We start from the raw sequence: 112442 nt of genomic DNA, 5'->3' as shown, positions 1-112442 counted from the left end.
CGTGCTCGTCGAGGGAGATCAGGATCGCGTCGACTTCCATGTTCTTCAACTTGTAGAGCAAGTCGAAATTTGAGCCGAGGATCAGGTCGATGTTGAGTTCGCTGCGGCGGATCTTCAGGCCCATGATCAACTGCGGCACGGTCTTCACCGTCAGCGAATACAGCGAGCCCAGCTTGAAACGCTCGGCGGAAAAGCCGGCGGCCTCGCGTGTCACCCGCACGCTGTCCACCACGTCCTGCACCAGCTTCTGCGCACGCTCTTCCAGCACATAGGCGCTTTCCAGCGGCGTGAGGTTGCGCCCTTCGTGCTTGAACAGCGGGCAGCGCAGGGCGTTTTCCAGGGAGTGGATCGCCCGGTGCACGCTGACGTTGCTGGTCTGCAATTCAGCCGCCGCCCGCGCCAGGTTGCCGGTGCGCATGAACGCCAGGAAAATTTCCAGCTTCTTGAGGGTGAACTCTTCGTCGATCAGCATGGGCGTGACTCTTGTTCGAATGCCGTCGATTGTGCCCCTAAAACCAGTTCACTCCCAGCCATGCACTGCACAGGCCCAACACCACGCCGAGAATGATCAGCCAGATCGCGTTGAGCCTTGTGTAATACACCACGGCGGCGCTGGCCAAGGTCAGCACCAGGCTGGTGGCATTGTTTTCCAGGCTGTTCATCAGGATGTAGCTGGCGGCCAGGATCAGCCCGATGGAGATCGGCAGCAGGCTGCCTTTGACCCGCTGCACCCACGGTGTTTTGGTGTGTTTTTCCAGCCAGCCGGCGCCGAAGTAGGTCAGCACCGAGCACGGCAGCAGCTTGGCGGTCAGCGCCACCAGCGCGCCCGGCAACCCGGCGGCTTGCTGGCCGATAAACACCAGGAACATGCCATTGGGCCCCGGCAATGCCTGGGACAGGGCGAAGAAGGCGACGAACTGGGCGTCGGTGATCCAGTTCATGTCGGTGACGGTGTAGCGGTGGATATCGCTCAGGGCCACGGTGTTGCCGCCAATCGCCATCAACGACCACAGCGCGCATTGGATCATCAGGTGGAACAGCACGCTCTGCATCAGCCGGCCACCTGCTGCTTGCCCATGAAACTCAAGGCCAGGGAGCTGGGAATGCAGATCAGCAAGACCATCCACAACGGCAGCACCAGCACCGCCATCAACACGAAGGTCAGGACGAACGCGCTGTAATTCGCCAGGGTCCGCGGCATGGCCTTGAGCAGGCGCAGAGTGGTACCTAGCATCAGCCCGGTGGCGATCGGCATGACCGCGCCGAAGATCTGCTGCACCACATCATGGCTCCACCATTTGGCATAGGCGAAGCCGGCCAGCACGGTGATCAGCGAGGGGAACAGATACAAGCCGACCACGGTCACAACCGCACCCGGCAAGCCGTGCAGGCGCCGACCGTAGATGATGCCGACGTTGGCGATATTCGGCCCGGGGAAGAATTGGCCGGTGGTCAGCAACTCGTTGAAACCTTGCTCGCTGACCCACTGCCGGCGGTCGACCATCATCTGCCGCGCCCAGGGCATCACACCGCCGAAGCCAAACAGGCCGACCATGGCGAAGTTGTAAAACAACTGCCACAGACTGGGATGAGGCGGGGCAGGTTCGAGGTCGGGCATGGGCGTTACCGATGAGGGGTTTCTATGTGGGAGCTGGCTTGCCTGCGATAGCGGTGTATCAGCAGCAGATGCATGCCTGACCCACCGCTATCGCAGGCAAGCCAGCTCCCACAGGATGAAGCGAATCATCCATCGGCTCGTGTATTTGGGCAAATGAAGAAAGGTTGTTACCTGATATTGGGTGGGTGACGTCAGAATGGTCTGGGTGATAACGGTTATTCGAGGTGAGTGACACATGTATCACGGGGAACGATTCAATGCCTGGAGCCACTTGCTCGGGGCGGTTGCGGCTTTTGTGGGTGCGGTATGGATGTTGGTGGTGGCCAGTATGGACGGCAACCCCTGGAAGATTGTCAGCGTAGCGATCTACGGTTTCACATTGCTGGTGTTGTACAGCGCGTCGACCGTTTACCACAGCGTGCGCGGGCGCAAGAAAGCGATCATGCAGAAGGTGGATCACTTTTCGATCTACCTGCTGATCGCCGGCAGCTACACGCCGTTTTGCCTGGTGACGCTGCGCGGGCCGTGGGGCTGGACCCTGTTCGGCATTGTGTGGGGGCTGGCGGTGATCGGCATCTTGCAGGAGATCAAGCCACGCTCCGAGGCGCGGATCCTGTCGATCGTGATCTACGCCGTGATGGGCTGGATCGTGCTGGTGGCGGTCAAGCCGCTGATTGCTGCGCTGGGCCCCACGGGTTTTGCCTGGCTGGCGTCGGGCGGGGTGCTGTACACCGTGGGCATTATTTTCTTTGCCCTGGAGGACCGCCTGCGGCACTCCCACGGGATCTGGCATTTGTTCGTGATCGGCGGCAGCCTGCTGCATTTCGTGGCGATCATGGGGTACGTGTTATAGCCGGTCCAATTGCTCCTGGGCCCGGCTGCCGAAGATCTCCAGCAGGCTCGCCAGCATATGCGGCGGCGGTTCGTCGGCGCGGGTCAGGGCGTACAAGGTGATTGGCAGCGGCGGCGCCAGTGGGCGAATGCAGGTGCTGGTCGGTGATGCGCCGAGGGCGGTGAACGGATCGATCACCGCCAGCCCGGCACCGGATTCGACCATGGCCCTGGCCAGGGAATAGGTCTGCACTGCGATGCTGACCCGTGGCGGTGGATCGACCGCTTCCAGGTAGCTGTCCAGCTTCGCCGACAACGGGTCGGCGCTGGACAGGCCAATCAACGGCGCGCCCGCCAGGGCCATCAGCGGCAACGGCTTGCCCAGCTCGCTTTCCTTCCAGTAACCCTGCGGTGCCAGCGCCACAAGCACGCCGTGGGCCAACGGCTGGGCGCTCAGCCCTGGGTGATCGGGCGGTTGCAGCGTCAGTGCCACATCGACTTCACGCATCAACAGGTTTTGCACCAGCTCGCGGCTGTGGGCGCTGGACAGCTCGCAGGCGATGTCCGGGTAGCGTTGGGTCCATTCGCGGATGGCCGGCGGCAGCAACGACAGGGCCAGCGCCGGTGTGGCGCCGATACGCAGGCGCTGGCCCGGCTCGCGGCGCAGGTTCTGCGCCAGGCGCCGTACGCCTTGCAGGCTTTCGGTCACCTTGTCGACCTCCCGCTCCAGCGCCAACGCTTCCGGCGTCGGCTGCAACTTGCCACGTATGCGCAGGAACAGCGGGAACCCCAGTTGCAACTCGGCGTGCTGCAACACCTTGCTCACCGCCGGCTGCGAGACATGCAGCAGCTGGGCGGCGGCGCTGATGGAGCCGGTCTGGCGGATGGCCTGGAAGATTTCGATATGACGCAAGCGCATGGGCAGTCCATAACCTTTGTTTATGGGTGACCCATCTTTATTCATTGTCCCGCCGCTGTCACCTGCCTCTAACCTTCAAGCCTGACATCGCACGGTTAAGGGACACACATGGCTCAGCAGGTTTGCATCATCGGTGGTGGGGTTATCGGCCTGGCGAGTGCCTACGCCCTGGTGCGTGCCGGTATGCAGGTGACGGTGGTCGAGGCTCGGGAAACCCTGGGCAGCGAGACCAGTTTCGCCAACGGCGGGCAGCTGTCCTACCGCTATGTCGCGCCGCTGGCCGACAAGGGCGTGCCGCTGCAAGCCATTGGCTGGATGCTGCGCGGTGACTCGCCGCTGAAGCTGCGCCCGCGCATGGACCCGGCACAGTGGCGCTGGATGGCCTCGTTCCTGGGCGCCTGCCGTGGCTCGGTGAACCAGCGCAATGCGGCTCATCTGCTGCGCCTGGCGTCCCTGAGCCAGGGCACCCTGCAACGCTGGCGTGAAGAGGACCAACTGGGCGGCTTCCACTGGCGGCGCAACGGCAAGCTGGTGACCTTTCGCAGCCTCGACAGCTATGAACGCGCGCTGAATAAAGTGACGGACCCGTTGCAGCAACAAGTGCTCTCGGCGGCGGATTGTGCAAGGCTGGAGCCGACCCTGGACAGCGCCAGTTTTGCTGGCGGCATCTATACGCCCAATGAAGAAGTTGGCGACTGTCACGCGTTCTGCCAACAACTGACGGCGCGCCTTGAGGCGTCGGGGCGTTGCACGTTCCTGCTGGGGCGCAAGGTGACCCGGATCCATCATCATGGGGGCCGGGTACACTTGATCGAGATGGGTGAGCAGGCCCTGCCGGTGGAACACCTGGTGCTGGCCGCCGGGCACCGCGGCCCCGAGCTGGCCTTGCCCGGCATGTCGCTGCCGGTCTACCCCCTCAAGGGCTACAGCCTGAGCGTGCCGATTGGTGCGCAGCATCAGGCGCCGAACATCAGCATCACCGACTACGACCGCAAGATCGTCTACGCGCGCATCGGTGAGCAACTGCGGGTGGCGGCGATGGTGGACATCGTTGGCTTCGACACCCGCCTTGAACCCAAGCGCCTGGCACTGATTAAGCGTCAGGCACTTGAGACGTTCCCGCTGGCCGGAGATTACTCGCAGGCGGTCGAATGGGCCGGCATGCGCCCGGCCACGCCCACCGGCGTGCCGCTGATTGGTGCCAGCGCCTATAGCAATCTGTGGCTTAACCTCGGCCACGGCGCCCTCGGGTTTACCCTGGCTTGCGGCAGCGGCCAGGTGCTGGCCGAGTTGATTGGCCGGCACACCACTTCCATTGATATGCAGGGCTTCGCGCCCCGTGCCGCTTGAGGATATTTCGATGAGCATCACCCGAATCAACAGCAACAGTCGCCTGTCTGGCGCCGTGGTGTTTCAGGACCTGGTGTTTTTGTCCGGCCAGGTGCCGGGGGACGGCCGCGATGTGAAGACCCAGACCGAAGAGGTGTTGGCCAAGATTGATGCGCTGCTGGCGGAGGCCGGCAGCGACAAGGATCATCTGCTGAATGCGACCCTCTACCTGAACAATATCCAGGAGGGTTTTGCCCCGATGAATGAAGCCTGGTCCGCCTGGCTATCGCCGGGGCAGGCACCGACGCGTACCACGTTGCAGGCGCAGTTGGCGCGACCGGATGTGCTGGTCGAGATCAGTGTCATTGCGGTGCGCCGTACCTGAACCTTTAAACACCAACGGAGAATAACAATGCAAAAAATCACGTTGATCGGCTGCACCCTGGGGCTTTTATTGGGGGCTCAGGCCCACGCCAACGAGGCCCCCCTGGAAGGCACACTGAGCAAGATCGCCAACGCCAAGAGCATCACCCTCGGCTACCGCGATGCCTCGGTGCCGTTTTCCTATGTGGGTGACCACAGCGGCAAGCCGATGGGCTATTCGGTGGAGCTGGCGAACAAGATCGTCGAGCGCATCCAGCAGAAAATCGGGGTGCCGAAGCTCAACGTGAAGTACAACCTGGTGACTTCCCAGACCCGCATTGCCCTGGTGCAAAACGGCACCGTGGACCTGGAATGCGGTTCCACCGGCGTGACCGCCGAGCGGCAGAAACAGGTGGCGTTTTCCTACGGGTTTATCTATGTGAAAGGCCAGTTGCTGACCGCCAACGACAGCGGCATCAAAAGCTTCGCCGACCTGCAGGGCAAGAACGTAGTGACCACCGCCGGCACCACCAACGAACGGTTCCTCAAGAGCTACAACGTCGACCACAAACTGAACATGTCGGTGATCAGCGCCAAGGACCATGGCGAAGCCTTCCAGATGCTGCAATCGGGTCGGGCGGCGGCGTTCTACATGGACGACGCATTGCTCTACGGAGAACGCGCCAAGGCCAAGGACCCGCACAAGTGGGTGGTGGTGGGGGAAGAGCAGTCGCGGGAAATCTACAGCTGCATGGTGCGCAAGGACGATCCGCAGTTTCTCGCGGTGGTCAACGAAACCCTGGCCGGGCTGTACAGCTCGGGGGAGATCAACGGGATTTACCAGCGCTGGTTTGAACAGCCGATTCCGCCCAAGGGCCTGAACCTGGAATTCCCGATGACCAGTGAGTTGAAGGCGATTATTGCGACGCCTGTGAGTGACCCGGTGGAGTAGTGGAGTGGAAACCCGATCAAAATGTGGGAGCTGGCTTGCCTGCGATAGCGGTGTATCAGCAACATAGGTGTAGCTGACCCACCGCTATCGCAGGCAAGCCAGCTCCCACATTTGATTGGGTTTGCACGGCGGGTTTAGAAGTCGCCCCAGAGTTGTTGAGCCACCGCCAGCGCCACGACCGGCGCGGTTTCGGTACGCAGTACGCGTGGGCCCAGGCGTGCAGAATGAAAACCCGCGCCTTGTGCCGTCTCGACTTCGCCATCGGTCAAGCCGCCTTCCGGCCCGATCAGGAAGGCCAGGCTTCCCGGCTTGGCGTGGCTCACCAGCGGCTCGGCTACCGGGTGCAGCACCAACTTCAAATCCGCTTCGGCCTGCTTCAACCAATCTGCCAGCAACAGCGGTGGGTGAATCACCGGCACCCGCGAGCGACCGCACTGCTCGCACGCGCTGATCGCCACCTGGCGCCAGTGCTGCAGGCGTTTGTCGGCGCGTTCGTCCTTGAGGCGCACTTCGCAGCGGTCGCTGAAGATCGGGGTGATTTCATTCACCCCAAGCTCGGTGGCTTTCTGGATCGCCCAGTCCATCCGCTCGCCACGGGACAGGCCCTGGCCGAGGTGAATCTGCAAGGGCGATTCGACCTGCCCGGCAAAGGCCTCGGTGACTTGCACCACTACGCGTTTTTTACCGACTTCCAGCAAGCTGGCGCGAAACTCCTGGCCGGAACCGTCGAACAGTTGCACGGCGTCGCCTTCGCTCATGCGCAACACGCGGCTGATGTAATGCGCCTGGGCCTCCGGCAACTCGTGGTCGCCAAGGCTCAGGGGGGCGTCGACAAAAAAGCGGGACAGTCTCATTTCTGTTCTCGGAAGAAATACAAAACCTGTGGGAGCCGAGCTTGCTCGCGATCGCGGCAGCCCGTGCACCCGATTAATCAAGTGAACTCCATCAGCCCGGATCACGAAACCCCGGGTGGAAATCCTTGAGCACCGCCACGCTGACCTTGCTGTGGGTGGCGATATCAATCCCTTCGCTGGCCACTTCAGCCAGGAAGTCGATCTGCTCCGGGGTGATCACGTAGGGCGGCAGGAAATACACCACGCTGCCCAATGGCCGCAGCAACGCGCCACGCTCCAGGGCATGCTCGAACACCTTCAGGCCACGGCGTTCCTGCCACGGGTAGGCGGTCTTGGTGGCCTTGTCCTGCACCATCTCGATGGCCAGCACCATGCCGGTCTGGCGCACTTCCGAAACGTGGGGATGATCCACCAAGTGCGCGGTGGCGGTCGCCATGCGCTGGGCCAGGGCCTTGTTGTTTTCGATGACGTTGTCTTCTTCGAAGATATCCAGGGTCGCCAGGGCCGCCGCACAGGCCAGCGGGTTGCCGGTGTAGCTGTGGGAATGCAGGAAGGCGCGCAGGGTCGGGTAGTCGTCGTAGAAGGCGTCGTACACATCGTCGGTGGTGACCACCGCCGCCAATGGCAGGTAGCCGCCGGTCAGGGCCTTGGACAGGCACAGGAAGTCCGGGCGGATGCCGGCCTGTTCACAGGCGAACATCGTGCCGGTGCGGCCAAAGCCCACGGCGATTTCGTCGTGGATCAGGTGCACGCCATAGCGGTCGCAGGCCTCGCGCAGCAGCTTGAGGTACACCGGGTGGTACATGCGCATGCCGCCGGCGCCCTGGATCAGCGGTTCGACGATCACGGCGGCCACGGTGTCGTGGTTGTCGGCGAGGGTCTGCTCCATGGCCAGGAACATGTTCCGGGAATGTTCTTCCCAGCTCATGCCTTCGGGGCGCAGGTAGCAGTCCGGGCTCGGCACCTTGATGGTGTCCAGCAGCAAGGCCTTGTAGGTTTCGGTGAACAGCGGCACATCGCCTACCGACATCGCGGCGATGGTTTCGCCGTGATAGCTGTTGGTCAGGGTGACAAAGCGCTTTTTGTTCGGCAGGCCACGGTTGAGCCAATAGTGAAAGCTCATCTTCAGCGCGACTTCGATGCACGACGAACCGTTGTCGGCATAGAAGCAGCGGGTCAGGCCTTCGGGGGTCATCTTCACCAGGCGTTCGGACAGTTCGATCACCGGCTGGTGGCTGAAACCGGCGAGGATCACGTGTTCCAGCTGGTCCACCTGGTCCTTGATACGCTGGTTGATGCGCGGGTTGGCGTGGCCAAACACGTTGACCCACCAGGAGCTGACGGCGTCGAGGTAGCGTTTGCCTTCGAAGTCTTCCAGCCAGATGCCTTCACCGCGCTTGATCGGGATCAACGGCAGTTGCTGGTGGTCTTTCATCTGGGTGCAGGGATGCCACAGCACTGCAAGGTCGCGTTGCATCCACTGATTATTCAAACCCATGTTCATTCTCCTCGAAGCGGCTCGCGACGTGCGCGGGCGAAACAATCGCGCAAGCCTATGCAATGCAGACCTGTGTCACAACCCATTGCGAGTCTGAAGGGTAAATTGGTGGTAAACGCAGGACAGTCCGTCACGTTTCTTCTGGATAGTCCTTAATCTCTTGTTAACTTACTCTGCATACGCTCTTGATCGTATTTCTCGATATTTCAAAGCGAAATTTTCCGCTTTAATTCGATAGGTAAATCGATAGTCTTGCCACAGCTCTTACGGGATTTGGGACATGCAACTACGTAATTCACCGGCGCGCTATGGCTGGGTCAGCATCGTTTTGCACTGGGGCGTGGCCCTGGTGGTGTTCGGTCTGTTCGCATTGGGCCTGTGGATGGTCGGCCTCGACTACTACAGTGCCTGGCGCAAAGACGCCCCGGACCTGCACAAAAGCATCGGCATCACGCTGTTCGCCATCATGCTCGTGCGGATCGTCTGGCGCCTGGTCAGCCCGCCGCCGCCACCGCTTGCCAGCTATAGCCGCATGACGCGTCTGGGGGCTGCGTTTGGCCACGCATTCCTGTATCTCGGGCTGTTTGCCGTGATGATTGCCGGTTACCTGATTTCCACCGCAGACGGTGTCGGGATCCCGGTGTTTGGCCTGTTTGAGATTCCTGCACTGGTTTCCGGGCTACCGGACCAGGCAGACACCGCAGGCGTGGTGCATTTGTACCTGGCCTGGGTATTGGTGGTGTTCGCCGGCCTGCATGGCGTGGCCGCGTTGAAACACCATTTCATTGATCGTGATGTGACCCTGGTTCGTATGCTGGGGCGCAAAGCCTGATGTTCAACCTCGACTCACAAGGAATAGAAAGCATGTTGAAAAAGACTCTCGCCGCTCTGGCCATCGGTTCTGCCCTGCTGACTGCCGGTCAGGCGATGGCGGCTGACTACGTTGTCGACAAGGAAGGCCAGCACGCCTTCGTTGACTTCAAGATCAGCCACTTGGGCTACAGCTTCATCACCGGTACCTTCAAGGACCTGGACGGCAAGTTCAGCTTCGATGCTGCCAAGCCTGAAGACAGCAAGATTGAGTTCAACGTCCGTACCGCCAGCGTGTTCACCAACCACGCCGAACGTGACAAGCACATCGCCAGCAAAGACTTCCTGGACGTTGGCAAGTTTGCCGACGCCAAGTTCGTCTCCACCAGCGTCAAGACCACCGGCAAGAATGCCGCTGGCCAAGTCACTGCAGACGTGACCGGCGACCTGACCTTCCACGGCGTGACCAAGCCGATCGTCGTCAAGGCGACCTTCCTGGGTGAAGGCAAGGATCCATGGGGCGGCTACCGTGCCGGCTTTGAAGGCACTACCTCCTTCAACCGCCAGGACTTCGGCAAGCAGATGGACCTGGGCCCAGCGTCCAACAACGTTGAGCTGTACGTGACGTTTGAAGGTGTGAAAGCGAAGTAATTTTCGCCAGCCACACAAAAATGCCCCGGATCTCGCGATCCGGGGCATTTTTTATGGCGCTTTGAAAACTCAGCGGTTGCGGGTCAGCAACGCCGGTTTTTCACCACGTGGACGGCCCGGCAGTTGATCCAACTGCTCAGGTGTCAGCGTGCGATCGCTTTTCGACTCTTTGTGGATGATCTTCGGTGCCGGGCCGCCGCGCGGGTTTTGCACCGCTGGCTCAGACAGGCGAGGTTGATCATCACGGGCCGGACGACGGTTGCGCGACTCTTCACGACGGGCCTGGCCGTCACGGGGTGCACCGTTGCGCGGGCCGCTGCGCTTGGCCGGCGGGGTGCCGGTGGTGGCGCCGTTGCTGCTGCGCGGACCGTTCTGGCGACCTTGTGGCTGGCCGCCGGTGCGGGGTGCGGAACCTGCGCCTGCGCCCTGGGCTGGAGCGCCCGGACGACGACCACGACCCTGGGCCGGCTTGGCCTGGGGCACGTAGTCAACGCGGTTACCGAAGTTGTCTACGTCGTCGTCCAGGAACTCGTCCGGAGCACGGTCGGCAGCAGCACGTGGCGGCTGGCTCGGCTGGCGCTGTTCGCGGGCCGGGGTGCCTTCACGGGGCTTTTGCTCACGGGCCGGGCGTTCGCCACGGCCATTGGTCGCAGCCTTGTCCTTGCCGCCCTTGTCCTTGCCCTTGTCTTTACGACCGCCACCACCGCCGCCGCCGTTCGGGCCACGTGGGTTGTTGCGCGGGTTGCGCACGTCCGGACGCTCGCGCACTTCAGGCTTCTCAGCCTCAACGGTGCTGGAGTCGAAGCCCATCAGGTCGCCATCGGCGATTTTCTGCTTGGTCATGCGCTCGATGCTTTTCAGCAGCTTTTCTTCGTCCGGTGCGACCAGGGAAATGGCCTCGCCCGAACGACCGGCCCGGCCGGTACGGCCGATACGGTGCACGTAGTCTTCGTCGACGTTTGGCAGCTCGAAGTTGACCACGTGGGGCAGTTGGTCGATATCCAGGCCGCGAGCGGCGATGTCGGTGGCGACCAGGATGCGCACTTCACCGGCCTTGAAGTCGGCCAGGGCTTTGGTGCGGGCGTTCTGGCTCTTGTTGCCGTGGATGGCGACGGCGGTGAGGCCGTGCTTGTCCAGGTACTCGGCCAGGCGGTTGGCGCCGTGCTTGGTGCGGGTGAACACCAGCACCTGTTCCCACGCGCCGGCGGTGATCAGGTGGGCCAGCAGCGAACGCTTGTGAGCGGCCGGCAGGCGGAATACGCGCTGCTCGATACGTTCGACCGTGGTGTTCGGCGGCGTGACTTCAATACGCTCCGGGTTGTGCAACAACTTGCCCGCCAAAGCGGTGATGTCGTTGGAGAACGTGGCCGAGAACAGCAGGTTCTGGCGTTTGGCCGGCAGGCGCGCGAGGACCTTTTTCACGTCATGGACAAAGCCCATGTCGAGCATGCGGTCGGCTTCGTCCAGCACGAGGATTTCCACGTGGGACAAGTCGACGCTGCCTTGGCCGCACAGGTCGAGCAAACGACCCGGGCAGGCAACCAGTACGTCGACACCACGGGACATGGCCTGAACCTGTGGGTTCATGCCGACGCCGCCGAAGATGCAGGCGCTGACGAACTTCAAGTCGCGGGCATACAGCTTGAAGCTGTCATGCACCTGGGCGGCGAGTTCGCGGGTAGGGGTCAGGACCAGTACGCGCGGTTGGCGCGGGCCGTGACGCTGGGATTTGTCCGGGTGACCGTTGGGGAACAACCGCTCCAGGATCGGAAGGGCGAAGCCGCCGGTTTTACCAGTACCTGTCTGAGCCGCAACCATCAGGTCGCGGCCTTGCAACACGGCGGGAATGGCCCGCTGTTGCACCGGAGTAGGCTCGGTATAGCCCGCTGCCTCGATGGCGCGGACTAAAGCCTCGGAGAGACCGAGGGAAGCAAAGGACATGAGTAATCCTGTTTTAGTTAGGGCTTGGCCCAGAGGGATAGTCTTGCCTGGCGTGAATGGCGTTTAGATGAACGCAATCCCGTCCGGTCCTGCTGGGGCTGGCAGGCACTCAGACGGCTCGCGCGGGCTTGAAAGCTGCGCTGTAGCGGGGTCGGGTGCCTTTTGCAAGACCGAAGCGTCCGGGCGTAAGCCTGGCGGAAAGGCCGGAGTATAACAGAGCAATCACTTCGCGCTGCTTTCCTGCTGCTCAACGGTGCTGGCAGGCAGGGCTGATGCGCTGGTTTGGAGGCTCGCACCGGCATATTTGGCGCTCAAGGCCGCGTAGGCCGGCTCTTGTTTGAAGCGTCTGAGCTCGGCGGCAAAGCGTTGCACCAGCAAGTCCATGCCGGCACCCCGGCGCACGGCCAGGAATTGTGGCTGGCTGCTGACCACCTGGGGCGCCTGGGTGATCTGGTCCTCAAGTCCGAGGGCCTTGAGCACATGCTGGCCGACCCGGCGGTCTGTGATGACCAGGTCGATCCGCCCGAGGGCGAGCTTGCCGAAGTTGGCCTCGTGGCTGGCGGCCGGCTCCTGCTTGAACAGGGTGGACTCGCTGAACTCGGCGCCATAGAGGTAACCCGGCGACGTGCCGATGGTCAGGCCGCGCAGGTCGTCGAAGGATTGGAAAGGATGCGGGCGCTCGTTGGCATAGAACAGCACGAACTCCACGTCGGACAGCGGCTCGCTGGGGTACAGCAGCACCGCATCGCGTTCGTGGCTGTGGAAAATATCCAGCGCGCCGTCGGCCTGGCCCTGGTCGAGCATCGCCAGGCAGCGCTTCCAGGGCAGAAATTGCCACTCCACATCGATGCCCAGGCGCTGGAATACGATCACCGTGGTCTCGTAGTCGAGCCCGCGCATGGTGCCGTTGTCGTCATACACGTAAGGCGCCCAGGGCTCGGTGACAATACGCAGTTTCTCGCCGTGGGCACTGAGGCTCAGGCAAGCGAAAAGAACAGCAGTCAACAACCGGAAAGTGACAGGCATGCCCTGAGATTACGACTGTATCGGGCTAAAGAGAAGCTCTGGCACAGCGATCTGCGGGCGCCCGCACGGTTTACTTGCCCGGAGATTTGATCAGGTGTTCGTAGATTGCCTCGCGCCGTTCGCCGAGGATCAGCCGCACCACGGGATCGGCAAACCAGTGCTCCAGCAGGTGGGCATCCACCGGGCGACCCTGGCGCTCTTCCTGATTTTGTCGGGCCTTGTCCCACCAAACCGGGCCACACGCCTGGTCGAACTCGTTCTCATGTTCATAGCAACCGTAGAGAATTTCCCGGATGAACTGCTGCTGGTGCTTGGGCAATGCCAGGGTAATCAGCTTGTACATCAGCCGTTGCAGGCGCGGCGGGCGGGGCAGGTGGGCGGAGACCTGGCGGGTATCGTCCAGGGCCGTGGCGCTGGTGGGGTTCGCCCCGTGCTTGGTGATCCACGCCTTGACCTTGGCGCGGAACAGCTGCTTGCGGCTCCAGTAGTGGTGGATCAGGTCCGGGCATTCGCGCACATTGAGGGTGCGATAGGCGGCAATGGACAGGCAGAACTCTTCCAGGGTGTAGGCGCCCTGGGCGTGGGGGAACAGTTCGTCCATCAACTCGATCGAGCGGTCGAGGATGTGCGCGTCCTGCTGCGTCAGGCCCATGACCCCGGAGTTGAGGGTCATCATGTCGTCGTCGGCCACGCCCATGTCCAGCAGGCGCTGGTACAAGGCGCTGTACAGAATGCTTTCGTGGTTGTCACCGTACTTGGTGTAGAAGGCGTTGCACAGCAGGGTGCCGGGCTGCACGCGCTCAAACAGCGCCAGGGGCGAATGGTGGAAAAACGTGTCGGTGTCGATCAGCAGCGCCACTTCCGACTCTTGCAACACTTGCCGCAGCACCACGTGCTTGGTGCGGAAGTGGTAGCCATGGGGCTCGCTCCAGCGTTTGCGCGTGGCTTCATCCAGCGGGCGCACCCGTACCGGCAGCAAGCGATAGGGCTCGGGGTTGTCGCTGAAGACCTGGATGTCGATGCCAGCATCCGGCGTATCCCGCAGGAAAGCCAGGGCGCTGGCGATGCTGAATACCGCTTCCTGATGGTAAGTCTCGGCGCCGAATACCAGGTAGACCAGTTGCGGGCGGGACGTCGGGGCGGTTGTATTCATGGACTGCAGGATTCCGTGGGCGTTTAGAACGGCAAAGGCCCTCATTATGAGGGCCTTTGTATTTCGGAACAGACCTTAGCGTGGCAGCTTCAGGTTGTTCCAGACAGCGAGGCTAGGCTCAGCCTGGTTCAGGGTATAGAAGTGCAACCCTGGCGCGCCACCTTGCAACAATTGTTCGCACATCTCGCTGATGACCTGCTCGCCGAACGCCTGGATGCTCTTGACGTCGTCGCCGTAGGCTTCCAGTTGTTTGCGAATCCAGCGCGGGATTTCAGCACCGCAGGCGTCAGAGAAGCGCGCCAGTTTGCTGTAGTTGGTGATCGGCATGATACCCGGCACGATCGGGATAGTTACACCCATCGCTTGTACACGCTCAACGAAGTAGAAGTAGCTCTCTGCGTTGAAGAAGTACTGGGTGATCGCGCTGTTGGCGCCGGCGTTGGCCTTGCGCACGAAGTTCCGCAGATCGTCTTCGAAATTGCGCGCCTGGGGGTGCATCTCCGGGTAAGCGGCCACTTCGACATGGAAGTGATCGCCGGTTTCTTCACGGATGAAGCTCACCAGGTCATTGGCGTAGCGCAGCTCGCCGCTGGCCATGCCCATGCCGGACGGCAGGTCACCGCGCAGGGCGACGATGCGCTTGATGCCGGCTTGCTTGTATTGGGTCAGCAGGCTGCGCAGGTCGGCCTTGCTGTCGCCCACGCAGGACAAATGCGGAGCAGCAGGGACTTTGATTTGGCTTTCCAGCTGCAGCACGGTGTTGATCGTACGATCGCGGGTGGAGCCACCGGCACCGTAGGTGCAGGAGAAGAAATCGGGGTTGAAGCTGGCCAACTGCTTGGCAGTCGCCATCAGTTTTTCATGCCCAGCATCGGTCTTGGTCGGGAAGAACTCGAAGCTGTAGCGACGGTCTTGGGACATGGTCATACCTATGGAAACTCATAAAGCCAGAAGGTGTACACCGTCAATGTGGGAGCGGGCTTGTGTGGGAGCCGGGCTTGCCCGCGATGCAGGCACCTCGGTGCGTCAGTCACACCGAGGTGATGCTATCGCAGGCAAGCCAGCTCCCACTTAAAGCCGGTGCCTACAGTAGGACTTAGTAGCGGTAAGCGTGCGGCTTGAACGGGCCTTCGACCGTCACGCCGATGTAGTCGGCCTGGGTCTTGGTCAGTTGAGTCACGACGCCGCCGAAGCCGCGGACCATTTCCAGGGCCACTTCTTCGTCGAGTTTCTTCGGCAGTACTTCCACGGTCAGGCGCTCGGCTTTCTGGGCGGGCGACAGGTCGGCGTATTTCTGGCCGAACAGGAAGATCTGGGCCAGTACCTGGTTGGCGAACGAGCCATCCATGATGCGGCTTGGATGGCCAGTGGCGTTGCCCAGGTTGACCAGACGGCCTTCGGCCAGCAGGATCAGGTAGTCATCGTTCTGTGGGTCGAAATCACCCGCGCCGGTACGGTGAACCTTGTGCACCTGTGGCTTCACTTCTTCCCATGCCCAGTTCTTGCGCATGAAAGCGGTGTCGATTTCGTTGTCGAAGTGACCGATGTTGCACACCACGGCGCGCTTTTTCAGGGCCTTGAGCATGTTTGCATCGCACACGTTCACGTTGCCGGTGGTGGTCACGATCAGGTCGATCTTGCCCAGCAGGGCTTTGTCGATGCTGGCTTCGGTGCCGTCATTGACGCCATCGATGAACGGCGAAACCACTTCGAAACCGTCCATGCAGGCTTGCATGGCGCAGATCGGGTCAACTTCGGAAACCTTGACGATCATGCCTTCCTGACGCAGGGACTGGGACGAACCCTTGCCCACGTCACCGTAGCCGATCACCAGCGCTTGCTTGCCGGACAACAGGTGGTCGGTACCGCGCTTGATCGCATCGTTCAGGCTATGACGGCAGCCGTACTTGTTGTCGTTCTTGCTCTTGGTCACCGAGTCGTTGACGTTGATGGCCGGGATTTTCAGCTCGCCCTTGGCCAGCATGTCCAGCAGACGGTGAACGCCGGTGGTGGTTTCTTCGGTCACGCCGTGGACGCGGTCGAGGATCTGCGGGTACTTCTTGTGCAGCAGCTCGGTCAGGTCGCCGCCGTCGTCGAGGATCATATTGGCGTCCCATGGCTTGCCATCCTTGAGGATGGTTTGCTCCAGGCACCACTCGTACTCTTCCTCGGTCTCGCCTTTCCAGGCGTAAACAGCGATCCCGGCAGCAGCGATAGCGGCAGCGGCCTGGTCTTGAGTCGAGAAAATGTTGCAGGACGACCAGCGTACTTCGGCACCCAGGGCCACCAGGGTTTCGATCAGCACGGCAGTCTGAATGGTCATGTGGATGCAGCCGAGGATCTTCGCACCCTTGAGCGGCTGCTCAGCGGCGTACTTGCGACGCAGGCCCATCAGGGCTGGCATTTCGGATTCGGCGATAAAAGTTTCGCGACGGCCCCAGGCAGCGAGGGACATGTCGGCGACTTTGTAGTCGGTAAAACCTGCAGGCGTGATTACAGCGCTCATGAAGAGCCTCCATTCGTAGTGTGCGAATGGGCGCCGTTGTGCGTTTAGTATCCAGCTGGCTAACCAGGCCGGACAACGCCCCATCCGAGCCTGACAGGTCGAGCCTGCTGCAGCGCCCCTCGGACAGGTGGCGGGAGAACGGTATCAATCGAAGATGACCGTTTTGAAGCGGAGGCGATTATAGCCGCCTGCGCCTGACTTCTAAAGCCTTTCTGTCGGCGGCATGAAGATCGCTCATGGGGTTGATAGGCAATGGCTCATAGAGCTTGGGCCCGGCCTCTGCCATGATGTTGCCCATCATTTCGCAACACGCTTTGGAGTGAACATGAACTTCCACACCCGCAAATGGGTAAAACCCGAAGACCTCAACCCCAACGGCACCCTGTTCGGTGGCAGCCTGCTGCGCTGGATCGACGAAGAAGCGGCGATCTACGCGATTGTCCAGTTGGGCAACCAGCGGGTGGTGACCAAGTACATCTCTGAAATCAACTTCGTCAGCGCCTCGCGCCAGGGCGACATCATCGAACTGGGCATCACCGCCACCGAGTTCGGCCGCACCTCCATCACCTTGACCTGTGAAGTGCGTAACAAGATCACCCGCAAGAGCATCCTGACCGTGGAAAAAATGGTCTTCGTGAACCTGGGTGAAGACGGTTTGCCGGCGCCCCATGGCCGTACCGAGATCAAGTACGTCAAGGATCAGTTCCAGGAAGACGGCATCAGCGAATAACCCGGAGCCGGGGTGATTCTTTACTGAATCGTTCCGGTCGGATCGTTTCCGGGCTCTCTCGTCACTCAGGACTACCTCCTGAAGAGAGAACCCGCGTATGCAATTACCTAAAACCTCGCAAAGCCAACCTGCCGTGGCGCCGGCCATCAAGCGTCCCGAAACCTCTGCGGCGCCCGCTAAAACTGCAAACACTACCCTGGTAGAGAACGCAGGCGAGCGCAAACTGACCCTCGCTCGCACCAGCAGTGGGCAGACCGAGGTGCTGTTATCACCGGGGCCGATCAAGCATCTTGTACTCAGCGGCGGCGGGGCCAAGGGCATTGCCTTTCCGGGTGTCGTGCAGGCGCTTGAAGAAAACAAAGCCTTGGCAGGCATCAAGGTTATTTCCGGTTCGTCTGCGGGTGCGATCTCCGCCGCCTTACTGGCCAGTGGCATGGACGCGAAGGCGTTCGAAACGCTTTCCAACAACCTTGATCTCCCTGAACTGCTGAACAGCAAAAACCCTCTGGTGGCGTGGCTGCAAAATACCAGTTCCAAACTCGGCAAGCTCGCTGGGCGCTTGCCCGGCGCCGCTGGCAATATTTCCCAACTGCTATTCACGATGCTGCCGCGCCTGCAAACCGAAGCGCAGCCGCTTGAGGAGTTGGTGCGTAACGAGTCACGCAAGTCGATTCTGGCGCACATCGCCAAGACGCCCAGGCAGACCCGTCCCGCCGAGGTCATGAAGATTGCCGACAAACTCAGCGCCGGTGGAGCACCCACCTTTGGCGATCTGGCGGTGTTGAGCCGGCACATTCCTGCGATCAAGCAGCTGAACATCACTGGCACCGGCATGTTTGACGGGCGACCGCAGTTGGTGGTGTTCAACGCCAGCCTCACGCCGGACATGGACATCGCCCGGGCGGCGCATATTTCGGGTTCGCTGCCGGTGCTGTTCAAGAGCCCGACCGAAAAAGGCCACGGCTTCCAGGCGTCAGCCGAAGAGACCGCGTTCAAGGATGGCGGCCTGCTGCTCAATACGCCCGCCTCGGGTGTGGTTGACCCTGCGTTTCCAGAAAGCCCTTTGAGCAAGGCCGAGTCGCTGGTGATCGACTTCGAGTCCGAGGCTCCCGCCAGGCCCAAAGACCGCGGCGGCATTGGCGATAGCCTGGTCGACGGCATCACCGACACGCCCCACTCGGCTGCCCAGGCCTATCAAAACGTCCGACTCAAGGACGTGGCAGATCAGAGCGTGACGCTGCCCCTGAATACCGACAAGGGTGATTTTCGCAGCCTGCTCAACGGCACGGTGAATTTCACCATGACTGCCGAGCAGAAGAAAAATCTACAGATGCTGGCCCGCAAGGCGGTCGAGACCCACATGGAGAGCCGTGCCACAGTGCGTGAGCAGCATCAATTCGGCTCATTGGACGAAGCCGTACTGGCCATGGACGACGAGATGTTTGCCAGTGCGCAGGCAGCCCTGGAAAAGGACAGGGCCGCAGGCGATGTGCTGCAGTTTCGAAAGAGCGCCACCCAGGTTTTGCAGGCCCTGGATAACGCTATCGCCGAAGCCAATCAGGCAAAGGACACATTGACGATCACGCCGAAGATCGCATCTGCCTTGCGTAACCTGGATGCGCTCGCCCGCCGGCCTGAGCATGTGGAATGGCTGGGGCGGCGACTGAACGCCGTGGGCAGTCCCAATTTCCAACAGCTTCTGCAAGTCATGGCCAAGCCATCGGGTGATAAGGTCACGATGTCCAAGGTCATGATCCACGCGGTTGCCGAGATGAAACGGCGCGATATCTCGCTGATTGCCGGCAACTTCACGCGGGAGGTGATCTACCCGTCGCTGTTCCGCCCAGGCCAGCCGGACTCCAATGTCGCCTTGTTGCGCCAGGCCGAATATGACCTGTCAAAGGTCACGACGCCGGCCGAGTTCAACCGGGTGCTCGACAACATCATCAACCACTATGTGGCGCGCAATAAACCCTGGAAGACGCCACTCAGTTCCACCACCGTCGAAATGGCCAGGGCATGGCGCCTGCCAGTTAAGTGATAGGGCCACTGAACAGCCCTGAACGCCGCGTGTCGTAGCTAAAAGCACGCAACGGACTCAGGAACGCCATGGCCACTGATAAAGACGGTAAGACTCCCAACCTGTCGCAGGAAGAGCAACACGACGTCGACAAGAACCAGCCGCCTCGCGCGGCGGTTCTGCATGAAATCATCCGCACTCAAGGCGACCAGGAACTGGAGCGCAGCGTGGCTGCGCTGTGGTGGTCGGCGCTGGCCGCCGGCCTGACCATGGGCCTGTCCTTGATGGGCATGGGCCTGCTGAACTCGCGCCTGCCGGATGGCGAAGAGTTCAAGGTGATCGCCAGTTTTGGTTACTGCGCCGGCTTTCTTGCCGTGATCCTCGCGCGCCAGCAGTTGTTCACCGAAAACACCCTGACGGCGGTGCTGCCGGTGATGAGCAAGCCAACCCTGGGCAATGCCGGGCGCTTGTTGCGCCTGTGGACGGTGGTGCTGGTGGGCAACCTGTGCGGCACCTTGCTGGTGGCGTACGTGATGCTGCACCTGCCGATCTTCGACACCAAGACCGACCTGGCCTTCCTTGAAATAGGGCGCAAGGTCATGGAAAACGACCCCGGCCAGATGTTCGCCAAGGGCATTGTGTCCGGCTGGATGATCGCCACCATGGTGTGGATGATCCCGTCCATGGAGAGTGCCAAGATCTGGATCATCATCCTGATCACCTACCTGATGGCGCTGGGGGATTTCACCCACATCGTGGTGGGCTCGGCGGAAGTGTCGTATCTGGTATTTGCCGGCGAGCTGCCGTGGAAAGACTTCTGGCTGGTGTTCGCCGGGCCGACGCTGGCGGGCAATATCATCGGCGGCAGCTTTATCTTTGCACTGATCAGCCATGCCCAGATTCGCAGTGAAAGCAGCTTGCCGGGCAAGGCTGCTGCGGACCCGAGGCATCCGCAGCAGATCAAAAAGGATCAGTGAGTCTCCGGCACCGCAGCAGGCGCTGGCTCATCCTTGGTCACATGCTTGACCAGCTTGCCGATGCTCAAGCCCTGCAACAGGATGGACGACAGCACCACGATGTAGGTGATGCTCAGCAGCAAGTCGCGCTCCGGGCCCAGCGGCAGGGCCAGGGCCAGTGCCACGGAAACCCCGCCGCGCAAGCCGCCCCAGGTGAGGATGCGGATGGTGCCGCGGGGCACTGTGCGCCAGCGCCGCAGCAGCAGGATCGCCGGGGCCACCGTCAACAGGCGTGACAACAGGATCGCCACCGCCAGCAAACTGGCCGCCAACACGTGCAGCCAGTTGAACGGCAACAGCAAAAGCTCCATGCCGATCAGCGCGAACAGCAGGGCGTTGAGCATGTCATCGAGCAGCTCCCAGAAACCGTCCAGGTAGCGGCGGGTCATGTCGTTCATTGCCAGCTTGCGGCCCAGGTTGCCGATGATCAGCCCGGCGACCACCATCGCAATCGGTGCCGAGACGTGCAGCTCGGTGGCCATCGCCGAACCGCCGATCACCAGGGCGAGGGTCAGCATCACTTCAATCTGATACTGCTCGATGCTCTTGATCATCAGGTACACGATGTAGCCGATCAGCCCGCCGAACACCACGCCACCAATCGCCTCATGGGCAAACAGCATGGCCGTGGCGCCGACGGTAGGCGTCTCACCCAGTTGCGCGATGCCCAGCAACACGGTGAACACCACCACCGCCGTGCCGTCGTTGAACAGGCTTTCGCCGACGATGGTGGTTTTCAGCGGTTTCGACGCGTTGGCGGTCCGCAGCACACCGAGTACGGCAATCGGGTCGGTGGGAGAAATCAGCGCACCGAACAGCAGGCAGTACAGGAAGCTCACATGCCAGCCGAACAGGGCAAAGATGTAGAAGGCCAGGCTGCCGATCACCACCGTGGCGATCAATACGCCGAAGGTGGCGAGCAGGCCGATGGGCCAGCGGTAGCTGCGCAGGTCGCTCAGGTTCACGTGCAAGGCGCCGGCGAACAGCAGGAACGAGAGCATCCAGTTCATCAGCAAGTCGCCGAAGTCGATCTGGCCGATCAACTGCTGGATGCGCTCTTCAAGGCCGGGGTAGCCGATAAAGCTCAAGCCTTGCAGCAGCAGGGAAAACATCAGCGCCGTCACCATCACACCGATGGTGGGCGGCAGGCCGATGAAGCGGTAGTTCACGTAGGTGAGCAGGGTGGTCAGGCAAATAAACGCAGCGACAAGTTCAAGCATCCGGGGTCCTTGGATGGAGGAGTGAGTGGAGATCAACTGTGGGAGCTGTCGAGCCCCAGCGAGGCTGCGATGGCATCACCTGGGTGAGCCTGCAAGACCGCAGCGTCTGCATCGCAGCCTCGCTAAAGCTCGACAGCTCCCACACAGAACACATTTATCAGTTGGGTACGTTGACCGCAGTTGTACTGCGACGTTGCAGGTAAATGAAGAAAAGTGCCGCCAGCACCGTCAGGCAGCCCAGCAGTGCGCCGGTCCACGGCAGGTCTGACAGGTCCACACCGCTGGCCACCACCCTCCCGCCGATCCAGGCGCCGGCAGCGTTGCTCAGGTTGAAGGCGCTTTGGTTCAACGCCCCATGACACAGCGCGGTGACCACCCGGGCGGCCATCAGCGTCGCGTAGTTCGGCGCCAAGGCGCACAGCACATTGCCAAGGATGAACATCACGGTCATGCCCAGCAGCGTGGCCTTGCGCGGCATGTTGGCAGTGCCGATCGCCAGGATCGGTGCGCCGAACACCACGCCGAGGGCGTAGCCGGTGATCAGCAGGCCGGCGTTTGGAATGCTTACGGACAGGTCGCGGGCGACATCGGGCAACAAGCCCATGATGACAAACTCGGTGGTACCGATGCCAAAGGCGGCAACGGCCAGTGCAAGCAGGGCGAGCGGCATGCGAGGATCTCCTGTCGGTAATCGTGACGCTCTGATCAGGCATACGCATGCCGAGGCCCGGATCGGGGGAGATCGGGCAGCAGCAGAAATTTATAGGTATAGGTCTTTGCGCAACTGAGTGCGGCGTGGTCGGCTTTAGTATAAACAGGTGCTGAAATATGGCGAATCAATTCTGCTTTTTATGACTGGGGAGTCACCGGTGATTGCAACAGCTCTGGTACTGGTAGCGGCGTTGTTGCATGCGACGTGGAACACCTTGATCAAATTCAGCGGCGAGCGCCTGTTGGTCATCGCATGCATGGACACGGTGGCGTTGTTGTTTGTGGTGCTGGCGGTGGGGTTTGTATCGTTTCCGCCGCTGGAAATCTGGCCGTGGATCATCGCCTCGGCACTGTTTGAATTGCTCTACCGCTACCTGCTGATCCAGGCCTATCGCGTCGGTGACCTGGGCTTGGTGTACCCGCTGATGCGTGGCTTGTCGCCTTTGGTGGTGCTGGCGTTGACGTTGGTGTTTGCCGGTGAGGTGCTCAGTACCCAGCAGATTCTTGGCATTCTGCTGATTCCGTTCGGCATGCTGTGCCTGTTGTGGCAGGGCGGCGGTGGCGATCGGTTGCCTTGGTCGATGCTGCCGGTGGTGGCGTTGATCGGCCTGTGCATCGGTTGCTACACCTTCCTCGATGGCCAGGCGTTGCGCCGTTGGTCGCACCCGCTGGACTACCTGGTGTGGCTGACCCTGATCAGTGCGTGGCCGTTTCCGTTGCTGGCGGTTGTGCGCAAACGGGCGGCGTTCGGGCTGTTCTGGCGCACGCAATGGCGACTGGGGCTGAGTGTCGGGTTGTGCGTGTTGTTGAGCTACGCTCTGGTGCTTTGGGCCATGCAGTTGGGCTCGATTGCCGAGGCTGCCGCGCTGCGGGAAGTCAGCGTGATCCTGGTGGTGCTGTTCGGCATGCGTTACCTGAAAGAACCTTTCGGCCGCCCACGGCTCATAGCCTGCGGGTTGGTGCTGATCGGCATGTTCGTGATGAAACTCTAACCGTCGGACAAAACTAAAAAAGGAATGGGTTATGACAGTCGCTTTCTGGTGTGTGTTGATCGCTATTTTTCTGCCGTACCTGTGCACGGGCGTGGCCAAGTTCAGCGGCGGCAAGTTCGGGCCCCGGCAGAACCATGACCCGCGAGCTTTCCTGGAAACCCTCGAGGGGTTCGCCAAGCGTGCCCACAGTGCGCAACTCAACAGCTTTGAAGTGACCCCGGCCTTTGCGGCGGCGGTGATCATTGCCCATTTGGCCGGCGCTGCGTCGCTGGTGACGATCAACGTGCTGGCGGTGCTGTTTATTACCAGCCGGCTGCTTTACATCATCTGCTACCTGGCGGACTGGGCAATCCTGCGGTCGCTGGTGTGGGCGGTGGGGATGGCGTTGATTGCGAGTTTCTTCTTTGTCTCGATCTGAAGCCTGACACTGTTCAAATGTGGGAGCGGGCTTGCTCGCGAATGCGGGGGATCAGTCGATACATCCGGTGACTGACACACCGCATTCGCGAGCAAGCCCGCTCCCACACAAGCCCGCTTCCACATAGGTCAGTGGTGTTATTCAGGTTCCTGTCGGCGCGTCCGGCACTTTCGGCAGCGCTGCGCCTTTCGGCCACAGCATCCAGATCTGGCCCTGCTGTTTCATGTTGCCCGCCAACTCGCCGGCAGCCTCGCCGGTTCCCCAGAACAGGTCGGCCCGCACTTCGCCGGTAATTGCACCACCGGTATCCTGTGCGGCCACGGGGCGGGCAATCGGCGCGCCATCCGGTCGCGTAGTCGATAGCCACAACAAGCTGCCCAGCGGAATTACCTTGCGGTCCACCGCGACGCTATAACCCGCCGTCAGTGGCACGTTCAGCGAGCCACGGGGGCCTTCGTTGCTGTCGGGGCGGGCGCTGAAGAACACGTAGCTGGGGTTGCTTGCCAGCAATTCAGGAATGCGCTGCGGATGCGCCTTGGCCCAGGCCGCGATGGCGCCCATGGTCACGTCTTCTTTTTTCAGCTCGCCTTGCTCCACCAGCCAGCGGCCGATGGGGCGGTACGGGTAGCCATTCTGGTCGCCGTAACCGACACGCAATTGGCGGCCATCGGCCAGTTGGATGCGGCCCGAACCCTGAATCTGCAGGAATTGCAGGTCCATCGGATTGGTAAGCCAGGCGATGGGCTTGGCGGTGGAGCCTTGCTGGTTGATGGCGGCAGCGTCGTCATAGGGTTTGAGTACCCGACCTTCCAGGCGGCCGCGCAGGCGTTTGCCCTTGAGCTCCGGGTAGATGCTTTCCAGGTTGACGATGATCAGGTCATCCGGCACGCCGAACACCGGCACATGGGCGGTGGCGGTTTCGGTCAGGCTGCCGGGGTAAACCGGTTCGTAGTAGCCGGTGATCAGGCCGTTGGGGCTGTTGTCGGCCGAGCGCAGGCCGTAGACATCGAGGTTGGCCTTGAGGAAATCGCGAATTGCCATTGCCGTCGACGGCACAGTGGCCGATGCCGCGCACGTCGTGCCCCACACCGGGTCAGCCTTGAGTCGTTGACAGGCACTGCGCCAGGATTCAAAACCGGCTTGCAGGTCGCTGTCAGACACGGCTGGCAGGTTTTCCCAGGTAGCGCCGACGTAGGTGGCGATGGCGTGGGGCTTGGCTTTTTCGTCCTTGCCGGTGTCGCAACCGGCCAGCAACGCGATCATTGGCAGAGCCCACGCCAGGCGGCGGCTCCAGGGTTTAAAGCGGCTACTCATACAATCAATTCCTGAAGCGATTGCCCGCGCTGGTTGGTGCTCGAGCAACCCTTATTATTAATGGGGGTATTGGTGTTTGCGGGCGGGGCGAGGATACTGGCCGCCGTTTCCCGTGACCTTGAGCCATCATGACTTTTAAAAGACTGACCCTTGTATTGCTGGCCTGCCTGACACTGTCCGCCTGCGGCGGGGTTGATCCGAATTCGCCCCTTGGCCAGCGCAAGGCCATTTTCAAGCAGATGCTCAAGACCGGCGAAGACCTGGGCGGCATGCTGCGCGGGCGCATTCCGTTCGACGGCGCCAAATTTGCCGAAGGCGCGGTCAAGCTTGATGCGTTGTCCCATGAGCCGTGGAAACACTTCCCGAGCGTGCGTGAAGAAGACCACACCAGCGCCAAGGACGACGTATGGCAGAAACAGGCACGCTTCCAGGAGATGGCCCGCAACCTTGAAGCGGCCACTGGTGAATTGGTGATCGCCAGCCAGGTCCAGCCCTACAAGGCCAGCAATCTTGGGCCGGCCGTGCAGAAAGTCGAAGATGCCTGCACCGCGTGCCACAAACAGTTTCGCGATCATTGAGGCGTCTTACTTGTCCAGTTCGTCCAGGGCTTCCTGCAAGTCCTTGCGAGACTGGGCCAGCTTGTCCTTGCGCTTGTTGATCTTGTCGGAATCACCTTTTTTCATCGCCTTGTCGAGGTCAGCCTGACGGCGGCTGACTTCGTGCTTGGCGTCGAGCACCTTGTTTTCGCGCTCCTTTTTCAAGGAGGCGTCGGTGCAGTTGGCAGTGACTTCACTCAAGGCTTTTTCCAGGCCGGCTTGCTGCTCGCTGTTGCCGTGGGCCTTGGCTTGTTCGATTTGGGTGCTGATGGCCTGGCGCTTGGCGGCGCAGCCGGTGAGTGGCGGGGTTTCCTCTGCCGCCAAAAGTGGTGTGGCCATGAACGTGGCGACGGTCAGCAGGGCAAAAGGTGCAAGGAATTTCATAGAGGCTCCAAGGGAAACAAGGTCGCGATCAGGTGGGCAGGATGAATTCTGCCGGCACCGGTTAAGGCTGTCGGGCAGCGGTCAAAAACCATCTATCCCGGCAGCCCGTAATGTTTCACCCAAGGCCAGCACCTGCGGGTCGCGAAAAAAAGCGCTCAGTTGCGCCGCGCGGCCCGGGCCTATGCCGTCTTCGGCCAGCCAGGCTTGAGTGTCTTTGGCGGCCAGGGTTTGCCAGCCGCCTTGTAGATTGTTACGGGCCGTGGGCGGTACTCCCAGGGCCATCAGCCATTGCGCGAACGGTCGCTGCCGGGCGCTGCGCAAGCTGTCGAGTAAACGCGTACTGCGGCGTTCGCCGAAGCCGTCAATGTTAGCAAGCTCTGCCTCATCCAGGGTTAACCAATCGAGCAGGCCACCGATCAGACCGGCCTGGATCAAGGTGTTCCAGGTTTCGCGACCGACATGTGGCAAGGCCAGTCCCTGGGCGCCGCTCAGCCAGGTCAGGCGCGCAAGCAGTTGTTCCTCGCAGCCTGGGGTCAGTTCCCAGCAACTCAAAGGGTGGAAATGACTGGCCTGGGGGATCTGCAACTCGACCCGTGGATGGCTGCGCAGGATGACGTTGTCAAGACGCGGAATGACCTGGCCAGCCAGGCTGATGGACACATGATCGCCCGGGCGGGCATCCAGTTCCCGCCAGCGTTTCAGGGAGCCAACGCTGACCCGGGTGATTTTCCGGTCATCCAGCAGTACTGGCTCCAACTCCAGGATGGAGGTAATGCGCCCGGTGCGACCAATCTTGAAATGCACCTTGCGCACATGGGCCAGTGCCTTGACGACCGGGTATTTCCAGGCAACCGCCCAATAGGGCGAACTGACCCGCCAGCGCTCGGCCGGCGCCCGCTGGCTTTGATGCAACACCACGCCGTCGCTGGCAAAGGGCAGTGGGTGGCTGTGCCAGTAGCTGCGCCAGTGCGCCGCTTCGGTAATGTCCTTGATCGGGTGGCTGTAGCGCCTGCTGTCGGTGAAGCCCCATTGCGCAAGCTGGCTCAGTCGTTTGGGAAAATCCTCGGGACCGTGGGGCCAGGCCCATACAAACAGGCCGATTCCGGCGGCTTCGGCTTCGCTCAACTGACGGCGGTTCATCAGCCCAGCCACTTTGCTGCGGGCGCCGAGGCCACCTTTGGCGGCCTGAACGTGATCATTCAGTCGCCAATAGAGTTCGCCTTGCAACAACAAGTCTACGGGCTCGGGCAGTTGCTGGACGATCCCGGGAATCCTGCGGGCGGAGGCTGACCAATCCTGGCCCAGTCGGCCATCGCCGCGACTGATGACCCGGCTCAGTCGGCCTTCGCGGTAAACCAGGGTGACGGCGACGCCATCGACCTTGGGCTGAATCCACACGTCCTGGCGAGTGCTCAGCCAGGTTTGAACGGCATTGTCGTCCAGCAGTTTTTCCAGGCCGGTGTGTGGCGTCGGGTGAGCGATGGTGCCTCGCGCGCTGGCCAGCGGATTGTCCTTGGCCGGCACGGAGGGGGCGAAACAACTGCGCCATTGGGCAAGGCGCTGGCGGGCCTGGTCATAGAGTTCATCGCTGATCAATGACTGGCCGAGTCGGTGATAGCTGTCATCCCACAGGTGGACTTGCTGCGCCAGGGTGGCGATCTGGGTTCGGGCGTGGTCGGCCTCCCAGTCGGGACACTCCTGCGCCCACGCAATAAGCGACGAGACGCTGAGTAAAAAGAAGAACAGTAAGCGCATAGGCAACGTCATCATGAGCATCCTTGCTCTGAAAGGGCGCCCAGCCTAAGTCATCCCTGCGGGCATAAAAAAGCCCCGCAACCGCGAGGCTTTTTACCCGATGTTTCGGTTTACTTGAACAGACCACCCAGGGTTTTCACGGTGTCGTTGCTGTCCGCCTTGGCCTGCTGCTTTTGTTGGCTGGCATCGAGCTTGGCCTGGGACTCGCCGACTTTTTTGCAACCTTTGTTTACTTGATCCAGGGCGGCCTGCATGGCCTTCACTTTCAATTCTTCGCCATTGGCGTTGGCTGCGTCGACCTTGGCTTGCAGGTCTTTGCCCTGTTTTTCGCAATCACCGGAAGACACGCCCAGCTGGGAAGTCAGGCCGCTGAGTGCGCTCAAGTCGGCGTGCGCCGGCAGGGCAAACAGGCTGAGCAGCAGGGCGGCAGGGGCGAGTGTGGAAATGCGCATGGAAAACCTCAATGTACGATTGCCTGCGCGCTTATCGACCCCGGGCAGGCGCAGTGCAATATCCAATAAAAGGTGAAGGCCCGGGAGGGCGCGGATTTTAGTGGGCCATCATTTAGCCTGCAAGTATTGGATCCAAAAAAATGAGCATTGCCCGCAAATCATCCGGCAATAAAAAGCCCCGCCGGGATAACCCGGCAGGGCTTTGTGTACACCGTAAGGCGATTACAGGCCGGCGGCGGTCCGCAGGTCGTTGGCGCGGTCGGTCTTTTCCCAGGTGAACGTGGTGAAGGTGTCGTTGCCAACAGTCTTCTGCTCTGGGGTGCGACCGAAGTGGCCGTAGGCCGCGGTGTCCTGGTACATCGGGTGCAGCAGGTCGAGCATGGTGGTGATTGCGTAAGGGCGCAGGTCGAAGATTTCACGCACCAGCTTGACGATCTTGTCGTCGCTGATCTTGCCGGTACCGAAGGTGTTCAGCGAGATCGACGTAGGCTGGGCCACACCGATGGCGTAGGACACCTGGATCTCGCAACGCTCGGCCAGGCCGGCAGCCACGATGTTCTTGGCTACATAACGACCGGCGTAGGCGGCGGAACGGTCAACCTTGGATGGATCCTTGCCGGAGAACGCACCGCCGCCGTGACGGGCCATGCCGCCGTAGCTGTCGACGATGATCTTGCGACCTGTCAGGCCGCAGTCGCCCACCGGGCCACCGATGATGAACTGGCCGGTCGGGTTGATGTGGAACTGGGTGTCCTTGGTCAGCAGTTCGGCAGGCAGTACGTGCTTGACGATCAGCTCCATGACGCCTTCGCGCAGGTCGCTGTAGGACACGTCCGGGTTGTGCTGGGTCGACAGTACGACAGCGTCGATGGCGACGACTTTGCCGCCTTCATAACGGCAGGTCACCTGGGACTTGGCGTCCGGGCGCAGCCATGGCAACACACCCGATTTACGGGCTTCGGCCTGGCGCTTCACCAACTGGTGGGAGAAGGTGATCGGTGCTGGCATCAGCACGTCGGTTTCGTTGCTGGCGTAGCCGAACATCAGGCCCTGGTCGCCGGCGCCCTGATCTTCAGGCTTGGCACGGTCGACACCCTGGTTGATGTCCGGGGACTGCTTGCCAATGATGTTCATCACGCCGCAGGTCGCGCCGTCGAAGCCGACGTCGGAGCTGTTGTAGCCAATGTCGATGATCACGTCACGAACGATCTGCTCCAGGTCTACCCAGGCAGAGGTGGTGACTTCGCCGGCGATGATCGCCACGCCCGTTTTCACCAGAGTCTCGCACGCCACTCGGGCGAACTTGTCTTCAGCAATGATGGCGTCCAGCACCGCGTCAGAGATCTGGTCGGCGATTTTGTCCGGATGCCCTTCAGACACGGACTCGGAGGTGAAAAGGGAGTATTCGCTCATCTCGATGTTTTCCTGATATTTACCGATGGTGAGTGTCGCCAGCCGGCCGCTGAAAATGGCGGACCTGAATCTGGAAACCATTACGTAAACCTACATAGAGGCTTTCCCCGGGAACGAGTCCCGCAGCGGTGGCCCAACGGGCCAGATCGTCCTGTTCAAAACCCAGCCAGAGATCACCGCAGGCCTCCCTGGCCCAGCTCTGGTTGTGGCTGCATAAATCCGTGACCAACAGGCTGCCGCCTGGTTGCAGCAAATTCGCCATCTGCTTGAGGGCTTCTGCCGGGGCGGCGAAATGGTGCAGGACCATGTTCAGCACCACGCAATCGGCCCGCAGGCTGGTGTCATTCAGGGCGTCCGCCAACTGCAGGTGGACATTGCCCAGGGCCTCGCGCTCACACAGTTGGCGGGCCAGCTCCAGCATCGCCGGGCTGTTGTCCAGCGCCGTGACCTGATGAAAGCGCCGCGCCAGCTCCGGCAGAAAACCGCCGTCACCGGGGCCCACTTCAACCGCCGTGGCTTCATTACTGAAGCTCAGCTTGTCCAAAAGTGCCAGCACGCTTTCGCGGTATTGCGCCAGGCCGGCGATCAGATCCTGCTGGGCGCGAAATTTCTCGGCTACCCGTGAGAAAAAGTCCTGGCTGGCCGCAGCGCGTTGCCCGTGCACCTGGCTGATGCGCGACTGCACGTCGGCCGGCAGGGCCAGGCTGTCTATTTCTTCCAGCAGCGCCGCGTGCAGCTTGCCGCCCAACTGTTCGGTGTGGGGCAGGGCACGACGGTAAAAAATCGCATTGCCTTCACGGCGGGTTGCCACCAGACCGGCCTGGGCCAGTACCTTCAAGTGATGGCTCATGCCGGACTGGCCGATGGCGAAGATCTGCGCCAGCTCCAACACCCCGAACGAATCGTTGGTCAGCGCGCGCAATACATTCAGGCGCAACGGATCACCGCCGGCCTTGCACAGGGCTGCCAGCTCGTCGCTGTCGTCGGGGCGAATGGAAGATGCGCTTAGGTTCATAAGGCCAGCAGTCTAGTGACGGTGGGAAAACCCCGCAAGGGCAATATCAAAAAGTTTTGATATTGGTCGATAATCGGTGGTTATAAGCAGCCGCTATAACCCCTGGACGAAGCGGTAAACCGTTTCTCCAGCCAATCCGCAGGAAAAACACCCTCAAGTGACTATCTGTCATTGCCCCGAGGGCCGTGGCTGAGGGAAAATGCCGATCCTTTTTTCCGTTTCTTTTATTCACTCTCCAGGAGATCAGCGATGCCCAGCCGTCGTGAGCGTGCCAACGCCATTCGTGCCCTCAGCATGGATGCCGTGCAAAAAGCCAACAGCGGCCATCCCGGTGCCCCGATGGGCATGGCGGATATCGCCGAGGTACTTTGGCGTGACTACCTGAAACACAACCCGAGCAACCCGTCGTTCGCCGACCGTGACCGGTTCATCCTGTCCAACGGCCACGGCTCGATGCTGATCTACTCGTTGCTGCACCTGACCGGCTACGACGTCACCATCGACGACCTGAAAAACTTCCGCCAGATCCACAGCCGCACCCCGGGCCACCCGGAATACGGCTACACCCCGGGTGTCGAGACCACCACCGGTCCACTGGGCCAGGGCCTGGCCAACGCCGTGGGTTTTGCCCTGGCTGAAAAAGTGCTGGGTGCGCAGTTCAACCGCCCGAACCACAATATTGTCGACCACCACACCTACGTGTTCCTGGGTGATGGCTGCATGATGGAAGGCATTTCCCACGAAGTCGCTTCCCTGGCCGGTACCCTGGGCCTGGGCAAGCTGATTGCCTTCTACGATGACAACGGCATCTCCATCGACGGCGAAGTCGAAGGCTGGTTCACCGACGATACCCCTAAGCGTTTCGAAGCCTACAACTGGCAGGTGATCCGCAATGTCGACGGTCATGATCCGGAAGAAATCAAGATTGCGATCGAGACGGCCCGCAAAAGCGAGCAGCCGACCCTGATCTGCTGCAAGACCACCATTGGCTTCGGTTCGCCGAACAAGCAAGGTAAAGAAGACTGCCACGGCGCCCCACTGGGTGACGCGGAAATCGCCCTGACCCGCGCTGCGCTGAAGTGGAACCACGGCCCGTTCGAAATCCCGGCTGACATCTACGCCGAGTGGAACGCCAAGGAAGCCGGCCTGGCTGTCGAAGCCGAGTGGGACCAGCGTTTCGCGGCCTACTCCGCCGAATTCCCTGAGTTGGCCAACGAGCTGGTTCGCCGCCTCGCTGGTGACCTGCCTGCCGACTTCTCGGAAAAAGCCTCGGCCTACATCGCCGAAGTGGCCGCCAAGGGCGAAACCATCGCCAGCCGTAAAGCCAGCCAGAACACCCTGAACGCATTCGGCCCGTTGCTGCCTGAGTTCCTCGGCGGTTCGGCTGACCTGGCCGGTTCCAACCTGACCCTGTGGAAAGGTTGCAAAGGAGTGTCGGCAGAAGACGCCAGCGGCAACTACATGTACTACGGCGTGCGTGAGTTCGGCATGAGCGCCATCATGAACGGCGTCGCCTTGCACGGCGGCCTGGTGCCTTACGGCGCGACCTTCCTGATGTTCATGGAATACGCCCGCAACGCCGTACGCATGGCGTCGTTGATGAAGAAGCGTGTGATCTTCGTCTACACCCACGACTCCATCGGCCTGGGCGAAGACGGCCCGACGCACCAGCCGGTCGAGCAACTGACCAGCCTGCGCACCACGCCTAACCTCGACACCTGGCGCCCATCGGACGCCGTCGAATCGGCTGTGGCCTGGAAGCACGCGATCGAGCGTAAAGACGGCCCTTCGGCGCTGATCTTCTCCCGTCAGAACCTGCAGCACCAAACCCGCGACGCGGCGCAGATCGAAGGCATCAGCCGTGGTGGCTACGTGCTGAAAGACTGCATCGGCGAGCCGGAGCTGATCCTGATCTCCACCGGTTCCGAAGTGGGCCTGGCAGTTCAGGCGTACGACAAGCTGACCGCTGCCGGTCGCAACGTGCGTGTGGTTTCCATGCCGTGCACCAGCGTCTTCGAAGCCCAGGATGCTGGCTACAAGCAAGCCGTCCTGCCGTTGCAGGTCAGCGCTCGTATCGCCATCGAAGCGGCTCACGCCGACTACTGGTACAAGTACGTGGGCCTGGAAGGCCGCGTGATCGGCATGACCACCTACGGTGAGTCGGCGCCGGCGCCAGCGTTGTTCGAAGAGTTCGGCTTTACCCTGGAAAACATTCTGGGTCAGGCTGAAGAGCTGCTGGAAGACTAAGCCTGTAGATTGGGTGGCTGTACTGGCCTCTTCGCGAGCAAGCCCGCTCCCACATTAGATCGCGGTCTAAATGTGGGAGCGGGCTTGCTCGCGAAGGCGGCGGCACATTCGCCCCATTACCCAAGGTAATCGAGAACCCCATGCCTCAACCGCGTCCCTACAAAGTTGCACTCAACGGCTACGGCCGGATTGGTCGTTGCGTCTTGCGTGCTCTGTTCGAGCGAGGGGCGGCGGCCGGGTTTGAAATTGTCGCGATCAACGACCTGGCTGACATGGCCAGCATCGAATACCTGACACGCTTTGACTCCACCCACGGCAGGTTCCCCGGCGAAGTGCGCGTCGAAGACGACTGTCTGCATATTAATGGCTACTGCGTAAAGGTTTTGCGCAGCGCCACCCCCGAGGGCATCGACTGGGCGGCGCTGGGCGTCGACCTGGTGCTGGAATGCTCCGGTGCCTACCACACCCGTGCCGATGGCCAGCGGTTTCTCGACGCCGGCGCGCCGCGGGTCCTGTTCTCCCAGCCGATGGCCAGCGAGGCGGATGTCGACGCCACCATCGTCTACGGCGTGAATCAGGATTGCCTGACCGGCGCTGAATTGCTGGTGTCCAACGCCTCCTGCACCACCAACTGCGGCGTGCCGCTGTTGCGCCTGCTGGACCAGGCGATCGGCCTGGAATACGTGTCGATCACCACCATTCACTCGGCGATGAACGATCAGCCGGTGATCGATGCCTACCACCATGAAGACCTGCGCCGCACGCGTTCGGCGTTTCAGTCAGTGATTCCGGTGTCCACCGGGCTGGCGCGTGGTATCGAGCGACTGTTGCCGGAACTTGCCGGGCGAATCCAGGCCAAAGCCGTACGGGTGCCGACGGTGAACGTGTCCTGCCTGGACATCACCCTGCAAACCGTCAGCGACACCGACGCCGGCGAGGTCAACCGGATCCTGCGCGACGCCGCCACCAGCGGCCCGCTCAAAGGCCTGTTGGCCTACACCGAGTTGCCCCACGCCAGCTGTGATTTCAACCATGACCCGCATTCGGCCATCGTCGATGCCAGCCAGACCCGCGTTTCCGGCCCACGGCTGGTGAACATCCTGGCGTGGTTCGACAACGAATGGGGTTTTGCCAACCGTATGCTGGACGTTGCAGAACACTATCTGCAAACAGCCTCTCCACAACTTTAGCTCTCAGGAATTGCCCCCCATGACCGTGTTGAAGATGACCGACCTCGATCTGCAAGGTAAGCGCGTACTGATCCGCGAAGACCTCAACGTCCCAGTCAAGGACGGTGTTGTCACCAGCGATGCGCGAATCCTGGCTTCGCTGCCGACCATCAAGCTGGCCCTGGAAAAAGGCGCGGCCGTGATGGTCTGCTCCCACCTGGGTCGCCCGACCGAAGGTGAGTTCTCGGCAGAAAACAGCCTCAAGCCGGTAGCCGAGTACCTGAGCAAGGCCCTGGGCCGCGAGGTGCCGCTGGTTGCCGACTACCTGAACGGCGTGGACGTGAAGGCCGGCGACATCGTGCTGTTCGAAAACGTGCGCTTCAACAAGGGCGAGAAAAAGAACAGCGATGAACTGGCCCAGCAATACGCTGCCCTGTGCGACGTGTTCGTGATGGACGCCTTCGGTACCGCTCACCGCGCCGAGGGCTCGACCCACGGCGTGGCCAAGTTCGCCAAGGTCGCCGCTGCTGGCCCGTTGCTGGCCGCTGAGCTGGACGCATTGGGCAAGGCGCTGGGTGCTCCGGCCCAACCGATGGCCGCCATCGTTGCTGGCTCCAAGGTCTCCACCAAGCTCGACGTACTGAACAGCCTGAGCCAGATCTGCAACCAGCTGATCGTCGGCGGCGGCATTGCCAACACCTTCCTGGCCGCTGCCGGTCACCCGGTGGGCAAATCGCTGTACGAGCCGGACCTGCTGGACACCGCCCGCGCCATCGCGGCCAAGGTCAGCGTGCCGCTGCCGGTGGACGTAGTCGTGGCCAAGGAATTCGCTGAAAGCGCCGAAGCCACCGTCAAGCTGATCGCTGATGTGGCCGCCGACGACATGATCCTGGACATCGGCCCGCAAACTGCAGCCAACTTCGCTGAACTGCTGAAGTCGTCCAAGACCATCCTGTGGAACGGCCCGGTCGGCGTGTTCGAGTTCGACCAGTTCGGCAACGGCACCAAAGTGCTGGCCCACGCCATCGCTGAAAGCTCGGCATTTTCCATCGCCGGCGGTGGCGACACCCTGGCGGCCATCGATAAATATGGCGTTGCTGACCAGATCTCCTACATTTCTACGGGTGGTGGTGCATTCCTCGAATTCGTCGAAGGCAAGGTACTGCCGGCTGTCGAAGTGCTGGAAAGCCGAGCGAAGGGCTGAAGCACTTGCTGAGGAAAAGGAGCATTCCGATGATCAGGTCGTTGGCACTGGTGATAGCTGCGGGCGTGTTGGCTGGTTGCGGCAGCACGCCTAAAGTGGCGCCCGAGTCTGAAAAGGCCGGGGCGGCGCGGCAAAAGAGTTGCTACCAGGCTGACTGGCAAGCCGAAACCATGCCGGTGATCAATAAGCGCATCGGGCCGGACGGGTTGGAGAAATACGACTCTGCGCCCAACGGTCAGGAACAGGGTTGCCCTTGACGGGTCTGATTCACTAACCGACAGCAGCGGTGGCCGCAGGTCGCCGCTTGAGGATTGGCAATGAAAGGCGTTTTCGCCCTGGCAGCACTGGCGTTATTGGCCGGATGCACCAACCTGAACATGTTCGACAAGAAGGCAGAGCCGGCAGACAAGTGGACCACCTGGACGTGTGACAGCCAGGCGCAAGTCAACTGGCGCTTTGCCGACCAGGCCCGCACCCAGGTGGATGTACGCCTCGGCGGCTCAGACCAGGTGTATCGCCTCAAGCAGGACGTGGCGGCTTCGGGCGTGCTGTACAGCGACGGCCAGTTGGCGTTTCACACAAAAGGTGAGGAAGGCCTGGTTTACTGGGTTGCCACCGACGATTTGATCGGGCGCGGCTGTAAAGCACAGTAACCCCGACAGCAATAACGATTCAGCAGGGCAGGCTTTGAAAGCCTGACCTTCAATAACTTGAATAGCAGCCGCCGCTACGGCAGGCTTGCACGATTAACGACCCTCGACCGGGAGAGAGACTCACAATGGCACTTATCAGCATGCGCCAGATGTTGGACCACGCAGCCGAATTCGGCTATGGCGTTCCAGCCTTCAACGTCAACAACCTTGAGCAGATGCGCGCCATCATGGAAGCCGCTGACAAGACTGACTCTCCAGTGATCGTCCAGGCTTCGGCCGGCGCGCGCAAATACGCCGGTGCCCCGTTCCTGCGTCACCTGATCCTCGCCGCGATCGAAGAATTCCCGCACATCCCGGTGTGCATGCACCAGGACCACGGCACCAGCCCTGACGTGTGCCAGCGCTCCATCCAGCTGGGCTTCAGCTCGGTGATGATGGACGGTTCCCTGGGCGAAGACGGCAAGACCCCGACCGACTACGAATACAACGTACGCGTCACCCAACAAACCGTGGCCATGGCTCACGCCTGTGGCGTTTCGGTTGAAGGCGAGCTGGGCTGCCTGGGTTCCCTCGAAACCGGCATGGCCGGTGAAGAAGACGGTATCGGCGCCGAAGGCGTACTGGATCACAGCCAAATGCTGACCGATCCGGAAGAAGCCGCCGACTTCGTGAAAAAGACCCAAGTTGACGCCCTGGCCATCGCCATCGGCACCAGTCACGGCGCCTACAAATTCACCAAGCCACCTACCGGCGACGTGTTGGCCATCGACCGCATCAAGGAAATCCACAAGCGCATCCCGAACACCCACCTGGTGATGCACGGTTCTTCCTCGGTACCGCAAGAGTGGCTGGCGATCATCAACCAGTACGGCGGCGACATCAAAGAAACCTACGGCGTGCCGGTTGAAGAAATCGTCGAAGGCATCAAGTACGGCGTGCGCAAGGTCAACATCGACACTGACCTGCGCCTGGCCTCCACCGGTGCGATGCGTCGCCTGATGGCCACCAACCCGAGCGAATTTGACCCACGTAAATTCTTCGGCGCTACCGTGACTGCCATGCGTGATGTATGTATCGCACGTTACGAAGCCTTCGGTACTGCGGGCAACGCTTCGAAGATCAAGCCTATCTCGTTGGAAGCGATGTACCAGCGTTACCTGAAAGGTGAGTTGAACGCCAAGGTCAACTAAGCCTTACGCGTTAATGAAAAGCCCGCAGCGATGCGGGCTTTTTTATTCATATTCCTTATCTTTATTGTCGAACTGAACCTTGAAAGGTTAACTGTATTCAATAGATATGCCGATAACTAATAAGTTTGGAGTAGGAAGTCAGGAAATCGTCACTGGTGTGGTTAGGCTCCAGTCCGAATAGTTGACGTTATCTACAGTCTCTCTCACTTGTACGTTAATGGTTTGTCCGCGGAAGTTCTGCACAATCGCTTCTTGGGTGGTAAAGGAGTATATGCCGTTTGAGCCAACAACCCCGCTCCCTAGAGTGGCTCCCGTACCAGCTTGATTCAAGTAAACCCGATAACCGGGCGTGCCCCTTCCTGAAACTGTAATTTGAGCGGCTCCGCCTTGCGCGCTATCAATATAGGCAGCCATGATCAATATCCTTCTGTAAAGGGTCGTCATGAATTGACGACGTGATAACACTCTAGTGATGCATCACTTATGTGGCTACCTGTTAGAAATCACAGTTCCGACGAATGGATAACGGATAAAGGGGACCGGATAAAGGAGCGATAAAGGGGACGAGCGATAAAGGGGACAGATTTATTTAAATCACCATGGCCTACCCCGCCCTCGATTGGTGATACGCAACCCTGTAATTTTCTCAATCTCATCTACAAAAACTGAATTGCCCGTCAACTGGCCTCTTTGCAATGCGTTCCTGATCAATTGAATTTCAGATGTCGGAATGCCCTGCTCAATAAGAACGGCGTAGCGTGCTCGCTTTTCATCAGGTGCTAGACCCGCGGCTTCAAAACAAGGGACCTCATCCAGCCAGTCCGCCTCGGGCGTTGTGTTGAAACGTGTATTGAAGCTGGACCACGGATAGTCGCGTGGGTGAGCCACCATCCTGGCTCGGATTGGATTGAGTTCGATGTATCGGGTGCACGCAAGTAGATAGGTATCGTTCTGAACAATGCTTGAACGGTATCGACTTTCCCAAAGCGTGCCCGTGCGGCCTTCCAGTCGGTTGCGGTAACGCGTGGTACGTGCGCCTAAGACCTTCATTAGCTTGGCTAACGCTGTAGGGTCATCGCCCGGATCCAGCAAGAGGTGTACATGATTAGTCATCAGGCAAAAGGCGTACACCTTCACAGCTAATGCTTGTTTCAGCTCCCGCAAGTTTGCGAGGTAGTTTTCGAAATCTGCTACATCAGCAAAGACGACCTGCTTGTTATGACCACGCTGAACCACATGGTGTGGGTAATTAGGCAGTACCAGCCGTGCCATTCTGGGCATTTGACCTCCTACGTCCGTGTAGAGAGATAAAAGTGTAGCACTCGGAAAAGCAGGGTTCGGGGCGTCACGTGTGGTGTGATGTGACTGGGGAATGAAGCTGATAGGGCATGGGCAGAGTGGTAGGAGAGTGTCGGATAGTTCGACAAATAAATCTGTCCCCTTAAGAAAAAAGCGCCCGCAGCGATGCGGGCTTTTTTGTGGCTGAAATTTGATCAGGCGGCTGTGGGTGTGTCGAAGCCGCGGTATTCAATGACGCGGAATACGTCGCTTACGTCCTGCACCAGGATGCGCGCGGTGTTGGCTACGTGGTTCAGGTCACGCTCCGCAAAATCGGGCAGGCTGGAGCACGCCATCAGGTTGAGGTGTTCGAGGGCGGCGTTGAGGCGTTCACGCAGGCAGGCGTGCAGGTCCGTGAGGGGGGCATCGCTGTCGATCAATAGCACGGGGTATTCGGTGGCTGTTTCGGTGCAAGGGGTGAAGCGGCGGGGCGGGAGTTGTGGCTTCATGGCAAATATTCCTCGTATCTAAAAAGGACTACCGCCGTTCGCTGCGAAACGAATGGGTGGTAGCTGTGTGCGGGTTCGCAGACCGAGGATACGAGGAACCCGGCAGACCCGAAGGTCTCCCACACACAGCCACCATAAAATAAACGACGGACGTAGAAGCGCTAGTCGTTGCATTCATGATGCTTGGTTACACACGTATCGTTAGGGCTGCGAAACCCTATCGCCGATCAATGTCGGCGACGGGGCGAACTATAAGCGGCGCTCCGATTCACCGCAACGGCCCTGTAGGACGCAGAGCCCCTGTGGGAGCTGGCGGTGCGACGATTCGACTTGCCCGCGATGGCGGTGTGCCAGTCGAAGAATAAGTTGGCTGATACACCACCATCGCGGGCAAGTCGAATCGTCGCACCGCCAGCTCCCACAGGGATCAGTGGTGTTTAATGGATTGTTGTTGAGCACCGAATGATCCTTGGGTCTTTAGGACTGTGCCTACGAGCCGACAGCCTCACTCGTGATCAATATCCAGCTTGGCAAACGTCACCCGGGCGCCTTCCTTGCTGTTGCCGCTGTTGTCCTGCACGTAGGCGCCGGCCTTGAAGTACAGCGGTTGTTTGCCCCACGCAGCGCCGATGCGTTCGTTCCATTGCCCATTGGCGGCGTCGATGCTCAACAATCCGGCCTTGTTCAGGTGGATGACGTAGGTGAAGTCGCGGTCCAGCGGTACGTTTTCGGCGACGATGATCACCCGGCCTTCTGACTCGTCGGGGCGCATGCGCACCTTGGCGACGATGTTGCCGGTCTGGGTTTTTTCCTTGTATTGGTACTCGACCTTGATCAGTGGCTTCTGGCTTTCGTAGGCGTGGATTTGACCGATCACCACCTTGCCGGACGACGGCACCTGGTTGACTGCCAATGTGGCGCGCAGGTAGTTGTCGGCGTCGCTGTACAGCCAGTTGCGCAGGCGGCCGTCGGCGTAGGTTTCCCGCAGTTCGCTGCGAGGATAAACGGCGTTCTCGGTCCGCGTGCCGGTGACCGGCGTCCAGAATTGCACGCTGCTGCCTTCGGCCTGGAAGTATTGGTCCTTGAACCCGCTGAGCAGTTTCGGGGTGTCGATGGTCGAGGGCGGGGAGCCGACGGGGATGCTCAGGTTCCAGGTGGACAGATCAATCATTGAATACGCCTTTAACGGGGAGAGAAGGCCTTGGCTCGGGGGCCGGCACTTTCTTTATAGGTGGCTCGAAATGGATTGTTAATGATTTTGTGGCGGTTTGTTGGCGTCAGCTAAATGTCAAAAAGCCATGTTTCCCGTAAACCGCGGGCTGTAGACACTGACCGTTAGTCGGTTGTCTGGACTTTGGCGCGATGATGGCACCGTCGTGGCTTCTGCTTTATGGGATCCAGGGATAGAGTGAGTCCTTATTGTTCATCCGGTTTTGTCGCAAAAATGACCGGAGTGACGCCGACGAAAGAGAAGCAGCAATGGAATGCGCTCCAATCAAGCCTCGCGATGGTTGTTCAGTGCTTTTGGTGGTCGATGACTATCCCGAGAACCTGATCAGCATGCGTGCACTATTGCAGCGTGAAGACTGGCATGTGGTGACGGCGGCGTCCGGGATTGAAGCCCTGGGATTACTGCTGGAGCATGACGTCGACCTCGTGTTGCTGGATGTGATGATGCCCGGCATGGACGGCTTTGAAGTCGCCCGGCTGATGCGCGGCAGCCAGCGCACGCAAATGACCCCGATCATCTTTCTCAGCGCCCACGCCCAATCGCCGGCTGCGGTGCTGGAAGGCTATGCCAGCGGCGCGATCGATTACCTGCTCAAACCCTTTGACCCCAATATCCTCAAGCCCAAGGTCCAGGCCCTGCTGGAGCACCAGCGTAACCGCCGGGCCTTGCAGCGCCTGACTCATGACCTGGAGTCAGCCCGGGCCTTCAATGCCTCGGTGCTCGACAACGCCGCCGAAGGCATCCTGGTGGTGGGCGAGGACGGCGTGATCAGCTACGCCAACCCGGCGATTTCGCGGCTGCTGAATGCGCCGGTCGCCGAGTTGCAGGGCGCCGAGTTCCTCGCTTTTTTGCAAAAGCCTCACGTGCCTGGCTGGCCCGACTCGGCCTTGTACGAAGGCTACAAGCGCGGCGAAACCTGGCGCCTGCACGACGCGATCTTGCGCACCGCGCCCGGCCAGCAACTGCCGGTGGCGATGTCCTGCGCGCCGTTGCCGGCCGAGCAGAAAGCCATGGTGGTGACGGTGCTGGACATGTCCGAGGTGCGCCATCTGCATCAGCAGCTGGAGTTCCAGGCGGTTACCGACCCGCTGACCGGCTTGCTCAACCGGCGCGGGTTTCACCAGGCGGTGGACAATGTGTTGTTGCGCAGCGAGCGTAGCGAACAGTCGCTGGTGCTGCTGTACCTGGACCTCGACGGGTTCAAGCGGGTCAATGATTCCTTGGGGCACGACGCCGGTGACCGGGTGCTGCGCTGGGTTTCGGAGCAGTTGAAGGCGTGCCTGCGCTCCTACGACATTCTTGGCCGCATGGGCGGGGATGAATTCACCGCGCTGCTGGAGCTGGAATTCCCGGAGCAGGCGGCCAAGATTGCGGAAAAATTGATCGAGCGGGTGTCGATCTGTCAGCAGGTCGACGGTCTGGATGTGATGCTGGGCGTCAGTATCGGCATCGCCACCTTCCCGGACTGCGGCTCGGACCTCAACGGCCTGCTGCGGGCAGCGGACGTCGCCATGTACGAGGCCAAGCGCGCCGGGCGTCAGCAATATCGCTATTACGACCAGGAAATGAACGGCCGGGCCCGCTCGCGGCTGATGCTCGAAGACAGCGTGCGCAACGCCATCGACAGCAAGGATTTCACCCTGGTGTACCAGCCGCAGGTCTCGCTGCACGACGGTCACTTGCGGGGTGTCGAAGCGCTATTGCGCTGGCAGCATCCGAGTGTCGGCGATGTGCCGCCGGGCCTGTTTTTGCCGTTGCTGGAAGAGGCGCGGCTGATCAGCCAACTGAGCTCCTGGATCTATCAGCAGGTGGCCGCCCAGCGGCAGGAATGGAAGGCGGTGTTCAGCGACGGGCTGGTACTGAGCGTGAGCTTGAGCAGCAGCCAGTTCAACATGCCGAACCTGGCCAGCCAGCTGCAGCAGGTGCTGGAGCGACATGGGCTGCAGGGCCGGCAGCTTGAGGTGGAGATCAGCGAAGAAAGCCTGATGCACAACCTGGACGAGTCCACCAAGCAGCTCAAGCTGTTGCGCCGGGCAGGGGTGCGGATCGCCCTCGATGACTTCGGCGCGGGCAACTGCTCCCTCGCGCACCTGCGGGACCTGGAGTTCGACACCCTCAAGCTCGACCCGAAGCTGGTGGCCCGCCTGCCAGGCTCATCCCGGGATGCGGCGATGGCGCGGAGCATTATCGAACTGTGCCGGCACTTCGACCTGCTGGTGATTGCCGAGGGCGTCGAGACCCAGGAGCAAGCGGAGTGGCTAAAGGCCAATGGTTGCCAGTTCATCCAGGGGCCGCAGATAGCGCCACCGTTGATGGCCGATGAAATTGCCGACTGGCACCTGCGCGCAGCGTTGCGCTGAATTCGCTACACTGGCGCCCATTCAAATACCCGTTGTTGACCCCATGACCGCGCTGAAATACCTCCAGGCCTACCCCTCAGCATTGCAGGAGCAAGTGCGCCAGTTGATTGCCAAGGATCAACTGGGCGACTACCTGACCCAGCGCTACCCCGAACGTCATGGTGTGCAGAGTGACAAAGCCTTGTACAGCTACGCCCAGGCCCTGAAGCAGGAGCACCTGCGCAATGCCCCGGCCATCGACAAAGTGCTGTTCGATAACCGCCTGGACCTGACCCACCGCGCCCTCGGCCTGCACACCACCATCTCCCGGGTGCAGGGTGGCAACCTCAAGTCGAAGAAAGAAATCCGCATCGCCTCGCTGTTCAAGGAAGCCGCGCCGGAGTTTTTGCGTATGATCGTGGTACACGAACTGGCGCACTTCAAGGAGTCGGACCACAACAAGGCGTTCTACAAACTCTGTGAATACATGCTGCCGGGCTACCATCAGGTGGAATTCGACCTGCGGGTTTACCTGACCTGGCGCGACCTGCAGGGCAAGCCCTAACCTTCAAAGGCGATCGAGCATGGATGTGAGCAAGACCAAAAGCAGCTTCTACCGGCGCCTGTATGTGGCTCATCTGATCGACAGCCAGTTGGCCAGCAGCGTCCCGGCACTGACCGAGGTGACGGGCATGCCCCGACGCACCGCCCAGGACACCATTGCGGCGTTGGCGGACCTGGACATTGTGTGTGAGTTTGAGCAGGAAGACGGCGCTCGCAACCATGCCGGGCGCTATCGGATTCGTGATTGGGGCGCGATTGATCGGCGATGGATCGAGGCAAATCTGCCGCAGATCAAGCAGGTATTGGGTTACCCCTGAGATAACGGTTGCCTGTTCCGACGCCATCGCGGGCAAGCCCGGCTCCCACAGTTGACCGAGTACTCCTGTGGGAGCCGGGCTTGCCCGCGATGACGTACTAAGCCCGGCGCATACCTATATGTGGAATGTCATCCTCAAGGTATTCCTCACCCGCCACCACAAACCCGTACCGCCCGTAATACCCCTGCAAATGCGCCTGGGCCGACAGATAGATCGGCACGTCGGGCCACTGTTTCTCTGCCTGCCTGAGGGCTTCATCTATCATCTGGTGGCCCAGCCCGGTGCCTCGTGCACTCGGTGCCACGATCACCCGGCCGATCACCACGTCGCCGCCCTGGGATTCAGGATCCAGCAGGCGCAGGTAGGCCTGCAATTGACCGTCGCTCCAGGCCATCAGGTGATGGGTGTCACCGTCCAGGTCCTGGCCATCGATGTCCTGGTACACGCATTTCTGTTCGACAACGAAGACTTCCGAGCGCAGGCGCAAAATGGCGTACAGCTGTTCCTTGCCCAGATCACTGTGGTGTTTGCAGACCCATTCGACTGTCATGGTGTTCTCTCGGCTAATTGTCTGCTCAGGATAGTAAGCGCGTAGGAGGCGGGTGTCTAAATTGCGGCGTTTTTGTGAGTGAGATCAAATTGCCACTATTCTGTGCATGCGCCGCTGCCGTCTTTGTGTAATCTGGGGTACAGGCTCATTGATGAGCTACTGTTAAACCCTCGGGTTCAACCCTGAGGTCTGGCCATCGAACGCCCGCCAAGGACTTAAGCATGCCGCGATTTTCTCGTGCCGTTGCTTTGATCGGTTTGTTGTTGCTGGCCCAGACGGCGGCGGCAGAACGTTTGCGCCTGGTGGCGGATGCCTGGCCGCCGTTTACCGATGCCACCCTGATCAATGGCGGGTTGGCCACCGACATCGTCACCACCGCCCTGGCCCGCGCCGGCTACGCCAGTGACTTTGAACAGGTGCCCTGGGCCCGCGCGCTGATGGGGGTAGGCGATGGGCGTTACGACGTACTCATCAACGCCTGGTACGACGACGCGCGAACTCAACTGGGGCAGTTTTCCGGCGAATACCTGCTCAATCGGGTGCTGTTTCTAAAGCGTCGGGATGACCCCATCGAGTACCAGAAGCTGGAGCAATTGCACGATTATCCCGTCGCGGTGGTGCGTGGGTACGCTTATTCGGCGGCGTTCGACGCCGATGTGCAATTGCAGAAAGTCCCGGTGCATAACTTCGCCATGGCCGTGCGCATGTTGGCGGCACGGCGGGTGCGGCTGACGGTGGAAGATGAGTTCGTCGCCCGCTATTACCTGGCGCGGGAGTCTGCCACGGTGCGCAATGCGGTGGAGTTTTTGCCGGTGCCGTTGAGCGAAAACAGCCTGCACATTCTGGTCAGCCTGAAAAATCCGCAGCATGAGCAGATTGTTGCCGGGTTTGATCGGGAGATTGCCAGGATGAAAGTGGATGGCAGTTATGCGCGGTTGATGAAGCAGCATGGGATGTAGTGAGGCTAATGGCCCCTTCGCGAGCAAGCCCGCTCCCACATTCGATCGCATTCCAAAGGTGGAACTCGGTCAAATGTGGGAGCGGGGCTTGCTCGCGAAAGGGGTTCAGGCTTCGCTGGTGTCTTTGATCAGGTGAGCCGCCAACGTGCGCAACGGCCCCAGTTGCCGGCAGATCAACGCCAATTGCGTCTGCACCAGCCGCTGCCCTTCGTCAATTTCATCCGGCATCTGCTCCAGATCCACCACCAAGGCTTCTTCCGCATCACTCTGAATCGCGATCGGCTGCTTATTGGCCAGTCCCGTGGCGATCTCGTCGATGCTCGCCGCCAGCGTCTTCCCGGCGCCTTCGATCAAGTGCTCGCGCACCTCCGCCGGCAATTGGGTTTCCCGGTGGGCACCCAGGCCCGACAGGTAGCTGAGCAGCGTGTGTGACAGCACCAGGAACCTGAACCCCACATCTGCCTCCTTACGGAAATGCCCCGGTTCCATCAGCATGTTCGCCAGGGTGGTGGACAGTGCGGCGTCGGCGTTGTGGGCGTTGCGCCGGGCCAGACGGTAAGCCAGGTCGTCGCTCTTGCCGGCGGCGTACTGCTGCATGATCTGGCGCAGGTAGATGCTGTTGCAGGTCAGGGTGTTGGCCAGCACCTTGTTCAGGCGTCGGCCCTGCCAGTCCGGCAGGAACAGGAACACCGCCAGCCCGGCGATCAGGCTGCCGAGCAAGGTATCGAACAGCCGTGGCAGGAACAGCCCGTAGCCGTCGCCCACCTGGTTGAAGCAGAACAGCACCATCAGCGTGATCGCGGCGGTCGCCAGGGTGTAGCGGGTGGTGCGGTTGATAAAGAACACCAGGCCGGCGGCGATGGCGAACATCGACTGGATCAGCGGGTTGGGGAACAGGTCGAACAGCGCCCAGGCGATGGTCAGGCCGATGGCGGTGCCGATGATCCGCTGTCCCAGTTTGCGCCGGGTGGCGCCGTAGTTCGGCTGGCACACGAACAGGGTGGTGAGGATGATCCAGTAGCCCTGGGACGGGTGAATCAGGTGCACCATCCAATAGCCGATACTCAGTGCCAGGGGCAGGCGCAGGGCGTGGCGGAACAGCAAGGAGGTTGGTGTCAGCTGCGTGCGCAGGCGGGTCCACATCTCCTTGAGGTTGCGCGGTGCACGGTCCAGCAGGCTGCTGTCGGTGGCATCGGCCAGGCTGTCGGGGTTGGCGGCGTCGCCCAGCAGGCGGTCCAGGGTCGACAGGTTGGCGGCCAGGGCGCGCAGGGAGCGCAGCAGGCCGCGCCAGGCCGGGTTGCTCTGGATGCGCAGGTGTTCCAGGGAGGCATTCAGGTCGCCCAGGGCTTCGGCGAAGCTGTCGTCATAGACGAAGGGCTGGCGCATCTGGATCGATTCGGCCAGGGTCTGGCAGGCCTTGCCTTGCTGGCGCAACAGGCGCTGGCAGCGGAACAGCACGTCGCTGTGGAAGAAGGCTTCGGCGAGGGCGTTGTAAGGGTAGTGGGAGGAGCTGGCGCGTTCGTGGATGTCCTGAGCCAGGAAGTACAGCTTGAGGTAGCGGCTGACCTTGGAGCCCGGGCGGCCATTGCCGACCCGGTGCAGGATGATCTCTTTGGCGGCATTCAGCGCTGCCACCACCCGGCCGTTTTGCTGCGCCAGTTCCAGGCGCCGGGCTTCCACATCCAGCTGGCGGATCGGTTCGAACAATGAGGACTTGAGCTTGAGGTAGCGCCCCAGCTCACGAAACAACCGCGCCAGGCTCTGCTGCACCGGCTGGTTGGAAAACAGCACCTGCCACAGCACCGACAGCGCGCCATACCACGCGGCACCGGCCACCAGCAGCAAAGGTTCATGCCAGAAGTCGGTGACCGCACCACCGCGCTGGTCCACGCCGATCATGGTGTAGACCGAGAGAATCAGGGTGGCCGAGGCGATCGCCCCATAACGCTCCCCCAGCGCACCGAGCATGGTCAGGCCGAAGCTGGAGAGCGCCAGGAAGATCGCGAAGATCCAGGGGTAGGGGAAGAGCAGTTCGACGGACAGTGCCGCGGTGCTGAAGCACACCAGTGTCACGGCCAGGGCGTTGAGCCGGCCTTGCCAGTTGTCATCGGTCTCGGCCAGGGCGCTGGCGATAATCCCCAGGAACAGCGGGATCAGCAGCGCCATCTCATTCTGGTACCAGCACAGCGCCATGCTGCCGGTCAGGGCGATGAATACCCTTACGCTGTAACTGAACTTATCCAGTGCCCAAAGGCGCCGCATGGACTGCTTGAAGGAGGTCGATGACATGAAGTCTGGGGTCTTCCGGGACGATGCCGCTAAATTGAGCCAGTAATGACGCCACGGCAAGCGTGGCGATCACATCTGAGAGCAAAATATGTTCCGGGCCCGACATTATCAATGTGGGAGCGGGCTTGCTCGCGAAGGCGGTGTGTCAGTCACTGATGTATTAGCTGACACTCCGCCTTCGCGAGCAAGCCCGCTCCCACATTTTTTTACCGCGTTGCGTCAGGCAAATTGGGCAGCGGCATACCCGGAGGCCCACGCCCACTGGAAATTGAACCCGCCCAGGTGACCGGTCACATCCAACACTTCGCCGATGAAGTACAAACCGGGGCTTTTCAGGGATTCCATGGTCTTGGACGAAACCTCCCGGGTGTCCACGCCACCCAGGGTGACCTCGGCGGTGCGATAGCCTTCAGTGCCCGCCGGCACCAACTGCCAGCTCCCCAGTTTGCCGGCGATGTCGGCAATCTCGGCGTGGGTGTACTGCTTCATCGGCTTGGAAACGAACCAGGTTTCGGCCAGCAGGTTGGCCATCTTCTTGGTGAAGATCTCACCCAGCAGGGTTTTCAGCTCGCTGTTCGGGCGCTCCACCTGTTGCGCTTGCAGCCAGGTGTGGGCGTCGTGGTCGGGCAGCAGGTTGATTTCCACGGTGTCGCCGGGTTCCCAGTAGGAGGAAATCTGCAGGATCGCCGGCCCGCTCAGGCCACGGTGGGTAAACAGGATGTTCTCGCGAAAGCTCTGGTCGTTGCAGCTCACCAGGCAATCGACGGACGTACCGGATAACTCACCGCACAACTCCTTGAGCTGATCGGTGATGGTGAACGGCACCAGCCCGGCCCGGGTCGGCAGCAGTTCATGGCCGAACTGCTTGGCTACCTGGTAACCAAAGCCGGTGGCCCCCAGGGTCGGGATCGACAGGCCGCCGGTGGCGATCACCAGCGATTCGCAGCGCAACTCACCCAGGGTGGTTTGCAACTGATAGCCGCCATCGACCTTGGCAATCTCCTGCACCGAGGTGTCCAGGTGCATGCTCACCCCGACCTGGATGCACTCATCCAGCAGCATCCCGAGGATGTCGCTGGACTTGTTGTCGCAGAACAGCTGGCCGAGTTTCTTCTCGTGGTACGGCACGCCGTGCTTGGCCACCAGCGCGATGAAATCCCACTGGGTGTAGCGGGCCAGGGCGGACTTGCAGAAGTGCGCGTTGTGGGAGAGGAAGTTGGCAGGCTCCGTGTACATATTGGTGAAGTTGCAGCGACCACCGCCGGACATCAGGATCTTTTTACCGGCCTTGTTCGCGTGGTCGATCAACATCACCTTGCGCCCACGGCCGGCGGCGGTCAGTGCACACATCAAGCCTGCGGCGCCGGCGCCAATGATCACAACTTCGGTCGAGCGCACAGCCATGTCCTCACAAAAATATTGATCTGAAATGCAATCAAATGTGGGAGCTGGCTTGCCTGCGATGGCATCAACTCGGTCAATTTGTCAGACCGAGTCGCCTGCATCGCGGGCAAGCCCGGCTCCCACATTGATTCGGTTCCTTCAACAGGAACGCGGTGTTTTTACAGGATACGCACGCGCAACGAACGGCCTTTGATCTTGCCGTCATTCAAGCGCTGCAGCGCCTGCTTGGCGATCCCGCGTTCCACGGCCACGAAGGCCTGGAAATCAAAGATCGCGATCTTGCCAACCTGGGCCCCCGGAATCCCGGCTTCACCGGTCAGTGCGCCAAGGATGTCGCCCGGGCGAACCTTGTCCTTACGGCCGGCGGCAATGCACAGGGTGCTCATCACCGGCAGCAACGGGCCGCCGCTCTGAGGCTTGAGGTTGTCCAGTTGGTCCCAGTTCAGCGGCGACTTTTGCAGCTGTTCGATGGCTTGGGCGCGATGGGCTTCGGACGGAGCAACCAGGCTGATAGCGATCCCGGTCTCACCGGCACGGCCGGTACGGCCCACGCGGTGAATGTGGATTTCCGAGTCGCGGGCCAGTTCGACGTTGATCACCATGTCCAGTGCATCAATGTCCAAACCACGGGCGGCTACGTCGGTGGCCACCAGTACCGACGTACTGCGGTTGGCAAACATCGCCAGCACCTGGTCACGGTCGCGCTGTTCCAGATCGCCATGCAGGCCGACGGCGGAGATGCCCTTGGCGGTCAGGTGGTCCACGGTTTCCTGCACTTGCTGCTTGGTGAAGCAGAAGGCCACGCAAGAAGCCGGACGGAAATGCGCCAGGACCTTGGTCACCGCGTCCATGCGCTCTTCCGGGGAAATCTCGTAGAAGCGCTGCTCGATCTGATCGTCCGAGTGGAACGCTTCGGCCTTGACCTGCTGCGGCGCGCGCATGAATTTCGAGGCCAACTGCTTGATGCTCACCGGGTAGGTGGCCGAGAACAGCAGGGTCTGGCGGCGGGCCGGGGTCTTGCTGATGATGTCTTCGATGGCGTCGTAGAAGCCCATGTCGAGCATGCGGTCGGCTTCGTCGAGGATCAGCGTATTCAAGCCGTCCAGCACCAGCGAACCCTTGCGCAGGTGCTGCTGGATGCGGCCCGGGGTGCCGACGATGACGTGGGCGCCGTGCTCAAGGGAGGCGATCTGTGGGCCGAGGGACACGCCGCCGCACAGGGTCAGCACCTTGATGTTGTCTTCGGCGCGGGCCAGGCGACGGATTTCCTTGGCCACCTGGTCAGCCAGCTCGCGGGTCGGGCACATGACCAGTGCCTGACAGCCGAAGTAGCGCGGGTTGATCGGGTTCAGCAGGCCGATGCCGAAGGCGGCGGTCTTGCCGCTGCCGGTCTTGGCCTGGGCAATCAGGTCCAGCCCTTTGAGGATCACCGGCAAGCTTTGCGCCTGGATCTGCGTCATCTCGACATAACCCAGCGAGTCGAGGTTAGCCAGCATGGCGGCGGACAGGGGCAAAGTATTAAAAGCGGTGGCGATGGTAGTCACGGGACTGGCTCTGCAAAACAAAATGTCGCGCAGTGTACCAGCCTCGTGGGATTTTCCCTGCAAGTTCTAGACGAGAAGCCTGTTAATGCTCAATGTCGTGCTCACGGCTGACCATGCGTTTGCCGTCTTTTGGCGACAATTGCAGGAAGATCGCCGCCGCCAGCATCGCCATGATGCCCACGGTGACGAAGGTCAACTGGAACGCGCCGAGCACGGTGTCGACCCCGTCGTTGCCCACTTCGGCGGTAAAACCACCCAGCAGCGCACCGGCGCAGGCCACCCCCAGGCTCAGGGACAACTGCGCCACCACCGACAGCAAACTGTTGCCGCTGCTGGCCTGGGCGTCGTCGAGGTCGATCAGGGTCACGGTGTTCATCGCGGTAAATTGCAGCGAGTTGATCGCCCCGAGGATCGCCAGCATGCCCAGCAGCAGCGGGTAGGGCGTGTGTTCGCTGACCAGGCCCATGCTCGCCAGCATGATGCCCAGCGCCAGGGTGTTGCCGGTCAGCACCACGCGGTAGCCCAGGCGCTCGATCAGCGGCCGGGCGATGGACTTGGCAAACATCGCCGCCGCCGCCAGGGGCAGCATGCTCATCCCCGCCTCGGACGGTGAATAACCCAACGCCACCTGCAACAGCAGCGGCACCAGGAACGGCAACGCGCCGCTGCCCAGGCGAGCGAACAGGTTGCCGAGGATGCCCACGGCAAAGGTTCGGGTCTTGAACAGCACCGGCGAGAACAGTGGATTGTCGATATGCCCGGCCCGCAGCCAATACGCCGCCAGGCACGCGAGGCCGCCGAACAGCAGCAGCATCACCCGCAGGTGCGGCAGGTGCAATTCGCCGAGGCCTTCCATGGCGATGGTGATCAGCACCATCGCCGCGCCGAACAGCAGGAAGCCCACCCCGTCGAAACGGGTGCGCTCGCTGCCGCGCAGGTCGGGGATGAATTTCCAGACGGCGTAGCAGCCGATGATGCCCACCGGCAGGTTGATCAGGAAGATCCAGTGCCAGGTCAGGTATTGCACCATCCAGCCGCCCATGGTCGGGCCGAGCAGCGGGCCCAGCAGCCCGGGAATGGTGATGAAGCCCATGATCCGCACCAGCTCCGAACGCGGGTAGGCGCGCAGCACCACCAGCCGGCCCACCGGCAACATCAAGGCCCCGCCCAGGCCCTGGATCACCCGGGCGCCCACCAGCATGGTCAGCGTGCTGGAGAGTGCGCAGAGCAACGAGCCAATGCTGAACAGCATGATCGCGCCGAAGAAAATCTTCTTGGTGCCGAAGCGGTCGGCCACCCAACCGGAGGCCGGGATCAGCAACGCCACGGTCAGCATGTAGGCGATCACCACGCCTTGCATGCGCAGCGGGTTCTCCGCCAGGTCTCGGGCCATGGCCGGCAAAGCGGTGTTGAGAATCGTCCCATCCAGCGATTGCATGAAGAAGGCAATCGCTACCACCCAGGGTAGCCAGCGGGCGGTCTTGGCATCGAGAGGGGCGCGATTCGGCATGAGTTACCTTTTTGTTAGCAGCCTATGTGTCGGCGATTATGCGCCATCGGCAACTCCTTTTCCCACTGGCGCTTCGTCTATATCTGACAACGCCACGTCTTTGCCCACCAGGAAATCAATCAACGCCCGGTGCACGGCCAGGGCCGCTTCGCGGGATTCCAGGTCGAGCAAATGGCCGGTGTGTTCGGCGGTGGCGAAGCTGCTGCGGCCCACGTATTTTTTGAACAGTTGGGCTTCGTCTGCGGGGGTGTACTCGTCCAGTGCACCGTTGAGGAAGTGCACCGGGGTTTCGATCCGGGTCAGTTGCGGCAGGTAGTTGCCGTCACCCAGTGCCAGCACCTGGTGGATATGGAAGCGTGCCTGGCGATACTCGGTGGTGGCCATGGTCGACAGGTGCCGGTGGTTGTTGCGCTTGAGCCGGGGCGACAGGTATTTGCCCACGGTTTCATTCAGCAGATGGCCGACGGCGGATTTGTCATCGGCCTCGATCAGTACGCGCACCCGTTCCACATATTCGAGCATCGCCTGATTGAGGTGGGGCGCCAGTGCCATCACCACCGAGCTTTCAATGGAAGGCGGGTTATGGGCCAGGGTCAGCAGCGTGGAAATCCCGCCCCAGGAGGCGGACACCAGGTGGTTGACCTCAAAGCGTTCCACCAGTGCCCGCAGGATTTGCACTTCATCGTCCTTGGTCACAAGGTCGAGGTCGGTGTTGTGGGGGCGCGAATAGCCGGAGAACGGCAAGTCGAACATCAGCACATTGAAGTGCTCGGACAGGCACTTGCTGGTACGGGCAAACGAGCGGGTGGTGGACAGCGCGCCATTGACCAACAGCACGGTTTTCTTCTCTGGGTTGTTACCAAGCTGCTCTACGTGAACGTTGTAGTGCTTGAACAGCTTTTCAATGACAAAACTTCCATGGTTCATGTCAACGCTCCAGCTTGCCCTATCCCGGGCAAGGTCATGCATCACTTGCGTGCAAGTGGGTTGAGGACGGCGGGGTGTTGTTTGAGTTTTTTTACCGCGCGGACGTGGCTAGATGCCACTAGCCTTTATAACGAGGTTTTCCGCGAGCGACAACTGGCCGGACGGCCAGGTGTCTGGAGTGGGGTTTTGAGGATGAAGCGAATCAAAATGTGGAATGCGATCAACTGTGGGAGCTGGCTTGCCTGCGATAGCGGTGTATCAGTACCAGATGTGCTAAATGACACTGTGCTATCGCAGGCAAGCCCGCTCCCACATGGGTTTTGCGTTGCTTATAAGGTCAGGGTCAGGCGCTTGACCAATGCGCCCGGTAATAGGTTGGACGAGGTATTGCGCTGGCTATACGTACTCGCCGACAGCAGCAATTCCCGATCAGCGGTCAGCGCTTCCAGTTGCGAGCCCAGCAGGCTGTACACGCTGTCATCAAAGCGCATGGTGCTGACCGGCGCCTTGATCTCGCCATCCTCGACCCAGAACGTGGCGAAGCGGGTCATGCCGGTCAGGCGCGCGGCGGGCTGGTCGGAATAGTTCAGGTACCACAGGTTGCTGATGTACAGGCCGGTACCCAATTGCTTGAGGATGTCGGCCTGGGCCAGGTTGCCGGCGGCCATCTGCAACGCGCTGGGGGATTCATCGCCGCTGGCGCCGTTGGTGCTCAGGCCGTATTCGGCCGCGCTGCGGGAGTTCACCAGTTGGCCTTCAGCCTTGCCGGCATTGATCAGTTTCACGTCGCCGCGCGGATAGCCGTCGCGGGAAAACGCCGAACTCAGGGAGCCGCTGACCTGTTCGTCCAGGGTCACCAGCGGGCTCAAGGCCTGATCACCGTTGTACAACCGTTGCAGCGGGCTGCCCTTGCTGGCGATGGCCTGGGCGGAAAACCCGCCCCAGGTCAGCATGCTGATGATCTCTTCCATGGCCGCCGGGGCCAGGTAGGCGCGGTATTGCCCCGGTGCCAGTGGGTGCAGCGGGCGGCCGAGGAATTCCAGTTGCTCGCGGGCCTGCTGGAAACGCTGGGCGAAGGCCGCGCTGTCCCAATCGTTGCCGGCGTAACTGGCTTTCACCGCTTCGCCGTTGGCGTGGAACAGGCTGAAGTCGAAGTTGAAACTGTTGGCCTGGTGCCAGCCAAAGGCGCCTGATGAACTGGCGAAACCTCGGCTGATCGGGCCAGCGGCGTAGAAGCCGACCATGTCCACGCCCTCGGCGGCCACGCTGATTGCTTCCAGCACCTGGGCCAGGTCTGGCAGTGGTCGGTCCTGCTGGTCCTTGTTTTGCCAGGCGTTGTGGTTGAGCAGCAGGTACGGATCCTGCGGCAACAACGGCAGGGTCTCGCGCAGTTGTTGCAGGCCGTCGGCCAGGCGCTGGCGGTCCAGTTCAGGCTCGCCCGCCAGGGTGATGCCGAGGTCGGCGTGGCGCCCGTCGTTGATCAGCTTCAGGTTCAGGCTGGCCTGTTGCACCTGGCCGGCCTGGCGCACTTTGCCGTGGTTGAAACGCACAAACTCGGACGATTCGTCGGCGTAGCCGAGGTGGAATTGTTCGTGGTCGGTGATGGCCTGCTTGAGCCAGTCCACCAAGGCTTTGAAATTATTCATCAGGCGTCTCCCCCGAACACGTCCACGTTGCTGAACACACAGGCCGGCGACGCATGGCCGACGCGGATCACCTGGTTGGGTTCGCCCTTGCCGCAGTTCGGCGTGCCCAGCACCTTGAAGGTGCTGGCGTCGCCCACGGCGCTGAGGTTGCGCCAGAACTGCGCGGAAATCGCCCGGTAGTTGGGGTTCTTCACCACGCCTTTGAGCTCGCCGTTTTCAATCAACTGGCCCCATTCGCAACCGAACTGGAATTTGTTGCGTGCATCGTCAATCGACCAGGAACGGTTGGTGGACATCAGGATGCCGTGCTCGATACCGCCAATCAGTTGCGCCATGTTCTGGTCGCCGGCCTCGATATTCAGGTTGGCCATGCGGTCGATCGGCGCGCGGTTCCAGCTGCAGGCACGGCTGTTGGCCACGCCTTGCATGCCGGAGCGGTATTGCGACAGCGCACCGCCCAATGGCTTGAGCAGCAGGCCTTCGCGGATCAGGAATTGTTTGCTGGCCTTCGTGCCGTCGTCGTCATGCCCGTAGCTGGCGAGCTGCTCGGGAATGTCCGGGTCGAAGGTTACGTTCAGCAGGTTGGAGCCGTATTGCAGGTGACCGAAGTCGCTGGCCTTGACGAAGCTGGTGCCGGCGTAATTGCGCTCGTCGCCCAGGATACGGTCGAGTTCCAGCGGGTGGCCAATGGATTCGTGGATCTGCAGGATCATCTGGTCGGGCATCAGCAGCAGGTCGCGCGGGCCCTGGGGCGTGTTTGGTGCCAACAGCAGTTGCAGTACCTGGTCGGCAATCTGCGGCGCGGCGCCCACCAGGCCGAAGCGGCTGATCACGTCAAAGCCGCCTTGCTGGCCGAAGTTAGTGCCGCCCAGGGTGCGGGTCTGGCTGTCGTTGCCGTCGTAGGCCGTGACGTTGACGCCGGGGAACACAAACCGCTGGGCCTGGCGCAGTTCGGCGCCGGCGCTGTTGAGGTAGATCTGTTCGACGTGGGTGGTGCCCAGGCTGACTTCACAGTTCACCAGGCGCTCGTCCTTGGGCACGGCGGCGGATTCGGCGCCGAGCAGCTGGTAGCAGTCGCTCAGGGACGGGAAGGGCTGGTCGAGGCTCGGCGACAGGTAGTCGGCGATGTCGCTGGACACCGGCTGGTCGCGCAGGTCGAGCAGGGCGTGGGGCTTGATCAACCGGGCTTGCTGTTCGGCGCGCTCAAGGGCGGCTTGCAGGCCGGGCAGGGAAATGTCGTGGGTGGCGGCGTAGGCTTCGACGCCATTGAGGCGCACGGTGAGCATCGCGCCTTCGTCCTGGCTCAGGTGTGGCGGCTCGGCGACGTTCTTGCGTACCGACAGGTACTGGCCGGACTCGCGGACATAGCGCAGGGAGAAGAATTCGGCGGTGGTGCGCAGGGCACTGAACTGCTTTTTGAGTGTGGCGTGGTGTTCGAACATGGGGCCTTCCTTGTGGGCGGCTCGGCGCGGGCAGGCAAATAGAGTAGGCCTGAGGCGGGGAGCTGATCAAGGAAAGCTGATTACCTGTGGCGAGGGAGCTTGCTCCCGCTGGAGTGCGAAGCGCTCCCAAGACTTTGGGGCTGCTACGCAGCCCAGCGGGAGCAAGCTCCCTCGCCACAGTGTTATCAGTTACTGCGCAGTAGGACCTACTTCACGCATCGGTTTGCCACGCACCGGCGCATCGCCTGCTACGTAGTAATCCGCAGTGCTGCGCGGCAGTGGCTGGCGGCCACGGATCTTGTCGGCGATTTTCTCGGCGATCATGATCGTCGGCGCGTTCAGGTTGCCGGTGGTGATGATCGGCATGATCGACGCGTCAACCACGCGCAGACCCTGCATCCCGTGCACACGGCCTTCGGCATCAACCACGGCCATCTCGTCGGTGCCCATCTTGCACGAGCAAGACGGGTGGAACGCGGTCTCGGCGTGCTCACGGATAAATTTATCCAGTTGCTCGTCGGTCTGTACGTCGATGCCCGGGCTGATTTCGCGGCCACGGTATTGATCGAGTGCCGGCTGTTGCATGATTTCACGGGTCAGGCGGATGCCGTCGCGGAATTCCTGCCAGTCCTGCTCGGTAGACATGTAGTTGAAAAGGATGCTCGGGTATTCCCGCGGGTTCTTCGACTTCAACTGCACGCGACCACGGCTCGGCGAACGCATGGAGCCCATGTGCGCCTGGAAACCATGCTCTTTCACACCGTTGCTGCCGTTGTAGTTAATCGCTACCGGCAGGAAGTGGTACTGGATGTTCGGCCAATCGAAGTCTTCACGGGTACGGATGAAACCGCCCGCTTCGAACTGGTTGCTGGCGCCGATGCCGGTGCCGTTGAACAGCCACTCGGCACCAATGGCCGGCTGGTTGTACCAGAGCAGCGACGGGTACAGCGAGACCGGTTGGGTGCAGGCGTATTGCAGGTACAGCTCAAGGTGATCCTGCAGGTTTTCGCCGACGCCTGGCAGGTCGTGGACCACCGGGATGTCGAGGCTTTCCAGCAGTTTGGCCGGGCCAACGCCGGAGCGTTGCAGCAGTTGCGGCGAAGCGATTGCGCCGCTGCACACCAGGACTTCCTTGCGGGCACGGGCTTCAACACGTTCTTCCGCAGCGCCGATCAGGTAGCGCACGCCGACGGCCCGCTTGCCTTCGAACAGGACTTTGTCGGTCAGGGCGTGGGTGACGATGGTCAGCGTCGAGCGCTTCTTGGCCGTGTCCAGGTAACCGCGAGCGGTGCTGGCGCGACGACCGTTCGGCGTCACGGTACGGTCCATCGGGCCGAAGCCTTCCTGCTGGTAGCCGTTCAAGTCTTCAGTGCGCGGATAGCCGGCCTGTACACCGGCTTCAACCATCGCGTGGAACAGCGGGTTGTTGCCGGCTTTTGGCGTGGTCACGCTGACCGGGCCGTCGCCACCGTGGTAGTCGTTCGGGCCGATGTCGCGGGTTTCGGCTTTACGGAAATACGGCAGGCAGTCCAGGTAGGTCCAGTCTTCCAGGCCCGGCAGTTTCGACCAGTTGTCGTAGTCCATCGCGTTGCCGCGGATGTAGCACATGCCGTTGATCAGCGAGGAACCGCCGAGGCCTTTGCCGCGACCGCATTCCATCCGGCGACCGTCCATGTGTGGTTCTGGATCGGTTTCGTAGGCCCAGTTGTAGCGGCGGCCTTGCAGCGGGAACGCCAGGGCGGCGGGCATCTGGGTACGGAAATCGAGACGGTAGTCCGGGCCGCCGGCTTCCAGCAGCAGGACGGTGACGCCTTCGTCTTCGGTCAGACGGGTCGCCAGGGTGTTACCGGCGGAGCCGGCACCCACAATGATGTAGTCGTATTCTTGGGACATTAAATGCACCCTCGTGAAAGTGGGTTCAGGCTGCTTTTGTGGCGAGGGAGCTTGCTCCCGTTCGACGGCGCAGCAGTCGCAAAGTCAGCGCTCGAGTTCTGTCTGAAAGAACTGCGGTACCTGGCATGGGGCTGCTTCGCAGCCCGACGGGAGCAAGCTCCCTCGCCACATGGGCCATGCCAGGCTCAATCAGGGGTTAGAACACCGAGGCGTAGTCGCCCAGTTCAACCTGTACCGATTTGATGCGAGTGAAGTTGTTCAGCGAGCTGATGCCGTTTTCACGGCCCACGCCCGATTGCTTGTAGCCGCCCACCGGCATCTTCGCGTCGGACTCGCCCCAGGCGTTGATCCAGCAGATACCGGCTTCCAGCTGATGAATCACGCGGTGAGCGCGGTTCAGGTCCTTGGTCACCAGGCCAGCGGCCAGGCCGAAGTCGGTGTCGTTGGCGCGGCGGATCACTTCTTCTTCGGTGTCGTAGGTGAGGATGCTCATCACCGGGCCGAAGATTTCTTCACGGACGATGGTCATCTCGTCGGTGCAGTCAGTGAACACGGTCGGGGCCACGTAGGCACCCTTGGCGAATTCGCCGTCGGTCAGGCGGTCGCCGCCGCACAGCAGGCGCGCGCCTTGCTCTTTACCTTTGGCGATGTAGCCAAGCACGCTTTCCATGTGGGCAAAGCTGACCAGCGGGCCGAAGTTGGTGTTTGCATCTTCCGGGTTGCCGATGCGGATGCGGGCAACGCGCTCGGCGATCTTGGCTTCAAACGCGCCTTTGAGGGCGGTCGGAACAAACACGCGGGTGCCGTTGGTGCAGACCTGGCCCGAGCTGTAGAAGTTGGCCATCATCGCGATGTCGGCGGCGCGGTCGAGGTCGGCGTCGTCGAAAATGATCAGCGGGGATTTGCCGCCCAGTTCCATGGTGACTTCTTTGAGCGAGGAGCTCGAAGCGCTGGCCATGACTTTCTTGCCGGTGTCGGTGCCGCCAGTGAAGGAGACTTTCTCGATGCGCGGGTGCTCGGTCAGCCAGGTGCCGACTTCACGGCCGCTGCCGGTCAGGACGTTGAACACACCGTCCGGAACGCCGGCTGCGGTGTAGATTTCAGCCAGTTTCAGGGTGGTCAGCGAGGTGACTTCGCTTGGCTTGAAGATCATCGCGTTACCGGCCGCCAGGGCAGGTGCGGATTTCCACAGGGCGATCTGGATCGGGTAGTTCCACGCGCCGATACCGGCCACGACGCCCAGCGGCTCGCGACGGGTGTAGACGAACGAGGTGTCACGCAGCGGGATCTGCTCGCCTTCGATGGCGGGCACCAGGCCTGCGTAGTATTCCAGCACGTCGGCGCCGGTGACGATGTCGACGTATTGGGTTTCGGAGTATGGCTTGCCGGTGTCCAGGGTTTCCAGGGCGGCCAGCTCATCGTTGCGCTCGCGCAGGATGTCGACGGCGCGACGCAGGATGCGCGAACGCTCCATGGCGGTCATGGCGGCCCAGATTTTCTGGCCCTTTTCGGCACTGACCACCGCGCGCTCAACGTCTTCTTTGGTGGCGCGTTGCACGTTGGCGAGAACTTCACCGTTAGCCGGGTTGATGGCTTCGAAAGTGGCATCGCTGCCAGCGTCGGAGTAGCCGCCGTCAATGTAGAGTTTTTGCAGTTCGAAACGGGCCATAAAGTCCTCGCAAGTGCATAAGTGGTTGGCGCGGTTCGGGAGTTGAGCGGTTATGTGCGCTCTAACTCGCCTGCTTGGCCAATTGGAAATCCATGTATTCGTAAGCGATCCGTTGCGCCTGCTCCGTGTCGAAAGCGTCTCCCGACAGGGCGCCGCGCAACCACAAACCGTCGATCAGGGCCGCCAGGCCTCGGGCTGCGCTGCGTGCCTCGGACAACGGCAACGCTCGGCGGAACTGGCAACACAGGTTGGAATACAGACGGTGATCGTTGATCCGCTGCAACCTGTGCAATGACGGGTGGTGCATGCTGGTGGCCCAGAAGGCCAGCCAGGTTTTCATCGCCGGGCCGTTGACTTGGCTGGCGTCGAAGTTGCCTTCGATGATCACCTGAAGATGAGCCCGCGGGCTGTCATCTTTCAGCGCCAACCGGCGCTCGGTGACGTTCTCGATCAGCACGTTCATCAGGTACCGCATCGTGGCGGCGATCAGGCCATTCTTGTCCTGAAAGTAGTGACTGATGATGCCGTTCGAGACACCGGCCAGACGGGCGATCAGCGCAATGCTGGCGTCTCCCATCCCAACCTGATCGACCGCAGTCAATGTGGCTTCGATCAACTGCTGGCGGCGTATGGGTTGCATACCGACCTTGGGCATCGTGCACCTCTCCTTAGGCCTGCCAACGGGCGATAAACGTCCGTCGACTTATGGGCCAGTCTATTTTGTTTTGATTGAACGTTCAATCAACAAAGAATAAGATCTGCGACAAATGGTCGCTGCCTACAGGTATTTCCTACGTGCATGTGGTGCCACCTGACATCGGGAAACCCCATGAAACAGCCCGGCACAGCGGTTCGCCGGGGTTCGTGGTTTTTCGGGGTGTCTTTATACACCCGTCCGTCGACTGCCGAAAAATCGATGGCTCGGGTCATGCGTTGCCTTGTGTTTCTCTGCACTGCCCGGAGCATCTGTGCCATGAGTTCTGCCTCTCTTATAAAGACCCCGCCGGAAAAGGTGCGGGTCAACGGTTGGGTGTTCTACACCTCCACCGCGCTGATTCTGTTGTTGACCGCGATTCTGATCATCGCCCCGCAGGAAGCCGGCAGGATGCTCGGTGTGGCCCAAGCCTGGTTGTCGAAAAGCTTTGGCTGGTACTACATGGTCGTGATCGCCGCCTACCTGGTGTTTGTGGTGGGCCTGGCGTTTTCGTCCTACGGCAAATTGAAACTGGGCAGCAAGGACGACACCCCGGACTTCAGCTACGGCGCCTGGGCCGGCATGCTCTTCTCGTCGGGCATCGGCATCTCGCTGCTGTACTTCGGCGCCTCCGAGCCGCTGGACCACTACTTCAACCCGCCTGAAGGCGCATCGGCCACCGGCGAAGCTGCACGCCAGGCCTTGCAGTTGACGTTCCTGCACTGGGGCCTGCACGGCTGGGCGATCTACGCACTGGTCGGCCTGGCCGTGGCGTACTTTGCCTACCGTCATAACCAGCCGCTGGCCTTGCGCTCGGCGCTGTACCCGCTGGTGGGCGAGCGTTGGGTCAAAGGCGCGGCCGGTCACGCGGTGGACGGCTTCGGCATGTTCGTCACGCTGCTGGGCCTGGTGACGAACCTGGGGATTGGTTCGATGCAGGTGTCGTCCGGGCTGGAAAACCTGTTCGGCATGGAGCACAGCAACACCAACCTGCTGATCGTGATCATCGTGATGAGCACCGTGGCGACCATCGCTGCCGTGTCGGGTGTGGAGAACGGCATTCGCCGCCTGTCCAACCTGAACATCGTGCTGTTCAGCGGCCTGCTGATTTTCGTATTGCTGTTCGGCCCGACCTTGCACTTGCTCAACGGCTTCGTGCAGAACATCGGCGACTACATGAACGGCATTGTGCTGAAGACCTTCGACCTGTACGTGTACGAAGGCGACGCCGACAAGACCGAACGCTGGATGGGCCTGTGGACTCTGTTCTACTGGGCCTGGTGGATTTCCTGGGCGCCATTCGTGGGCATGTTCATCGCGCGTATTTCCCGTGGCCGCACCGTGCGTGAACTGGTGGCCGGCGTGCTGCTGATCCCGCTGGGCTTCACCCTGGCATGGCTGTCGATCTTCGGTAACTCGGCCCTGGATCTGGTGGTCAACCATGGCGCGGTGGAGTTGGGCAAGACGGCGCTGGAACAGCCGTCCATGGCGATCTACCAACTGCTTGAGCATTACCCGGCGTCGAAAATCGTCATCGGTGTGTCGATCTTCGTGGGCTTCGTACTCTTCCTGACCCCGGCGGATTCCGGCGCGGTGATGATGGCGAACCTGTCCTGCAAAGGCGGCAACGTTGACGAAGATGCGCCCCACTGGTTGCGGATTTTCTGGTCGGCGGTGATCACCCTGGTGACCATCGGCCTGCTGTTCGCCGGTAACTTCGAAGCCATGCAAACCATGGTGGTGCTGGCGGGCTTGCCGTTCTCGGTGGTGCTGGTGTTCTTCATGTTCGGCCTGCACAAGGCGATGCGCCAGGACGTGGCGACCGAGCTGGAGCAGGCGCAATTGGCCGAACGTGGTCGTCGTGGTTTCAGCGAGCGTTTGACTGCCCTGGACCTGCAACCGAGTCAGGGTACTGTGCAACGCTTTATGGACAAGCACGTCACGCCGGCGCTGGAAGAGGCGGCGACTGCGTTGCGTGATCAGGGGTTGGAAGTGCAGACCCTGCTGGGCAAATCCAAGCGCTGCATTGGTGTGCGCATCGAGATGGAAGAGGGCAATCCGTTTGTCTACGAGGTGAGCCTGGATGCTTATTCGTCGGCACCGGACGACTTGCCCGAGGAAGAGCGCACGCGCTACTACCGCGCCGAGGTTTACCTGCACAACGGGCCTCAAGAGTACGACCTGATGGGCTTCACCCAGGAGCAGATCACCCGGGACGTGCTCGATCAGTTTGAAAGCCATCGGCAGCTCCTTGGCCGTGTCTATAGCTAAAGGTTATTGGTGATGATCGTTCCCACGCTCCGCGTGGGAACGCATCCTGTGACGCTCCGCGTCACGATTTCAAGAGCGGACGCAGAGCGTCCATGGCGGCATTCCCACGCAGCGCGTGGGAACGATCAAAGCGGCGCCTTCACTGGCGCCGCTGTTCCAAGGTTGGAATGGGGTCAAATGTGGGAGCTGGCTTGCCTGCGATAGCAGTGGTGAATTCACTGCAGCTATCGCAGGCAAGCCAGCTCCCACATTGACCCAGTTCCCTCGGAGGATTTACCCCAGGTTCTTGCCTAGCAACGCATGGTAGAGCTCGCTGTCACCCAGGATCCCCACCACCTTGTTGTTGTCCTGCAGCACCAGCTTGTTGCCTGTCTGATAGCGAATCTGCAACGCCTCACGCATCCCGATATTGGAGTCCACCAGCGTCGGCATCCGGCCCAGGCCTTCCACCGATTGCCCGGGTGCCCAGTTCTGCAGGTTCAGCACCGAGCCGTTCTGCCGCGCGCCCTTGATGGTGTTGCCTTCGGCCAGGTCCAGCCACGAGTCGCCACCCGGGTCCAGGCTGATGGAGCCGTTGACGTGGGTGCAGTTGTCCACCGTGCGCATCAGGCTGCGGCCACACAGCACATTCAACGGGTTGGTGTGGGCCACGAAGGTCCGCACATAGTCATCCGCCGGGTTCAGCACGATCTCTTCCGGCACGCTGTACTGGATGATCCGGCCGTCTTTCATGATCGCGATGCGGCTGCCGAGTTTCAGCGCCTCATCCAGGTCGTGGCTTACAAATACGATGGTCTTGCTCAGCTTGCGTTGCAGCTCCAGCAACTCATCCTGCAAGCCTTGGCGGATCAGCGGGTCGAGTGCCGAGAAGGGTTCGTCCATCAGCAGGATATCGGCGTCCATCGCCAATGCGCGGGCCAGGCCGACACGCTGTTGCATGCCACCGGAAAGCTCGTCGGGCTTCTTGTTGCGCCACTGCGACAGGCCCACCAGTTCCAGCTTGTCATCCACCAGCTTGCGCCGCTCTTTCTCCGGGCGGCCCTGCATCTCCAGGCCGAAGCTGATGTTTTCACGCACCGTCAGCCAAGGCATCAGGGCGAATTTCTGGAAGACCATGGCGATGCGTTGGGTGCGCATCATTTTCAGCTCGGCGGGGGTGCAGGAAGCGATGTCGATCTGCCGACCTTCATGCTCCACAAACAGCTTGCCGCGGCTGACGGTGTTCAAGCCATTGATGCAGCGCAGCAAGCTCGACTTGCCCGAGCCGGACAGGCCCATCAGCACGCAGATTTCGCCTTTCTCCACATCCAGGCTGGCGTTTTCAACGCCGACAATCTGCCCGGTCTTTTTCAGGATCTCGTTGCGCGTCATGCCCTGGTCCAGCAGCTTGAGCGCCTCGCGTGGGTCTTTGGAGAAGATCACGTCGACATTTTCGAATCGGATAATGCTCATGCATCACCCCCTACTTTGGCGTCGGGTTGTTTGCAGATGCGGTCGAGCATGATGGCCAGCAATACGATCGCCAGGCCTGCTTCAAAGCCCAGGGCGATGTCGGCGGTGTTCAGTGCGTTGACCACCGGCTTGCCGAGGCCGTCGGCGCCCACCAGGGCGGCGATCACCACCATCGACAACGACAGCATGATGCATTGGGTAATGCCGGCGGCGATGCTCGGCATGGCGTGGGGCAGTTCAATCCGCGAGAGCAACTGACGGCGCGAGCAGCCAAAGGCCTTGCCGGCGTCCATCAACTCTTGCGGCACATCACGGATACCCAGGTAAGTCAGACGGATAGGCGCGGCAATCGCAAACACCACCGTGGAAATCAGCCCGGGCACCACACCCAGCCCGAAGAGGGTCAGGGTAGGGATGAGGTAGACGAAGGTCGGTACGGTCTGCATCAGATCGAGCACCGGCCGCATCAGGGTGTAGAACATCGGTTTGTGCGCGGCAACAATGCCCAGCGGCACGCCGATCACCACGCAGACCAGGGTGGCGAACAGCACTTGCGCCAGGGTCTCCATGGTTTCCTGCCAGTACCCCAGGTTCAGGATCAGCAGGAAGGAGGCGATGACAAATACTGTCAGGCCCCATTTGCGTTGAATGAAATGAGCGAGCAGCGCAATCAGACCGATCAATGCCAGTGGATTGAACCAGGTCAGCGCGAACGTCACGCCGTGGATCATCGTTTCCAGGGTCGATGCGATTGCGTCGAAGTAGGCCGCCCCGTGTTGGGTCAACCATTCAACGAAGGCAGCGATGTACTGGCCTAGCGGGATTTTATGTTCAGTCAGCATGGTAGTGAATGTCCACATGCGAAGAGGAAAAACATCCCGGGCCAGCGTGCCGGCCCGGGGTCAGCACTTACTTGGCGAGATACGCTTTGACGGCCTCCAGACCGGGTTTGCCATCGACGGTGGTGACACCAGCCAACCAGGTGTCGAGCACTTGCGGGTTCTTCTTCAGCCACGCCTTGGCGGCGGCGTCAGGCTTCATTTTGTCGTCCAGGACGTTACCCATCAGGGTGCTTTCCATGTTCAGGGTGAACGACAGGTTTTTCAGCAACTGGCCCACGTTGCTGCATTCCTGGGTGTAGCCCTTGCGGACGTTGGTGTAGATGGTGGCCTGGCCGTAGTTGGGGCCGAATGAATCATCACCCCCGGTCAGGTACTTCATCTTGAAGCGGGTGTTCATCGGGTGCGGTTCCCAGCCGAGGAACACGATTGCCTGGTCGCGCTTGGTGGCGCGTTCCACCTGCGAGAGCATCCCGGCTTCGCTGGATTCGACCACTTTGAAGCCAGCGGTTTTCAGGCCGAAAGCGTCTTTGTCGATAAGGGTCTGGATGGTGCGGTTGCCATCGTTACCCGGCTCGATCCCGTAGATCTTGCCGCCCAGCTCATCCTTGAATTTGACGATGTCGGCGAAGTCTTTCAGGCCCTTGTTGTACAGCGCTTCCGGTACGGCCAGGGTGTACTTGGCGTTTTCCAGGTTGGCGCGCACGGTTTCCACGGTGCCGGCATCACGGTACTGCTTGATGTCGTTTTCCATGGTCGGCATCCAGTTGCCGAGGAAGATGTCCATGTTCTTGCCGTCGGCCAGGGACTTGTAGGTCACCGGTACGGAAATCATCGTGGTGCGGGGTTTGTAACCGAGGCCCTTGAGGACTTCGCTGGTGGTGGCGGTGGTGACGGTGATGTCGGTCCAGCCGACATCGGAGAAGTTGACGGTCTGGCATTGCGCCGGTTCTGCAGCGTGAGCCAGGACCGGCAGACTCAGCATGGCGGCCAACAACAACGACGGGGAACCTTTCATGGGGGTGGACTCCTGGTGTTTTTCTGGCGGCAATAACACCGCGCTTATAGGTGTTGCGGTTGGGCGTGCGGCACAGCTCTGCCACGCAACTGTGCAAACGAGTCGAGACTGATCATGTACCAGTGAAAATCTGACGCCTACAGGGGGCGTCGTATCCAGTACAGGGATGGTCGTATCCAGTGTCGGTGACGTCGCTTACAGATTTTTTCAACGGCAAAACTGCACTTTTTACCGATCTGCACTGCAAAAAACGGCCAAAACGTCGCCTTCCACAACAGCGGCGCTGATGAGCATGGGTACGTCGGTGTGAGACGCCGCGAGCGCCAACAAAAGCTTGATGATGGCCGCCTCTCGGCGGATTGCGACATGAGCGTAGCAGCTCCGTCACCAGGCGTTATGTGCGCCTGGCCTGTGCTCATCGAGGAGTTTCACGTCAATGGCTATCAGCGTTTTCGACCTGTTCAAGATCGGCATTGGGCCTTCGAGTTCTCACACCGTCGGCCCCATGCGCGCCGCGGCGTTGTTCGTTCAAGGATTGCGTGAACGTGATGGGTTGGAACAAGTCCGCCGCGTCGAAGTTCAGCTGTATGGCTCCTTATCGGCCACCGGCATCGGGCACGGCAGCGACAACGCCGTGATCATGGGCCTGATGGGCGAGTGGCCGGACGCAATCGATCCATCGCAGATCGGCATCCGCATCGAAACCCTGCGCGAGACCCACACACTGCTGCTGGACGGACATTTGCCGGTGCCTTTCTTATGGGCACGGGACATGCGCCTGATCGACGAAAACCTGCCGTTCCATCCCAATGCCATGACCCTGGTGGTGTTCGGTGATAACGGCGAGCTGCACCGCGACACCTACTACTCGGTGGGCGGCGGGTTTGTGGTGGATGAAGCCCAGGCCGCCAGCGGCGTGGCGGACATGGACCGTACCGAGCTGCCCTATGATTTTTCCAGTGCGGTGGAGTTGCTGCAGCTGTGCAAGACCCACAACCTGCGGGTCGCTGAACTGATGTTGGCGAATGAAAAAACCTGGCGCTCGGAAGAAGAAATCCGCAGCGGCCTGATGAAGCTGTGGCGCGCCATGCAGGATTGCGTGGAGCAAGGCCTCAAGCACGAAGGCATTCTTCCCGGCGGCCTCAATGTAAGGCGGCGTGCAGCCAAGTTGCACCGCAGCTTGCAGGAGCTGGGCAAGCCGAATGTGATCGGCTCGACCTTGAGCGCGATGGAATGGGTCAACCTGTTCGCCCTGGCGGTGAATGAAGAAAACGCCGCCGGCGGACGCATGGTCACGGCACCGACCAACGGCGCGGCGGGGATCATACCGGCGGTGCTGCACTACTTTATGAAGTTCAGCGAAGAGGTGACCGAGGCCAACGTGGTCGACTATTTCCTCGGCGCGGCGGCGGTGGGCATCCTGTGTAAAAAGAACGCGTCGATTTCGGGCGCCGAAGTCGGTTGCCAGGGTGAAGTCGGTTCGGCGTGCGCCATGGCGGCGGCGGGGTTGGCGGAGATCCTCGGTGCTACGCCGGAGCAATTGTGCAACGCGGCGGAGATCGGCCTGGAACACAACCTCGGCCTGACCTGCGACCCGGTAGGCGGGTTGGTGCAGGTGCCGTGCATCGAGCGTAATGCGATTGCTGCGGTGAAGGCGATCAACGCGGCGCAGATGGCGCTGCGGGGTGATGGCCAGCACTTTATCTCCCTGGACCGGGTGATCCGCACCATGCGGGATACCGGGGCGGATATGCATGACAAGTACAAGGAAACATCGCGGGGCGGGTTGGCGGTGAGTGCGGTGGAGTGTTGATCCAGCTTTTATGTGGTGAGGGAGCTTGCTGTGGCGAGGGAGCTTGCTCCCGCTGGGCTGCGCAGCGGCCCCAAAATCTTGGGAGCGCTTCGCACTCCAGCGGGAGCAAGCTCCCTCGCCACAGAAGAGCAACACTGCTCATAAAGTGAACACCAGAACCAAAAGCGCCACCTTTTAGCGCGTCGTAATTAGATAAGTAGCTCCCGAACGATTTCCCGCCATGACCCTCTGTCACCCGTGCGTGTGGTGACAGACTTTTCCTACGTCGTTTCTCTCCCTTCCCACAAGTGCTACCGAACTGCTCACACACATTGAGCCTACGTCCTTTGACGCGTTTTTCGGGTCATATTTCCCCTCCACGCTCGGGCTCATATAGACGCGTCAGGAGGTCGTTTTCAGGAGTTATTGAATACGTATTCAATTTTAGGCATGGCATTTGCTCTATCAATACAAAGCCTCTTGCCCTGGGAGTTTCCTTAAGGTGATGAGCGCAATAACAAGAGCCTCGCCTGAGGCCATCACCCGCTTTGTGTGAGGAGATACCGCGATGACGTCGTTCAACTCAGGGGCTCAACCCCAGAACCGTGCGCCTCAATCCATCGGCTTTTTGCTGCTGGACAATTTCACGCTGATTTCCCTGGCCTCCGCAGTCGAACCCCTGCGCATGGCCAACCAACTCTCCGGCCGCGAGCTGTATCGCTGGACGACGTTGAGTGTGGACGGAAACCAGGTGTGGGCCAGCGACGGTCTGCAAATCACTCCCGATGCCTCCATGCACAAAGCCCCGGCCCTGGACACTGTGATTGTCTGCGGCGGCGTGGGTATCCAGCGCACTGTGACCCGTGAACATGTGTCGTGGCTGCAAAGCCAGGCGCGCCAGTCCCGTCGCCTTGGCGCCGTGTGCACCGGCAGCTGGGCCCTGGCCTGCGCCGGCCTGCTGGACGGTTTTGATTGCAGCGTGCACTGGGAATGCCTGGCGTCGATGCAGGAAGCCTTCCCCCGCGTGGTCATGAGCACACGCCTGTTTACCCTCGACCGCAACCGCTTCACCAGCTCCGGCGGCACCGCGCCGCTGGACATGATGCTGCACCTGATCAGCCGCGACCACGGCCGTGAATTGTCGGCGGCGATCTCCGAGATGTTTGTGTACGAGCGCATCCGCAACGAACAGGATCACCAGCGTGTGCCGCTCAAGCACATGCTCGGCACCAACCAGCCGAAATTGCAGGAAATCGTCGCGCTGATGGAGGCCAACCTGGAAGAGCCGATCGACCTCGACGAACTGGCGGTGTACGTCGCGGTTTCCCGGCGTCAGCTGGAGCGACTGTTCCAGAAATACCTGCACTGTTCGCCCTCGCGCTACTACCTCAAGTTGCGCCTGATCCGTGCACGGCAATTGCTCAAGCAAACGCCGATGTCGATCATCGAAGTGGCGTCGGTGTGCGGGTTTGTCTCCACGCCGCACTTCTCCAAGTGCTACCGCGAATACTTCGGCATTCCGCCGCGGGATGAGCGCGTGGGTTCCAACACCACGCAGCAGGTGGCGATGATGCCGATTCCGCAGGCGCTGGTGTTGTCACCGTTGTCCGGGCCGTTGTCGGCGTTGAGCCAGGCCAGGAATGAGTCGACTTTCGCCAGCGTAAGGCTCTAAAACCACCAGAGCTTTTGTGGCGAGGGAGCTTGCTCCCGCTGGGCTGCGCAGCGGCCCCAAAATCTTTGGGAGCGCTTCGCACTCCAGCGGGAGCAAGCTCCCTCGCCACAAGGTAGGTGTTCAGGCGCCAGAGTTCTGCCGAAACTGCACCAACGCCGGCAACAACTGCTTGTCGATCGCCTGCCTCACCGCCGGCAAGATCGTCGCGCTGCCGGTGTACATCTGCTCAACCATGTTCTTCAGGGCCTTGGCCCGCGCTTCACTCAAACCGCGCACCGCACATTCACAAGCCTGCTCGGCGGTAGCGCCGCTGGACACTTCGAAACCCAACGACCGCAGCTGGCCCAGCAGGTCATCCTGGTCAATCAAATCCGCGTGCATCATGACGTTTATCCTTGTTAGGGGAGCGGGGGACTGAGGTCGATTCTGGTAGGCCATCACCGAGTCGGCAAGGCCTGAATTCGCGAATGTCCGGCACACCTATGAACAGGTCGTTTTCGGTTAACTCGCATTGGACGGGAGTGTGCACACTGGAATCCAGCAAGCAGCTTGAAGGTTTGGTCACCCTCGGGATGCGCAGCTCACACAAAGCACTCTGCCCCGATCCTGTCACGGCTTGATCGGGGCTTTTTTTGGCTGGGATTTGTGGGGGCGCAACTGGCCTCATCGCAGGCAAGCCAGCTCCCACCTTTGAAGGTATTCACAAATCAAAATGTGGGAGCTGGCTTGCCTGCGATAGCGGTCTACCGCTGCAACACCAATATCCGGGACAACAACTCATCCCGATCGATATAGCAGCCCTGGAAATGCCGCGCTCCGGACGCCGGATCAAACGCATTGCGCGCGTGCAGGGTGCGGCGATTATCAAAGCACCACAGCTCGCCCGGATTCAGGCGTTTGACCAGCCGAAAACGCTCCTCCCGGGTCATCGCAATAAACCGGCGGTAGGCTCGATACAGCAACGGCATCTGCTCTGCCGGTGCCTCAAACGGCCCGCGCAGAAAGTTGGCCATGCGAATCTCGGCGACTTCCCCCAAGGCATCCAGCGCAATGATCGGCGCCAGCCGGCGATAGTCGCTGTGACGGTCCTTGTTGCGAAACTCCACGGGAATTTCGCACAACGCGCGAAAGGCTTCGGGGTCTTCATCGCGCAACGCACGGGCGATGGCGAAACCATCGACAAAAATACTTTCGCCACCGTCGGCGTCGTTCACCAGGCAATGCAAAAACTGCAGCCCCGGTTGCAGCTCGCGCGTGGGTAGATCGCTGTGCAGCGGCAGGTTGAAAGCGGTGTAGGCATTACTGTCGGCATCGGCTTTTGATTGCACGTTGAACAGCACACCGAAGTTGCTTTCGCGGATGAACGAAATGCGCTTGGCGATCAATGCCAGGGAGCCGGGTTCGGTGGGCACGCCGCGCACTTGCGTAAGGCCGCTGTCACGCAGGGCCAGCAGCCAGTGCAGCAGGGCTTTCGGGTCTTCCATCAGTGCTGCGTAGTCAAATACGGGCAGCTGGAAAGTACGGTCCCACAGGTGGGATTTCGGTTTGGCCGCCCGACGTTCAGCGCGGGATTCATCGTCGTAGGCATGTGCTCGCAACCACCCGGGATCGTATTGGCTGCGATGCCCGCCACTCCATTCAACCGTCAGCAAACCCTGGTCGATACGCGCGCTGACAGCTGTGAGGTTTTCGTCCACATCGACGATTTCCAGCACCTGCTCACGGGTCACGCTGTAGACACAGGACGGGCACGGGCAGTTGTCCCGCAGCCACTGGTGATGGAACGGGCTGACCCGCCCATCGGCCCATTGCACGCTGAGGTGGTCGTTGTGCACTTGTACGTCGGCAAGGTCACTGATCAGCGGGTAAGTACGGAAGTCGGCAACAGCGGCGGCGGTTGGCATGGCGATTCCTTATTTTTGGGGTGGCAGTCCAATCACGCGGCCGAGCAGGGCGGGTTTCGGCAGGTCGGTCTGTTCGGCGCTGATACTTGCAAGCTTGCCCAGCACCGCCTCGCTGAACGGCGCTGAGTGCGGGCCGGCGAGGTCGACGTGGAGCAGCATTTGTTCGTTGCCCGCCAGCTCCTTTTCGTCGCCCACCAAGTGCAGGCTGTGATACAGGTGCAGGCGCTTGCGGTCGTGAGCGATGAGTTGGGTGTGCACTTCGACCTCGGCGCCCAGCTTCACTTCGTGCAGGTAGTTGAGGTGCAGCTCCAGGGTGAACAGCGAGTTGCCGCTGGCTTCGCGGTTTTCGCTGTCCAGGCCCAGGGTGTCCATCAGCGCGTCGGTGGCGTAGCTGAAGATCAGCAGGTAGAACGCATCGCGCAGGTGGCCGTTGTAGTCGACCCACTCGGGGAGGATTTTGGTGGTGTAGGTGATCAATGCGGCCATGATTCGGTTTCCGGTAGGTACTCGGTCAAAATGTGGGAGCTGGCTTGCCTGCGATGGCGGCGGTGAATCCAACATCGCCATCGCAGGCAAGCCAGCTCCCACAGGAAATCAACAGCCGTTATTCGGCGAAGGTCATGCCGTGTTTTTCCTTGGTCGTCTTCACCGCCTCCAGCACCGCCAGCAGGCAATCATCACGATAGCGCTCCAGGGCCGAAATGCTGTGTTTGCCCAACTGATCGCTGGTGCCGTCCACCACATCGTCAATCAACTTGTCGGTCAGTTCCGGGGCCGGCAAATAGGTCCACGGCAACTGCAAGGCCGGGCCGAACTGCGCCATGAAGTGGCGCATCCCGGCATCACCGCCGGCCAGGGTGTAGGTCAGGAACGTGCCCATGAATGACCAGCGCAACCCGGCGCCAAAGCGAATCGCATCATCGATCTCGCCGGTGGTTGCCACCCCGTCGTTGACCAGGTGCAGCGCCTCACGCCACAAGGCTTCCAGCAGGCGGTCGGCGATAAAACCAGGCACTTCCTTACGCACGTGCAACGGACGCATGCCGAGGGATTCATACACCTTGATCGCTGCCTGAATCGCTTCCGGCGCGGTGTTCTTTCCGCCGACCACTTCAACCAGTGGCAGCAGGTAAACCGGGTTGAATGGATGGCCTACCACGCAGCGTTCCGGGTGCGTGGAGCCTTCATAAAACTCGCTCGGCAACAGCCCCGACGTACTCGAACCGATCAAGGCGTTTGGCTTGGCCGCGGCGCTGATCTGGCTGTGCAATTCCAGCTTCAATTCCAGGCGTTCCGGGGCGCTTTCCTGGATGAAGTCGGCGTCTTTCACGCACTCTTCAATCGTGGCCACAAAGCGCAGACGGTCTTGGGAGGCGCCTGGGGCGAGGCCTTGTTTTTCCAGGGCGCCCCAAGCGTTGGCAACACGCTTGCGCAGGGCGGCTTCGGCGCCAGGCGCCGGGTCCCAGGCCACCACATCCAGGCCGTGGGCCAGGGCGCGGGACACCCAGCCGCTGCCGATAACACCGCTGCCCAGCGCGGCGAAGGTTTTGATTTCAGTGATAAAGCTCATGGCAAATTCCTAAAGAGTTCGGTGATCAATGTGGGAGCTGGCTTGCCTGCGATAGCGGTGTGTCAGCAGCTGTATTCGGTACAGGTGTACCGCAATCGCGGGCAAGCCCGGCTCCCACAAGGTTCGGTGGTGCTCGGAACAGTCAGCCGCGCTTGGTCAGGCCCATCTTCACGCGGCCTTCAGCCGGGGTCATGACCCGGGCACCCAGGCGGCTGAGGATTTCGCTGGCGCGTTCCACCAACTGGCCGTTGGTCGCCAGCACGCCCTTGTCCAGCCACAGGTTGTCTTCCAGGCCGACCCGCACGTTGCCGCCCAGCAGCACCGCTTGGGCCGCCATCGGCATCTGCATGCGGCCAATCCCGAAACCGGCCCACACCGCGTCTGCCGGCAGGTTGTCGACCATGGCTTTCATGGTGGTGGTGTCGGCCGGTGCGCCCCACGGGATGCCCAGGCACAGCTGGAACAGCGGGTTGTCGAGCAAACCTTCCTTGATCATCTGCTTGGCGAACCACAGGTGACCGGTGTCGAAAATTTCCAGCTCGGCTTTTACGCCCAGCTCCTGGATTCGTTTCGCGCCCGCTCGAAGCTGCGCCGGGGTGGAGACGTAAATGGTGTCGCCGTCGCCGAAATTCAGGGTGCCGCAATCGAGGGTGCAGATTTCCGGCAGTAGCTCTTCCACGTGGGCCAGGCGGGTCAGCGGGCCCACCAGGTCGGTGTTGGGGCCGAACTCCATGGGGTTCTCACCGCCACCGATTTCCAGGTCGCCACCCATGCCGGCGGTGAGGTTGACGATGATGTCGACGTCCGCCTCGCGGATGCGCTCCATCACTTCGCGGTACAGCGCCACGTCGCGGCTGAACTTGCCGGTTTCGGGGTCACGTACGTGGCAATGCACCACGGTGGCACCGGCCTTGGCGGCTTCCACTGCGGCGGCGGCGATTTGTTTGGGGGTGACCGGCACGTGAGGGCTTCTGGCGGTCGTGTCGCCAGCACCGGTGAGTGCGCAGGTGATGATGACGTCGTGGTTCATGGGGCAGGTTCCTTACAGGCGTGATTTTCAGGCGTAGTCATACCGTTCGCAGCCAGGAGCGGCTGCGAAACGGTGATTCAAAACGGGTTATTTGCTGGTCAATTGCAGGTTGGCCGCGGCGGGTTTGCCGTCGAAGGTGGTCACGCCTTCCAGCCAGCGCTGCTGGTCTTGCGGGTGGTCCTTGAGCCATTGCCTGGCCGATTCGAAAGCGTCCTTGTGATCCAGCAGCGGCTGCATCATTCGGCTCTCGTCGGCGGCGGTGAAGGTCAGGTTGCTGAGCAACCTGTGCACGTTGGGGCATTGCTCGGCGTAGGTCGGCGACGTGACGGACCACACGGTGGCCATGCCTTCGTTCGGGCCCAGCGCGTCATCACTGCCGGTGAGGTAAGTCATTGCCACGTTGACGTTCATCGGGTGCGGCGCCCAGCCAAAGAACACCACGGCCTCCTTACGACGCACGGCGCGGTCGACGGCGGCGAGCATGCCGGCCTCGCTGGATTCCACCAATTGGAACTTGCCGAGGCCAAACTGATTCTTGGCGATCATCGCCTTGATCTGGGTGTTGGCGCCCGAGCCCGGTTCAATGCCGTAGATCTTGCCGCCCAGTTCTTTTTCAAACTTGGCGATGTCGGCGAAGGTCTTCAGGCCTTTGTCGGCCAGGTAAGTCGGCACCGCCAACGTAGCGCGGGCGTCTTCCAGGGACGGTTTGTCGAGCACCTTGACTTGCTTGGCCTCGACAAACGGGGTGATGGTCTGAGTCATCAGCGGGTTCCAGTAGCCCAGGAACATGTCCAGGCGCTGGTCGCGAATCCCGGCAAAGATGATTTGCTGGGACGCGCTGGTCTGTTTGGTCTTGTAGCCGAGGCCGTCGAGCAACACTTGGGTCATGGCGCTGGTGGCGATTACGTCGGTCCAGTTCACCACGCCCATGCGCACGTTCTGGCAAGAAGCCGCATCGGCTGCCATGACGTTGGTGCTCAAAATGGCGCTGGCGCTGAGTGCGAGCACGCAGCGGCTGATCAGTCGGTTCATGGTGGTTCCCTCGGCAGGTTGTTATTGTGGGGTCCGGCGTCTTTGTGCACCGTGCAGCCAAGTTACGCAGCTTGGTCCCCGACAAAACGCACGGCGGCGACCCGCTCTTGCACTGCAGCGACCTGCCCCCTTGAATGACCGATTGAACTGGCGTATCACAGTGACCACGCTGTCCGTCCTACGAGAGCGCTCCATGTCCCAGGATTTCTACTTTCTGCTGATGCCGGGCTTCTCCGCCATCGGCTTTATCTCCGCGATCGAGCCTTTACGTGTCGCCAATCGTTTTCGTGGCGAGCTGTACCGCTGGCACGTTTTGAGTGCCGACGGCGGCGCGGTGCTGGCGAGCAATGGCATGTCGGTCAACGCCGACGCCGCGCTGGAGCCGCTGAAGAAAGGCTCGACCTTATGGGTGGTGGCCGGCTTCGAACCGCTGAAGTTCGCCACGCCAGCGCTGGAGCACTGGCTGCGCCGACTCGATCACGACGGCGTGATCCTCGGCGCCATCGACACTGGTGCTTGCGTCCTCGCTGAGGCCGGCCTGCTCGACGGCCACCGCCTGACCCTGCACTGGGAAGCCATCGACGCCTTCAAGGAGTCTTATCCACAGCTGACAGTGACCCAGGAGCTGTTCGAGATCGACCGCCGGCGCATCACCTCGGCGGGCGGCACCGCCTCCATCGACCTGATGCTCGACCTGATCAGCCAGGCCCACGGGCCCGAGTTGGCGATCCAGGTGTCCGAGCAGTTTGTGCTCGGCCGCATCCGCCCGCGCAAAGACCACCAACGCATGCAGATCGCCACGCGCTACGGCATCAACAACAAAAAGCTGGTGCAGGTGATCGGCGAGATGGAACAGCACACCGAGCCTCCGCTGAGCACCTTGGCGCTGGCGGAAGCGATCAAGGTCACGCGGCGGCAGTTGGAGCGCTTGTTTCGGCTGCACCTGAACGACACCCCGAGCAACTTCTACCTGGGTTTGCGCCTGGAGAAGGCTCGGCAGCTATTGCGCCAGAGCGACCTGAGTGTGCTGGAGGTGAGTATTGCGTGCGGGTTTGAGTCGCCGTCGTATTTCACCCGCAGTTACCGGGCAAGGTTTGCCAAGTGTCCAAGGGAAGATCGGCGCCGGGAAGCGGTATGAGCAGCGCTCCCGAGAACAACAGAGATCAAATGTGGGAGCTGGCTTGCCTGCGATAGCGGTGTTTCAGTGCCAGATGTACTGGCTGATACACCGCTATCGCAGGCAAGCCAGCTCCCACAGTAGATATGGGGTGTGGCTTATTTCTTCATCAGTGCCGAACACGCGGCCTTGTAAGCCTCATGCTGATACTTGTTCAGTGTCGCCGGCAGGGCAAAGTCGTGTTTCTTGTTCTGCGCATTGATGGTCTGCGGCGACAGCAGCGTCACCTCAACACCCTCCAGCAGCTGAAACACGCCTTCCATCTTGAACGTGGTCGGGCCACCGGCGAATTCGCCTTTCTTGCTGCGCTTCTTGATGGCGATGCGGGTGATGGCGTTTTCCCGCACAAACGCACTTACCTGGGCGGCAAACGCTTTGACATTGGCCGCCTCATCATCGTCTTCAAGGGCGATTTTCTTGGTGGCCAGGGCGACATGGCTCAATGCCTGACCGTCGAGCGAGGCGACAGCGATAATGGCTTCGCTGCCTTTGATTTCGATGCCGCAGATTGTCATGAATAGCCTTGGTTCTGAGTAAAGAGTGGAGGGGATTGTCGCTTATTCCTGCCCAATCGACTCCAAAAACTCCGACCGTTCATCACTCATCCGCGCCAGGCAATCATTCTGCTGGATCGCATAATCCTTGCTGCCCACCACCGCCGGGAAGGTGTCCACGGCGCAATCCGCGTCGCGTAGCTTTTCCCACTTCTGCTGGGCATCCTTCAGACGAGCGGTAATGTCTGCCAGCTGCGTCTTGTTGCTGCCATAGGTCGAACCCATGCGTTCCAGCAGCCCCTGGTAGTTATCCTTGAGCAGTTGCTCAGCGGTGGTTTTGTTGTAGGTGGCGCATTCCAGGGTTTGCTTGTCGTTCTCGATGCCATCGCAAGGCGTGTTGTCGGTGTCTTCAGCGGCGTGCACGCCGGTTGCGATGAGTGCCAAAGCCAGGAAAATCGATTTCATTGCGCCGTCTCATATCAGTTGATGAGCAAATTCTGGCTCAAGCGTAAGACAAAGAACAGATACCCGTCAGAGATGTCATGTTGGCCTTTGTCGCGGATTGACGCTTTCGGCAATTCCCTTGTCGTTTTTGCACCCGGCTCCTTCTGTCCCGGGGCATATGCTGGCCCCAAAGCGCCGGCAGACGATTCGGCGCATGAATCGCCAATAAGGGGACGCCTGATGAGCCCAGCCGAATTGCACGCCGACAGCATCGTTATCGACGGGCTGATCATTGCCAAGTGGAACCGCGACCTGTTTGAAGACATGCGCAAGGGGGGCCTCACGGCTGCCAACTGCACGGTGTCGGTCTGGGAAGGCTTCCAGGCCACCATTAACAACATCGTGGCCAGCCAGACCCTGATTCGCGAGAACAGCGACCTGGTGATCCCGGTGAAGACCACCGCCGATATCCGTCGCGCCAAGGAGCAGGGCAAGACCGGCATCATCTTCGGCTTCCAGAACGCCCATGCGTTTGAAGACCAGCTCGGCTACGTCGAGATCTTCAAGCAGCTCGGGGTTGGCGTGGTGCAGATGTGCTACAACACCCAGAACCTGGTGGGCACCGGCTGCTACGAGCGTGACGGCGGCCTGTCGGGCTTCGGTCGCGAGATCGTCGCCGAGATGAACCGCGTCGGCATCATGTGCGACCTGTCCCACGTGGGCTCCAAGACTTCCGAAGAAGTCATCCTCGAATCGAAAAAGCCGGTGTGCTACTCCCACTGCCTGCCGTCGGGCCTTAAAGAGCACCCGCGCAACAAGTCCGATGAGGAGCTGAAGTTCATCGCCGACCACGGCGGCTTTGTCGGCGTGACCATGTTTGCGCCGTTCCTGGCCAAGGGCATCGATTCGACCATCGACGACTACGCCGAAGCCATCGAATACACCATGAACATCGTGGGCGAAGACGCCATCGGCATCGGCACCGACTTCACCCAGGGCCATGGCCAGGATTTCTTCGAAATGCTGACCCACGACAAGGGCTACGCCCGCCGCCTGACCAGCTTCGGCAAGATCATCAACCCGCTGGGCATCCGCACCGTGGGCGAGTTCCCCAACCTCACCGAGACCCTGCTCAAGCGCGGCCATCCTGAGCGCGTGGTGCGCAAGATCATGGGCGAGAACTGGGTCAACGTCCTGAAGGACGTCTGGGGCGAATAAGCCACCGCATCCTCTGAATCCTTTCCCGCCGCCGTCCGCGCAGTGGGCAATAAACCGAATTGTTTGGAGTTAAGTTTCCATGGCCAAGATCGCCCCTCAATTGCCTATCGAAGTCGACAGCGAAACCGGTGTCTGGACGTCCGATGCCCTGCCGATGCTCTACGTGCCACGCCATTTCTTCGTCAACAACCACATGGGCATCGAAGAAGTCCTGGGCGCCGACGCCTACGCCGAAATCCTCTACAAGGCCGGCTACAAATCCGCCTGGCACTGGTGTGAAAAAGAAGCTGAATGCCACGGCCTGGAAGGCGTCGCAGTGTTCGAGCACTACATGAAGCGCCTGTCGCAGCGCGGCTGGGGCCTGTTCAAGATCCAGGACATCGACCTCGACAAAGGCACCGCCAGCGTCAAGCTCGAACACTCGGCATTCGTCTACGTGTACGGCAAGGTCGGGCGCAAGGTCGACTACATGTTCACCGGCTGGTTTGCCGGTGCGATGGACCAGATTCTCGAAGCCCGCGGCAGCAAGATCCGCACCGTTGCGCAACAGGTCTACGGCGGCTCCGAAGAGGGCCACGACGACGGCCTGTTCACCGTCAAGCCGTTGTAAGTCGAGGACCCAGCCATGGCTTTCGAAGCAATGTTTGCGCCGATCCAGATCGGCAAACTGACCATCCGCAACCGCGTGCTCAGTACCGCCCACGCCGAGGTGTATGCCACCGACGGCGGGATGACCACCGACCGCTATGTGAAGTACTACGAAGAGAAAGCCAAGGGCGGCATTGGCCTGGCGATCTGTGGCGGTTCCTCGGTGGTCGCCATCGACAGCCCCCAGGAATGGTGGAGTTCGGTGAACCTGTCCACCGACCGCATCATCCCGCACTTCCAGAACCTGGCCGACGCCATGCACAAGCATGGCGCCAAGATCATGATCCAGATTACCCACATGGGCCGTCGCTCGCGTTGGGATGGCTTTAACTGGCCGACCCTGATGTCGCCGTCCGGCGTGCGTGAGCCGGTGCACCGTGCCACCTGCAAGACCATCGAGCCGGAAGAGATCTGGCGTGTGATCGGCAACTACGCCAGCGCCGCCAAGCGTGCCAAGGCGGGTGGCCTGGACGGTGTGGAACTGTCCGCCGTGCACCAGCACATGATCGACCAGTTCTGGAGCCCACGGGTCAACAAACGTACCGACGAGTGGGGTGGCTCCTTCGAAGGCCGCATGAAGTTCGGCCTGGAAGTGTTGAAAGCGGTGCGCGCCGAAGTCGGTGACGACTTCTGCGTGGGCATGCGCCTGTGCGGCGATGAGTTCCATCCGGACGGCCTGTCCCACGAGGACATGAAGCAGATCGCCAAGTACTACGACGACACCGGCATGCTCGATTTCATCGGCGTCGTCGGCTCGGGCTGCGACACCCACAACACCCTGGCCAACGTTATCCCCAACATGAGTTATCCACCGGAGCCGTTCCTGCACCTGGCGGCCGGTATCAAGGAAGTGGTCAAGGTCCCGGTGCTGCACGCGCAGAACATCAAGGACCCGAACCAGGCCACGCGCATCCTCGAAGGCGGCTACGTGGACATGGTCGGCATGACCCGTGCCCACATCGCCGACCCGCACCTGATCGCCAAGATCAAGATGGGCCAGATCGACCAGATCAAACAGTGCGTGGGCGCCAACTATTGCATCGACCGCCAGTACCAAGGGCTGGACGTGCTGTGCATCCAGAACGCCGCCACTTCCCGTGAATACATGGGCGTGCCGCACATCATCGAAAAATCCACCGGGCCGAAACGCAAAGTCGTGGTGGTAGGTGCCGGCCCTGCCGGGATGGAAGCTGCGCGGGTTGCTGCTGAGCGCGGCCACGACGTGACGCTGTTCGAGAAGAAAGAATTTATCGGTGGGCAAATCACGACCGCTTCCAAGGCGCCGCAGCGCGACCAGATTGCCGGGATCACCCGCTGGTTCCAGCTGGAACTGGCACGCCTGAACGTCGACCTGCGCCTGGGCGTGGCGGCGGACGCGGCCACCATCCTGGACCTGCGTCCGGACGTGGTGGTGCTGGCGGTGGGCGGTCATCCGTTCCTGGAGCAGAACGAACACTGGGGCGCGGCGGAAGGCCTGGTGGTCAGCAGCTGGGATGTGCTCGACGGCAAGGTTGCACCGGGCAAGAATGTGCTGGTGTACGACACCATTTGCGAGTTCACCGGCATGTCGGTGGCGGATTTCCTGGCGGACAAGGGTTGCCAGGTGGAGATCGTCACCGACGACATCAAGCCGGGCGTGGCCATCGGCGGTACGTCGTTCCCGACGTACTACCGCAGCATGTACCCGAAGGAAGTGATCATGACCGGCGACATGATGCTGGAAAAGGTCTACCGCGAAGGCGACAAGCTGGTGGCGGTGCTGGAGAACGAATACACCGGGGCCAAGGAAGAGCGCGTGGTGGACCAGGTGGTGGTCGAGAACGGCGTGCGTCCGGATGAAGAGATCTACTACGGGCTCAAGGAAGGTTCGCGCAACAAGGGCCAGATAGACGTCGAAGCCTTGTTCGCGATCAAGCCGCAGCCGTGCCTGAGCGAGCCGGGCGAGGGGTACTTGCTGTTCCGCATCGGTGACTGCGTGGCCCAGCGTAATACCCACGCTGCCATCTATGACGCCCTGCGCCTGTGCAAGGATTTCTGACGAGGTGTACTCGGTCAAATGTGGGAGCGGGCTTGCTCGCGAAAGCGGTGTGTCAGCCACTGGATGCATCGACTGACACGCTGCCTTCGCGAGCAAGCCCGCTCCCACATTTCGGGCCAGTTTCACAGTAGACCTGTGTGGTCTTCGGGAGCTTCACCATGTTGAACACCCTTCTTCCCATCCTGCTCTTTGCCGCCTTGGGCCTTGCGGTCCTCGGCGCCCTGCGCCGGGTGAACATGTGGCGCCGCGGCCGCTCCTCCAAAGTCGACCTGATCAAAGGCCTGCTGGCCATGCCCAAGCGCTACATGGTCGACCTGCACCACGTCGTCGCCCGCGACAAATACATCGCCAACACCCACGTCGCCACCGCCCTGGGCTTTGTGCTCTCGGCGTTGCTGGCGATTCTGGTGCACGGTTTCGGCCTGCATAACCGCATCCTTGGCTACGCCTTGCTGTTGGCTTCGGTGCTGATGTTTGTCGGCGCCACGTTCGTCTACCTGCGTCGTCGCCATCCACCTGCGCGCCTGTCGAAAGGCCCGTGGATGCGCCTGCCGAAAAGCCTGATGGCGTTCTCGGTGAGCTTCTTCCTGGTGACCTTGCCGGTGGCCGGGATTCTGCCGGCGGACTTCGGCGGCTGGCTGCTCGCCGCCTTGCTGAGCCTGGGCGTGCTGTGGGGCGTGTCCGAAATGTTCTTCGGCATGACCTGGGGCGGCCCGATGAAACACGCCTTCGCCGGTGCCCTGCACCTGGCCTGGCACCGCCGCGCCGAGCGTTTCGGCGGTGGCCGTTCCACCGGCTTGAAGCCCCTGGATCTCGCCGATAAAACCGCGCCCCTGGGTGTGGAAAAACCGGTGGATTTCACCTGGAACCAACTGCTCGGCTTCGACGCCTGCGTGCAGTGCGGCAAGTGCGAAGCGGCGTGCCCGGCGTTCGCCGCCGGCCAGCCGCTGAATCCGAAAAAACTGATTCAGGACATGGTGGTCGGCCTGGCCGGTGGCACCGACGCCAAGTTCGCCGGCAGCCCTTACCCTGGCAAAGCCATCGGCGAGCACAGCGGCAACCCGCACCAGCCAATCGTCAACGGCCTGGTGGATGCGGAAACCCTGTGGTCCTGCACCACCTGCCGGGCTTGCGTGGAAGAGTGCCCAATGATGATCGAGCACGTGGACGCCATCGTCGACATGCGCCGCCATCTCACCCTGGAAAAAGGCGCGACCCCGAACAAAGGCGCCGAAGTCCTGGAAAACCTGATCGCCACCGACAACCCGGGCGGTTTCGCACCCGGCGGGCGGATGAACTGGGCGGCGGATTTGAACCTGCCCTTGCTCAGCGACAAGAAAACCGTCGACGTACTCTTTTGGGTCGGCGACGGCGCGTTCGACATGCGCAACCAACGCACCTTGCGTTCGTTCGTCAAAGTCCTGAAAGCCGCCAAGGTCGACTTCGCCGTCCTGGGCCTTGAAGAGCGCGACAGCGGTGACGTGGCCCGACGCCTGGGGGATGAAGCCACCTTCCAGCTGCTGGCCGCGCGCAATATCCAGACCCTGGCCAAGTACAGCTTCAAGCGCATCGTCACCTGCGACCCCCACAGTTTCCATGTGCTGAAAAACGAATACGGCGCCTTCGACGGCAACTACCGGGTGCAGCACCACAGCACCTACATGGCCGAGCTGATCGACGCCGGCGCCCTGAACCTGGGCCAGCACAAAGGCAACAGCGTGACCTATCACGACCCGTGCTACCTGGGCCGCTATAACGGCGAGTACGAAGCACCGCGCCAAGTGCTGCGGGCGCTGGGGATCGAGGTCAAGGAAATGCAGCGCTCCGGTTTCCGTTCCCGCTGCTGCGGCGGCGGTGGCGGCGCGCCGATCACCGACATTCCCGGCAAGCAGCGGATTCCCGACATGCGCATGGAAGACATCCGCGAGACCGGCGCCGAACTGGTGGCCGTGGGTTGTCCACAGTGCACGGCGATGCTGGAAGGCGTGGTTGAACCGCGTCCGTTGATCAAAGACATTGCCGAACTGGTAGCTGACGCGTTGCTTGAAGACGCGGCACCGGCCAAGGCGCCGAAACGCGAATCTGCGCAGGTGCATATATGAGCGACATTATCCGCCGCGACCCACGGGCCGAATGGATCGCCCGTAACCGCCTGCACCCGCTGCATGCCGCCATGCAGCCGGTGCAACACAGCTGGATGGGGCCCAATGGGGTCATCCGCAAGAACGTGCACGGTGTCGGTTTTATCGGCCCCAACGGCATCAAGCGTATTGACCGCAGCGGCGCCCAGCAGGGCGGCGCGGCCAAGCGTACGGCAGCGGTGGAAGTGCAATTGCCGTTGCATCAGGTGGCCGCCCCCGCGTTCTATATCAACGTGGTGCCGGACATGGTCGGCGGTCGCCTGAGCAGCCACGACCGCGACGTGCTGGGCCTGGCCCGGCAGCTGGCCGGCGACGATGGTGCGGTATTGGCCGTGGTGTTCGGTGAACACAAGGAAAGCGCCTTCGCCGCCGCCGGTGTGGATCGGTTGCTGGTGCTGGACGGGCATGAGTTCGACGGTTATTCACCGGAGCAACGAGTCCAGGGCCTGCGGGCTGTGGATAACCAATTCAACCCGCGCCACTGGTTGCTGCCGGACAGCCGCAGCGGTGGCGGGGAATTGGGTCGGCGCTTTGCCGCAAGCCTCAAGGAACGTCCGGCCACGCGGGTCTGGCAGATCAAGGGCGAGGAATGTATTGGCCGTGCGGGTGCCGGCCAGCAAGACCTGGCCCGGCCATTGCCACGCATGATCCTGGCGGCGGTGGAATGCGCCGAGCCCGTCAGCGAAACCCGTCACGAAGCGCTGCCGGTGGAGTTATCCACAAGCCTGGCCCGCAGCTTGCCGCGCATCGAGGATTTGGGCGCAGTGGCGGTCGATCCGGGAGCGATTCCCATGGCCGAAGCCGAATTCATCTTCTCGGGCGGCAACGGGGTCAAGGACTGGGCACTGTTCCACCAGACTGCTGCCGCGCTGGGTGCCACCGAAGGCGCCTCGCGGGTGGCGGTGGACGACGGCTTCATGGCCCGGGATCGCCAGGTCGGCGCCAGCGGTACCTGGGTCACCGCGCGGGTTTACGTGGCGGTGGGGATTTCCGGGGCGATCCAGCACCTGCAAGGCATTGGTGCCTGCGACAAGGTGGTGGCGATCAACCTCGACCCGGGTTGCGACATGATCAAGCGTGCCGACTTGTCGGTGATCGGCGAAAGCGCCGCGATTCTGCAAGCCTTGATCGTTGCGGTCGAGGCCTACCGCAACCGCGCCAAGCGCGATGCGGCTTAAGGAAATGGCCATGACGACGAATGTAATCAGCCTGGTGTCCATCGGCGCCCACCCGACTTCCGGCCGCCCGCGCCGCGCCGAGCAAGATGCGCGCGCTGTGGAACTGGGCCTGCAACTGGCTGGGGATAACCTGCAAGTGCTCCACGCCGGCGACATCGCCGAACCGACCCTGCGTGCTTACCTGGGCATGGGCTTGCCGCAGTTGCACGTCCTTGAACAACCGGCTGGCGCGGATGCCTTGCCGGTGCTGAGTGACTATCTGCGGGACGCGGGCGCCCAGGTGGTGCTCACCGGCAGCCAGGCGGAAACCGGCGAAGGTTCGGGGATGTTGCCGTTCCTGCTGGCCGAGCAACTGGGTTGGCCGCTGATTGTCGGCCTGGCCCAGGTGGAATCCATCGAAGGCGGCGTGGCCCATGTGCTGCAAGCCTTGCCTCGTGGCCAACGGCGGCGCCTGAAGGTGCGCCTGCCGTTTCTGGCCACGGTGGATAACGCCGCGCCCAAGCCACGGCAAAGCGCCTACGGCCCGGCTCAGCGCGGGGTGCTGGACGCCCACGACGTTGAGGTGCTGGAGGATGAGTTATTCACAGGCGCTGTATTGCAGCCGGCCAAGCCTCGGCCCAAGCGGCTCAAGGTGATCAAGGCCAAGAGCGGTGCCGACCGTATGAAAGCCGCGACGGCCAAGGCCAGTGGTGGCGGTGGGCAGGTGCTCAAGGGTGTCAGCCCGGAAGCAGGCGCTGAAGCCATTCTTAAATTGCTTATAGAAGAAGGTGTGGTGCGCTGATCCACGGTGGGAGCGGGCTTGCTCGCGCAGGCGGTGTGTCAGGTGACTCATTTACCGACTGATCCACCGCTTTCGCGGGCAAGCCCGCTCCCACACGGTTTTGCCGCGATTGTGGCTTTACCCACAATCCCTGTTAACCCGCCTGTGGATAACCTGTTCGCGGCTGTCCACACCCCACGCAAATCAAGCCCTCCAGCTCGCTGTACGAAAAACAACCAACCTAACTGACGGTTTTTCCTTAGGTTTTTCTGTGGATAATGAAAATGCCCGGCACAGACTTGCCCCCAAAGTCTGTTGGTGCTTCTGTGGATAAGATGTTCGCTATCCGCTGTGGGCCATATAAAACGTGGCTTACAGGTTGCTGGTTAAAATATGATCAATATCACCATTTCAGCTTGATTCCGCGCTCAAACCCGCGACTCTCCTCAGTTTCAGCCGGTTTTCCACAGAGGGTCCAAAGTTGCCCCCAAAGTCTGTTGGCGCTTCTGTGGATAAGGTGTTTGCGTTCCTCTGTAGACCATGCAGAACGTGGCTTACAGGATTTTGATTAAAAAACGATCAATGCGCGATAAAACCGGTACCTTTGAATAAGTCACGGATTTTCTTGGTTTTATTTCGACGGGAAAGCGCAGTTGCCCACAATTGCTGTGGGTGGCTTTGTGGATAAGTTGTTGGGCAATGGCTGGAAGTAAGGCAGGCAGCGGTCTGCCAGGGTGTTGGATGAATTTTGTGCAGCCACAAGCCAGTGTGGGAGCCGGGGCTTGCCCGCGATGACGGAGTAACAGCCAACAGAGGGGTTGAATGTTAAATCGCTATCGCGGGCAAGCCCGGCTCCCACATTTTGATCGGCGGCGTGTCAGCCGGTTACTCGTGTACGGCGACGCCTTTCAGATACGGCGCCGGCGCCGCCCCCAGGTTGCTCAGCATCCGCTCGCTGTACCAATCCACAAAGTTCACCACGCCAAACTCGTAAGTCTTGGAATACGGGCCTGGCTGGTAAGCGGTGGAGTTGATCCCACGCTGGTTCTCTTCGGCCAGGCGACGGTCCTGGTCGTTGGTGGCGTCCCACACTTTGCGCATGCGCTCCACGTCGTAGTCCACACCTTCCACGGCGTCCTTGTGCACGATCCACTTGGTGGTGACCATCGTTTCCTGGGCACTGATCGGCCACACGGTGAACACGATGATGTGGTCGCCCATGCAGTGGTTCCACGAGTGTGGCAGGTGCAGGATGCGCATCGAGCCCAGGTCCGGATTCTTGATGCGGCCCATCAGTTTGTTGCAGCCTTGCTTGCCGTCGAGGGTCATCGACACGGTGCCCTTGAGCAGTGGCATGCGCACGATGCGGTTACGCAGGCCGAAGCTGGCGTGGGCGTAAGGGATTTTCTCGGCTTCCCAGGCAGCGGCGGAGGCGGCTACGTGGTCCTTGAAGGCCTGGTCGGCCCGTGGGTCGGTGACGTCGTCCCATTCCAGCAGGGTTTTGAGCAGCTCCGGGTGCGACGCGTTGCAGTGGTAGCACTCGCGGTTGTTTTCCAGCACCAGCTTCCAGTTGGCTTTTTCAAACAAGGTGGTCTGGATCGCCACCTTGGTGTTCTCCATGTCGTAGGGTTCCATGTAGTGGCTCAGGGTCGACAGGAAGTCGTCGATGGCCGGCGGAGTCGAAGACAGGCTGATAAAGATGTAGCCACCGGCGGTCTTCACATTCACCGGCTTGAGGCCGTACTGCTTCATGTCGAAGTCGGCGCCCATTTCGGTGCCGGCGAACAGCAGGCGACCGTCCAGCTCGTATGTCCACTGGTGGTAATGGCACACCAGCTTGGCGACCTTGCCCTTGTCGCTGGTGCACAAGCGTGAACCGCGATGGCGGCACACGTTATGGAACGCATGCACCACGCCGTCGGCGCCACGGATCACGATGATCGGGTTCTTGCCCACTTGCAGGGTGATGTAGTTGCCTTTGGCAGGGATCTCGCAGGTCATGCCGGCGATCAACCACTCTTTCTGGAAAATTTCCTGCATGTCGATATCGAACAGCCGCTCATCAGAGTAAAACGGCTGCGGCAGCGAAAAGGTGCGCTCGCGCTCTTGCAGCATTTGCGCGGTGGCCTTGCGTGCGGGTTCCAGCGGATCGCCCAAGCTTAAGGTTGCGGTGACGTCCATCGTGTGTGTCCTCATGGCCATTCTGTGTGGCCGGCGAATAGTGGCTGATCAGGTTTTGCAGCAAGGCGTAAAGAAAGCGTCTTTGTTGGGAGCGAGTGTGGGCCCCACAAAGGCCAGAACCTTATCCATGAGCGACATGGCCCACTCTGTTCCCGACGCGCAACCCCCGTGGTATGGGGGCTGGTCGCGATAAGTATGTGAATGTCGCAGATAGGTAAATGGGTGGTTCTCGCGTTACGCAGAATCGCCACCATAAAGCCGAACTACGGCGGTGGAGAACAGCATGTCCAACAGCTTCCTGAATCCGGTAACCACCCAGACCTGGGCCAATGGTCGGCACATCGTCCGTTGCGTCAAAGTCATCCAGGAAACCTGGGACGTGCGCACCTTCTGCTTTATGGCCGACCAGCCGATCCTGTTCTTTTTCAAGCCCGGGCAGTTCGTCACCCTGGAGCTGGAAATCGACGGCCAGCCGATCATGCGTTCGTACACTATCTCCAGCTCGCCGTCGGTGCCTTACAGCTTCTCGGTGACCATCAAGCGCGTGCCGGGCGGCAAGGTGTCCAACTGGCTGCACGACACGCTGCATGAAGGCCAGGAGTTGGCGGTGCACGGGCCGGTGGGGTTGTTCAATGCCATCGACTTCCCGAGCCCGAAAGTGCTGTACCTCAGTGGTGGTGTCGGTATTACCCCAGTGATGTCCATGGCGCGCTGGTTCTACGACACCAACGCCAACGTCGACATGACGTTTATCCACAGCGCCCGCTCGCCGAAAGACATCATTTACCACCGCGAGCTGGAGCACATGGCGTCGCGGATTGATAACTTCAGCCTGCACCTGATCTGCGAGAAACACGGATTGGGGGAACCCTGGGCCGGTTATCGCGGCTACCTGAACCACAAGATGCTGGAACTGATGGTGCCGGATTTCATGGAGCGGGAAGTCTTCTGCTGCGGCCCGACGCCCTACATGAACGCGGTAAAGCGCCTGCTGGAAGCTGCCGGCTTCGAGATGAGCCGCTACCACGAAGAATCTTTTGGCGCGACACCGCCGGAAGCTCGCGCGGATGCAGTCGAACAAGCCGAGCAGGCAGCGGACGCACCGGAAATCGACCTGGCCGACCTGCACCAGGTGGAATTCATTGCCTCCGGCAAAAGCATCCGTGTGGCACCGGGCGAGACCGTACACGCAGCGGCGGCCAAGCTTGGCCTGCTGATTCCGAAAGCCTGCGGCATGGGGATTTGCGGGACGTGCAAGGTGATGAAACTGGGCGGGGAGGTCGAGATGGACCACAACGGCGGGATCACCGAGGAAGACGAAGCCGAGGGTTACATCCTGTCGTGCTGCAGCGTGCCGAAGGGCGATGTGCGCATCGAGTTCTAATGATCGTTCCCACGCTCCGCGTGGGAATGCCTCCTTGGACGCTCCGCGTCCCGCTGTGTGACGCTGAGCGTCACGGGCTGCATTCCCACGCAGAGCGTGGGAATGATCAGGCCCGGCGCTGAATTTCAATCAGGCCATTCTGTCCCGCATAGTTGCGAGCGCTGGAATACCGCCAGTGCTCGGCCACGTCCACTTAACCCCGCTTCACAGGGACCGATCGTTCCCACGCTCCGCGTGGGAATGCCTCCTTGGACGCTCCGCGTCCCGCTGTGTGACGCGGAGCGTCACGGGCTGCATTCCCACGCAGAGCGTGGGAACGATGAGGCCCGGCGCTGTATCTCAATCAGGCCATCCTGTCCTGCATAGTTGCGAGCGCTGGAATACCGCCAGTGTTCGGCCAAGTCCACGTAACCCCGTTTCACAGGGACCGATCGTTCCCACGCTCCGCGTGGGAATGCCTCTTTGGACGCTCCGCGTCCCGCTGTGTGACGCGGAGCGTCACGGGCTGCATTCCCACGCAGAGCGTGGGAACGATCAGGCCCAGCGCTGAATTTCAATCAGGCCATTCTGTCCCGCATAGTTGCGAGCGCTGGAATACCGCCAGTGTTCGGCCACGTCCACATAACCCCGTTTCACAGGGTTGTGGTGAATGTAATCAAGCTTTTGGCGCATCACCGCTTCGCTGTACACCAACTCGGCGTGTGACCCCTCTTGCCATAGCTGATAAACCCGGTCCGTTTTATGCGCCCGTTTGCTGAAACGTAAACGCTGCAACACTCGCTCCGCTCCTCGTTTCTGCAGGTCGTCAATGATGGTTCGGGCGGTGAAGGATTTGAACTGGCTGACACATTTACCCAGGTCCGGTGCCTGAGCGACAAAGTGCAGATGGTTTTCGAGAACGACGTAGCCGTAGAGATTGAAATGTTCGTGGGTTTGTTGATATCGCCAGCAACTCAATAAGTGGCCGACGAGGTAGTCGCGGGTAAATAGCGGTAGCCATTCCATGACGGTGCAAGTCAGGAAGTGTGGCTTTTCAGGTTCGGTAATGGTGTAGCGGCTTCTGCCCATCAATTCATCCTTGAATCGTGGTGTGGCCTGGACGCGGAGCGTCCGGGAGGCGTTCCCACGCAGAGCGTGGGAACGATCAGTTAGAGGTTATTGGGCGTAGATGTGTACGACGAAGTGCTGGCCTGATGCTGTCAGTTCATAGACTTTGTCAGTGATCCGCAATGTCCTCGTCGGCTCGCTGATGGTGTCACCGATTTTCGCGGTTTTTCTAAACTCGTCCCAGTCGATGACGGTGGTGCTGATAGTGCCTTCGCCTTGCAGGTTGTTGCCGTAGCGTTGTGCTTCCATGGTATTGCCCTCTGCTGGATTTCCGTTTCCGGCCGATTGTTCGGCTGGTGGTTAGTCCCGGAAGGAGGTGTTTTCTTTCCGGGTTCCAAGAGGCTAGTCAAAGAAATTCAGGTTGATTACTGTCAGAAATATCAAAAAACAGTCTCGGCACTCCGCCAGTATCCGTTATCGGGCTCAGTACAGCCCCGGTCGACGGTCCTGATGCACATGGTTGTAGTCGCTGATGGATTTGTCCCGGGCCTCAGCCAGTGGCAGGTCAACCATTAACCGCAGTTCTTTCTGGTGGACGGTACCGCCTGCCAATGGGTAACCGTCGGCACTGACAATCACTGAGCCACCCACCCAGTTGACGCCGCGTTCTTCGCCGTAGCGGTCGCAGGCGGCGATGAACATGCGATTGACCGCCGCGTTGGCTTGTACCCGCACGACTTCTCCCGGCCGTTCACCGCCGGGGCGTGGGCCGTCGGGCCAGTTCACCGGGGCGCACAGCAGGTCGGCGCCAGCGAGTGCCGCCAGACGCACCCATTCGGGCAGTTCCAGGTCATAACAAATCATTACGGCAATCCGGCCCACGACGGTTTCCACCAGGGGCGGCGGTGCGCTGCCGGGGGTGAATATCAGCTTTTCGCGATTCCACAGGTGCGCCTTGCGATACACCGTCAGGCCACCGTCGGGTTCTACCAGCGCCGCGCTGTTGGCCACGCGCCCGGCGGACAGCCGCTCGCAAAAGCCGGCAACGATGATGATGTTCAGCTCGGCGGCCAGGGTTTTCCACTGGCTAAGCGTCGGCCCGTCCAGTGTCTCCGACACCCCATGGGCTTCTTCTCGGTCATTGAACACGTAGCCGCTTTGTATCAGCTCCGGCAGGACTACCACCTGTGCGCCCAGTGCCGCTGCGCCACGAATCGCGTCGGCGCAGAGCGCGCGGTTGTAAGGTACATCGGCGATCCGTGGTGATAGTTGATGACACATCACACGTACAGGATTCATGGCTGAACTCCTTCCAGCACCGCCTCGCTGGCGGCAATAGCACGACGTTCTGCCTCGCGGTCGAGGTTGCGGCTCATCACACAATAGATCACTGCCGAAACCACCAGCCCGATGACGAATGCCACATCCGCGCCACCCAGTGCTGCGGCGGCAGGACCTTCATAGAAACTCAGCGACATGAACGGCACCATCGACACCAGCCCCAGGCAGTAGGCAACCAGGCCTGCGCTGCCCCATTGGCCATAGATACCGGCCGGGTTGAAGATGTCGCTGATGGCGTATTTGCCTTTGCGCACCAGGTAGAAATCCGCAAGGTTCACCGCTGTCCACGGCACCAGGAAGTACAGCATCAGCAACACAAAGGTGTTGAAACTGGCCAGGTAGCTCTCGGGAATGCTCAGGGTGATCATGAAAATCACCGCCGCCACCAGGCTGATACCCATCACCCGGCTCTTGAGGCGCGGCTGGAGCTTCACAAAACCGTCAATCGCACTGATACCGGTCAGCATCGCGCCATAGCAGTTGACCGCCATGATGCCGATCAGCGCGGGCACGGCGATCAGCACGGTGAAGGTGCCGAACCCCGGAATCACTTGGTTGCCCACGGCGCGCACGCTGCCGATGGCGTCGGGCGAGGGCAGGGCGGAAGCCAGGAATGCACCCAGGGACATCAGCCACAACGCCGAGCCGGCGGCGCCCAGGTAGGTCCAGAAAATCACACTGCGCGATGACGTTTTGTGCGGCAGGTAGCGCGAGTAGTCGGATACGTACACGGCGTAGCTGATCTGATAACCGGCAGCGGCAGAGAGCTGAATCAGGAATGCCGACCAGGAGAAGTGCGCGTTGGCCACCGCTGCATCGGCGGTCAGGCTCATGAGGGCTGCCACGGTCAGTACCGCAAACACGCTGATCATCACGTAGGTCAGCCAGCGTTGCACGGTGTGCAGCAGGTCATGGCCGATCACCGCAATCACCACCGCCAGGATGATCATCAGCGCGTACCACGGCGCACGGCTGCCCGGCAGTACGGTATTGATGGCGTCGGTAGCAAGGATCACGTTGAACACGTTGAACCCGATGTACACGAAGATCACGGCGATAAACGGCACGATTGCCCCGCGCAAACCGAACTGCGCCCGGGACTGGATCATTTGCGGCAAGCCCATGCGCGGGCCCTGGTTGGCGTGGAAGGCCATGGCAAAGGTGCCCAGGCAGACACCGATCACAATCGCCAGGATCGAATACACCATGCTCAGGCCCAGGGCTGCGCCGGTGAAACCGGTGACCATGGTGGTGAGCACAAAGTTGCCGGTGAACCAGAAGGGGCCTTGATGCCAGACCTTGCCGTGGCGTTCACTGCGCGGGACGTAATCGATGGAGCGGGTTTCGATTTTCAGGCCGGGGGTGACGGGCGGAGCCGTTTTTTCGGAAAGCGCGTTCATAGGTTCACGGTCTGTTTTTATAGTGTTTGAGTGCCGGAGCATCTGGTAAGTGGAGGGCATATTGAATCGGGATAGATAAATAATTACTTCAGACTTTCCTTAAGTAATGCCTGTTCGTCAGTTGCCATGGAACTCAATCAGATTTATTTCGAAGCGGTATAACCAGGCGTTGCCCGGTCTTCTACGCTGACCACACGTCCCGTCGTTGTCACCTTTAGCCTTGTAGTCAGGGGTGGACATTCCCTCATTGCAAGGAAGCCCGCCATGTCTGCCATCCCCTCGCGTACCCGCAATGTTCAGCGCTTGCTGGCCAATGACGTCACGGCGCTGATTCCGGATTTTCCTTTTCACTATGGCCGCTACCTGTCCCAGGCTGCCGCCAACAGCAAGCCGCTGGGCCAGATTGCCACGCGGCATCATGGGACCCGGGTGTTGATCGTCGGTGCCGGCGCGGCCGGGCTGGTGGCTGCCTATGAGGCGCTGCGCATGGGGTTGCATCCTGTGCTGGTCGAGGCTTCGGACCGGATCGGCGGGCGCTTGTATTCGCGGGTCATGGGCGACCCACAGGACCCTGCCAACAGTGTGATTTGCGAGTTGGGCGCCATGCGTTTTCCCAAGTCGGGCAAGGCGCTGCTGCATTACTTCGACAAGGTCGGCATGACCCTCAATTCAGCAGACTTCCCCAATCCCGGCTCAGCCGCAACGGCCAGCACCGTGGTCGACTATCAAAACCTCCAGACCTACTACGAAGGCAGCGACTTGCCGCCGAACTACGCAGAAATCGAGCGCCTGTTCTTTGAAGTGTTCCTTGAGACTGACCCCATCCATTTCAGCGAGATGGAGACGGCCATGTCTGAAGGCTCACTGGACCAGGCCAAGATCAAGCGGCTGTGGAATTCGATCCTTGCCGACGGTTGGGACAACCTGAGTTTCTTCGAGGCCATGGTCGAGAAGGCCGGCTGGAGTCGTGCGGATATCGACCTGTTTGGCCAGATCGGTTTTGGCACTGGAGGTTGGAATACCGACTATCCAAACTGCTTCCTCGAGGTCTTGCGGGTGCTCTACACCGGGCTGGATACCAACCATTTGTTGATGTATGACGGCTCCAGTGAGTTGCCCCAGCGCTTGTGGAACCGTTCGCCGGGGGATTTGGGCGACGTGGTGGTCGGCTGGAGCGACGATATTACGGTGCAAGCGCTCACCCGTCAGGTGATCCCGCAGCCGTTCAACCAGGAAGTCCGCCAGATCTGTCGGCGCGCGGACGGCACCTTCGATGTGCATATCCATGACCGCAATCTGGGGGCGGATGCCCGCTACAACTTTCCTGCAGTGATCTACACGCCTCACGTGCGGATTCTCGACAAGTTTCGCTATATGGACGGCAAGGACCGGTTCACGCAGATGGACAGCTTGTTGCCGCAACCCACTTGGGAAGCGGTGATGGGCACGCATTACATGCAGTCGACCAAAGTGTTCGCAGCGACCCAGCGCCCGTTCTGGACCGAGCGTGGCGCCGACGATCACTACAGGATGAGTGTGACCTTGTCGGACCGTCTGACCCGGGGCACCTATCTGCTGGACTATTCCGCCAGCCAGGGACCGCACAAAGGCAGTGGCCTGTTCCTCTCCTACACCTGGAACGACGACAGCCTGAAGTTTCTCGGTGATCGTATGGCACCACTGCCGACCCACGTTGAGCTATGCACGACGCTGCTGGACACGGTGTATGCCGACTCGCAGCTGAACCTTGCGGCCGAGTTTGGCTGGGTGGACCCGTTTGTCGAGATCAACTGGGAGAACGAGCCGTTCTTTCTGTGCGCGTTCAAGATGAACCTGCCGGGGCAGTACGAGTATCAGCGCCGGTTGTTTTCACAGTTCATGAACGGTATTCGGGACAGTAACCCGGACGGGTTTATCCTGGCGGGAGATGATGTTTCCTGGACCGGCGGCTGGGCGGAGGGCGCGGTGACCACCGCATTGAACGCGGTCAACAAGTTGGCCGTGAAATTCGGCGGCGGTACCTTTATCGAAAACCTTGGTCCGGTGGACGCGTGGGAGGTGCTCAAGCCGGTAGAGCTATAACCCCGGAGGGCGCGGCGGGTATGGCCGCGCCCAGGATGTTCAGCCCTGCATCACTTCCCGAATATCAGCGGCTAATTCTCTTACGCGCTCTTCCTCGGTATCCCACGCACACATGAACCGCGCGCCACCTTTGCCGATGAAGGTGTAGAAGCGCCAGCCCTTGGCCGTCAGCGCAGCAATCGCCGGTTCCGACAGTTGCAGGAACACGCCGTTGGCCTGTACCGGGAACATCAACTCCACACCCGGAATATCCGCCACCAGGCTGCTGAGCAACTGCGCGCAGTGGTTGGCGTGGCGGGCGTGTTTGAGCCACGCGTCGTTTTCCAGCAGGCCCACCCACGGGGCGGAGAGGAAGCGCATCTTTGATGCAAGCTGCCCGGCCTGTTTGCAGCGGTAGTCGAAGTCTTCGGCCAGCTTGTGGTTGAAGAACAGGATCGCCTCACCCACGGCCATGCCGTTCTTGGTGCCGCCAAAGCACAGCACGTCGACGCCGGCTTTCCAGGTCAGGTCGGCCGGCGAGCAGCCGAGGAATGCGCAGGCGTTGGAGAAGCGAGCGCCGTCCATGTGCAGGTTCAGCCCCAGTTCCTTGCAGGTGACGCTGATGGCGCGGATCTCTTCCGGGGTGTAGACGCTGCCGACTTCGGTGGCCTGGGTCAGGGTCACGACGCGGGGTTTCGGGTAGTGGATGTCCTGACGCTTGAGGGCGATCTCGCGGATCGACTCCGGGGTCAGCTTGCCGTTTTCGGTGCGGGCGGTGAGCAGCTTGGAACCGTTGGAGAAAAACTCCGGCGCGCCGCATTCGTCGGTTTCGACGTGGGCGGTTTCCGAGCAAATCACGCTATGGTAGCTCTGGCACAAGGAGGACAGCGCCAGGGAGTTGGCCGCGGTGCCGTTGAAGGCGAAGAACACTTCGCAGTCGGTTTCGAACAGTTTGCGGAAACCGTCGGCGGCGCGGTGGGTCCATTCATCATCGCCATAGGCGCGTTGATGGCCCTGGTTGGCGAGTTCCATGGCGGCCCAGGCTTCCGGGCAGATGCCGGAATAGTTGTCGCTGGCGAATTGTTGGCTCTTGTCGGTCATGGCCCAGTCCTGTGGTCGATGTTGGTGCGCACTTTACCCAAGATTGTCGGGCGGGCGCACGCACTGTTAATGCAAAGTCATTGGGGAATTATGCACGGTTCTGAACACCTTCCTGTAAGCCACGTCCGCGATGGCGCCCTGGACCTGCTCAAGTGGCTGGCGCTGCTGAGTATGGTGCTGGACCACCTGCGTTACGTCGGTTTGAGCCTGGACGGGCTGTATGTGCCGGGACGCCTGGCGTTCCCGTGGTTTTGCCTGGCGATTGCGGCGAATCTGCATCGGGTCAAGGACGCGCCGGTGACGGGGCAGTGGCGCTATCTGGGCTGGTTGCTGCTGTTCAGTGTGATCAGTGAGGTGCCGTATCGGATGTTCATTGACGACGCGGATACGCTCAACGTGCTGCCGACCCTGGCACTGGGCTTGCTGGTTGCCCGGGGATGGCAGCAGAAGGCAGTAATTGATCGAGGATTGGCGTTGATCGCGCTGGTTTTGGCGGGGTTTTTCTCGGCTCAGCTGATGTTCGGTTTCTTTGGCGTACTGCTGCCGCTGGCGATGCTGCTGGTGTTTCGCCGGCCGTGGTATTTCAGCGTGCTGCCGGGTGTGGTGTGCCTGGCCGCCAACCAATGGCAGATCCTGCTCGACAGCGGCACGCTGGTGGCGATGCTGGGATTGGCGACATGCCTGATTGCGCCGCTGGCCGGATGGGTCTTGTTGCGACAGGCCGGGCAAATGTCGCCGCCGGCCATGCGGCGCTGGGCGTATGCGCTTTATCCTGCGCATTTCTTGCTGCTGCTATTCCTTCGAACGATCATCGCCTAACCCTTGTGGGAGCTGGCTTGCCTGCGATGCAGACGCCTCGGTGTACCCGTTGCACCGAGGGGATGCTATCGCAGGCAAGCCAGCTCCCACACAAGCCCGCTCCCACATTTGTTCTGTGTTGTTCCGGCCATGTCGTAAACGCACCTTTGCGTGGCGTCCATAGGCATTTGACCTCTCTGCGCCAGCCCTACCATCGCATCAAAGGGCCCCTCCGTCGTGCGGCGGCCCCAACAATACGATTGGCGCACCGCCGCCGCTGGGAGAGACGCGATGTTCAGCAAGCAAGACCAGATCCAGGGTTATGACGATGCACTGCTGGCGGCCATGAATGCCGAGGAGCAGCGCCAGGAAGATCATATCGAGCTGATCGCGTCAGAGAACTACACCAGCAAGCGTGTCATGGAAGCCCAGGGCAGCGGCCTCACCAACAAGTACGCCGAAGGTTATCCAGGCAAGCGCTACTACGGTGGCTGCGAGCATGTAGACAAGGTCGAAGCGCTCGCCATCGAACGCGCCAAGCAGCTGTTCGGCGCCGATTACGCCAACGTGCAGCCGCACTCCGGTTCGTCGGCCAACAGCGCGGTGTACCTGGCGCTGCTGAACGCCGGTGACACCATCCTCGGCATGAGCCTGGCCCACGGCGGCCACCTGACCCACGGTGCCAAGGTGTCGTCCTCGGGCAAGCTGTACAACGCGGTGCAATACGGCATCGACACCGCCACTGGCCTGATCGACTACGACGAAGTCGAACGCCTGGCCGTGGAGCACAAGCCGAAGATGGTCGTGGCCGGTTTCTCCGCCTACTCCAAGACCCTGGATTTCCCGCGCTTCCGCCAGATCGCCGACAAGGTCGGTGCGCTGCTGTTCGTCGACATGGCCCACGTCGCCGGCCTGGTGGCCGCCGGTCTGTACCCGAACCCGCTGCCCTACGCCGATGTGGTCACCACCACCACCCACAAGACCCTGCGCGGTCCACGTGGCGGGTTGATCCTGGCGAAGTCCAACGAAGAAATTGAAAAGAAACTCAACTCTGCGGTATTCCCGGGCGCCCAGGGTGGCCCGCTGATGCACGTGATCGCCGGTAAGGCGGTGTGCTTCAAGGAAGCTCAGGAGCCGGGTTTCAAGGCCTATCAACAGCAAGTGATCGACAATGCCCAGGCCATGGCCGGCGTGTTTATCAAACGCGGCTACGATGTAGTGTCCGGCGGCACTGATAACCACTTGTTCCTGGTCAGCCTGATCCGTCAGGGCCTCACCGGCAAAGACGCGGACGCAGCCCTCGGTCGCGCCCACATCACCGTCAACAAGAACGCCGTGCCTAACGACCCGCAGTCGCCCTTCGTGACCTCGGGCCTGCGCATCGGCACGCCGGCGGTGACCACACGTGGCTTCAAAGTGACCCAATGCCTGGAACTGGCCGGCTGGATCTGCGACATCCTCGACAACCTCGGCGACGCCGATGTGGAGGCCAACGTCGCCAAGCATGTGGCCGCCCTGTGCGCTGATTTCCCGGTTTATCGCTGAGCGCGGTTTTGGAGTAATGACTATGCAACGCTACTCGGGCTTCGGCCTCTTCAAGCACTCACTCAGCCACCACGAAAACTGGCAGAAAATGTGGCGCACGCCCACCCCTAAAAAGGTCTACGACGTGGTCATCGTCGGCGGCGGCGGGCATGGTCTGGCGACGGCTTACTACCTGGCCAAAGAGCACGGCATCACTAACGTGGCCGTGGTCGAGAAAGGCTGGCTGGGCGGCGGTAACACCGCGCGCAACACCACCATCGTGCGTTCCAACTACCTGTGGGACGAGTCGGCGCACCTGTACGAACACGCGATGAAACTCTGGGAAGGTCTGTCCCAGGATTTGAACTACAACGTGATGTTCTCCCAGCGTGGCGTCTACAACCTGTGCCACACCCTGCAGGACATCCGTGATTCCGAGCGTCGCGTCAGTGCCAACCGCCTCAACGGAGTGGACGGCGAACTGCTCAACGCCAAACAAGTGGCCGACGAGATCCCTTACCTCGACTGCTCGAAAAACACCCGCTACCCGGTGATGGGCGCCACCGTGCAACGTCGCGGCGGCGTGGCCCGTCACGATGCCGTGGCCTGGGGCTTTGCCCGCGCCGCTGACGCACTGGGCGTGGACCTGATCCAGCAGACCGAAGTGATCGGTTTTCGCAAGGAAAACGGTGTGTGCATCGGCGTGGAAACCAACAAGGGTTTCATCGGCGCCAAGCGCGTCGGCGTAGTGACCGCCGGTAACTCCGGCCATATGGCCTCCCTGGCGGGCTTCCGCCTGCCGATCGAATCCCACCCGCTGCAAGCGTTGGTGTCAGAGCCGATCAAACCCATCATCGACAGCGTGATCATGTCCAACGCCGTGCACGGCTACATCAGCCAGTCGGACAAGGGCGACCTGGTGATCGGCGCCGGCATCGACGGCTACAACGGCTATGGCCAGCGTGGTTCGTACCCGGTGATCGAACACACCATCCAGGCCATCGTCGAGATGTTCCCGGTGCTGTCCCGCGTGCGCATGAACCGTCAGTGGGGCGGCATCGTCGACACCACACCGGACGCGTGCCCGATCATCTCCAAAACGCCGGTCCCGAACATGTTCTTCAACTGCGGTTGGGGCACCGGTGGCTTCAAGGCCACGCCAGGCTCAGGCAACGTGTTTGCTGCGAGCCTCGCCAAGGGTGAAATGCACCCATTGGCAGCTCCATTCTCCATCGACCGTTTCCACAACGGTGCGCTGATCGACGAACACGGCGCTGCGGCCGTCGCCCACTAACAGGAGAAATTCCCTATGTTGCATATCTTCTGTCCTCACTGTGGCGAACTGCGCTCCGAAGAGGAATTCCACGCGTCCGGCCAAGCGCACATCCCGCGCCCACTGGACCCGAACACCTGCACCGACGAGGAGTGGGGCGACTACATGTTCTTCCGCGACAACCCGCGCGGCCTGCATCACGAACTGTGGATTCACGCCGCCGGCTGCCGCCAGTATTTCAACGCGACCCGCGACACCGTGACCTACGAAATTCTTGAAACCTACAAGATTGGCACCAAGCCGCAATTCACCGCCAAGGCTTCTGGAGAGAAGGTATGAGCCAGATCAATCGCCTGTCCAACGGTGGCCGCATCGACCGTAACAAAGCCCTGAGCTTCACCTTCAATGGCCAGAGCTACAAAGGCTTTGAAGGCGACACCCTGGCCGCTGCACTGCTGGCCAACGGCGTCGACATCATCGGTCGCAGCTTCAAGTATTCCCGTCCGCGCGGCATCTTTGCCGCCGGTGCCGAAGAGCCGAACGCGGTGCTGCAGATCGGCGCCACCGAAGCCACGCAAATCCCCAACGTGCGCGCCACGCAACAGGCGCTGTACCAGGGTTTGGTCGCCACCAGCACCAACGGCTGGCCGAGCGTGAACAACGACATGATGGGCATTCTCGGTAAGGTCGGCGGCAAGCTGATGCCGCCGGGTTTCTACTACAAAACCTTCATGTACCCGCAATCGTTCTGGATGACTTACGAGAAGTACATCCGTAAGGCTGCAGGTTTAGGCCGCTCGCCGACCGAGAACGATCCGGACACCTACGACTACATGAACCGTCATTGCGACGTGCTGATTGTAGGCGCGGGCCCTGCCGGCCTGGCGGCTGCCTTGGCGGCTGCCCGCAGTGGCGCCCGGGTGATCATCGCGGACGAGCAGGAAGAGTTCGGCGGCTCCTTGCTGGATTCCCGCGAAAGCCTCGATGGCAAGCCGGCGGCTGAATGGGTTGCCAGTGTTATTGCGGAACTGAAATCCCTGCCGGACGTGGTGCTGCTGCCTCGCGCCACCGTCAACGGTTACCACGACCATAACTTCCTGACCATTCACGAGCGCCTTACCGACCACCTCGGTGACCGTGCGCCGATCGGCCAGGTGCGTCAGCGTATCCACCGTGTTCGCGCCAAGCGCGTCGTATTGGCCACCGGTGCTTGCGAGCGTCCACTGGTGTACGGCAACAACGACGTGCCGGGCAACATGCTGGCGGGTGCGGTCTCGACTTATGTGCGCCGCTACGGCGTGGCGCCGGGCAAGAAGCTGGTGCTGTCGACCAACAACGATCACGCCTACCGCGTGGCGCTGGACTGGTTTGACGCCGGTCTTTCCGTAGTCGCTGTGGCGGATGCGCGTCATAACCCACGCGGCGCACTGGTTGAAGAAGCTCGCGCCAAAGGCATTCGCATCCTCACCGGCAGCGCCGTGATCGAAGCCCGTGGCAGCAAGCACGTGACTGGCGCCCGCGTTGCGGCCATTGATGTGAAAGCCCACAAAGTCACCAGCCCCGGCGAATGGCTGGACTGCGACCTGGTCGCCAGTTCCGGCGGCTACAGCCCGGTGGTTCACCTGGCCTCGCACCTGGGCGGCAAGCCGACCTGGCGTGAAGACATCCTCGGTTTTGTGCCGGGCGAAGCACCGCAGAAACGCGTGTGCGTCGGTGGGATCAATGGCGTCTATGGCCTCGGCGATTCCCTGGCTGACGGTTTTGAAGGTGGCGTGCGCGCGGCCAGCGAAGCCGGGTTTGCGCCGGTGGAAGGTACGCTGCCAAAAGCCTTGAGCCGTCTGGAAGAGCCGACCCTGGCGCTGTTCCAGGTGCCACACGAGAAAGCTACCGCACGGGCGCCGAAGCAATTTGTCGATCTGCAAAACGACGTCACCGCCGCCGCCATCGAACTCGCCACCCGCGAAGGTTTCGAGTCGGTGGAGCACGTCAAACGCTACACCGCACTGGGCTTCGGCACCGACCAGGGCAAGCTCGGCAACGTCAACGGCCTGGCCATCGCGGCCCGTTCGCTGAACGTGACCATCCCGCAGATGGGCACCACCATGTTCCGTCCCAACTACACGCCGGTGACCTTCGGCGCGGTAGCGGGCCGCCACTGTGGGCACATCTTCGAGCCGGTGCGCTACACCGCGCTGCAAGCCTGGCACGTGAAAAACGGCGCCGAGTTTGAAGACGTCGGCCAGTGGAAACGCCCATGGTACTTCCCGCGCAACGGTGAAGACCTGCACGCCGCCGTGAAACGCGAATGCCTGGCGGTGCGCGACAGCGTCGGCCTGCTGGATGCGTCCACCCTCGGCAAGATCGACATTCAGGGCCCGGATGCCCGCGAGTTCCTCAACCGCATCTACAGCAACGCCTGGACCAAGCTCGACGTGGGCAAGGCCCGCTACGGCCTGATGTGCAAGGAAGACGGCATGGTCTTCGACGACGGCGTCACCGCCTGTCTCGCCGACAACCACTTCCTGATGACCACCACCACCGGCGGCGCGGCGCGCGTACTCCAGTGGCTGGAAATCTACCAACAGACTGAGTGGCCAGACCTCAAGGTGTACTTCACCTCGGTCACCGACCACTGGGCAACCATGACCTTGTCCGGCCCCAACAGCCGCAAGCTGTTGAGCGAAGTCACCGACATCGACCTGGACAAGGACGGTTTCCCGTTCATGACCTGGAAAGAAGGCCTGGTAGGCGGCGTGCCGGCGCGGGTGTTCCGGATTTCGTTTACTGGTGAGCTGTCGTACGAAGTCAACGTGCAGGCCGACTACGCCATGGGCGTGCTCGAGAAAATCGTCGAGGCCGGCAAGAAGTACAACCTGACGCCTTACGGCACCGAGACCATGCACGTGCTGCGGGCCGAGAAGGGTTTCATCATCGTTGGCCAGGATACCGACGGCTCGATGACCCCGGACGACCTGAACATGGGCTGGTGTGTAGGCCGCACCAAACCGTTCTCGTGGATCGGCTGGCGCGGGATGAATCGCGAAGACTGCGTGCGTGAAGACCGCAAGCAACTGGTGGGCTTGAAGCCGATTGACCCGAACGTGTGGCTGCCGGAAGGCGCGCAGTTGGTGTTCGACGCCAAGCAGACGATCCCGATGAAGATGGTCGGCCACGTCACCTCCAGTTATGCCCACAACTCCCTTGGCTATTCGTTTGCCATGGGCGTGGTGAAGGGCGGCTTGAAGCGCATCGGCGAGCGGGTGTTTGCCCCGTTGGCGGATGGCAGCGTGATCGAGGCGGAGATTGTTTCTTCGGTGTTCTTTGATCCGAAAGGCGATCGCCAGAACATCTGACACCTGATCGTTCCCACGCTCCGCGTGGGAATGCATCCCGGGGCGCTCTGCGCCCCAAGAGCGGACGCAGAGCGTCCATGGCGGCATTCCCACGCAGAGCGTGGGAACGATCAAATTCAACACAGGTGCTTTATGACAGCAGCCAATGTTTACCAACAACGCCCCACCTCTGGCGCCAAGGCCGAGTCGTCGCTGCACCATGCCGACCTCGCCAGCCTGGTAGGCAAGGGCCGCAAGAACGCCGGCGTGACCGTGCGTGAAAAGAAACTCCTCGGCCACCTGACCCTTCGTGGCGATGGCCACGACGCAGCCTTCGCCGCCGGCGTGCACAAGGCCCTGGGCATCGAATTGCCCGGCGCGTTGCAAGTCATCGTCAAGGGTGAAACCAGCCTGCAATGGCTGGGCCCGGATGAGTGGCTGCTGGTGGTGCCGAGCGGTGAAGAATTCGCCGCCGAGAAAAGTTTGCGCGAGGCGCTGGGTGATTTGCATATCCAGGTCGTCAACGTCAGCGGCGGCCAGCAGATCCTCGAACTCAGCGGCCCCAACGTGCGGGATGTGCTGATGAAGTCCACCAGCTACGACGTGCACCCCGACAGCTTCCCGGTAGGCAAGGCGGTGGGCACGGTGTTCGCCAAGTCGCAACTGGTGATTCGCCATACCGCTGAAGACACCTGGGAGCTGCTGATTCGTCGCAGCTTCTCGGATTACTGGTGGCTGTGGTTGCAGGATGCGGCGGCTGAGTATGGTTTAAGCGTCCAGGCCTGATCGTTCCCACGCTCCGCGTGGGAATGCATCCCGGGACGCACCGCGTCCCAAGAGCGGACGCACAGCGTCCATTGCGGCGTTCCCACGCAGAGCGTGGGAACGATCAAGGAGTCACGAATAATGAGCCGCGTACCCGATACATGGATTTTGACCGCCGACTGCCCCAGCGTGCTCGGCACGGTGGACGCGGTGACCCGCTACCTGTTCGAGCAGGGCTGCTACGTCACTGAGCACCACTCCTTCGATGACCGGCTCTCGGGCCGGTTCTTCATCCGCGTGGAGTTCCGCCAGCCCGATGGTTTCGACGAACAAGCCTTCCGCGATGGCCTGGCCACCCGCGGCGAGGCCTTCGGCATGATCTTCGAGCTGACCGCGCCGAACTACCGGCCGAAAGTGGTGATCATGGTCTCCAAGGCCGATCACTGCCTCAACGATTTGCTCTACCGCCAGCGCATCGGCCAACTGTCGATGGACGTGGTCGCCGTGGTCTCCAACCACCCCGACCTCAAGCCCTTGGCCGACTGGCACCAGATTCCCTATTACCACTTTCCCCTGGACCCCAACGACAAGCCGTCGCAAGAGCGCCAGGTGTGGCAAGTGATAGAAGAGTCCGGCGCTGAACTGGTGATCCTTGCGCGCTACATGCAAGTGCTGTCGCCGGAGCTGTGCCGCAAGCTCGACGGTAAAGCCATCAACATCCACCACTCCCTGCTGCCCGGTTTCAAGGGCGCCAAACCGTATCACCAGGCCTACAACAAAGGCGTGAAACTGGTGGGCGCCACCGCGCACTACATCAACAACGATTTGGATGAGGGCCCGATCATCGCCCAGGGTGTGGAGGTGGTGGACCACAGTCACTATCCGGAAGATTTGATAGCCAAGGGACGGGATATCGAAGGCCTGACCCTGGCCCGGGCCGTGGGGTATCACATTGAGCGGCGGGTGTTCTTGAACGCCAATCGCACGGTCGTTCTTTAGATCGCTATCGCAGGCAAGCCAGCTCCCACACTTGAATGTGTTCACACATCAAAATGTGGGAGCCGGGCTTGCCCGCGATGAGGCCGTCAGCAACAACGCAAAACAGCATCTGTACCCGAGCACTTAAACGCGCTGCCTGCCTGGGCAACGCGGTTCCATAAAAACAACAGCGAGGTGAAAGCATGTCTGGTAATCGTGGTGTCGTGTATCTCGGCAACGGCAAGGTCGAAGTACAGAAAATCGACTATCCCAAAATGCAGGACCCCCGTGGCAGGAAGATTGAGCACGGCGTCATCCTGCGCGTGGTCTCCACCAACATCTGCGGCTCCGACCAACACATGGTGCGCGGCCGCACTACTGCCCAGACCGGCCTGGTCCTGGGCCACGAAATCACCGGCGAAGTGATCGAGAAGGGCAGCGACGTCGAGAACCTGAAGATCGGCGACCTGGTGTCTGTACCGTTCAACGTCGCATGCGGGCGGTGCCGTTCCTGCAAGGAGCAGCACACCGGCGTGTGCCTGACCGTCAACCCGGCCCGTGCCGGTGGCGCCTACGGCTATGTGGACATGGGCGACTGGACCGGCGGCCAGGCCGAATACGTGCTGGTGCCTTACGCTGACTTCAACCTGCTGAAACTGCCGGACCGCGACAAGGCCATGGAGAAAATCCGCGACCTGACCTGCCTCTCCGACATCCTGCCCACCGGCTACCACGGCGCAGTCACTGCGGGCGTTGGCCCAGGCAGCACGGTCTACATCGCCGGTGCCGGGCCCGTGGGCCTGGCGGCTGCCGCGTCCGCTCGCCTGCTGGGCGCTGCGGTGGTGATCATTGGTGACGTCAACCCGATCCGCCTGGCCCACGCCAAGGCCCAGGGTTTTGAAATTGCCGACCTGTCGAAGGACACCCCGCTGCACGAACAGATCGCCGCGTTGCTGGGCGAGCCGGAAGTGGATTGTGCCGTCGATGCGGTGGGTTTCGAAGCTCGCGGCCATGGCCATGAAGGGGTCAAGGCGGAGGCTCCGGCCACCGTGCTCAACTCGTTGATGGGCGTGGTGCGGGTGGCCGGCAAAATCGGCATCCCGGGCCTGTATGTGACGGAAGACCCGGGGGCGGTGGATGCTGCCGCGAAAATGGGCAGCCTGAGCATTCGTTTCGGCCTGGGCTGGGCCAAGTCCCACAGCTTCCACACCGGGCAAACCCCAGTGATGAAGTACAACCGCCAACTGATGCAGGCGATCATGTGGGACCGTATCAACATTGCCGACATCGTCGGTGTGGAAGTCATCAGCCTGGATGACGCACCACGCGGGTACGGCGAGTTCGATGCGGGCGTGCCGAAGAAGTTTGTGATTGATCCGCACAAGTTGTTCAGCGCGGCGTAGGCAGTGACGTGATTAATAAGGGCGTCCTGAGGGCGCCCTTATTATTTATGATTTGTAAATCAGCGTTAATCCCGAAAGGGTCATTATTGCGGCGGATACCCACGTCAATAATGAAGGCAACACAATCCATAGCTTCAATTTTTTAGGAATGGCTTTAACGTCCTCAGCCAGCACGAGGCGCCTCCACTCGAATACGCTTGGCATCAGAATGATGCTGGCAGCGGCAAACAGGCGCTGGTGCTTGCCCTTGAATGTGTCGTTGCGGAATATATGTTTGTTCATGGCGATATATACGCTGTATCGCAGGTAACTTTCCGCGGTTTCGAGCTTTGTAAACATGACATAAAAGTTGAGGGGGAGGCTCAGTATCATGATCAGGGCGGCGTAAATTCCAATCGACTCCAGATTCATTTCAATCTCCTGAGGCTTTATAGAGTCGTGTGCCAAGCGCTTCACCAAGTGTGCCTCCGGCCATACCCAAGGCCAACGCTCCCACCGCTCCGCCAACAATCGCACACGCCAATACACCTGCTCCTGCCGTGGGGATGCCAAACGCTAACATGCAAGCCCCCGTACCGGCAGAGGCTCCTATTTTTCCTCCCGTGTATGCGCCGCCCACACCCAGCACCAGCTTCCCTCCTTCCACATATTTCGCCTGTGTACATTCCTGCTCGCGGCCCAGCGAACAAGCTTCCTTGATTTCCAACGTAGTCACGCCAACATCCAGCGCCAATCCGATATATGTCCCGTTTTTAAGCATTTGCGAAGCCTTGGCTACGCGCTTGACCGTTTCTTCATACCCGCGAATTTCTCCATGGTGCCAATAGCTTTTACTGGAAATACCCAACATTTTCTTGATGGAGCCTTCATTTTTCAATCCGCTCCCGAAGCGTGCCATGCCGTGGAGTTGACTCTCGAGCCGGGAGAATAAGGTGCTTCGTTTAACCACGAATTCACCCCTTGCGGCCACAGTGCCCTTACTCAAGTACTGCTTATGCAGACCGTCGATTTCCTGAAGGGTCTTTTCGATTCCTTCCAGGTGTTTACTCCATGCGCTGGTGGCACTCCCGACACCGATCGAAGCGTAGGTCATGATCTTCTGTAGCTGGTCGTAGTTTTGGATCAGGAATTGATCAGTTGCGGAGTGTGCCAACAGGGCATGTTTTATGTTCTGCGCCGAACTCATCAACCGCGCTTCTTCGACGGTACAAGAAGCCGTACGGCTGTCACCGATAATCACCAGTTGCCCAGGTAACACCACGGTGTTGCGGATATGTTGGTTAAGGATATCGAACTTGGTTTGAACATGAGGATTAAGCGAGAGGCGTTGTTTCAGTAGCGGATAAGGCTGTGATCGATCATTGATAAATGCGTAAGGTCCCTGCATCGCGTGCACCTCCAAGTGACTGAGGCGCACGACTATAAGAAAGCGCTGCAGGCGAGGTAAGACGCGTGCAGGGACGTTTTTAGTGTTTCGGAAATGGACTACTTAAGTGTCGGCGTATGCCTACTCCTGCAGCCGCCGACCGATCACATCCATCAAATCGCAACCGTCGCGCAGCGGAATGGCGCAGAGCAGGGCGAAGTCCTTGAGGACGAGGGTGTCGGTGATCAGGGTGTCGCGAAACGCGAGGTTTTCCAGGACTTGGGTCACCGCGCGGATGCGGTAGGCGGCTGCGTCGTGGAGCACGTCCAGCGGGGTTTGGGTGTCGATGAGCAGGGAAGGGACGGTGCAGTCGTGGCCGGTTAGGGGCATGTAGCGGTTCATGTTTTAAATCCATTCAAGTAGGAGTGGACTGCACACTTATTTCGTCGCCAAACGAAATGGGTGGCAGCTGTACGCAGGTTGGCGAACCGGGAATGGAGACCGGCAGACCCGAAGGTCTCCCGCGCACAGCCGCCATAAAGCAGCTATTGCGGACGCAAAAGAACCTGCAAACAAGCAGAGCGCTTTTGCACCATTCCTCGGGTCGCCAAACCCGTATCGCCATGTGGACGACCGCCGGACTATAAGCTTCCTTGTTTGGCCGAGGCAAGACGCAATGCCGAACACAGTCCCCGACACAACGACGATCAACTGTAGGAGCGGGCTTGCCCGCGAAAAACCTGAGGGTGCCGGGCAAAAAAAAGGCGACCCCGGGGGGTAATGCTGTTCACTTAAGGAAGTTTGGAGGCCTGATGCTAAGTATCTGTGGCGAGGGAGCTTGCTCCCGCTGGACTGCGTAGCAGGCCCAATTCAGGGCCGCTTCGCGCCCCAGCGGGAGCAAGCTCCCTCGCCACAACTGCGGTTGAGCCTGAAACATCGGCTTAAGTGAACAGCATTGACCCCGGGGGGCGCCTTCTTTGTTTGTGTGGGTCACTCAGCGAATCGCCAAAGCCCCCTGATACACCGTTGGCCCCGTCGGCTGCTTGCTCACCGAGCCGCCCTTGGTTTCCGAGCTGACCATCAGTGTCACCGGCTTGCTGATCGACGCCTGCTGGCGAGGGTTGATGCCGATAATGCCTTTGCCGTCTTCCGGCAACAGGCCCAGTGACACCGGCGTACCGTCAGCCGGAACCGCCCACAGCTCCAGGCTTTGGTCCGGGGCCGGTGCCGTGGCGGCAATCGGCTGCACTTCGAGGTAATCCTTGTGGGCCACGATCTGCGTGGCCGGTTGCTGGGTGGTGTTCACCAGCAGTGCGGCAGCCTTGACGCTGTCCTGGGTGTAGAGGGCGCCGCCGATGCCGGCGACTACCACCAGGCAGGCGCCGATGAACAGGCGTGGGCGGTTCCAGAATGAAGGCTTGTGCTCAATCACTTGAGGGTTGATCGCAGTCATTAGGCTCTTCCTGACATGTTTTGTAGTCTTTCATGGACCTAGTTAACGGCGATCGGTTCCTCATCCGTCGTATTGAGCCTTGGGGCTGCGTGATGTCAATTGGCCCTGAACCGCGGAACGAGCGTCAATGGTGCTTGGGTGGGAGGACCAGTTCCTTGTACGTGAATGCGCATTGTTTTTCCGGATGCTGCTCGGTGGAATCGGCATAGCAGTATTGGACCTCCTTGGCTTTTTTGTAGGCCCCAGCCTTGGCTTTGCTCTCATCCGTTTTCGACTCATCCACCCATTTTGTCCCCGGCACGGGGGCCCAGCCTTTGAAGGAGTACAGCGTCATCCTCAAAAAGTCGAACCAGCCTTCACCCTCGTAGTCGCAGGACACTACGTATGCATTTCCTTCTGAACTGACATCCCGGTACAGCGCCCCAGTGAAGTGGAGCTTTTTGAGCAGGTTCTCGTCGCCAAAGGGGTTCTCTCCCACCCAGACGCCCTTATGAGGGCCGGGCGCATAAAAAATATCCCACGGCCCCCATGGCTCTTCCGGTTTGATACTTGCCTTGGGCGGGCACGTGGCAATCTCATCTGCCAGGGCATTGCCCACAAGGGTCGAAAGCAGCAGTGCGCTCAGTGCGATGTTCATCAGCTTCATGTCGTACTCCCTTACGTGATAGGAGCCTTCATGGTGGGCGTGTGGATGCGTTGCAGATACTGTCAAGATTGACAGCGGGCTAGAACAACTTCGGATTAAAAGAACAGAGGTTATTTCAAAAGGGCAATCCACTGTAGGAGCGAGCTTGCTCGCGAAAAACCTGAGGGCGCCGTGGCCTTTCAGGCTTCCCGCGTTATCGTTGACGACCTTCGCGAGCACGCTCGCGCCTACAGGAGTTAGAGTGAGGCCAACTGGCCTTGATACAACACCGGCCCCGTCGGTTGTCCGGTTGGCGAGCCACCCTGAGGCTCAAGACTCACCGCCAGGGTCAGCGGTGCCGTCAGCAGCGCCTGGTGTTCTTTGCTCAACTGGATCCGGCCTTTGCCCGACACCGGCACCAACCCCAGGGAGATCGGTTTGCCACCCGCCGGGATTGCCCACAGTTCCAACGCGCGCGCTGGCTCCACCGCCGCCAGGGTCAGCGGTTCCACCTGCAGATGATCGGCATACGCCAGGATCTTCAGCGCAGGCTGCTGGTTAGCCGCCACCAGCGTCGCGTTGTACTCCACCCCAAGATCGCGCTGGTACAACACTCCCACCAACACCGCGATCACCACGCCGCATGCCGCTACCAGTAACCGCAGGTTCATCCAGAACGGCCTCTTCGCCGGCATATGCAGCACTTGCGGCTCAATCCGGGCCTTGATCCCTTCCCACACATGGTCCGGCACCGGCCGTTCAGGCAATGGCCCGGTGAGGCTGGCGAGGGCGTCCTGCCAGTGTCCCAGTTCGACGCGCAGGGCGGCATCGTCCAGTAGCAGCGCTTCAAAACGTCGACGGGCGGTGGCGGGCATCAGCCCGATGGCGTAATCCGCCGCGAGGGCGCGGCGCAGGGACGTGGTCTGGTAGTTCATGATTCAAGGCACCTGCGCAAGCGCTCCATGCCGCGGCGAATCCAGGATTTGACCGAGCCCAGGGGCGCGGCCAGGTGGTCGGCCAACTCCGAGCAGGACAAGCCCTGGAAGTAAGCCACGGTGATCGATTGACGCTGCATGCCTTCGAGGCTGTCGAGGCAGCGGTTCAGGGCGAGGGCTTCGCGCTCGCTGTCGAGCTGTTCGTGGGCGCTGGGGCTTTCATCGGCCATGGCGTCTTGCTGGCCGTCGCTCAAGGGCTGCTCGCGGTGTTTGCGCAACTGGTCGATCGCCAGGTTGCGGGTGATGTTGATCATCCAGGTCAAGGGCGCCGACAGGTGGGCCTCATAGCGCGAGGCGTTGAACCAGATGCGCACGAAGCTCTCCTGTAACACTTCCTCGGCCAGGTCCTGGCGGCCCATGAAACGCAAGGCAACACCGTGCAAGCGCGGGGAAACACTGCGGTAGAGCGTTTCGAACGCCTGGCGGTTACCCAGGGAGCACTGGGCCAGCAATTGCCGTAGCTGATCGGCATCGTGGGTCGAAATAGGGCTTCTCCAGGCACGTGCAACAGGGCGATGGGACGGCAGACGGTAAAGACGGCAGGCTGAGGTTAGTCCAGCTTGGGCATTCATTCCATCTACCTCCGTGCGGCTCGTGGTGGATATACGCAGCGCAGGGCGATTCGGATGCAGTGGTTTTCTGAACTAATCTGTGAGGTGGGAACAATCTTTCGTAACACCCAGTCAAACTCCTGCTTTTAGCGCTTACTTTCAGAGGTTGTCTTGATGAAGATTTCACGCGGTTTTGCCCTGTCCTGCCTGTTGACCGTGGCGGCCAGCCCGGTGTTTGCGGCAGGTTTTAGCCTCGGCGACGTAGCCAATGCCGTTTCGGGCGCACAGGGTGGCGACAAGGCAGCAGCGGCTGCGCCGACCTCACAGACCGCCGGTTTGCTGGGCGCCCTGACCTCGCAATTGAACGTGACGCCGGAGCAGGCTGTCGGCGGAACCGGCGCAATGCTGGGCCTGGCCAAGAATACATTGGGCGGCGGTGATTACTCGCAACTGACCAAAAGCGTACCGGGCCTGGACAAGCTCTCCGGCAGCAACTCCCTGGGCAGCCTCGGCGCCCTGAGCGGCATGCTCGGCCAGAGCGGCGGCAGCAAGACCTCGGGCCTGGACGGCGTGTTGGGTAACGTGAAGAACACCAATGACCTGAACACCGCGTTCAGCGCACTGGGCATGGACAGTGGGATGGTGGGCCAGTTTGCGCCGGTTATCCTGAAATACCTGGGCGGCCAGGGCGCCAGCGAGTCGGTGCTGGGCAAACTGGCTTCGGCCTGGGGCACTGGCGGCTAAGACCGCTCCGCGCGCAGTTGGGCGATGCGCGCATCCTTCTCCCTCCAGAGCTGGTTGACCCAGTTCTGGACGGTCTGGCGAAATGCTGGATCGTTCTCGTAATCCCCCTGCCACAACGCCGGATCCAGCTCACGGGTGCGGATATCCACGATCACCTTCGGCACCGCGCCACTGATCAAGTCCCAGAAGCCCGGAATGTTTTCCTGTGGATAAACCACGGTGACGTCGAGCACCGCATCCAGCTGTTCACCCAACGCCGCGAGCACGAACGCCACGCCACCCGCCTTGGGCTTGAGCAGGCGCTCGAAGGGTGAGTCCTGCTGCTTGCGCTTGGCCGGGGTGAACCGCGTGCCTTCCAGGTAATTCACCACGGTGACCGGCTGGCGCTTGAACAGCTCGCAGGCCTCCTTGGTGATCTTCAGGTCCTGGCCTGCCAGTTCGGGATGCTTGGCCAGGAATGCCTTGGTGTAGCGCTTCATGAACGGGTAATCCAGTGCCCACCACGCCAGGCCCAGGAAGGGTACCCAGATCAGTTCCTTTTTCAGGAAGAACTTGAAGAACGGCGTACGCCGGTTGAGGGCCTGGATCAACGCGGGGATGTCGACCCAGGATTGATGGTTGCTGATCACCAGATAAGACGTGTCACCCCGCAGGTCCTCGCCACCGCGAATATCCCATTGGGTGGGGATGCACAGGGCGAAGATCAGCTTGTCGATCTCGGCCCAGGTTTCGGCGATCCACATGACGGCCCAGGAGGCGTAGTCGCGAAAGCGACCGGGGGCCACCAGCTTGAGCAGGGCGAACACCATCAGCGGCCCGAACAGCACCAAGGTGTTGAGCAACAGCAGCAATGTGACGAAACAGCCGGTGAGCAGGCGGCGCATAAGTAACTCTTGGAATCATTTTGGCCCGCCATGATAAGCAGCTTGGGTCTAGAGGCCAAATCGCAAATAAGCTTACGAATGTTTCACAGCGGGCTGGGTATGCTCTGTGATCTAACTAAGCGGCGATTTTGCAGTCTAGAATTGGCCCATCTATTTCAAGGAAACCTCCTACGTGAAATCCATCCTTGCCCTACTAGCGCTCGTGGCCTTGCCTGTCATGGCCGCCGAGCCGACCCTTTACGGTCGCTACGAATACATTCAACTGCCGGAAATCGGCGAGACCTTCAAGGCCAAGATGGACACCGGCGCGCTGACCGCCTCGCTGTCGGCCCGGGACATCGAGACCTTCACCCGTGAGGGTGACGACTGGGTGCGCTTCCGCCTCGGCGGCAAGGACGCCAGCAACAAGGTGTACGAGCACAAGGTCTCGCGCATCAGCAAAATTAAAAGCCGCGCCGACGAAGATGACGACAAGGACGAAGCCACGGTGGCCAAGCGCCCGGTGATCGACCTGGAAATGTGCCTGGGCAACGTCAAGCGCACCGTCGAGGTCAACCTCACCGACCGCAGCAGCTTCAACTACCCGCTGCTGATCGGCGCCAAGGCCCTGCGTGAATTCGGCGCTGCGGTAAACCCGGCTCGCCGTTACACTGCGGACAAACCGGACTGCTGACGGACCACCATGGCGCATATCCTGATTGTCGAAGACGAAGCGGCCATCGCCGACACGCTGATTTTTGCCCTGCAAGGCGAGGGCTTCACCACCACCTGGCTGAGCCTCGGCCAGGCGGCGCTGACCCATCAGCGGCAGACACCGGCGGACCTGATCATCCTCGACATCGG

General features: G+C 61.0%; 104 protein-coding genes, 2 pseudogenes and 1 riboswitch (2 of these 107 cut by a window edge). Of the genes and pseudogenes, 45 read left to right on the top strand and 61 right to left on the bottom strand.

Features of this window, described 5'->3' with window-relative positions:
* The 3 genes in view from LIY45_RS03950 to LIY45_RS03940 are tightly spaced (at most 37 nt apart) and all read right to left on the bottom strand, a layout consistent with a single transcriptional unit that may run on beyond the window.
* Window positions 1-472, bottom strand: the 5' portion of a protein-coding gene (locus LIY45_RS03950; protein WP_003216822.1) for a LysR substrate-binding domain-containing protein. Its footprint begins 443 nt before the window's first position; 472 of the gene's 915 nt are visible here — the first part of the coding sequence; the start codon lies at window positions 470-472; the stop codon falls past the left edge of the window.
* Window positions 473-509: 37 nt separating this feature from the next.
* Complete coding sequence (locus tag LIY45_RS03945; RefSeq protein WP_226475439.1) at window positions 510-1052, bottom strand: chromate transporter; 543 nt, start codon at window positions 1050-1052, stop codon at window positions 510-512.
* Window positions 1052-1618 carry a chromate transporter gene (locus tag LIY45_RS03940; protein WP_226475438.1) on the bottom strand — a complete coding sequence of 189 codons (567 nt, stop codon included), beginning with the start codon at window positions 1616-1618 and terminating at the stop codon, window positions 1052-1054. The genes LIY45_RS03945 and LIY45_RS03940 overlap by 1 nt, the downstream gene beginning before the upstream one ends.
* 235 nt (window positions 1619-1853) lie before the next feature.
* On the opposite strand from LIY45_RS03940, the gene LIY45_RS03935 reads away from it, so the two are divergent.
* Window positions 1854-2471 carry a hemolysin III family protein gene (locus LIY45_RS03935; RefSeq protein ID WP_003216828.1) on the top strand — a complete coding sequence of 206 codons (618 nt, stop codon included), beginning with the start codon at window positions 1854-1856 and terminating at the stop codon, window positions 2469-2471.
* Here the strand turns inward: LIY45_RS03935 and LIY45_RS03930 are convergent.
* Entirely contained in the window at window positions 2466-3368 is a 903-nt protein-coding gene (locus LIY45_RS03930) for a LysR substrate-binding domain-containing protein (RefSeq protein WP_226475437.1), read from the bottom strand. The genes LIY45_RS03935 and LIY45_RS03930 overlap by 6 nt on opposite strands.
* Window positions 3369-3476: 108 nt before the next feature.
* On the opposite strand from LIY45_RS03930, the gene LIY45_RS03925 reads away from it, so the two are divergent.
* Genes LIY45_RS03925 through LIY45_RS03915 form a run of 3 tightly spaced genes read left to right on the top strand, consistent with a single transcriptional unit; the run spans window position 3477 to window position 6012 of the window.
* Window positions 3477-4718: a D-amino acid dehydrogenase gene (locus LIY45_RS03925; protein ID WP_226475436.1), complete on the top strand. Its 1242-nt coding sequence runs from the start codon at window positions 3477-3479 to the stop codon at window positions 4716-4718.
* A gap of 10 nt (window positions 4719-4728) precedes the next feature.
* On the top strand, window positions 4729-5082 hold the full coding sequence (locus tag LIY45_RS03920; protein ID WP_226475435.1) for a RidA family protein: 354 nt from the start codon (window positions 4729-4731) through the stop codon (window positions 5080-5082).
* 27 nt (window positions 5083-5109) lie between these two features.
* Entirely contained in the window at window positions 5110-6012 is a 903-nt protein-coding gene (locus tag LIY45_RS03915; RefSeq protein ID WP_226475434.1) for a transporter substrate-binding domain-containing protein, read from the top strand.
* Window positions 6013-6146: 134 nt separating this feature from the next.
* Here LIY45_RS03915 and LIY45_RS03910 read toward each other — a convergent pair whose 3' ends face one another.
* Window positions 6147-6866: a 16S rRNA (uracil(1498)-N(3))-methyltransferase gene (locus LIY45_RS03910; protein ID WP_226475433.1), complete on the bottom strand. Its 720-nt coding sequence runs from the start codon at window positions 6864-6866 to the stop codon at window positions 6147-6149.
* A 91-nt stretch (window positions 6867-6957) separates the two neighbouring features.
* Window positions 6958-8364 carry an adenosylmethionine--8-amino-7-oxononanoate transaminase gene (locus LIY45_RS03905; protein ID WP_226475431.1) on the bottom strand — a complete coding sequence of 469 codons (1407 nt, stop codon included), beginning with the start codon at window positions 8362-8364 and terminating at the stop codon, window positions 6958-6960.
* A 280-nt stretch (window positions 8365-8644) separates the two neighbouring features.
* Between LIY45_RS03905 and LIY45_RS03900 the strand changes: the two genes are divergently transcribed.
* Both LIY45_RS03900 and LIY45_RS03895 read left to right on the top strand, forming a co-directional pair.
* Window positions 8645-9196 carry a cytochrome b gene (locus LIY45_RS03900; RefSeq protein ID WP_003216842.1) on the top strand — a complete coding sequence of 184 codons (552 nt, stop codon included), beginning with the start codon at window positions 8645-8647 and terminating at the stop codon, window positions 9194-9196.
* Between the two features lie 32 nt (window positions 9197-9228).
* Window positions 9229-9825, top strand: coding sequence for a YceI family protein (locus tag LIY45_RS03895; RefSeq protein WP_003216844.1), 597 nt, complete (start codon window positions 9229-9231; stop codon window positions 9823-9825).
* Between the two features lie 69 nt (window positions 9826-9894).
* Here LIY45_RS03895 and LIY45_RS03890 read toward each other — a convergent pair whose 3' ends face one another.
* The 5 genes from LIY45_RS03890 to ahcY all read right to left on the bottom strand — a co-directional run bounded on the left by LIY45_RS03890 (window position 9895) and on the right by ahcY (window position 16451).
* Window positions 9895-11766, bottom strand: a complete 1872-nt coding sequence (locus LIY45_RS03890; protein WP_226475429.1) for a DEAD/DEAH box helicase — start codon at window positions 11764-11766, stop codon at window positions 9895-9897.
* 222 nt (window positions 11767-11988) lie between these two features.
* Window positions 11989-12792 (bottom strand): transporter substrate-binding domain-containing protein, encoded by an 804-nt coding sequence (locus tag LIY45_RS03885; RefSeq protein ID WP_226475427.1) that lies wholly within the window; start codon window positions 12790-12792, stop codon window positions 11989-11991.
* Window positions 12793-12862: 70 nt separating this feature from the next.
* A complete protein-coding gene (locus tag LIY45_RS03880) occupies window positions 12863-13945 on the bottom strand; it encodes a hypothetical protein (RefSeq protein ID WP_226475425.1) in 1083 nt (360 codons plus the stop codon).
* Window positions 13946-14020: 75 nt separating this feature from the next.
* On the bottom strand, window positions 14021-14866 hold the full coding sequence (metF, locus tag LIY45_RS03875; protein WP_226475423.1) for a methylenetetrahydrofolate reductase [NAD(P)H]: 846 nt from the start codon (window positions 14864-14866) through the stop codon (window positions 14021-14023).
* 175 nt (window positions 14867-15041) lie between these two features.
* The gene (gene ahcY, locus LIY45_RS03870) at window positions 15042-16451 is read right to left on the bottom strand and encodes an adenosylhomocysteinase (protein WP_064454507.1); all 1410 of its coding nucleotides are present in this window, start codon (window positions 16449-16451) and stop codon (window positions 15042-15044) included.
* Window positions 16452-16472: 21 nt separating this feature from the next.
* A riboswitch (S-adenosyl-L-homocysteine riboswitch) is annotated at window positions 16473-16578 on the bottom strand.
* A 198-nt stretch (window positions 16579-16776) separates the two neighbouring features.
* On the opposite strand from ahcY, the gene LIY45_RS03865 reads away from it, so the two are divergent.
* The 3 genes from LIY45_RS03865 to LIY45_RS03855 all read left to right on the top strand — a co-directional run bounded on the left by LIY45_RS03865 (window position 16777) and on the right by LIY45_RS03855 (window position 20178).
* Window positions 16777-17181, top strand: a complete 405-nt coding sequence (locus tag LIY45_RS03865) for a hotdog domain-containing protein (protein WP_010167614.1) — start codon at window positions 16777-16779, stop codon at window positions 17179-17181.
* A 97-nt stretch (window positions 17182-17278) separates the two neighbouring features.
* On the top strand, window positions 17279-19222 hold the full coding sequence (locus LIY45_RS03860) for a patatin-like phospholipase family protein (RefSeq protein ID WP_226475421.1): 1944 nt from the start codon (window positions 17279-17281) through the stop codon (window positions 19220-19222).
* A 68-nt stretch (window positions 19223-19290) separates the two neighbouring features.
* Window positions 19291-20178: a formate/nitrite transporter family protein gene (locus LIY45_RS03855; protein WP_226475419.1), complete on the top strand. Its 888-nt coding sequence runs from the start codon at window positions 19291-19293 to the stop codon at window positions 20176-20178.
* Here LIY45_RS03855 and LIY45_RS03850 read toward each other — a convergent pair.
* Together LIY45_RS03850 and LIY45_RS03845 are read right to left on the bottom strand one after the other, a co-directional pair.
* A complete protein-coding gene (locus tag LIY45_RS03850) occupies window positions 20172-21437 on the bottom strand; it encodes a sodium:proton antiporter (RefSeq protein ID WP_063026575.1) in 1266 nt (421 codons plus the stop codon). The genes LIY45_RS03855 and LIY45_RS03850 overlap by 7 nt on opposite strands.
* A 157-nt stretch (window positions 21438-21594) precedes the next feature.
* Window positions 21595-22107 carry an MFS transporter gene (locus LIY45_RS03845; RefSeq protein WP_226475418.1) on the bottom strand — a complete coding sequence of 171 codons (513 nt, stop codon included), beginning with the start codon at window positions 22105-22107 and terminating at the stop codon, window positions 21595-21597.
* Window positions 22108-22306: 199 nt separating this feature from the next.
* On the opposite strand from LIY45_RS03845, the gene LIY45_RS03840 reads away from it, so the two are divergent.
* Window positions 22307-23140: an EamA family transporter gene (locus LIY45_RS03840; protein WP_226475416.1), complete on the top strand. Its 834-nt coding sequence runs from the start codon at window positions 22307-22309 to the stop codon at window positions 23138-23140.
* A gap of 31 nt (window positions 23141-23171) precedes the next feature.
* Window positions 23172-23558 (top strand): MAPEG family protein, encoded by a 387-nt coding sequence (locus LIY45_RS03835; RefSeq protein ID WP_226475414.1) that lies wholly within the window; start codon window positions 23172-23174, stop codon window positions 23556-23558.
* Window positions 23559-23699: 141 nt separating this feature from the next.
* Here the strand turns inward: LIY45_RS03835 and LIY45_RS03830 are convergent, their stop codons facing one another.
* The gene (locus tag LIY45_RS03830; protein WP_226475412.1) at window positions 23700-24872 is read right to left on the bottom strand and encodes a murein transglycosylase A; all 1173 of its coding nucleotides are present in this window, start codon (window positions 24870-24872) and stop codon (window positions 23700-23702) included.
* Window positions 24873-25000: 128 nt separating this feature from the next.
* Here LIY45_RS03830 and LIY45_RS03825 point away from each other — a divergent pair, with 128 nt between their 5' ends.
* Entirely contained in the window at window positions 25001-25450 is a 450-nt protein-coding gene (locus tag LIY45_RS03825; RefSeq protein WP_226475410.1) for a cytochrome c, read from the top strand.
* Between the two features lie 6 nt (window positions 25451-25456).
* Here the strand turns inward: LIY45_RS03825 and LIY45_RS03820 are convergent, their stop codons facing one another.
* From LIY45_RS03820 to LIY45_RS03800, 5 genes are all read right to left on the bottom strand, one after another.
* Window positions 25457-25852, bottom strand: a complete 396-nt coding sequence (locus tag LIY45_RS03820; RefSeq protein ID WP_226475408.1) for a DUF1090 domain-containing protein — start codon at window positions 25850-25852, stop codon at window positions 25457-25459.
* 81 nt (window positions 25853-25933) lie between these two features.
* Window positions 25934-27619, bottom strand: a complete 1686-nt coding sequence (gene ligB / locus LIY45_RS03815) for an NAD-dependent DNA ligase LigB (RefSeq protein WP_226475548.1) — start codon at window positions 27617-27619, stop codon at window positions 25934-25936.
* Window positions 27620-27717: 98 nt separating this feature from the next.
* Window positions 27718-28059, bottom strand: coding sequence for a hypothetical protein (locus tag LIY45_RS03810; protein ID WP_226475407.1), 342 nt, complete (start codon window positions 28057-28059; stop codon window positions 27718-27720).
* A gap of 222 nt (window positions 28060-28281) precedes the next feature.
* Window positions 28282-29472, bottom strand: a complete 1191-nt coding sequence (gene metK, locus LIY45_RS03805) for a methionine adenosyltransferase (protein WP_226475405.1) — start codon at window positions 29470-29472, stop codon at window positions 28282-28284.
* Window positions 29473-29491: 19 nt separating this feature from the next.
* Window positions 29492-30487 carry a metalloregulator ArsR/SmtB family transcription factor gene (locus LIY45_RS03800; protein WP_226475403.1) on the bottom strand — a complete coding sequence of 332 codons (996 nt, stop codon included), beginning with the start codon at window positions 30485-30487 and terminating at the stop codon, window positions 29492-29494.
* A 249-nt stretch (window positions 30488-30736) separates the two neighbouring features.
* Between LIY45_RS03800 and tkt the strand changes: the two genes are divergently transcribed.
* The 6 genes from tkt to fba all read left to right on the top strand — a co-directional run bounded on the left by tkt (window position 30737) and on the right by fba (window position 36950).
* A complete protein-coding gene (tkt, locus tag LIY45_RS03795) occupies window positions 30737-32734 on the top strand; it encodes a transketolase (protein WP_226475402.1) in 1998 nt (665 codons plus the stop codon).
* Window positions 32735-32874: 140 nt separating this feature from the next.
* The gene (gene epd, locus LIY45_RS03790; RefSeq protein WP_226475400.1) at window positions 32875-33924 is read left to right on the top strand and encodes an erythrose-4-phosphate dehydrogenase; all 1050 of its coding nucleotides are present in this window, start codon (window positions 32875-32877) and stop codon (window positions 33922-33924) included.
* Window positions 33925-33943: 19 nt separating this feature from the next.
* Window positions 33944-35107: a phosphoglycerate kinase gene (locus LIY45_RS03785; RefSeq protein WP_226475398.1), complete on the top strand. Its 1164-nt coding sequence runs from the start codon at window positions 33944-33946 to the stop codon at window positions 35105-35107.
* Window positions 35108-35136: 29 nt separating this feature from the next.
* Window positions 35137-35364: a hypothetical protein gene (locus LIY45_RS03780; RefSeq protein WP_226475396.1), complete on the top strand. Its 228-nt coding sequence runs from the start codon at window positions 35137-35139 to the stop codon at window positions 35362-35364.
* Window positions 35365-35424: 60 nt separating this feature from the next.
* The gene (locus tag LIY45_RS03775) at window positions 35425-35760 is read left to right on the top strand and encodes an MliC family protein (RefSeq protein WP_003216869.1); all 336 of its coding nucleotides are present in this window, start codon (window positions 35425-35427) and stop codon (window positions 35758-35760) included.
* Between the two features lie 125 nt (window positions 35761-35885).
* A complete protein-coding gene (gene fba, locus LIY45_RS03770) occupies window positions 35886-36950 on the top strand; it encodes a class II fructose-bisphosphate aldolase (RefSeq protein ID WP_003177554.1) in 1065 nt (354 codons plus the stop codon).
* Between the two features lie 138 nt (window positions 36951-37088).
* Here the strand turns inward: fba and LIY45_RS03765 are convergent, their stop codons facing one another.
* The 4 genes from LIY45_RS03765 to LIY45_RS03750 all read right to left on the bottom strand — a co-directional run bounded on the left by LIY45_RS03765 (window position 37089) and on the right by LIY45_RS03750 (window position 39908).
* Entirely contained in the window at window positions 37089-37364 is a 276-nt protein-coding gene (locus LIY45_RS03765) for a hypothetical protein (protein ID WP_023659305.1), read from the bottom strand.
* A gap of 180 nt (window positions 37365-37544) precedes the next feature.
* Window positions 37545-38231 (bottom strand): transposase, encoded by a 687-nt coding sequence (locus LIY45_RS03760; protein ID WP_226475395.1) that lies wholly within the window; start codon window positions 38229-38231, stop codon window positions 37545-37547.
* Between the two features lie 212 nt (window positions 38232-38443).
* The gene (locus LIY45_RS03755; protein ID WP_226475393.1) at window positions 38444-38737 is read right to left on the bottom strand and encodes a fructose-bisphosphate aldolase; all 294 of its coding nucleotides are present in this window, start codon (window positions 38735-38737) and stop codon (window positions 38444-38446) included.
* A gap of 505 nt (window positions 38738-39242) precedes the next feature.
* Window positions 39243-39908 carry a polysaccharide lyase family 7 protein gene (locus LIY45_RS03750; RefSeq protein ID WP_226475392.1) on the bottom strand — a complete coding sequence of 222 codons (666 nt, stop codon included), beginning with the start codon at window positions 39906-39908 and terminating at the stop codon, window positions 39243-39245.
* A 308-nt stretch (window positions 39909-40216) separates the two neighbouring features.
* On the opposite strand from LIY45_RS03750, the gene LIY45_RS03745 reads away from it, so the two are divergent.
* From LIY45_RS03745 to LIY45_RS03735, 3 genes are read left to right on the top strand one after another with little or no spacing between them, the layout of a single operon-like run.
* Window positions 40217-42328, top strand: a complete 2112-nt coding sequence (locus LIY45_RS03745; RefSeq protein WP_226475390.1) for an EAL domain-containing protein — start codon at window positions 40217-40219, stop codon at window positions 42326-42328.
* A 43-nt stretch (window positions 42329-42371) separates the two neighbouring features.
* The gene (locus LIY45_RS03740) at window positions 42372-42872 is read left to right on the top strand and encodes a M48 family metallopeptidase (RefSeq protein ID WP_226475389.1); all 501 of its coding nucleotides are present in this window, start codon (window positions 42372-42374) and stop codon (window positions 42870-42872) included.
* A gap of 19 nt (window positions 42873-42891) precedes the next feature.
* Window positions 42892-43188 carry a winged helix-turn-helix domain-containing protein gene (locus LIY45_RS03735; RefSeq protein ID WP_226475387.1) on the top strand — a complete coding sequence of 99 codons (297 nt, stop codon included), beginning with the start codon at window positions 42892-42894 and terminating at the stop codon, window positions 43186-43188.
* Between the two features lie 97 nt (window positions 43189-43285).
* Here LIY45_RS03735 and LIY45_RS03730 read toward each other — a convergent pair whose 3' ends face one another.
* A complete protein-coding gene (locus LIY45_RS03730) occupies window positions 43286-43738 on the bottom strand; it encodes a GNAT family N-acetyltransferase (protein ID WP_226475385.1) in 453 nt (150 codons plus the stop codon).
* Between the two features lie 221 nt (window positions 43739-43959).
* Between LIY45_RS03730 and LIY45_RS03725 the strand changes: the two genes are divergently transcribed.
* Window positions 43960-44697: a transporter substrate-binding domain-containing protein gene (locus LIY45_RS03725; protein WP_226475383.1), complete on the top strand. Its 738-nt coding sequence runs from the start codon at window positions 43960-43962 to the stop codon at window positions 44695-44697.
* 105 nt (window positions 44698-44802) lie between these two features.
* Here LIY45_RS03725 and yccS read toward each other — a convergent pair whose 3' ends face one another.
* From yccS to betI, 10 genes are all read right to left on the bottom strand, one after another.
* On the bottom strand, window positions 44803-46986 hold the full coding sequence (gene yccS / locus LIY45_RS03720; protein WP_226475381.1) for a YccS family putative transporter: 2184 nt from the start codon (window positions 46984-46986) through the stop codon (window positions 44803-44805).
* A gap of 219 nt (window positions 46987-47205) precedes the next feature.
* The gene (locus tag LIY45_RS03715; RefSeq protein WP_102604416.1) at window positions 47206-48384 is read right to left on the bottom strand and encodes an NAD(P)/FAD-dependent oxidoreductase; all 1179 of its coding nucleotides are present in this window, start codon (window positions 48382-48384) and stop codon (window positions 47206-47208) included.
* A 164-nt stretch (window positions 48385-48548) separates the two neighbouring features.
* Window positions 48549-49886: an ATP-dependent RNA helicase DbpA gene (gene dbpA, locus LIY45_RS03710; protein WP_236260841.1), complete on the bottom strand. Its 1338-nt coding sequence runs from the start codon at window positions 49884-49886 to the stop codon at window positions 48549-48551.
* Window positions 49887-50016: 130 nt separating this feature from the next.
* The gene (mdtD, locus tag LIY45_RS03705; protein ID WP_226475380.1) at window positions 50017-51444 is read right to left on the bottom strand and encodes a multidrug transporter subunit MdtD; all 1428 of its coding nucleotides are present in this window, start codon (window positions 51442-51444) and stop codon (window positions 50017-50019) included.
* Between the two features lie 36 nt (window positions 51445-51480).
* A complete protein-coding gene (locus LIY45_RS03700) occupies window positions 51481-52371 on the bottom strand; it encodes an alpha/beta hydrolase (protein ID WP_226475379.1) in 891 nt (296 codons plus the stop codon).
* Window positions 52372-52700: 329 nt separating this feature from the next.
* Window positions 52701-54017: a TldD/PmbA family protein gene (locus LIY45_RS03695; RefSeq protein ID WP_226475377.1), complete on the bottom strand. Its 1317-nt coding sequence runs from the start codon at window positions 54015-54017 to the stop codon at window positions 52701-52703.
* The gene (locus LIY45_RS03690) at window positions 54017-55459 is read right to left on the bottom strand and encodes a TldD/PmbA family protein (RefSeq protein ID WP_226475375.1); all 1443 of its coding nucleotides are present in this window, start codon (window positions 55457-55459) and stop codon (window positions 54017-54019) included. The genes LIY45_RS03695 and LIY45_RS03690 overlap by 1 nt, the downstream gene beginning before the upstream one ends.
* A 189-nt stretch (window positions 55460-55648) precedes the next feature.
* A complete protein-coding gene (gene betA / locus LIY45_RS03685) occupies window positions 55649-57352 on the bottom strand; it encodes a choline dehydrogenase (protein WP_017476450.1) in 1704 nt (567 codons plus the stop codon).
* 196 nt (window positions 57353-57548) lie between these two features.
* Window positions 57549-59021, bottom strand: a complete 1473-nt coding sequence (gene betB / locus LIY45_RS03680) for a betaine-aldehyde dehydrogenase (RefSeq protein WP_017476449.1) — start codon at window positions 59019-59021, stop codon at window positions 57549-57551.
* Between the two features lie 61 nt (window positions 59022-59082).
* The gene (gene betI, locus LIY45_RS03675) at window positions 59083-59676 is read right to left on the bottom strand and encodes a transcriptional regulator BetI (RefSeq protein ID WP_017476448.1); all 594 of its coding nucleotides are present in this window, start codon (window positions 59674-59676) and stop codon (window positions 59083-59085) included.
* 318 nt (window positions 59677-59994) lie between these two features.
* On the opposite strand from betI, the gene betT reads away from it, so the two are divergent.
* Window positions 59995-61986, top strand: coding sequence for a choline BCCT transporter BetT (gene betT, locus LIY45_RS03670; protein WP_226475374.1), 1992 nt, complete (start codon window positions 59995-59997; stop codon window positions 61984-61986).
* Between the two features lie 273 nt (window positions 61987-62259).
* Here betT and choV read toward each other — a convergent pair whose 3' ends face one another.
* From choV to LIY45_RS03655, 3 genes are all read right to left on the bottom strand, one after another.
* Window positions 62260-63438: a choline ABC transporter ATP-binding protein gene (choV, locus tag LIY45_RS03665; RefSeq protein ID WP_003216907.1), complete on the bottom strand. Its 1179-nt coding sequence runs from the start codon at window positions 63436-63438 to the stop codon at window positions 62260-62262.
* On the bottom strand, window positions 63435-64280 hold the full coding sequence (gene choW / locus LIY45_RS03660; protein ID WP_003216909.1) for a choline ABC transporter permease subunit: 846 nt from the start codon (window positions 64278-64280) through the stop codon (window positions 63435-63437). The genes choV and choW overlap by 4 nt, the downstream gene beginning before the upstream one ends.
* Window positions 64281-64347: 67 nt before the next feature.
* Window positions 64348-65295 carry a choline ABC transporter substrate-binding protein gene (locus LIY45_RS03655; protein ID WP_017476446.1) on the bottom strand — a complete coding sequence of 316 codons (948 nt, stop codon included), beginning with the start codon at window positions 65293-65295 and terminating at the stop codon, window positions 64348-64350.
* Window positions 65296-65731: 436 nt separating this feature from the next.
* Between LIY45_RS03655 and LIY45_RS03650 the strand changes: the two genes are divergently transcribed.
* Together LIY45_RS03650 and LIY45_RS03645 are read left to right on the top strand one after the other, a co-directional pair.
* Entirely contained in the window at window positions 65732-67108 is a 1377-nt protein-coding gene (locus tag LIY45_RS03650; protein WP_226475372.1) for an L-serine ammonia-lyase, read from the top strand.
* 547 nt (window positions 67109-67655) lie between these two features.
* The gene (locus LIY45_RS03645) at window positions 67656-68759 is read left to right on the top strand and encodes a GlxA family transcriptional regulator (protein WP_017476444.1); all 1104 of its coding nucleotides are present in this window, start codon (window positions 67656-67658) and stop codon (window positions 68757-68759) included.
* A gap of 120 nt (window positions 68760-68879) precedes the next feature.
* Here LIY45_RS03645 and LIY45_RS03640 read toward each other — a convergent pair whose 3' ends face one another.
* The 6 genes from LIY45_RS03640 to LIY45_RS03615 form a co-directional block, all read right to left on the bottom strand.
* A complete protein-coding gene (locus LIY45_RS03640; RefSeq protein WP_017476443.1) occupies window positions 68880-69143 on the bottom strand; it encodes a hypothetical protein in 264 nt (87 codons plus the stop codon).
* A 359-nt stretch (window positions 69144-69502) separates the two neighbouring features.
* Window positions 69503-70663, bottom strand: coding sequence for a gamma-butyrobetaine dioxygenase (locus tag LIY45_RS03635; RefSeq protein WP_017476442.1), 1161 nt, complete (start codon window positions 70661-70663; stop codon window positions 69503-69505).
* A 9-nt stretch (window positions 70664-70672) separates the two neighbouring features.
* On the bottom strand, window positions 70673-71149 hold the full coding sequence (locus LIY45_RS03630) for a thioesterase family protein (RefSeq protein WP_226475370.1): 477 nt from the start codon (window positions 71147-71149) through the stop codon (window positions 70673-70675).
* Window positions 71150-71267: 118 nt separating this feature from the next.
* Window positions 71268-72233 (bottom strand): L-carnitine dehydrogenase, encoded by a 966-nt coding sequence (locus LIY45_RS03625; RefSeq protein WP_226475369.1) that lies wholly within the window; start codon window positions 72231-72233, stop codon window positions 71268-71270.
* 142 nt (window positions 72234-72375) lie between these two features.
* The gene (locus tag LIY45_RS03620) at window positions 72376-73263 is read right to left on the bottom strand and encodes a 3-keto-5-aminohexanoate cleavage protein (RefSeq protein ID WP_003216924.1); all 888 of its coding nucleotides are present in this window, start codon (window positions 73261-73263) and stop codon (window positions 72376-72378) included.
* A gap of 87 nt (window positions 73264-73350) precedes the next feature.
* Entirely contained in the window at window positions 73351-74295 is a 945-nt protein-coding gene (locus LIY45_RS03615; RefSeq protein WP_226475368.1) for a choline ABC transporter substrate-binding protein, read from the bottom strand.
* 193 nt (window positions 74296-74488) lie between these two features.
* On the opposite strand from LIY45_RS03615, the gene LIY45_RS03610 reads away from it, so the two are divergent.
* Window positions 74489-75433, top strand: coding sequence for a GlxA family transcriptional regulator (locus tag LIY45_RS03610; protein ID WP_226475367.1), 945 nt, complete (start codon window positions 74489-74491; stop codon window positions 75431-75433).
* Window positions 75434-75570: 137 nt separating this feature from the next.
* On the opposite strand, the gene LIY45_RS03605 is transcribed toward LIY45_RS03610, so the two are convergent.
* Together LIY45_RS03605 and LIY45_RS03600 are read right to left on the bottom strand one after the other, a co-directional pair.
* Window positions 75571-75987: a DUF3010 family protein gene (locus LIY45_RS03605; RefSeq protein ID WP_226475366.1), complete on the bottom strand. Its 417-nt coding sequence runs from the start codon at window positions 75985-75987 to the stop codon at window positions 75571-75573.
* Window positions 75988-76029: 42 nt separating this feature from the next.
* Complete coding sequence (locus LIY45_RS03600; RefSeq protein ID WP_017476436.1) at window positions 76030-76431, bottom strand: lysozyme inhibitor LprI family protein; 402 nt, start codon at window positions 76429-76431, stop codon at window positions 76030-76032.
* Between the two features lie 219 nt (window positions 76432-76650).
* On the opposite strand from LIY45_RS03600, the gene LIY45_RS03595 reads away from it, so the two are divergent.
* From LIY45_RS03595 to LIY45_RS03570, 6 genes are all read left to right on the top strand, one after another.
* A complete protein-coding gene (locus tag LIY45_RS03595) occupies window positions 76651-77628 on the top strand; it encodes a dipeptidase (RefSeq protein ID WP_005792153.1) in 978 nt (325 codons plus the stop codon).
* A gap of 79 nt (window positions 77629-77707) precedes the next feature.
* Window positions 77708-78238, top strand: a complete 531-nt coding sequence (locus LIY45_RS03590) for a DUF5943 domain-containing protein (protein WP_017476435.1) — start codon at window positions 77708-77710, stop codon at window positions 78236-78238.
* Window positions 78239-78253: 15 nt separating this feature from the next.
* The gene (gene dgcA, locus LIY45_RS03585; protein ID WP_226475364.1) at window positions 78254-80314 is read left to right on the top strand and encodes a dimethylglycine demethylation protein DgcA; all 2061 of its coding nucleotides are present in this window, start codon (window positions 78254-78256) and stop codon (window positions 80312-80314) included.
* 158 nt (window positions 80315-80472) lie between these two features.
* Window positions 80473-82416: a dimethylglycine demethylation protein DgcB gene (dgcB, locus tag LIY45_RS03580; RefSeq protein ID WP_226475363.1), complete on the top strand. Its 1944-nt coding sequence runs from the start codon at window positions 80473-80475 to the stop codon at window positions 82414-82416.
* Complete coding sequence (locus LIY45_RS03575) at window positions 82413-83633, top strand: electron transfer flavoprotein subunit alpha/FixB family protein (RefSeq protein WP_226475362.1); 1221 nt, start codon at window positions 82413-82415, stop codon at window positions 83631-83633. The genes dgcB and LIY45_RS03575 overlap by 4 nt, the downstream gene beginning before the upstream one ends.
* A 10-nt stretch (window positions 83634-83643) precedes the next feature.
* Window positions 83644-84414 carry an electron transfer flavoprotein subunit beta gene (locus LIY45_RS03570; RefSeq protein WP_226475361.1) on the top strand — a complete coding sequence of 257 codons (771 nt, stop codon included), beginning with the start codon at window positions 83644-83646 and terminating at the stop codon, window positions 84412-84414.
* 864 nt (window positions 84415-85278) lie between these two features.
* On the opposite strand, the gene gbcA is transcribed toward LIY45_RS03570, so the two are convergent.
* Window positions 85279-86574 carry a glycine-betaine demethylase subunit GbcA gene (gbcA, locus tag LIY45_RS03565; protein ID WP_226475360.1) on the bottom strand — a complete coding sequence of 432 codons (1296 nt, stop codon included), beginning with the start codon at window positions 86572-86574 and terminating at the stop codon, window positions 85279-85281.
* A 283-nt stretch (window positions 86575-86857) separates the two neighbouring features.
* On the opposite strand from gbcA, the gene gbcB reads away from it, so the two are divergent.
* On the top strand, window positions 86858-87958 hold the full coding sequence (gbcB, locus tag LIY45_RS03560) for a glycine-betaine demethylase subunit GbcB (RefSeq protein ID WP_226475359.1): 1101 nt from the start codon (window positions 86858-86860) through the stop codon (window positions 87956-87958).
* A 106-nt stretch (window positions 87959-88064) separates the two neighbouring features.
* Here the strand turns inward: gbcB and LIY45_RS03555 are convergent.
* From LIY45_RS03555 to LIY45_RS03535, 5 genes and pseudogenes are all read right to left on the bottom strand, one after another.
* Window positions 88065-88169: pseudogene (locus tag LIY45_RS03555) on the bottom strand (transposase); the annotation flags it as partial.
* Window positions 88170-88492: 323 nt separating this feature from the next.
* A complete protein-coding gene (locus tag LIY45_RS03550; protein WP_226475357.1) occupies window positions 88493-89026 on the bottom strand; it encodes a transposase in 534 nt (177 codons plus the stop codon).
* Window positions 89027-89113: 87 nt separating this feature from the next.
* Window positions 89114-89314: a hypothetical protein gene (locus LIY45_RS03545; RefSeq protein WP_226475356.1), complete on the bottom strand. Its 201-nt coding sequence runs from the start codon at window positions 89312-89314 to the stop codon at window positions 89114-89116.
* Window positions 89315-89488: 174 nt separating this feature from the next.
* Window positions 89489-90304: a nitrilase-related carbon-nitrogen hydrolase gene (locus tag LIY45_RS03540; RefSeq protein ID WP_226475354.1), complete on the bottom strand. Its 816-nt coding sequence runs from the start codon at window positions 90302-90304 to the stop codon at window positions 89489-89491.
* Window positions 90301-91746, bottom strand: a complete 1446-nt coding sequence (locus tag LIY45_RS03535; protein WP_226475353.1) for a cytosine permease — start codon at window positions 91744-91746, stop codon at window positions 90301-90303. Before LIY45_RS03535 ends, LIY45_RS03540 begins: the two co-directional genes overlap by 4 nt.
* Window positions 91747-92010: 264 nt before the next feature.
* Here LIY45_RS03535 and LIY45_RS03530 point away from each other — a divergent pair, with 264 nt between their 5' ends.
* Window positions 92011-93828, top strand: coding sequence for an FAD-dependent oxidoreductase (locus LIY45_RS03530; protein ID WP_226475351.1), 1818 nt, complete (start codon window positions 92011-92013; stop codon window positions 93826-93828).
* 39 nt (window positions 93829-93867) lie between these two features.
* Here LIY45_RS03530 and LIY45_RS03525 read toward each other — a convergent pair whose 3' ends face one another.
* A complete protein-coding gene (locus LIY45_RS03525; protein ID WP_017476423.1) occupies window positions 93868-94908 on the bottom strand; it encodes a low specificity L-threonine aldolase in 1041 nt (346 codons plus the stop codon).
* 90 nt (window positions 94909-94998) lie between these two features.
* Here LIY45_RS03525 and LIY45_RS03520 point away from each other — a divergent pair, with 90 nt between their 5' ends.
* From LIY45_RS03520 to fdhA, 8 genes are all read left to right on the top strand, one after another.
* The gene (locus LIY45_RS03520) at window positions 94999-95727 is read left to right on the top strand and encodes a TraX family protein (RefSeq protein WP_226475350.1); all 729 of its coding nucleotides are present in this window, start codon (window positions 94999-95001) and stop codon (window positions 95725-95727) included.
* Window positions 95728-95997: 270 nt separating this feature from the next.
* Window positions 95998-97251, top strand: a complete 1254-nt coding sequence (gene glyA, locus LIY45_RS03515) for a serine hydroxymethyltransferase (protein ID WP_226475349.1) — start codon at window positions 95998-96000, stop codon at window positions 97249-97251.
* Window positions 97252-97273: 22 nt separating this feature from the next.
* Entirely contained in the window at window positions 97274-98524 is a 1251-nt protein-coding gene (locus LIY45_RS03510) for a sarcosine oxidase subunit beta (RefSeq protein ID WP_003209185.1), read from the top strand.
* Between the two features lie 15 nt (window positions 98525-98539).
* Window positions 98540-98842, top strand: coding sequence for a sarcosine oxidase subunit delta (locus tag LIY45_RS03505; RefSeq protein ID WP_003209187.1), 303 nt, complete (start codon window positions 98540-98542; stop codon window positions 98840-98842).
* The gene (locus tag LIY45_RS03500; protein ID WP_017476420.1) at window positions 98839-101856 is read left to right on the top strand and encodes a sarcosine oxidase subunit alpha; all 3018 of its coding nucleotides are present in this window, start codon (window positions 98839-98841) and stop codon (window positions 101854-101856) included. The genes LIY45_RS03505 and LIY45_RS03500 overlap by 4 nt, the downstream gene beginning before the upstream one ends.
* Before the next feature lie 132 nt (window positions 101857-101988).
* Entirely contained in the window at window positions 101989-102621 is a 633-nt protein-coding gene (soxG, locus tag LIY45_RS03495; protein WP_226475347.1) for a sarcosine oxidase subunit gamma family protein, read from the top strand.
* Window positions 102622-102741: 120 nt separating this feature from the next.
* Complete coding sequence (purU, locus tag LIY45_RS03490) at window positions 102742-103599, top strand: formyltetrahydrofolate deformylase (RefSeq protein WP_003209192.1); 858 nt, start codon at window positions 102742-102744, stop codon at window positions 103597-103599.
* 182 nt (window positions 103600-103781) lie between these two features.
* A complete protein-coding gene (fdhA, locus tag LIY45_RS03485) occupies window positions 103782-104981 on the top strand; it encodes a formaldehyde dehydrogenase, glutathione-independent (RefSeq protein ID WP_017476418.1) in 1200 nt (399 codons plus the stop codon).
* 45 nt (window positions 104982-105026) lie between these two features.
* Here fdhA and LIY45_RS03480 read toward each other — a convergent pair whose 3' ends face one another.
* The 8 genes and pseudogenes from LIY45_RS03480 to LIY45_RS03445 all read right to left on the bottom strand — a co-directional run bounded on the left by LIY45_RS03480 (window position 105027) and on the right by LIY45_RS03445 (window position 109992).
* The gene (locus LIY45_RS03480; RefSeq protein ID WP_226475346.1) at window positions 105027-105392 is read right to left on the bottom strand and encodes a hypothetical protein; all 366 of its coding nucleotides are present in this window, start codon (window positions 105390-105392) and stop codon (window positions 105027-105029) included.
* A gap of 1 nt (window position 105393) precedes the next feature.
* Complete coding sequence (locus LIY45_RS03475) at window positions 105394-106368, bottom strand: hypothetical protein (RefSeq protein WP_226475345.1); 975 nt, start codon at window positions 106366-106368, stop codon at window positions 105394-105396.
* Window positions 106369-106488: 120 nt separating this feature from the next.
* A complete protein-coding gene (locus LIY45_RS03470; protein WP_226475343.1) occupies window positions 106489-106737 on the bottom strand; it encodes a hypothetical protein in 249 nt (82 codons plus the stop codon).
* Between the two features lie 604 nt (window positions 106738-107341).
* Window positions 107342-107800 carry an anti-sigma factor gene (locus LIY45_RS03465; RefSeq protein ID WP_017476417.1) on the bottom strand — a complete coding sequence of 153 codons (459 nt, stop codon included), beginning with the start codon at window positions 107798-107800 and terminating at the stop codon, window positions 107342-107344.
* Window positions 107801-107924: 124 nt separating this feature from the next.
* Entirely contained in the window at window positions 107925-108446 is a 522-nt protein-coding gene (locus LIY45_RS03460) for a hypothetical protein (RefSeq protein WP_017476416.1), read from the bottom strand.
* A gap of 123 nt (window positions 108447-108569) precedes the next feature.
* Window positions 108570-108665: pseudogene (locus LIY45_RS03455) on the bottom strand (outer membrane lipoprotein carrier protein LolA); the annotation flags it as partial.
* A 17-nt stretch (window positions 108666-108682) separates the two neighbouring features.
* Window positions 108683-109360, bottom strand: a complete 678-nt coding sequence (locus tag LIY45_RS03450; protein WP_017476415.1) for an anti-sigma factor — start codon at window positions 109358-109360, stop codon at window positions 108683-108685.
* Window positions 109357-109992: a sigma-70 family RNA polymerase sigma factor gene (locus LIY45_RS03445; RefSeq protein WP_032868319.1), complete on the bottom strand. Its 636-nt coding sequence runs from the start codon at window positions 109990-109992 to the stop codon at window positions 109357-109359. The genes LIY45_RS03450 and LIY45_RS03445 overlap by 4 nt, the downstream gene beginning before the upstream one ends.
* Window positions 109993-110145: 153 nt before the next feature.
* Between LIY45_RS03445 and LIY45_RS03440 the strand changes: the two genes are divergently transcribed.
* A complete protein-coding gene (locus tag LIY45_RS03440) occupies window positions 110146-110715 on the top strand; it encodes a DUF2780 domain-containing protein (protein WP_226475342.1) in 570 nt (189 codons plus the stop codon).
* Here LIY45_RS03440 and LIY45_RS03435 read toward each other — a convergent pair.
* A complete protein-coding gene (locus LIY45_RS03435) occupies window positions 110712-111599 on the bottom strand; it encodes an acyltransferase (protein ID WP_017476412.1) in 888 nt (295 codons plus the stop codon). The two genes, LIY45_RS03440 and LIY45_RS03435, sit on opposite strands and share 4 nt — an antisense overlap.
* Window positions 111600-111771: 172 nt before the next feature.
* On the opposite strand from LIY45_RS03435, the gene LIY45_RS03430 reads away from it, so the two are divergent.
* Both LIY45_RS03430 and creB read left to right on the top strand, forming a co-directional pair.
* The gene (locus LIY45_RS03430; protein WP_226475341.1) at window positions 111772-112272 is read left to right on the top strand and encodes an ATP-dependent zinc protease; all 501 of its coding nucleotides are present in this window, start codon (window positions 111772-111774) and stop codon (window positions 112270-112272) included.
* A 9-nt stretch (window positions 112273-112281) separates the two neighbouring features.
* Window positions 112282-112442, top strand: partial view of a two-component system response regulator CreB gene (creB, locus tag LIY45_RS03425; RefSeq protein WP_017476410.1) — the start only. 508 nt of this gene lie beyond the right edge of the window; 161 of the gene's 669 nt are visible here — the first part of the coding sequence; it begins with the start codon at window positions 112282-112284; the stop codon falls past the right edge of the window.

This window comes from Pseudomonas sp. MWU16-30323 (assembly GCF_020515595.1).
GTDB lineage: Bacteria > Pseudomonadota > Gammaproteobacteria > Pseudomonadales > Pseudomonadaceae > Aquipseudomonas > Aquipseudomonas yamanorum.
This window is presented reverse-complemented; position numbering and strand designations above follow the sequence as displayed.

What these genes read in the sequence shown, in the direction of transcription:
- yccS (WP_226475381.1), bottom strand. Translation starts at nt 46,986, where the DNA reads ATGTCATCGACCTCCTTCAAGCAGTCCATGCGGCGCCTTTGGGCACTG.
- LIY45_RS03760 (WP_226475395.1), bottom strand. Translation starts at nt 38,231, where the DNA reads ATGCCCAGAATGGCACGGCTGGTACTGCCTAATTACCCACACCATGTG.
- LIY45_RS03780 (WP_226475396.1), top strand. Translation starts at nt 35,137, where the DNA reads ATGATCAGGTCGTTGGCACTGGTGATAGCTGCGGGCGTGTTGGCTGGT.
- gbcA (WP_226475360.1), bottom strand. Translation starts at nt 86,574, where the DNA reads ATGGACGTCACCGCAACCTTAAGCTTGGGCGATCCGCTGGAACCCGCA.
- dgcA (WP_226475364.1), top strand. Translation starts at nt 78,254, where the DNA reads ATGGCTTTCGAAGCAATGTTTGCGCCGATCCAGATCGGCAAACTGACC.
- LIY45_RS03930 (WP_226475437.1), bottom strand. Translation starts at nt 3,368, where the DNA reads ATGCGCTTGCGTCATATCGAAATCTTCCAGGCCATCCGCCAGACCGGC.
- LIY45_RS03915 (WP_226475434.1), top strand. Translation starts at nt 5,110, where the DNA reads ATGCAAAAAATCACGTTGATCGGCTGCACCCTGGGGCTTTTATTGGGG.
- ahcY (WP_064454507.1), bottom strand. Translation starts at nt 16,451, where the DNA reads ATGAGCGCTGTAATCACGCCTGCAGGTTTTACCGACTACAAAGTCGCC.
- LIY45_RS03895 (WP_003216844.1), top strand. Translation starts at nt 9,229, where the DNA reads ATGTTGAAAAAGACTCTCGCCGCTCTGGCCATCGGTTCTGCCCTGCTG.
- LIY45_RS03475 (WP_226475345.1), bottom strand. Translation starts at nt 106,368, where the DNA reads ATGCAGGGACCTTACGCATTTATCAATGATCGATCACAGCCTTATCCG.
- LIY45_RS03845 (WP_226475418.1), bottom strand. Translation starts at nt 22,107, where the DNA reads ATGCCGCTCGCCCTGCTTGCACTGGCCGTTGCCGCCTTTGGCATCGGT.
- LIY45_RS03640 (WP_017476443.1), bottom strand. Translation starts at nt 69,143, where the DNA reads ATGATGCACGCGGATTTGATTGACCAGGATGACCTGCTGGGCCAGCTG.
- LIY45_RS03945 (WP_226475439.1), bottom strand. Translation starts at nt 1,052, where the DNA reads ATGCAGAGCGTGCTGTTCCACCTGATGATCCAATGCGCGCTGTGGTCG.
- LIY45_RS03725 (WP_226475383.1), top strand. Translation starts at nt 43,960, where the DNA reads ATGCCGCGATTTTCTCGTGCCGTTGCTTTGATCGGTTTGTTGTTGCTG.
- LIY45_RS03460 (WP_017476416.1), bottom strand. Translation starts at nt 108,446, where the DNA reads ATGAAGCTGATGAACATCGCACTGAGCGCACTGCTGCTTTCGACCCTT.
- LIY45_RS03630 (WP_226475370.1), bottom strand. Translation starts at nt 71,149, where the DNA reads ATGGCCGCATTGATCACCTACACCACCAAAATCCTCCCCGAGTGGGTC.
- fdhA (WP_017476418.1), top strand. Translation starts at nt 103,782, where the DNA reads ATGTCTGGTAATCGTGGTGTCGTGTATCTCGGCAACGGCAAGGTCGAA.
- LIY45_RS03440 (WP_226475342.1), top strand. Translation starts at nt 110,146, where the DNA reads ATGAAGATTTCACGCGGTTTTGCCCTGTCCTGCCTGTTGACCGTGGCG.
- LIY45_RS03625 (WP_226475369.1), bottom strand. Translation starts at nt 72,233, where the DNA reads ATGAGCTTTATCACTGAAATCAAAACCTTCGCCGCGCTGGGCAGCGGT.
- LIY45_RS03910 (WP_226475433.1), bottom strand. Translation starts at nt 6,866, where the DNA reads ATGAGACTGTCCCGCTTTTTTGTCGACGCCCCCCTGAGCCTTGGCGAC.
- LIY45_RS03615 (WP_226475368.1), bottom strand. Translation starts at nt 74,295, where the DNA reads ATGAACCGACTGATCAGCCGCTGCGTGCTCGCACTCAGCGCCAGCGCC.
- LIY45_RS03525 (WP_017476423.1), bottom strand. Translation starts at nt 94,908, where the DNA reads ATGACCGACAAGAGCCAACAATTCGCCAGCGACAACTATTCCGGCATC.
- epd (WP_226475400.1), top strand. Translation starts at nt 32,875, where the DNA reads ATGCCTCAACCGCGTCCCTACAAAGTTGCACTCAACGGCTACGGCCGG.
- LIY45_RS03865 (WP_010167614.1), top strand. Translation starts at nt 16,777, where the DNA reads ATGAACTTCCACACCCGCAAATGGGTAAAACCCGAAGACCTCAACCCC.
- LIY45_RS03735 (WP_226475387.1), top strand. Translation starts at nt 42,892, where the DNA reads ATGGATGTGAGCAAGACCAAAAGCAGCTTCTACCGGCGCCTGTATGTG.
- LIY45_RS03645 (WP_017476444.1), top strand. Translation starts at nt 67,656, where the DNA reads ATGACGTCGTTCAACTCAGGGGCTCAACCCCAGAACCGTGCGCCTCAA.
- glyA (WP_226475349.1), top strand. Translation starts at nt 95,998, where the DNA reads ATGTTCAGCAAGCAAGACCAGATCCAGGGTTATGACGATGCACTGCTG.
- betA (WP_017476450.1), bottom strand. Translation starts at nt 57,352, where the DNA reads ATGTCCCAAGAATACGACTACATCATTGTGGGTGCCGGCTCCGCCGGT.
- choV (WP_003216907.1), bottom strand. Translation starts at nt 63,438, where the DNA reads ATGAGCATTATCCGATTCGAAAATGTCGACGTGATCTTCTCCAAAGAC.
- LIY45_RS03480 (WP_226475346.1), bottom strand. Translation starts at nt 105,392, where the DNA reads ATGAATCTGGAGTCGATTGGAATTTACGCCGCCCTGATCATGATACTG.
- LIY45_RS03500 (WP_017476420.1), top strand. Translation starts at nt 98,839, where the DNA reads ATGAGCCAGATCAATCGCCTGTCCAACGGTGGCCGCATCGACCGTAAC.
- LIY45_RS03810 (WP_226475407.1), bottom strand. Translation starts at nt 28,059, where the DNA reads ATGCGCATTTCCACACTCGCCCCTGCCGCCCTGCTGCTCAGCCTGTTT.
- LIY45_RS03655 (WP_017476446.1), bottom strand. Translation starts at nt 65,295, where the DNA reads ATGAAAGGTTCCCCGTCGTTGTTGTTGGCCGCCATGCTGAGTCTGCCG.
- tkt (WP_226475402.1), top strand. Translation starts at nt 30,737, where the DNA reads ATGCCCAGCCGTCGTGAGCGTGCCAACGCCATTCGTGCCCTCAGCATG.
- LIY45_RS03755 (WP_226475393.1), bottom strand. Translation starts at nt 38,737, where the DNA reads ATGAAGCCACAACTCCCGCCCCGCCGCTTCACCCCTTGCACCGAAACA.
- LIY45_RS03820 (WP_226475408.1), bottom strand. Translation starts at nt 25,852, where the DNA reads ATGAAATTCCTTGCACCTTTTGCCCTGCTGACCGTCGCCACGTTCATG.
- LIY45_RS03745 (WP_226475390.1), top strand. Translation starts at nt 40,217, where the DNA reads ATGGAATGCGCTCCAATCAAGCCTCGCGATGGTTGTTCAGTGCTTTTG.
- LIY45_RS03635 (WP_017476442.1), bottom strand. Translation starts at nt 70,663, where the DNA reads ATGCCAACCGCCGCCGCTGTTGCCGACTTCCGTACTTACCCGCTGATC.
- LIY45_RS03785 (WP_226475398.1), top strand. Translation starts at nt 33,944, where the DNA reads ATGACCGTGTTGAAGATGACCGACCTCGATCTGCAAGGTAAGCGCGTA.
- LIY45_RS03465 (WP_017476417.1), bottom strand. Translation starts at nt 107,800, where the DNA reads ATGACTGCGATCAACCCTCAAGTGATTGAGCACAAGCCTTCATTCTGG.
- LIY45_RS03925 (WP_226475436.1), top strand. Translation starts at nt 3,477, where the DNA reads ATGGCTCAGCAGGTTTGCATCATCGGTGGTGGGGTTATCGGCCTGGCG.
- LIY45_RS03650 (WP_226475372.1), top strand. Translation starts at nt 65,732, where the DNA reads ATGGCTATCAGCGTTTTCGACCTGTTCAAGATCGGCATTGGGCCTTCG.
- LIY45_RS03450 (WP_017476415.1), bottom strand. Translation starts at nt 109,360, where the DNA reads ATGAACTACCAGACCACGTCCCTGCGCCGCGCCCTCGCGGCGGATTAC.
- LIY45_RS03595 (WP_005792153.1), top strand. Translation starts at nt 76,651, where the DNA reads ATGAGCCCAGCCGAATTGCACGCCGACAGCATCGTTATCGACGGGCTG.
- LIY45_RS03530 (WP_226475351.1), top strand. Translation starts at nt 92,011, where the DNA reads ATGTCTGCCATCCCCTCGCGTACCCGCAATGTTCAGCGCTTGCTGGCC.
- LIY45_RS03540 (WP_226475354.1), bottom strand. Translation starts at nt 90,304, where the DNA reads ATGAATCCTGTACGTGTGATGTGTCATCAACTATCACCACGGATCGCC.
- LIY45_RS03550 (WP_226475357.1), bottom strand. Translation starts at nt 89,026, where the DNA reads ATGGGCAGAAGCCGCTACACCATTACCGAACCTGAAAAGCCACACTTC.
- dgcB (WP_226475363.1), top strand. Translation starts at nt 80,473, where the DNA reads ATGTTGAACACCCTTCTTCCCATCCTGCTCTTTGCCGCCTTGGGCCTT.
- LIY45_RS03620 (WP_003216924.1), bottom strand. Translation starts at nt 73,263, where the DNA reads ATGAACCACGACGTCATCATCACCTGCGCACTCACCGGTGCTGGCGAC.
- ligB (WP_226475548.1), bottom strand. Translation starts at nt 27,619, where the DNA reads ATGACGTTGCCTATGCGCTTACTGTTCTTCTTTTTACTCAGCGTCTCG.
- LIY45_RS03835 (WP_226475414.1), top strand. Translation starts at nt 23,172, where the DNA reads ATGACAGTCGCTTTCTGGTGTGTGTTGATCGCTATTTTTCTGCCGTAC.
- LIY45_RS03935 (WP_003216828.1), top strand. Translation starts at nt 1,854, where the DNA reads ATGTATCACGGGGAACGATTCAATGCCTGGAGCCACTTGCTCGGGGCG.
- LIY45_RS03570 (WP_226475361.1), top strand. Translation starts at nt 83,644, where the DNA reads ATGACGACGAATGTAATCAGCCTGGTGTCCATCGGCGCCCACCCGACT.
- purU (WP_003209192.1), top strand. Translation starts at nt 102,742, where the DNA reads ATGAGCCGCGTACCCGATACATGGATTTTGACCGCCGACTGCCCCAGC.
- LIY45_RS03610 (WP_226475367.1), top strand. Translation starts at nt 74,489, where the DNA reads ATGTCCCAGGATTTCTACTTTCTGCTGATGCCGGGCTTCTCCGCCATC.
- LIY45_RS03800 (WP_226475403.1), bottom strand. Translation starts at nt 30,487, where the DNA reads ATGAACCTAAGCGCATCTTCCATTCGCCCCGACGACAGCGACGAGCTG.
- LIY45_RS03890 (WP_226475429.1), bottom strand. Translation starts at nt 11,766, where the DNA reads ATGTCCTTTGCTTCCCTCGGTCTCTCCGAGGCTTTAGTCCGCGCCATC.
- LIY45_RS03900 (WP_003216842.1), top strand. Translation starts at nt 8,645, where the DNA reads ATGCAACTACGTAATTCACCGGCGCGCTATGGCTGGGTCAGCATCGTT.
- LIY45_RS03445 (WP_032868319.1), bottom strand. Translation starts at nt 109,992, where the DNA reads ATGAATGCCCAAGCTGGACTAACCTCAGCCTGCCGTCTTTACCGTCTG.
- dbpA (WP_236260841.1), bottom strand. Translation starts at nt 49,886, where the DNA reads ATGCTGGCTAACCTCGACTCGCTGGGTTATGTCGAGATGACGCAGATC.
- metK (WP_226475405.1), bottom strand. Translation starts at nt 29,472, where the DNA reads ATGAGCGAATACTCCCTTTTCACCTCCGAGTCCGTGTCTGAAGGGCAT.
- LIY45_RS03690 (WP_226475375.1), bottom strand. Translation starts at nt 55,459, where the DNA reads ATGTTCGAACACCACGCCACACTCAAAAAGCAGTTCAGTGCCCTGCGC.
- LIY45_RS03940 (WP_226475438.1), bottom strand. Translation starts at nt 1,618, where the DNA reads ATGCCCGACCTCGAACCTGCCCCGCCTCATCCCAGTCTGTGGCAGTTG.
- LIY45_RS03730 (WP_226475385.1), bottom strand. Translation starts at nt 43,738, where the DNA reads ATGACAGTCGAATGGGTCTGCAAACACCACAGTGATCTGGGCAAGGAA.
- LIY45_RS03535 (WP_226475353.1), bottom strand. Translation starts at nt 91,746, where the DNA reads ATGAACGCGCTTTCCGAAAAAACGGCTCCGCCCGTCACCCCCGGCCTG.
- LIY45_RS03590 (WP_017476435.1), top strand. Translation starts at nt 77,708, where the DNA reads ATGGCCAAGATCGCCCCTCAATTGCCTATCGAAGTCGACAGCGAAACC.
- metF (WP_226475423.1), bottom strand. Translation starts at nt 14,866, where the DNA reads ATGTCCCAAGACCGTCGCTACAGCTTCGAGTTCTTCCCGACCAAGACC.
- LIY45_RS03520 (WP_226475350.1), top strand. Translation starts at nt 94,999, where the DNA reads ATGCACGGTTCTGAACACCTTCCTGTAAGCCACGTCCGCGATGGCGCC.
- LIY45_RS03855 (WP_226475419.1), top strand. Translation starts at nt 19,291, where the DNA reads ATGGCCACTGATAAAGACGGTAAGACTCCCAACCTGTCGCAGGAAGAG.
- LIY45_RS03510 (WP_003209185.1), top strand. Translation starts at nt 97,274, where the DNA reads ATGCAACGCTACTCGGGCTTCGGCCTCTTCAAGCACTCACTCAGCCAC.
- LIY45_RS03905 (WP_226475431.1), bottom strand. Translation starts at nt 8,364, where the DNA reads ATGGGTTTGAATAATCAGTGGATGCAACGCGACCTTGCAGTGCTGTGG.
- LIY45_RS03740 (WP_226475389.1), top strand. Translation starts at nt 42,372, where the DNA reads ATGACCGCGCTGAAATACCTCCAGGCCTACCCCTCAGCATTGCAGGAG.
- LIY45_RS03470 (WP_226475343.1), bottom strand. Translation starts at nt 106,737, where the DNA reads ATGCCCCTAACCGGCCACGACTGCACCGTCCCTTCCCTGCTCATCGAC.
- LIY45_RS03575 (WP_226475362.1), top strand. Translation starts at nt 82,413, where the DNA reads ATGAGCGACATTATCCGCCGCGACCCACGGGCCGAATGGATCGCCCGT.
- LIY45_RS03505 (WP_003209187.1), top strand. Translation starts at nt 98,540, where the DNA reads ATGTTGCATATCTTCTGTCCTCACTGTGGCGAACTGCGCTCCGAAGAG.
- LIY45_RS03435 (WP_017476412.1), bottom strand. Translation starts at nt 111,599, where the DNA reads ATGCGCCGCCTGCTCACCGGCTGTTTCGTCACATTGCTGCTGTTGCTC.
- LIY45_RS03860 (WP_226475421.1), top strand. Translation starts at nt 17,279, where the DNA reads ATGCAATTACCTAAAACCTCGCAAAGCCAACCTGCCGTGGCGCCGGCC.
- soxG (WP_226475347.1), top strand. Translation starts at nt 101,989, where the DNA reads ATGACAGCAGCCAATGTTTACCAACAACGCCCCACCTCTGGCGCCAAG.
- LIY45_RS03605 (WP_226475366.1), bottom strand. Translation starts at nt 75,987, where the DNA reads ATGACAATCTGCGGCATCGAAATCAAAGGCAGCGAAGCCATTATCGCT.
- LIY45_RS03700 (WP_226475379.1), bottom strand. Translation starts at nt 52,371, where the DNA reads ATGAACCATGGAAGTTTTGTCATTGAAAAGCTGTTCAAGCACTACAAC.
- LIY45_RS03885 (WP_226475427.1), bottom strand. Translation starts at nt 12,792, where the DNA reads ATGCCTGTCACTTTCCGGTTGTTGACTGCTGTTCTTTTCGCTTGCCTG.
- LIY45_RS03775 (WP_003216869.1), top strand. Translation starts at nt 35,425, where the DNA reads ATGAAAGGCGTTTTCGCCCTGGCAGCACTGGCGTTATTGGCCGGATGC.
- fba (WP_003177554.1), top strand. Translation starts at nt 35,886, where the DNA reads ATGGCACTTATCAGCATGCGCCAGATGTTGGACCACGCAGCCGAATTC.
- LIY45_RS03545 (WP_226475356.1), bottom strand. Translation starts at nt 89,314, where the DNA reads ATGGAAGCACAACGCTACGGCAACAACCTGCAAGGCGAAGGCACTATC.
- LIY45_RS03600 (WP_017476436.1), bottom strand. Translation starts at nt 76,431, where the DNA reads ATGAAATCGATTTTCCTGGCTTTGGCACTCATCGCAACCGGCGTGCAC.
- LIY45_RS03850 (WP_063026575.1), bottom strand. Translation starts at nt 21,437, where the DNA reads ATGCTTGAACTTGTCGCTGCGTTTATTTGCCTGACCACCCTGCTCACC.
- LIY45_RS03695 (WP_226475377.1), bottom strand. Translation starts at nt 54,017, where the DNA reads ATGAATAATTTCAAAGCCTTGGTGGACTGGCTCAAGCAGGCCATCACC.
- LIY45_RS03920 (WP_226475435.1), top strand. Translation starts at nt 4,729, where the DNA reads ATGAGCATCACCCGAATCAACAGCAACAGTCGCCTGTCTGGCGCCGTG.
- LIY45_RS03750 (WP_226475392.1), bottom strand. Translation starts at nt 39,908, where the DNA reads ATGATTGATCTGTCCACCTGGAACCTGAGCATCCCCGTCGGCTCCCCG.
- betB (WP_017476449.1), bottom strand. Translation starts at nt 59,021, where the DNA reads ATGGCCCGTTTCGAACTGCAAAAACTCTACATTGACGGCGGCTACTCC.
- LIY45_RS03830 (WP_226475412.1), bottom strand. Translation starts at nt 24,872, where the DNA reads ATGAGTAGCCGCTTTAAACCCTGGAGCCGCCGCCTGGCGTGGGCTCTG.
- gbcB (WP_226475359.1), top strand. Translation starts at nt 86,858, where the DNA reads ATGTCCAACAGCTTCCTGAATCCGGTAACCACCCAGACCTGGGCCAAT.
- LIY45_RS03825 (WP_226475410.1), top strand. Translation starts at nt 25,001, where the DNA reads ATGACTTTTAAAAGACTGACCCTTGTATTGCTGGCCTGCCTGACACTG.
- choW (WP_003216909.1), bottom strand. Translation starts at nt 64,280, where the DNA reads ATGCTGACTGAACATAAAATCCCGCTAGGCCAGTACATCGCTGCCTTC.
- betT (WP_226475374.1), top strand. Translation starts at nt 59,995, where the DNA reads ATGAGTTCTGCCTCTCTTATAAAGACCCCGCCGGAAAAGGTGCGGGTC.
- mdtD (WP_226475380.1), bottom strand. Translation starts at nt 51,444, where the DNA reads ATGCCGAATCGCGCCCCTCTCGATGCCAAGACCGCCCGCTGGCTACCC.
- LIY45_RS03765 (WP_023659305.1), bottom strand. Translation starts at nt 37,364, where the DNA reads ATGGCTGCCTATATTGATAGCGCGCAAGGCGGAGCCGCTCAAATTACA.
- LIY45_RS03880 (WP_226475425.1), bottom strand. Translation starts at nt 13,945, where the DNA reads ATGAATACAACCGCCCCGACGTCCCGCCCGCAACTGGTCTACCTGGTA.
- betI (WP_017476448.1), bottom strand. Translation starts at nt 59,676, where the DNA reads ATGCCCAAGGTCGGTATGCAACCCATACGCCGCCAGCAGTTGATCGAA.